General features: G+C 67.8%; 100 protein-coding genes, 1 tRNA gene and 2 pseudogenes (1 of these 103 only partly in view). 45 read left to right on the plus strand and 58 right to left on the minus strand.

The window, feature by feature from the left end:
- Positions 1-941 carry the 3' end of a hypothetical protein gene (locus OXS27_RS05970; RefSeq protein WP_267354977.1) on the plus strand. It extends 991 nt beyond the left edge of the window, so 941 of the gene's 1,932 nt are visible here — the last part of the coding sequence; its start codon lies beyond the left edge, outside the window; its stop codon occupies positions 939-941.
- 11 nt (positions 942-952) lie between these two features.
- Here the strand turns inward: OXS27_RS05970 and OXS27_RS05975 are convergent, their stop codons facing one another.
- Genes OXS27_RS05975 through OXS27_RS05985 form a run of 3 tightly spaced genes read right to left on the minus strand, consistent with a single transcriptional unit; the run spans position 953 to position 3,440 of the window.
- A complete protein-coding gene (locus OXS27_RS05975) occupies positions 953-1,687 on the minus strand; it encodes an ATP-binding cassette domain-containing protein (protein WP_267355316.1) in 735 nt (244 codons plus the stop codon).
- On the minus strand, positions 1,668-2,405 hold the full coding sequence (locus OXS27_RS05980) for an ABC transporter permease subunit (RefSeq protein WP_243919546.1): 738 nt from the start codon (positions 2,403-2,405) through the stop codon (positions 1,668-1,670). The genes OXS27_RS05975 and OXS27_RS05980 overlap by 20 nt, the downstream gene beginning before the upstream one ends.
- Before the next feature lie 51 nt (positions 2,406-2,456).
- Complete coding sequence (locus OXS27_RS05985) at positions 2,457-3,440, minus strand: ABC transporter substrate-binding protein (RefSeq protein WP_243919548.1); 984 nt, start codon at positions 3,438-3,440, stop codon at positions 2,457-2,459.
- Between the two features lie 183 nt (positions 3,441-3,623).
- Here OXS27_RS05985 and OXS27_RS05990 point away from each other — a divergent pair, with 183 nt between their 5' ends.
- On the plus strand, positions 3,624-4,001 hold the full coding sequence (locus OXS27_RS05990; protein WP_243919550.1) for a 4a-hydroxytetrahydrobiopterin dehydratase: 378 nt from the start codon (positions 3,624-3,626) through the stop codon (positions 3,999-4,001).
- A 6-nt stretch (positions 4,002-4,007) separates the two neighbouring features.
- On the opposite strand, the gene OXS27_RS05995 is transcribed toward OXS27_RS05990, so the two are convergent.
- The 4 genes from OXS27_RS05995 to OXS27_RS06010 all read right to left on the minus strand — a co-directional run bounded on the left by OXS27_RS05995 (position 4,008) and on the right by OXS27_RS06010 (position 9,715).
- The gene (locus tag OXS27_RS05995) at positions 4,008-4,229 is read right to left on the minus strand and encodes a hypothetical protein (protein WP_243919552.1); all 222 of its coding nucleotides are present in this window, start codon (positions 4,227-4,229) and stop codon (positions 4,008-4,010) included.
- 87 nt (positions 4,230-4,316) lie between these two features.
- Positions 4,317-7,391 carry an efflux RND transporter permease subunit gene (locus OXS27_RS06000; protein ID WP_267354981.1) on the minus strand — a complete coding sequence of 1,025 codons (3,075 nt, stop codon included), beginning with the start codon at positions 7,389-7,391 and terminating at the stop codon, positions 4,317-4,319.
- Positions 7,392-7,514: 123 nt separating this feature from the next.
- Positions 7,515-8,615, minus strand: coding sequence for an efflux RND transporter periplasmic adaptor subunit (locus OXS27_RS06005; RefSeq protein WP_243919553.1), 1,101 nt, complete (start codon positions 8,613-8,615; stop codon positions 7,515-7,517).
- Positions 8,615-9,715, minus strand: coding sequence for an efflux RND transporter periplasmic adaptor subunit (locus OXS27_RS06010; RefSeq protein WP_267354983.1), 1,101 nt, complete (start codon positions 9,713-9,715; stop codon positions 8,615-8,617). The genes OXS27_RS06005 and OXS27_RS06010 overlap by 1 nt, the downstream gene beginning before the upstream one ends.
- Before the next feature lie 98 nt (positions 9,716-9,813).
- Here OXS27_RS06010 and OXS27_RS06015 point away from each other — a divergent pair, with 98 nt between their 5' ends.
- Positions 9,814-10,377 (plus strand): TetR/AcrR family transcriptional regulator, encoded by a 564-nt coding sequence (locus tag OXS27_RS06015; protein WP_243919563.1) that lies wholly within the window; start codon positions 9,814-9,816, stop codon positions 10,375-10,377.
- 8 nt (positions 10,378-10,385) lie between these two features.
- Here the strand turns inward: OXS27_RS06015 and OXS27_RS06020 are convergent, their stop codons facing one another.
- Genes OXS27_RS06020 through OXS27_RS06030 form a run of 3 tightly spaced genes read right to left on the minus strand, consistent with a single transcriptional unit; the run spans position 10,386 to position 13,779 of the window.
- Positions 10,386-11,450 (minus strand): response regulator, encoded by a 1,065-nt coding sequence (locus OXS27_RS06020; RefSeq protein WP_243919565.1) that lies wholly within the window; start codon positions 11,448-11,450, stop codon positions 10,386-10,388.
- Positions 11,447-11,860, minus strand: a complete 414-nt coding sequence (locus tag OXS27_RS06025; RefSeq protein ID WP_267355318.1) for a response regulator — start codon at positions 11,858-11,860, stop codon at positions 11,447-11,449. Before OXS27_RS06025 ends, OXS27_RS06020 begins: the two co-directional genes overlap by 4 nt.
- Positions 11,861-11,895: 35 nt before the next feature.
- Entirely contained in the window at positions 11,896-13,779 is a 1,884-nt protein-coding gene (locus OXS27_RS06030) for an MHYT domain-containing protein (protein ID WP_267354985.1), read from the minus strand.
- 441 nt (positions 13,780-14,220) lie between these two features.
- Here OXS27_RS06030 and OXS27_RS06035 point away from each other — a divergent pair, with 441 nt between their 5' ends.
- Positions 14,221-14,922, plus strand: coding sequence for a hypothetical protein (locus tag OXS27_RS06035; RefSeq protein WP_267354986.1), 702 nt, complete (start codon positions 14,221-14,223; stop codon positions 14,920-14,922).
- Positions 14,923-14,928: 6 nt separating this feature from the next.
- Here OXS27_RS06035 and OXS27_RS06040 read toward each other — a convergent pair whose 3' ends face one another.
- On the minus strand, positions 14,929-15,213 hold the full coding sequence (locus OXS27_RS06040; RefSeq protein WP_243919571.1) for a hypothetical protein: 285 nt from the start codon (positions 15,211-15,213) through the stop codon (positions 14,929-14,931).
- 460 nt (positions 15,214-15,673) lie between these two features.
- On the opposite strand from OXS27_RS06040, the gene frc reads away from it, so the two are divergent.
- Positions 15,674-16,951, plus strand: coding sequence for a formyl-CoA transferase (frc, locus tag OXS27_RS06045; RefSeq protein ID WP_243919572.1), 1,278 nt, complete (start codon positions 15,674-15,676; stop codon positions 16,949-16,951).
- 144 nt (positions 16,952-17,095) lie between these two features.
- A complete protein-coding gene (locus OXS27_RS06050) occupies positions 17,096-18,028 on the plus strand; it encodes a methionyl-tRNA formyltransferase (RefSeq protein WP_243919573.1) in 933 nt (310 codons plus the stop codon).
- A gap of 16 nt (positions 18,029-18,044) precedes the next feature.
- Here the strand turns inward: OXS27_RS06050 and OXS27_RS06055 are convergent, their stop codons facing one another.
- On the minus strand, positions 18,045-18,713 hold the full coding sequence (locus OXS27_RS06055; protein ID WP_267354989.1) for a class II aldolase/adducin family protein: 669 nt from the start codon (positions 18,711-18,713) through the stop codon (positions 18,045-18,047).
- A gap of 88 nt (positions 18,714-18,801) precedes the next feature.
- Positions 18,802-20,079 (minus strand): oxalate/formate MFS antiporter, encoded by a 1,278-nt coding sequence (oxlT, locus tag OXS27_RS06060; protein WP_243919575.1) that lies wholly within the window; start codon positions 20,077-20,079, stop codon positions 18,802-18,804.
- Positions 20,080-20,553: 474 nt separating this feature from the next.
- Between oxlT and OXS27_RS06065 the strand changes: the two genes are divergently transcribed.
- From OXS27_RS06065 to OXS27_RS06080, 4 genes are all read left to right on the plus strand, one after another.
- Positions 20,554-21,246: a GntR family transcriptional regulator gene (locus OXS27_RS06065; RefSeq protein WP_243919577.1), complete on the plus strand. Its 693-nt coding sequence runs from the start codon at positions 20,554-20,556 to the stop codon at positions 21,244-21,246.
- Positions 21,247-21,584: 338 nt separating this feature from the next.
- On the plus strand, positions 21,585-21,737 hold the full coding sequence (locus OXS27_RS06070; RefSeq protein ID WP_267354991.1) for a hypothetical protein: 153 nt from the start codon (positions 21,585-21,587) through the stop codon (positions 21,735-21,737).
- A 126-nt stretch (positions 21,738-21,863) separates the two neighbouring features.
- On the plus strand, positions 21,864-22,940 hold the full coding sequence (locus OXS27_RS06075; RefSeq protein ID WP_267355320.1) for an HD-GYP domain-containing protein: 1,077 nt from the start codon (positions 21,864-21,866) through the stop codon (positions 22,938-22,940).
- A 120-nt stretch (positions 22,941-23,060) separates the two neighbouring features.
- Complete coding sequence (locus OXS27_RS06080; protein ID WP_267354993.1) at positions 23,061-23,555, plus strand: CAP domain-containing protein; 495 nt, start codon at positions 23,061-23,063, stop codon at positions 23,553-23,555.
- Positions 23,556-23,664: 109 nt separating this feature from the next.
- Here OXS27_RS06080 and recJ read toward each other — a convergent pair whose 3' ends face one another.
- The 9 genes from recJ to OXS27_RS06125 all read right to left on the minus strand — a co-directional run bounded on the left by recJ (position 23,665) and on the right by OXS27_RS06125 (position 33,339).
- Entirely contained in the window at positions 23,665-25,479 is a 1,815-nt protein-coding gene (gene recJ / locus OXS27_RS06085) for a single-stranded-DNA-specific exonuclease RecJ (RefSeq protein WP_267354995.1), read from the minus strand.
- 121 nt (positions 25,480-25,600) lie between these two features.
- Positions 25,601-26,998, minus strand: coding sequence for an NAD(P)(+) transhydrogenase (Re/Si-specific) subunit beta (locus tag OXS27_RS06090; protein ID WP_243919586.1), 1,398 nt, complete (start codon positions 26,996-26,998; stop codon positions 25,601-25,603).
- A gap of 4 nt (positions 26,999-27,002) precedes the next feature.
- Positions 27,003-27,458 carry a proton-translocating transhydrogenase family protein gene (locus OXS27_RS06095; RefSeq protein ID WP_243919588.1) on the minus strand — a complete coding sequence of 152 codons (456 nt, stop codon included), beginning with the start codon at positions 27,456-27,458 and terminating at the stop codon, positions 27,003-27,005.
- A 24-nt stretch (positions 27,459-27,482) separates the two neighbouring features.
- Complete coding sequence (locus OXS27_RS06100; RefSeq protein ID WP_267354998.1) at positions 27,483-28,706, minus strand: Re/Si-specific NAD(P)(+) transhydrogenase subunit alpha; 1,224 nt, start codon at positions 28,704-28,706, stop codon at positions 27,483-27,485.
- Between the two features lie 208 nt (positions 28,707-28,914).
- Entirely contained in the window at positions 28,915-29,208 is a 294-nt protein-coding gene (locus tag OXS27_RS06105) for an aa3-type cytochrome c oxidase subunit IV (protein ID WP_243919592.1), read from the minus strand.
- 122 nt (positions 29,209-29,330) lie between these two features.
- Positions 29,331-30,692, minus strand: a complete 1,362-nt coding sequence (locus OXS27_RS06110) for an AarF/ABC1/UbiB kinase family protein (RefSeq protein WP_267355000.1) — start codon at positions 30,690-30,692, stop codon at positions 29,331-29,333.
- A gap of 85 nt (positions 30,693-30,777) precedes the next feature.
- Positions 30,778-31,182, minus strand: coding sequence for a type II toxin-antitoxin system death-on-curing family toxin (locus OXS27_RS06115; RefSeq protein WP_267355002.1), 405 nt, complete (start codon positions 31,180-31,182; stop codon positions 30,778-30,780).
- Complete coding sequence (locus tag OXS27_RS06120; RefSeq protein WP_243919684.1) at positions 31,179-31,403, minus strand: AbrB/MazE/SpoVT family DNA-binding domain-containing protein; 225 nt, start codon at positions 31,401-31,403, stop codon at positions 31,179-31,181. The genes OXS27_RS06115 and OXS27_RS06120 overlap by 4 nt, the downstream gene beginning before the upstream one ends.
- A gap of 64 nt (positions 31,404-31,467) precedes the next feature.
- A complete protein-coding gene (locus tag OXS27_RS06125; RefSeq protein WP_267355322.1) occupies positions 31,468-33,339 on the minus strand; it encodes a M3 family oligoendopeptidase in 1,872 nt (623 codons plus the stop codon).
- A gap of 248 nt (positions 33,340-33,587) precedes the next feature.
- Here OXS27_RS06125 and OXS27_RS06130 point away from each other — a divergent pair, with 248 nt between their 5' ends.
- The 3 genes from OXS27_RS06130 to OXS27_RS06140 all read left to right on the plus strand — a co-directional run bounded on the left by OXS27_RS06130 (position 33,588) and on the right by OXS27_RS06140 (position 38,953).
- Complete coding sequence (locus OXS27_RS06130; protein ID WP_243919597.1) at positions 33,588-35,072, plus strand: sigma-54 dependent transcriptional regulator; 1,485 nt, start codon at positions 33,588-33,590, stop codon at positions 35,070-35,072.
- A gap of 243 nt (positions 35,073-35,315) precedes the next feature.
- Positions 35,316-37,298, plus strand: coding sequence for a L,D-transpeptidase family protein (locus OXS27_RS06135; RefSeq protein WP_267355004.1), 1,983 nt, complete (start codon positions 35,316-35,318; stop codon positions 37,296-37,298).
- Between the two features lie 152 nt (positions 37,299-37,450).
- Positions 37,451-38,953 carry a DUF882 domain-containing protein gene (locus OXS27_RS06140; RefSeq protein ID WP_267355005.1) on the plus strand — a complete coding sequence of 501 codons (1,503 nt, stop codon included), beginning with the start codon at positions 37,451-37,453 and terminating at the stop codon, positions 38,951-38,953.
- Between the two features lie 96 nt (positions 38,954-39,049).
- On the opposite strand, the gene OXS27_RS06145 is transcribed toward OXS27_RS06140, so the two are convergent.
- The 15 genes from OXS27_RS06145 to OXS27_RS06215 form a co-directional block, all read right to left on the minus strand.
- Positions 39,050-39,304 (minus strand): hypothetical protein, encoded by a 255-nt coding sequence (locus OXS27_RS06145; protein WP_243919600.1) that lies wholly within the window; start codon positions 39,302-39,304, stop codon positions 39,050-39,052.
- Positions 39,305-39,496: 192 nt separating this feature from the next.
- Entirely contained in the window at positions 39,497-42,187 is a 2,691-nt protein-coding gene (gene ppdK, locus OXS27_RS06150; protein WP_267355324.1) for a pyruvate, phosphate dikinase, read from the minus strand.
- Between the two features lie 165 nt (positions 42,188-42,352).
- The gene (locus OXS27_RS06155) at positions 42,353-42,496 is read right to left on the minus strand and encodes a DUF3096 domain-containing protein (RefSeq protein WP_267355008.1); all 144 of its coding nucleotides are present in this window, start codon (positions 42,494-42,496) and stop codon (positions 42,353-42,355) included.
- A 107-nt stretch (positions 42,497-42,603) separates the two neighbouring features.
- On the minus strand, positions 42,604-43,716 hold the full coding sequence (gene pufC / locus OXS27_RS06160; protein WP_243919602.1) for a photosynthetic reaction center cytochrome PufC: 1,113 nt from the start codon (positions 43,714-43,716) through the stop codon (positions 42,604-42,606).
- A gap of 10 nt (positions 43,717-43,726) precedes the next feature.
- Positions 43,727-44,707, minus strand: a complete 981-nt coding sequence (gene pufM / locus OXS27_RS06165) for a photosynthetic reaction center subunit M (RefSeq protein ID WP_243919604.1) — start codon at positions 44,705-44,707, stop codon at positions 43,727-43,729.
- Positions 44,708-44,786: 79 nt separating this feature from the next.
- Positions 44,787-45,611 (minus strand): photosynthetic reaction center subunit L, encoded by an 825-nt coding sequence (gene pufL / locus OXS27_RS06170; RefSeq protein WP_243919607.1) that lies wholly within the window; start codon positions 45,609-45,611, stop codon positions 44,787-44,789.
- A 76-nt stretch (positions 45,612-45,687) separates the two neighbouring features.
- Positions 45,688-45,876, minus strand: a complete 189-nt coding sequence (gene pufA / locus OXS27_RS06175) for a light-harvesting antenna LH1, alpha subunit (RefSeq protein ID WP_243919609.1) — start codon at positions 45,874-45,876, stop codon at positions 45,688-45,690.
- A 10-nt stretch (positions 45,877-45,886) separates the two neighbouring features.
- A complete protein-coding gene (pufB, locus tag OXS27_RS06180) occupies positions 45,887-46,123 on the minus strand; it encodes a light-harvesting antenna LH1, beta subunit (RefSeq protein WP_243919611.1) in 237 nt (78 codons plus the stop codon).
- Between the two features lie 205 nt (positions 46,124-46,328).
- The gene (locus tag OXS27_RS06185) at positions 46,329-46,550 is read right to left on the minus strand and encodes a hypothetical protein (protein WP_243919688.1); all 222 of its coding nucleotides are present in this window, start codon (positions 46,548-46,550) and stop codon (positions 46,329-46,331) included.
- Between the two features lie 35 nt (positions 46,551-46,585).
- Positions 46,586-48,052, minus strand: a complete 1,467-nt coding sequence (gene bchZ / locus OXS27_RS06190; RefSeq protein ID WP_243919613.1) for a chlorophyllide a reductase subunit Z — start codon at positions 48,050-48,052, stop codon at positions 46,586-46,588.
- Positions 48,052-49,581: a chlorophyllide a reductase subunit Y gene (gene bchY / locus OXS27_RS06195; RefSeq protein WP_267355013.1), complete on the minus strand. Its 1,530-nt coding sequence runs from the start codon at positions 49,579-49,581 to the stop codon at positions 48,052-48,054. Before bchY ends, bchZ begins: the two co-directional genes overlap by 1 nt.
- 5 nt (positions 49,582-49,586) lie before the next feature.
- Positions 49,587-50,591, minus strand: a complete 1,005-nt coding sequence (locus OXS27_RS06200; RefSeq protein WP_267355015.1) for a chlorophyllide a reductase iron protein subunit X — start codon at positions 50,589-50,591, stop codon at positions 49,587-49,589.
- Positions 50,588-51,526: a chlorophyll synthesis pathway protein BchC gene (gene bchC, locus OXS27_RS06205; RefSeq protein WP_267355017.1), complete on the minus strand. Its 939-nt coding sequence runs from the start codon at positions 51,524-51,526 to the stop codon at positions 50,588-50,590. Before bchC ends, OXS27_RS06200 begins: the two co-directional genes overlap by 4 nt.
- Before the next feature lie 93 nt (positions 51,527-51,619).
- Positions 51,620-52,765 carry a methyltransferase gene (locus tag OXS27_RS06210; RefSeq protein ID WP_267355327.1) on the minus strand — a complete coding sequence of 382 codons (1,146 nt, stop codon included), beginning with the start codon at positions 52,763-52,765 and terminating at the stop codon, positions 51,620-51,622.
- Between the two features lie 11 nt (positions 52,766-52,776).
- Positions 52,777-53,646: a polyprenyl synthetase family protein gene (locus OXS27_RS06215; protein WP_267355019.1), complete on the minus strand. Its 870-nt coding sequence runs from the start codon at positions 53,644-53,646 to the stop codon at positions 52,777-52,779.
- 87 nt (positions 53,647-53,733) lie between these two features.
- On the opposite strand from OXS27_RS06215, the gene crtD reads away from it, so the two are divergent.
- The 10 genes from crtD (at position 53,734) to OXS27_RS06265 (ending at position 68,015) form a co-directional block, all read left to right on the plus strand.
- Positions 53,734-55,287, plus strand: a complete 1,554-nt coding sequence (gene crtD, locus OXS27_RS06220) for a 1-hydroxycarotenoid 3,4-desaturase CrtD (RefSeq protein WP_267355021.1) — start codon at positions 53,734-53,736, stop codon at positions 55,285-55,287.
- A complete protein-coding gene (locus OXS27_RS06225; RefSeq protein ID WP_267355023.1) occupies positions 55,284-56,180 on the plus strand; it encodes a carotenoid 1,2-hydratase in 897 nt (298 codons plus the stop codon). Before crtD ends, OXS27_RS06225 begins: the two co-directional genes overlap by 4 nt.
- A gap of 160 nt (positions 56,181-56,340) precedes the next feature.
- Entirely contained in the window at positions 56,341-57,579 is a 1,239-nt protein-coding gene (locus tag OXS27_RS06230; protein WP_267355025.1) for a glycosyltransferase, read from the plus strand.
- Positions 57,576-58,856, plus strand: a complete 1,281-nt coding sequence (locus tag OXS27_RS06235; RefSeq protein WP_267355027.1) for a glycosyltransferase family 4 protein — start codon at positions 57,576-57,578, stop codon at positions 58,854-58,856. The genes OXS27_RS06230 and OXS27_RS06235 overlap by 4 nt, the downstream gene beginning before the upstream one ends.
- Positions 58,844-60,994 carry a glycosyltransferase gene (locus tag OXS27_RS06240; RefSeq protein WP_267355029.1) on the plus strand — a complete coding sequence of 717 codons (2,151 nt, stop codon included), beginning with the start codon at positions 58,844-58,846 and terminating at the stop codon, positions 60,992-60,994. The genes OXS27_RS06235 and OXS27_RS06240 overlap by 13 nt, the downstream gene beginning before the upstream one ends.
- Positions 60,991-62,832, plus strand: a complete 1,842-nt coding sequence (locus OXS27_RS06245) for an ABC transporter ATP-binding protein (RefSeq protein WP_267355031.1) — start codon at positions 60,991-60,993, stop codon at positions 62,830-62,832. The genes OXS27_RS06240 and OXS27_RS06245 overlap by 4 nt, the downstream gene beginning before the upstream one ends.
- Positions 62,829-63,698, plus strand: a complete 870-nt coding sequence (locus OXS27_RS06250) for a hypothetical protein (RefSeq protein WP_267355033.1) — start codon at positions 62,829-62,831, stop codon at positions 63,696-63,698. Before OXS27_RS06245 ends, OXS27_RS06250 begins: the two co-directional genes overlap by 4 nt.
- A 131-nt stretch (positions 63,699-63,829) precedes the next feature.
- Positions 63,830-65,857, plus strand: coding sequence for an ABC transporter substrate-binding protein (locus OXS27_RS06255; protein ID WP_267355034.1), 2,028 nt, complete (start codon positions 63,830-63,832; stop codon positions 65,855-65,857).
- Entirely contained in the window at positions 65,854-66,870 is a 1,017-nt protein-coding gene (locus tag OXS27_RS06260) for an ABC transporter permease (RefSeq protein ID WP_267355036.1), read from the plus strand. Before OXS27_RS06255 ends, OXS27_RS06260 begins: the two co-directional genes overlap by 4 nt.
- Positions 66,867-68,015, plus strand: a complete 1,149-nt coding sequence (locus OXS27_RS06265) for an ABC transporter permease (protein WP_267355037.1) — start codon at positions 66,867-66,869, stop codon at positions 68,013-68,015. The genes OXS27_RS06260 and OXS27_RS06265 overlap by 4 nt, the downstream gene beginning before the upstream one ends.
- Before the next feature lie 19 nt (positions 68,016-68,034).
- Here OXS27_RS06265 and OXS27_RS06270 read toward each other — a convergent pair whose 3' ends face one another.
- Positions 68,035-70,209, minus strand: coding sequence for an HWE histidine kinase domain-containing protein (locus tag OXS27_RS06270; protein ID WP_267355329.1), 2,175 nt, complete (start codon positions 70,207-70,209; stop codon positions 68,035-68,037).
- A 97-nt stretch (positions 70,210-70,306) separates the two neighbouring features.
- Positions 70,307-70,648 (minus strand): SelT/SelW/SelH family protein, encoded by a 342-nt coding sequence (locus tag OXS27_RS06275; protein WP_267355330.1) that lies wholly within the window; start codon positions 70,646-70,648, stop codon positions 70,307-70,309.
- A gap of 364 nt (positions 70,649-71,012) precedes the next feature.
- Between OXS27_RS06275 and OXS27_RS06280 the strand changes: the two genes are divergently transcribed.
- Both OXS27_RS06280 and OXS27_RS06285 read left to right on the plus strand, forming a co-directional pair.
- Positions 71,013-71,087, plus strand: a tRNA-Val gene (locus tag OXS27_RS06280).
- Positions 71,088-71,228: 141 nt separating this feature from the next.
- Positions 71,229-72,761, plus strand: a complete 1,533-nt coding sequence (locus OXS27_RS06285) for an acyl-CoA carboxylase subunit beta (protein ID WP_243919642.1) — start codon at positions 71,229-71,231, stop codon at positions 72,759-72,761.
- 36 nt (positions 72,762-72,797) lie between these two features.
- Here OXS27_RS06285 and OXS27_RS06290 read toward each other — a convergent pair whose 3' ends face one another.
- Together OXS27_RS06290 and OXS27_RS06295 are read right to left on the minus strand one after the other, a co-directional pair.
- Positions 72,798-73,259 carry an ABC transporter ATPase gene (locus tag OXS27_RS06290; RefSeq protein ID WP_267355039.1) on the minus strand — a complete coding sequence of 154 codons (462 nt, stop codon included), beginning with the start codon at positions 73,257-73,259 and terminating at the stop codon, positions 72,798-72,800.
- Between the two features lie 95 nt (positions 73,260-73,354).
- A complete protein-coding gene (locus OXS27_RS06295) occupies positions 73,355-74,272 on the minus strand; it encodes a metallophosphoesterase (protein WP_267355041.1) in 918 nt (305 codons plus the stop codon).
- Between the two features lie 186 nt (positions 74,273-74,458).
- On the opposite strand from OXS27_RS06295, the gene hemC reads away from it, so the two are divergent.
- Entirely contained in the window at positions 74,459-75,382 is a 924-nt protein-coding gene (gene hemC / locus OXS27_RS06300) for a hydroxymethylbilane synthase (protein WP_267355043.1), read from the plus strand.
- Positions 75,383-75,452: 70 nt separating this feature from the next.
- Here hemC and OXS27_RS06305 read toward each other — a convergent pair whose 3' ends face one another.
- Together OXS27_RS06305 and OXS27_RS06310 are read right to left on the minus strand one after the other, a co-directional pair.
- A complete protein-coding gene (locus OXS27_RS06305) occupies positions 75,453-76,523 on the minus strand; it encodes a phytoene/squalene synthase family protein (RefSeq protein WP_267355045.1) in 1,071 nt (356 codons plus the stop codon).
- Positions 76,504-78,027: a phytoene desaturase gene (locus tag OXS27_RS06310; RefSeq protein ID WP_267355047.1), complete on the minus strand. Its 1,524-nt coding sequence runs from the start codon at positions 78,025-78,027 to the stop codon at positions 76,504-76,506. Before OXS27_RS06310 ends, OXS27_RS06305 begins: the two co-directional genes overlap by 20 nt.
- A 247-nt stretch (positions 78,028-78,274) precedes the next feature.
- On the opposite strand from OXS27_RS06310, the gene OXS27_RS06315 reads away from it, so the two are divergent.
- From OXS27_RS06315 to OXS27_RS06325, 3 genes are all read left to right on the plus strand, one after another.
- Entirely contained in the window at positions 78,275-79,246 is a 972-nt protein-coding gene (locus OXS27_RS06315; protein ID WP_267355331.1) for a GDP-L-fucose synthase, read from the plus strand.
- Positions 79,247-79,375: 129 nt separating this feature from the next.
- Positions 79,376-80,401, plus strand: a complete 1,026-nt coding sequence (locus OXS27_RS06320; protein WP_267355049.1) for an SGNH/GDSL hydrolase family protein — start codon at positions 79,376-79,378, stop codon at positions 80,399-80,401.
- Positions 80,402-80,404: 3 nt separating this feature from the next.
- On the plus strand, positions 80,405-81,076 hold the full coding sequence (locus OXS27_RS06325) for a GDSL-type esterase/lipase family protein (RefSeq protein ID WP_267355051.1): 672 nt from the start codon (positions 80,405-80,407) through the stop codon (positions 81,074-81,076).
- Here the strand turns inward: OXS27_RS06325 and ilvD are convergent, their stop codons facing one another.
- Positions 81,077-82,906: a dihydroxy-acid dehydratase gene (gene ilvD, locus OXS27_RS06330; protein WP_267355053.1), complete on the minus strand. Its 1,830-nt coding sequence runs from the start codon at positions 82,904-82,906 to the stop codon at positions 81,077-81,079.
- 128 nt (positions 82,907-83,034) lie between these two features.
- On the opposite strand from ilvD, the pseudogene ade reads away from it, so the two are divergent.
- Together ade and OXS27_RS06340 are read left to right on the plus strand one after the other, a co-directional pair.
- A pseudogene (gene ade, locus OXS27_RS06335) lies at positions 83,035-84,755 on the plus strand (adenine deaminase).
- Positions 84,756-84,842: 87 nt separating this feature from the next.
- Positions 84,843-85,268 (plus strand): organic hydroperoxide resistance protein, encoded by a 426-nt coding sequence (locus OXS27_RS06340; protein ID WP_267355055.1) that lies wholly within the window; start codon positions 84,843-84,845, stop codon positions 85,266-85,268.
- A gap of 177 nt (positions 85,269-85,445) precedes the next feature.
- Here OXS27_RS06340 and OXS27_RS06345 read toward each other — a convergent pair whose 3' ends face one another.
- Both OXS27_RS06345 and OXS27_RS06350 read right to left on the minus strand, forming a co-directional pair.
- Positions 85,446-88,616 carry an efflux RND transporter permease subunit gene (locus tag OXS27_RS06345; RefSeq protein ID WP_267355057.1) on the minus strand — a complete coding sequence of 1,057 codons (3,171 nt, stop codon included), beginning with the start codon at positions 88,614-88,616 and terminating at the stop codon, positions 85,446-85,448.
- Positions 88,617-88,665: 49 nt separating this feature from the next.
- The gene (locus tag OXS27_RS06350) at positions 88,666-89,940 is read right to left on the minus strand and encodes an efflux RND transporter periplasmic adaptor subunit (protein ID WP_267355059.1); all 1,275 of its coding nucleotides are present in this window, start codon (positions 89,938-89,940) and stop codon (positions 88,666-88,668) included.
- 289 nt (positions 89,941-90,229) lie between these two features.
- On the opposite strand from OXS27_RS06350, the gene OXS27_RS06355 reads away from it, so the two are divergent.
- Entirely contained in the window at positions 90,230-90,550 is a 321-nt protein-coding gene (locus tag OXS27_RS06355; protein WP_267355061.1) for an HOOK family protein, read from the plus strand.
- A gap of 426 nt (positions 90,551-90,976) precedes the next feature.
- On the plus strand, positions 90,977-91,156 hold the full coding sequence (locus OXS27_RS06360; protein ID WP_267355063.1) for a hypothetical protein: 180 nt from the start codon (positions 90,977-90,979) through the stop codon (positions 91,154-91,156).
- 358 nt (positions 91,157-91,514) lie between these two features.
- Here the strand turns inward: OXS27_RS06360 and OXS27_RS06365 are convergent, their stop codons facing one another.
- The 3 genes from OXS27_RS06365 to OXS27_RS32560 are packed head-to-tail and all read right to left on the minus strand — an operon-like array spanning position 91,515 to position 93,515.
- Positions 91,515-91,733 (minus strand): hypothetical protein, encoded by a 219-nt coding sequence (locus tag OXS27_RS06365; protein ID WP_267355065.1) that lies wholly within the window; start codon positions 91,731-91,733, stop codon positions 91,515-91,517.
- Positions 91,726-92,340, minus strand: a complete 615-nt coding sequence (locus tag OXS27_RS06370; RefSeq protein ID WP_243919995.1) for an isochorismatase family protein — start codon at positions 92,338-92,340, stop codon at positions 91,726-91,728. Before OXS27_RS06370 ends, OXS27_RS06365 begins: the two co-directional genes overlap by 8 nt.
- Positions 92,337-93,515: a GNAT family N-acetyltransferase gene (locus OXS27_RS32560; protein WP_346732981.1), complete on the minus strand. Its 1,179-nt coding sequence runs from the start codon at positions 93,513-93,515 to the stop codon at positions 92,337-92,339. The genes OXS27_RS06370 and OXS27_RS32560 overlap by 4 nt, the downstream gene beginning before the upstream one ends.
- Positions 93,516-93,684: 169 nt before the next feature.
- Between OXS27_RS32560 and OXS27_RS06380 the strand changes: the two genes are divergently transcribed.
- The 7 genes from OXS27_RS06380 (at position 93,685) to ureG (ending at position 99,091) form a co-directional block, all read left to right on the plus strand.
- Positions 93,685-94,698, plus strand: a complete 1,014-nt coding sequence (locus OXS27_RS06380) for a LysR family transcriptional regulator (RefSeq protein ID WP_243919997.1) — start codon at positions 93,685-93,687, stop codon at positions 94,696-94,698.
- 77 nt (positions 94,699-94,775) lie between these two features.
- The gene (locus tag OXS27_RS06385) at positions 94,776-95,396 is read left to right on the plus strand and encodes an urease subunit gamma (protein WP_267355068.1); all 621 of its coding nucleotides are present in this window, start codon (positions 94,776-94,778) and stop codon (positions 95,394-95,396) included.
- A gap of 2 nt (positions 95,397-95,398) precedes the next feature.
- The gene (ureC, locus tag OXS27_RS06390) at positions 95,399-97,126 is read left to right on the plus strand and encodes an urease subunit alpha (RefSeq protein ID WP_243920001.1); all 1,728 of its coding nucleotides are present in this window, start codon (positions 95,399-95,401) and stop codon (positions 97,124-97,126) included.
- Between the two features lie 33 nt (positions 97,127-97,159).
- Positions 97,160-97,309, plus strand: coding sequence for a DUF29 family protein (locus tag OXS27_RS06395; RefSeq protein ID WP_267355071.1), 150 nt, complete (start codon positions 97,160-97,162; stop codon positions 97,307-97,309).
- Positions 97,306-97,782: an urease accessory protein UreE gene (locus tag OXS27_RS06400; protein ID WP_267355073.1), complete on the plus strand. Its 477-nt coding sequence runs from the start codon at positions 97,306-97,308 to the stop codon at positions 97,780-97,782. Before OXS27_RS06395 ends, OXS27_RS06400 begins: the two co-directional genes overlap by 4 nt.
- The gene (locus OXS27_RS06405) at positions 97,748-98,458 is read left to right on the plus strand and encodes an urease accessory UreF family protein (protein ID WP_243920007.1); all 711 of its coding nucleotides are present in this window, start codon (positions 97,748-97,750) and stop codon (positions 98,456-98,458) included. Before OXS27_RS06400 ends, OXS27_RS06405 begins: the two co-directional genes overlap by 35 nt.
- A 9-nt stretch (positions 98,459-98,467) precedes the next feature.
- Positions 98,468-99,091 carry an urease accessory protein UreG gene (gene ureG / locus OXS27_RS06410; protein WP_243920009.1) on the plus strand — a complete coding sequence of 208 codons (624 nt, stop codon included), beginning with the start codon at positions 98,468-98,470 and terminating at the stop codon, positions 99,089-99,091.
- Between the two features lie 713 nt (positions 99,092-99,804).
- Here the strand turns inward: ureG and OXS27_RS06415 are convergent.
- From OXS27_RS06415 to OXS27_RS06430, 4 genes are read right to left on the minus strand one after another with little or no spacing between them, the layout of a single operon-like run.
- On the minus strand, positions 99,805-100,578 hold the full coding sequence (locus OXS27_RS06415) for an ABC transporter permease subunit (protein ID WP_267355076.1): 774 nt from the start codon (positions 100,576-100,578) through the stop codon (positions 99,805-99,807).
- The gene (locus OXS27_RS06420) at positions 100,575-101,483 is read right to left on the minus strand and encodes an ABC transporter permease subunit (protein WP_267355078.1); all 909 of its coding nucleotides are present in this window, start codon (positions 101,481-101,483) and stop codon (positions 100,575-100,577) included. The genes OXS27_RS06415 and OXS27_RS06420 overlap by 4 nt, the downstream gene beginning before the upstream one ends.
- The gene (locus tag OXS27_RS06425; protein ID WP_267355080.1) at positions 101,480-102,535 is read right to left on the minus strand and encodes an ABC transporter ATP-binding protein; all 1,056 of its coding nucleotides are present in this window, start codon (positions 102,533-102,535) and stop codon (positions 101,480-101,482) included. Before OXS27_RS06425 ends, OXS27_RS06420 begins: the two co-directional genes overlap by 4 nt.
- Before the next feature lie 4 nt (positions 102,536-102,539).
- The gene (locus tag OXS27_RS06430; protein ID WP_243920013.1) at positions 102,540-103,226 is read right to left on the minus strand and encodes a Crp/Fnr family transcriptional regulator; all 687 of its coding nucleotides are present in this window, start codon (positions 103,224-103,226) and stop codon (positions 102,540-102,542) included.
- A 247-nt stretch (positions 103,227-103,473) separates the two neighbouring features.
- On the opposite strand from OXS27_RS06430, the gene OXS27_RS06435 reads away from it, so the two are divergent.
- Positions 103,474-104,388 carry a UDP-3-O-acyl-N-acetylglucosamine deacetylase gene (locus OXS27_RS06435; RefSeq protein ID WP_267355082.1) on the plus strand — a complete coding sequence of 305 codons (915 nt, stop codon included), beginning with the start codon at positions 103,474-103,476 and terminating at the stop codon, positions 104,386-104,388.
- 25 nt (positions 104,389-104,413) lie between these two features.
- On the opposite strand, the gene OXS27_RS06440 is transcribed toward OXS27_RS06435, so the two are convergent.
- Positions 104,414-105,481 carry an HD-GYP domain-containing protein gene (locus OXS27_RS06440; protein ID WP_267355084.1) on the minus strand — a complete coding sequence of 356 codons (1,068 nt, stop codon included), beginning with the start codon at positions 105,479-105,481 and terminating at the stop codon, positions 104,414-104,416.
- A gap of 303 nt (positions 105,482-105,784) precedes the next feature.
- Between OXS27_RS06440 and abc-f the strand changes: the two genes are divergently transcribed.
- A complete protein-coding gene (gene abc-f, locus OXS27_RS06445; protein ID WP_267355086.1) occupies positions 105,785-107,650 on the plus strand; it encodes a ribosomal protection-like ABC-F family protein in 1,866 nt (621 codons plus the stop codon).
- A 7-nt stretch (positions 107,651-107,657) separates the two neighbouring features.
- Here the strand turns inward: abc-f and OXS27_RS06450 are convergent, their stop codons facing one another.
- Positions 107,658-108,959: an aspartate aminotransferase family protein gene (locus OXS27_RS06450; protein WP_267355088.1), complete on the minus strand. Its 1,302-nt coding sequence runs from the start codon at positions 108,957-108,959 to the stop codon at positions 107,658-107,660.
- A 106-nt stretch (positions 108,960-109,065) separates the two neighbouring features.
- On the opposite strand from OXS27_RS06450, the gene OXS27_RS06455 reads away from it, so the two are divergent.
- Positions 109,066-109,902, plus strand: a complete 837-nt coding sequence (locus tag OXS27_RS06455) for a LysR family transcriptional regulator (RefSeq protein WP_267355090.1) — start codon at positions 109,066-109,068, stop codon at positions 109,900-109,902.
- A gap of 11 nt (positions 109,903-109,913) precedes the next feature.
- Here the strand turns inward: OXS27_RS06455 and OXS27_RS06460 are convergent, their stop codons facing one another.
- The 3 genes and pseudogenes from OXS27_RS06460 to OXS27_RS06470 all read right to left on the minus strand — a co-directional run.
- Positions 109,914-110,642, minus strand: a complete 729-nt coding sequence (locus OXS27_RS06460) for a hypothetical protein (protein WP_267355092.1) — start codon at positions 110,640-110,642, stop codon at positions 109,914-109,916.
- 600 nt (positions 110,643-111,242) lie between these two features.
- The gene (locus OXS27_RS06465) at positions 111,243-111,479 is read right to left on the minus strand and encodes a hypothetical protein (protein WP_267355340.1); all 237 of its coding nucleotides are present in this window, start codon (positions 111,477-111,479) and stop codon (positions 111,243-111,245) included.
- A pseudogene (locus tag OXS27_RS06470) lies at positions 111,452-111,757 on the minus strand (MFS transporter); the annotation flags it as partial. The gene OXS27_RS06465 and the pseudogene OXS27_RS06470, both read right to left, overlap by 28 nt.
- Before the next feature lie 191 nt (positions 111,758-111,948).
- On the opposite strand from OXS27_RS06470, the gene OXS27_RS06475 reads away from it, so the two are divergent.
- Both OXS27_RS06475 and OXS27_RS06480 read left to right on the plus strand, forming a co-directional pair.
- Positions 111,949-113,022 carry a WcbI family polysaccharide biosynthesis putative acetyltransferase gene (locus tag OXS27_RS06475; protein WP_267355094.1) on the plus strand — a complete coding sequence of 358 codons (1,074 nt, stop codon included), beginning with the start codon at positions 111,949-111,951 and terminating at the stop codon, positions 113,020-113,022.
- 104 nt (positions 113,023-113,126) lie between these two features.
- A complete protein-coding gene (locus OXS27_RS06480) occupies positions 113,127-114,155 on the plus strand; it encodes an alpha/beta hydrolase (protein ID WP_267355096.1) in 1,029 nt (342 codons plus the stop codon).
- The last annotated feature ends 44 nt before the right edge of the window (positions 114,156-114,199 follow it).

The following is a 114,199-nucleotide window of genomic DNA, read 5'->3' on the forward strand; positions in this document are numbered from 1 at the left end:
CCGGGGAACCGGCAGCCCGGGCTGGTTTCTCCGACACCGAGATGCGCCGCCTGACGCCGCAGATCGGCAATTTGACCTTGAAGGACCTGGCGATCGAACTCCCGCCGGAGGCTACACTCGACCATGCGCCCCAACGGGATGGACGGGTTCCGCCGCGCGGGCCCGGCCCCGAGGCGGCCCGGCTCAACGCGGGGAAGCCTGCGGATCCGAAGGCGTCGGAGCCGCGGGTCGGCGATCCCCTTGCGGTCACGGTCGTACCGCCGACGGGTCGCCGGGTCGCTCTGCGAGAGGCAATGCTCGCCGTCGGTCCGCCCAGCGATGGCGTGCCGAGCAGCAGCCGTCTGACCCTGTCCGGCCTGAGCCTGCCCGCGGATCTGCTGGCCGGTCAGCCGATCGTCGGAATGCTTCCGGCCTACGGCTACCGTGACGTCGACCTCGACGTCGTCGCCGACGCGTCGGTCGATGCGAAGGCGCGTGATCTGCTGGTGCGCGACATCACGGTTTCGGGGCGCGAGATCGGCACCATCCGCCTGTCGGGAACGCTCGGCGGCATCGGGCCGGAGCTTCTCTCGGGGACGCTTCCGGCGGCGACCCTGCTCATGTTCTCGGGGAGCGCGAAGAACCTCGATCTCACGGTCGAGAATGCCGGCCTGTTCGAGCGCTTCCTGACCGCGCAGGCGAAGGACCTGAGCCTCAAGCCGGATGAGCTGCGCAAGGAATACGTCACCGCCAGCCTGCTTGGGGTTCCGATCATCCTCGGCAACGGCCCCGCCGCCAAGGCGATCGGGGCCGCGATGGGTCAGTTCGTGATGAAGCCCGGCAAGCTGGTTCTGCACGCCAAGGCCAAGGAGCCTGCGGGCATCGGCTTCATCGACCTCGGCGCCGCGCGCTCGCCCGCCCTCGTGCTCGATCGCTTGGATGTCGACGCCAGGGCGAACTGACGGTCAGGCTCTCAGAGCGCGATGATTCCCGGGTACCGCGCCGCGAGCGTCGCCCGGGTTGTCTCGGCCCAGGACCGATCCCGTGCCTGGCGCGGCCGGTCGAGCGGCACGTCTGCAATCAGGCTCGCTGGCCGGCGCGAGACGAGGAGCAGACGGTCGGCGATCCCGATCGCCTCGGCGACGTTGTGGGTTACCATCAAGACGCTCATGCCCGTCTCATCGACGGTGTCGACCACCAGCCCGCGCAGCTCGGCGGCGGCGGCGTCGTCGAGCGAGACGAACGGCTCGTCCAGCACCAGCACGAGCGGCCCGGCGGCGAGTGCCCGGGCGAGCGCCACGCGCCGCTGCATCCCGAGCGAGAGCGCCTTCGGGTAGCTGCTTCGCCAAGGAGTGAGCCCGAGCCGCGCGAACAGAGCGTCGAGGTCGCGGCCCCTTCGGGCCCGGGGAAGGCCAAGACGCACGTTGTGCTCGACGCTGCGCCAGGGCAGCAAACGCGGCTCCTGGAACACGATGCCGGCCTGCTCGGCCCCGGAGACCCGGCCCTCGAAGGCCGTATCGAGGCCGAGGAGGATGCGCAAAGTCGTGGTCTTGCCGGCGCCGGACGGGCCGATCAGGCAGACGATCTCGCCTGCCGCGATGCCGAAGGCGAGGTTGCGCACGGCCTCGACCGGTTCGGCGCCGCGCGACCGATACCATTTCGAATCGATCGCAACCTGCAGGACAGGCTCAGCGCCAGCGACGGACATAGGCTTCGAGCCGCTGGAGGAGGAGGACATCGATGCCGATCATCACCGCCATGAAGACGAGGCTGTAGCCGATGATCGCGGCCACGTCGGTGCTCTGGACGAAGTAGTAGTTGATCGCGAAGCCGACACCGTCCGGCCGGCCGAGCAATTCGACCACCAGCACGATCTTCCAGGCGAGCGACAGCCCCGACCGCGCCGCGGTGACCATGTAGGGCTGGAGCTGCGGGATCAGGACGTCGCGGGCCCAGGTTCGGCGGTCGAGCCGATAGGCCCGGGCCATCTCGTCGAGGCCGGGATCGAGATTGCGGGCCCCTTCGCGCACGATCACCGCGACATTGGGCAGCTTGTTGAGCACCACCGCCAGAATGGCGGCCGTCTCGGTCAGGCCGACCCAGACATAGGCCAGCACCGTGATGACGAGGGCCGGCGTGTTGAGGAGCACGAGGAGCGGCGTGTCGAGGGTCAGGTCTGCGGCCTTCGAGCGGCCGAGCGCGACCCCCAACGCGACGCCGAGCACCATCGCGATGGCGAAGGAGATCGCGACGCGCAGCAGCGTGACGCCGACATTATGGGCGAGATCACCCCGCGCGGCTTCCTGCCCGATGAAGCTCAGAACCGCCATCGGCGCCGGCAACAGGCGCGAATGCGCTTCCAGCGCAATCGCCTGCCACGCACCGATGAGCACTACCAGGGACGCGATCCGGGTCAGCGCGCCCATGCGAATCCGGCGACCCGGCGGTGCTTCGCCTTTCCCCGGGGGGCGGACGTCTCAGCCATTGCGGCCGTTGTCGTAGTAGAGGTCCGGCGGCAGGCCGTTGCCCTTGCCGACGAGGCGTTCCCCGCCGAGCCGCGACATCACGGCGTAAAGCTTCTCGGCATCGGCACGCTCCTCCGCCACGGTGCGGCGCGGGATACCGGCCAGGAAGTCGCGCTTCAACGCCTCGAACGTTGCGTCGTTCTCCGCAGCCATCAGCGGCCGCACGATCTCCCATGCTGAGGGATCCTGTGCCAGCATGTCCTTGGCGGCGCGGGACGCGCGGTAGAAGCCCGCAACCGCGTCCGGCTTCTCCTTCACGGTCGCGTCCGGGAAGAGGTAGCCGATCAGCGCCACGTCGCCCGGGACACCGAGTGCGTGCATGATGTCCTCGGCGCCGATCAGGCGGCGGAACGCCTTGGCTTCGAGGCGCGCGCAGTAGGTCCAGTAGGTCAGGGCCGCGTCGAGCGCGCCCTGCTCCAGCTTCAGCGTGATCAGCGGCGGCGCGCCGTAGGCGATCTCGGCCGCGCGCTCCAGATCGATGCCGGCGACATCCTTGGCCTGGGCTCTCAGCAGCAGCCAGTTCTTGTCCAGGGGGCCGCCCGCCACGCCGAGACGCTTGCCGTCGAGATCCTTCAGGCTCTTGATCGGGCTGTCGGTTGGCACCATCACGGCGCCCTCCGATGTCGAATAGGGGATGAAGCGCACCGCCTGCCCGTCATTGCCGAGGCGTGCCGCCCAGAGCAGGTCGCCGACGATCGTGTCGACCTGCCCGCCGATGAAGCTGATCCGCGCGGCGTCGTTCCCGGCGAGCTTGACGGCGTCGAGCTGAAAACCGTTGGCCGCGTCGAGGCCGCGGGCCTTGATCACCGCCGCCTCCCAGGTCGAGGTACCGAAGGGCAGGCTTCCGAGGCGGACCACCGGCGTGTCGGCCCGCGCCGCCCGAAGGCCGAGGCCGCCCAGCAGGCCCCCGGCGAGCATCGCGCGCCGTGACAGCATCACGCCTTCTCCCTTGGTCTTTTGCAGTCTTCAGGTGCGGCAGACTGGGGTGCGGACTTGTCCCGGCGCCATTGGAAAATGGTCATAGGGCCCGCACGCCGCCGCGTCCACCGCGCGCGATACGCTTGCGCCCGGACCGATGCGGCGGCACCCTGCGGTGATCGAATGAGGAAGGGGCGGCACATGAGCGAGCAGCGAGAGGGCGTGCTGGACGAGGCGACCGTGGAGGCGCGGCTCAAGGCCGAGCTGCCCGCGTGGCGCCTTGAGGACGGGTGGATTCGCCGCACCTACAAGACCTCCGGGTGGAAGAGCACGCTGATGGTGATCAATACGGTCGGCCATCTGGCGGAGGCCGCATGGCATCATCCCGACCTCACGGCGTCCTACGCTTGGGTCGAGGTGCGGCTGATGAACCACGCCGCCAAGGGCATCACCGACAAGGACTTCGCACTGGCCAGGAAGATCGAGGAGGTCGTGTCCTGGCAGCCCGGCCTGGAGGGCCAGGGGCTCGACGGCACGCCGACCGATCCGCGCTTCGCCTACATCAAGTACGAGAAGTAGCGGGCCTTACTGCGGCTCCTTCACCCGGCGGCACTCGGTCTTGAGGTAGGCGCTCTTGCCAATCTCGTCGCGCCGCTCGGTGCGGGCGATGATCTCCTGCCAGCCAGTTGCGCAGCCGAGTTCGTTGGCGACCCGGATCTTGCGGACCTCAAGGGCTTGGTCGTCCGAGCAGGCTTCCTGGGCCAGGCCGTTGGCGCAGACCAGAACCACGGCGATGAACGCGTTCATACGGATCGGACTCCTCGTTCGATCCGACCCTATGCGCAGCGCGCCGATTGGTTGCCGGTTCGCGCGTCCGAGCCTGTGAAAACGCGATCACGTTTTCAGGGCGACGGACGCGCGGGCTGGATTCCCGGCCGTTGGCCGGAGGCGGTAGCAGCTGACGTACAGGGCCGGCAGGAACAGGAGCGTCAGGACGGTGGCGGCCAGGATGCCGCCGATCATCGCGTAGGCCATGGGCCCCCAGAACACCTCGCGGGCGATCGGGATCAGGCCCAGGCTCGCCGCCGCGGCCGTGAGCAGGATCGGACGCATCCGGTGGTGGGTCGCCTCGAAGACGGCATCCCACGGCTCCACGCCTTCGTCGCGGAATTCCTCGATCTGGCTCACCAGAATGACGGCGTTGCGGATGATGATGCCGATCAGCGCCAGGATGCCCAGAATGGCGACGAAGCCCATTGGCTTGTCGAACAGCAGCAGCGCCGGCACCACGCCGATGAGGCCCAGCGGCGCCACCGTGAAGACGAGCAGCATCCGGCCGACGCTCTGGAGCTGGATCATCAGCAGCAGCGCCATGGCGAGCAGCATCACCGGCACGACCGCCGCGATCGGGCCCTGCCCCTTGGCGGATTCCTCGACGGCGCCGCCGGTCTGGAGGAAGTAGCCCTCGGGCAGCGCCTTCGCGAAGGCGTCGATACCCGGCTGGAGGCCGGCCACGATGGTGGCGGGCTGGGTTGCGCCGCGGATCGTGGCGCGGACCGTCACGGTGGGCAGCCGGTCGCGCCGCCAGACGATCGGCTGTTCCAGGTCATAGCCGATCCGCGCGAAGGCGAGGAGCGGGACCACGGTCCCGTTCGAGAGTCCGACCTGCAGCGATTGCAACGTATCGAGCGAGGAACGCTCGGCGGCCCCGGCGCGCCCGACCACATTCACGAGATAGATCGAATCGCGCACCTGCGTGATCGTCTGCCCGCCCTCGATGCCGTTCAGGATGCCGGCCACGTCCTGGCTCGACACGCCGAGCTGGCGCGCCTTGTCCTGCAGGATCTCGATCCGCAGGACCTTGCCGGGCTCGTTCCAATCGAAGGTCGGCACGTCGAGGCGCTGATCGCTTCCGACCACGTTGGCGAGGTCGAGGGCGAGGTGGCGCACGGTCTCCATATTGGGACCGCTGAGTCGGTACTGGACCGGTCGGCCGACGGGCGGCCCGAGGCTGAGCGGCTGCACCAGCACGTCGGTCCCGACGAAGTCGCGCAGGGCGATGTCCTGAAGGCGGCCCATCACGCGGTCGCGCACCTCCAGGGACTTCGTGACGATGACGATCTGCCCGAAGAATGCGTTCGACAATTGCTGATCGAGCGGCAGGTAGAAGCGCACCGCGCCCTGCCCGACATAGGACGACCAGGTCGTCACATCCGAATCATCCTTGAGCTTGGCCTCGAAGCGGTCCATCTGCGCCCGCGTCTCGGCGATCGTCGCGTTCTGCGGAAGGGTCAGATCCACCAGCACCTCGGAGCGATCCGAGGATGGGAAGAACTGCTGCTGCACGTGCCCCATCCCGACGATCGCCAATCCCATGACGGCGAGGCAGAGCACGACCGTGGTCCAGTGCCAGCGCATCGCGACCCGGAGCGCCGCCGTGAACAGCCGCGTGTACAGCCCGTCCTTCTCGCTGTGGTGCTTCATGGTCTTGGGAAGGAGCGTCACGCCGATGAGCGGCGCGAACAGCACCGCGACCACCCATGAGACCAGCAGCGAGGCGGCGAGGACCACGAACAGCGAGTAGGTGTACTCGCCCGCCCCCGAGCCGTTGAAGCCGATCGGCAGGAAGCCCGCCACTGTGACGAGGGTCCCGGTCAGCATCGGGAAGGCCGTCGAGGTGTAGGCGAAGGTTGCGGCCTTCAGGAGCGTGTCGCCGCGTTCCAGACGCGCCACCATCATCTCGACAGTGATCATGGCGTCGTCGACCAGGAGACCCAGCGCGATGATCAGCGCGCCGAGCGAGATCCGCTGCAGCGTGACGTCCATGATCTGCATGACCACGAACACGATCGCCAGGACGAGGGGGATCGACACCGAGACCACCAATCCGGCCCGCACGCCGAGACTGACGAAGCTCACCGCAAGCACGATGACGATGGCTTCGACCAGCGCCTCGGTGAAGCCGCCGACCGCGTGCTCAACCTGCTTGGGTTGGTCCGACACGAGATGGACGCCGACGCCGACCGGCAGCTTCGCCTCGATCAGGCGCATCCGCTCCTTCAGCGCCTCGCCGAAATGGAGCAGGTTGGCGCCGGGCCGCATCGCGATGGCCAGCCCGATCGCCGGCTTGCCGTCCACCCGGAACAGGGCGGTGGGCGGGTCCTCGTAGCCGCGGCTGATCTCGGCGATGTCGGCGAGGCGGAAGAAGCGGTCGTTCACCCGCAGATTGAAGTCCTGAAGGGCGGCCTCCGACGCGAAGGAGCCGCTGACCCGCAGCGAGACGCGCTCCGGCCCGGCCTGGACCACGCCCGAGGCCGAGACAGCGTTCTGCGCCTGGAGGGCCTTGATCAGGGCCGAGAAATCGATGCCGTAGCCGGCGAGCTTGCGGGTCGAGAAGTCGAGGAAGATCGTCTCGCCCTGGGTGCCGATCAGCTGGGTCTTGCCGATATCGGGCACGCGCAGCACTTCGGTGCGCACCCCCTCGACGTAGTCGCGCAGCTGCCGGTAGGTCAGCCCGTCGGCCGTGAAGGCGTAGATATTGCCGTAGACGTCGCCGAACTCATCGTTGAAGAACGGCCCCTGCACACCCTCCGGGAACTGTCCCTTGATGTCGCCGAGGCGCTTGCGCACCTGATAGAAGGCCGGCTGGATCTCGTTCTTCTTCAGGGTGTCGCGGAACTGCACGAACACCGTGGAGAAACCCGGCGTCGTGTAGCTGCGGACATAGTCCAGCCCGTTGAGCTGCTGCAGTTCCTTCTCGACCCGGTCGGTGACCTGATCGAGGGTTTCCTTGATGGTCGCGCCCGGCCATGTGGTCTGCACCACCATGGTCTTGATCGTGAAGGGCGGATCCTCCTCCCGGCCGAGGCGGGTATAGGCCATCACGCCCGCGATCAGCGCGACGAACATCAGGAACCAGACGAACGAGCGGTGCCCGAGCGCCCAATCGGACAGATTGAAGCTTTTCACGCGAAACCCCGTGCCGCCGGCTTCGAGCGGTATCCGATCGCGTTGCAATCGAACCCAGCTCCAAGCCTTTGTATCTGCGTGCCCTTTTCCGCCGAACCGGTATCGACTTCGACGGAGGGCGACCTAGACCGCGTCATCCGTCAGCCACACCGGCTGGCCATCCTTGAGCGAGTGGACACCGGCGACCACGACCCGGTCGCCCGCCTTCAGACCATCGATGATCGCGATCCGGCCCGGCTCCGCCCGGTCGCGCTCCGCCGCCACCGTCACGTCGCGCCGCGTCACCGACTTGCCGTCCTGCGCGACCACCCAGACCGAGCGGCGGTCGCCCTCCTCCAGCAGCGCCGAGGGCGGTAGCAGGAAGCGCGGGCGGACCTTGCTGGCGAGCGCGACGTCGATGGTTGCGCCGAGGCGGAAGGCGGGGCCGGGATTGTCCAACGCGATGCGGATCCGTTTCGAGCGCGTCCCGGCCTCGGCGAGCGGCGCGACCTCGCGCACCCGGCCGGTCGTGGTTAGGTCCGGGGCGCTCTGGAGTGCGACGGTGAAGCGGCAATCCGGCGGCAGCGCGCCGACATAGGCTTCCGGAATGTCGACCACGGCCTCGCGCACATCCGGCCGGGCTACGGTCACCACGCCCTGGCCTGCGCTCAGAACCTGCCCGATCTCGGCGAGGCGCTGCGTGACGACGCCGTCGAACTCGGCCTTGAGCTCGGTGTAGCCCATCTGGTCCCGGGCCTTCTGGAGGCTCGCCAGCGCCTGATCGACCCGCGCCCGCGCGGTGTCCCGCCGGGCGACCGCCTGATCGAGGGTGGCCTGCGAGACGCTGTTGCCGGTCATGAGGCGGCGCGTCCGGCCCTCGGCGGCGTCCGCGTTCTCGGCCTGGGCGCGGGCGTCGGCGAGGTCGGCCTCGGCACGGGTCAGGTCGAACCGCGACACGATGGTGTCGAGTGCGGCGAGGCGCTGACCCTTCTTGACGATGTCGCCGACCGTGACGTCGCGCCCGACCATCCGGCCGGGGATCTGGAAGCCGAGCTGCGCCTGATAGCGCGGCTCGATGGTCCCGGCGAACGGTCCGAGGGTGACCGTGTCGCTCGGACGCGCGACCTGGGTCAGCACGGGCCGCACGGGGGCCGCAGCCTCCGCGGATTCGGCCGTGTCGCCGTGATCGGTACAGCCGCCCAGCACGGCGAGGGCAGCGGTCATGGTAACGATGTAAGCGCGCATCACGGACCCGCGATCTCAGCGGCGGCCACGTGTTGGCCGGGCCGCAGGAACTGGATGCCGGCCACGACCACGCGCTCGCCCGGCTCGACGCCCCGCTTCAGCGCGATGATGTCGGGCCCGAAATGGTCGATCTCGACCGGCCGGATCGAGACGGTCCGCTTGGCCGGGTCGAAGATCCACACAGACGGACGGCCGTCGTAGCGGTAGAGTGCAGACCAGGGCAGCACCACCGACTCGCGCGGTGCGAACCGGCCACGCCCGACCACGACAGCGCCGAGCCCCATGGCGGTCGGCGTCGTCCGAAGGCCGATCTTGACCCGGACCGTGCCGCTCTTGGCGTCAACGGTCGGCGAAACCTCGCGGACCGTCCCGGTCGCCGTGACGGCCGGATCGGATTGCAACGCCACCGCGATCGTGCCGTCGGCGGGCGGATGGGCCAGCAGCGATTCGTAGACGTTGAACACCGCGTCCCGCGGGCCGTCCTGCGCGAGCACCAGAACGGTCTGGCCCGATTGGACCACCTGACCGACCTCGAAACTCCGGCTGGTCACGATACCGGCGACCCCGGCGCGCAGCTCGGTGTACGAGAACTGCTCCTGCGCGGTGCCGAGGGCGGCCCGTGCCGAATCGACGGCGGCTTGGGTCGTCCGCAATTCCTGCTCGGCGTTGTCGTAGGTCGAGCGCGTGGTGAAGCCGCCCGCGAGGAGCTGTTTCTGGCGCTCGAAGGACATCTTCGCCTGCGTCTGCAGCGCCTCCGCCGAAGCGAGCGCGGCCTTGGCGTTGTCGAGGTTCGCTTTCTGGGTGAGCGGCTCCAGCACGGCCAGAACCTGATCGGCCTCGACATGATCGCCGACTTCCACCCGCCGCTCGGCGACCTTTCCGTTCGTGCGGAACGCCACGTTGACCTGCGCCTGGGGCTGGATGTCGCCGGTCAGGACCGCCTCCGAGGCGATCGGCGTCTTTCGGGCTTCGACGGTCCGGACCCGCGCCAGCGCAGGCTCGTCGGCGGCACCGGACTCCGCACGAGCGCACCCGACGGCGCCGAGCGCGGTTATTGCGAAGAGCAGTCGGACAACGACCCGATCGGTAGATGAAGTCATGCGGTCGACCACCCCGGGCCGGACTCGTGAAAATGCCGTGGCGCGTATCTAGCCGACTCGTTACATACCGTCCAGTCGGTTTTTAAGGCAGGTGTTCGATGCAGGGCAAGCGCAAGCGATTGGCGGACCGGCCCGAGATCATCCTCGAAGCGGCCGCTGCCGTTCTTCTGAAGGGCAGCGCGCGGGCGCTGACGATCGACGCCGTCGCGGCCGAGGCGGGGCTGAGCAAGGGCGGCGTGCTGCACCACTACGCTTCGAAGGATGCCTTGATCGCCGCGCTGGTTGCCCGGGAGCTGGCCCGGCTGCGCGAGGAGATCGCCGCCTGCGAGGCGGCGATCCCGCCCGGCCCGTCACAGCTTCCGAAGGCGATGGTGGCGCATGTGCGGGGGCATTATTGCGTGGACGACGAGTCCTCCCGCGCGCTGCTGCTGGCTTCCCTCGACTCCCCGGAGGCGCTGAACGATTACCGGGCCTTCGTGGCGGATCAGCTCGGCCGCCTCAGCCGGATCGAGGGCGCCTGCCCCGGCGAGGGCTCCGTGCTGTTCTTCGCGATCCTCGGGTTGTTCATCGGGCGGGCGCTGGGCTTCCACCAGCTCGGCGAAACGGAGCTTCAGCCGATGGTCGCCGCCTTGGAGCGCATCGCCGGCCGCTCGGAGACCTGATCCGCGGCCTACGCCCGGAACGCCAGCACGGCGCGGGTGCCCTTCCCGCCCGGGACATAGGACAGCGCCGAGCGCAGGTTCGTCGCCATGGCGCGCACGATGCGCGACCCGAGTCCGGTGCCGCGGATCTCGCCCTCGCCGGTCCAGCCGACACCGTCATCCTCGACCGCAAGGCGGACCGTATCGGCCCCATCCCGGTCCACCGCGACCCGGATCTCGCCGGACGTGCCCGGAGGATACGCGTACTTGTAGGCGTTGGTGACGAGTTCGGTGACCACGACGCCGACCGAGACGGCCTTGTCGGGGGTGAGATGAACCGGCTCGGCTCGCAGCCGGATCGCGTGATCCCGCCCGCTCGCCCGCATGGCGGCCTGCAACTCCTCGATCAGGCTGCCGAGATAGGCATCCAGCGCGACGGACTCGACATCGTCCGATGTGTAGAGCCGGCGGTGGATGCCGGCGATGGCCGAGATCCGCGCCTGCATCTCGTCGAGCGCGGCCTTGGCGGCCGGGTCGGTCACGGCGTTGCGCTGCATGTGCGCCAGGGCGGCGACCAGGGCGAGGGAGTTGGCGACGCGGTGGTTGACCTCGCGCAGCATCAGCTCGGCCCGGTCGCGGGCCTCGCGCATCTCATCCTCGGCCCGCTCCTTGTCGCGGCGCAGCGCCTCCTGCCGAAGCGCGGTGTCGACGGCCTCGCCGAGCAACTCGCGGAACTGGCCCTGCACGTCCTTCCAGACGTAATCGACCGCACCCGCCTTCAGGGCGGCCACGGCGACGCGCGAATCCTCCGATCCTGTCACGTAGATGACCGGCGGCGCATGCGGCAGCGCGCGAATTGCCGGCAACAGGTCGAGCCCCGTCTGGCCGGGCATGTGATGGTCGAGCGCCACCGCGTCGATCGCGCCCTCCGCTAGCCGGGCCAGCCCGTCGGCGCCGCATGTGCAGAGTTCCACGGCGTAGCCGCGTGCCTCCAGCGCGCGTCGGACCAGACGGCCGAGGCCCGGGTCGTCGTCGATGTAGAGAATCCGCGCCACCGGAGTGGCGCCGTCCGCGCCGGCTTGGTCCGCGGTCATGGGTTCTGAGGAACCTCCATCACCGAGAAGAACAGCCCGAGCTGGCGGATCGCGTTGGCGAAGCCCTCGTAGTTCACTGGCTTCGTGATGTAGACGTTGGCGCCGAGATCGTAGCAGCGCTGGATCTCACGGCTGTCGTCGGTGGTGGTGAGTACCACCACCGGGGAGCGTCGGGTGTGCGGGTTCGCCTTCACCTTCTCGAGGATGTCGAGTCCGGTCATGTCCGGCAGGTTGAGGTCGAGCAGGATCAGGAGGTGGCGCCGGGCGCTGGCCTCGCCGGATCCGTCCGGTCCGAGCAGGTAGGACAGGGCCGAGGTCCCATCCTGGAACGGCACGATCTCGTTGTTGACGCCGGCACGACGGATGTTGCGCTCGATCAGCCGCGCGTGCCCCTCGTCATCCTCGATCATCACGATGCTGACGGGATGCACGGGTCGCTACACGCTCATGCGGCTTCAAGCGGCGCCGGTTTGGATACCTGATCGACAGCTGTAGACGCGCCGCGCGGCAACGTCACGCTGAACGTCGTGCCCACGCCGAGTTGCGAACGGATCTCGATCCGGCCGCCGAAGCTTCGGACCAGCGCCTTCACGTGGGCCAGGCCGATTCCCTCGCCGGGCCGATCCTGCGCGCCGGAGCGCCGGAATAGTTCAAAGACGCGGGCGTGATCCCGCTCCGCGATGCCGCGACCGTTGTCGGTGACCGAGAAGCAGATGCCCCGCGGGCCGGCCGACTGAGCCGTGACCATGACCTGCCCAGGCCGGGCTGGATCCAGATATTTGATGGCGTTGTCGAGCAGGTTGCCGAAGATCTGCTCGATCGCGAGCCGGTCGGCGACGATCGACGGCAGGTCGGGGGTGATCGTCACGACAGCGCGTGCCGCCTCGGCTTGGTGTCTGTGCGCGTCCGCCAGGTGTTGGATCAGGGCCGTCATGTCGAGCCGTTCCGGCTGGAACTGACGCCGACCCTCGCGGGACAGCTTCAGGATCGCGGCGATCAGACCCTCCATCCGGTTCACCGCGGATTTGATGAAGCTGAGCGCCTCACCGAAATCCGTGTCGATCCGCTCCGCCTGTGGGTGTCCGGTCAGGGCGGCTCGTACCTCGTGCCGCGTCGCTTCCAGCTCGCTCGTGAAGCCCATGACGTTGACGAGCGGCGCCCGCAGATCGTGACTGACGATGTAGGCGTAGCGCTGGATTTCCTGGTTCGATTCCCGGAGCTCGGCCTCGGCCTCCCGCTGCTCGGTAATGTCGGTGTGGACGCCGACCCATTCGCGGATCTCGCCGCTTGCTTCGAGTACGGGAATGGCCCTGATCGCGAAGTGGCGCCATTGCCCGTCCACCATGCGCACCCGGTGCTCGTGGATGAAGGTGCGCCGGGCCCTGACGGTCTCGTTCCAGGCGTCCAACGTCGCCCGGGCATCCTCCGGATGGACCACCTCGGCCCAGCCGTAGCCCTGATACTGATCGCGGGTCTGGCCGGTCATGGCGCTCCAGCCCGGCTGCTCGCCGATCATCCGGCCGGTGGCATCGTTGGTCCACAGCACGCCCCGGACGGCCTGGACCGCGGCCCGGAACCGCGCTTCGCTGGCCTGCAGATCCCGCTGGATCCGCTGCTGATCGAGGGACGCACCCAGCATCGCCAGGAACAGGATGAAGAAGGTCGCCCCGGCCACGGAGAGCGCGAGGTTCTGCTGCCCCGGCGCCAGCATGGCGATATGGGCGTGGGGGGCACCTTCCGCCTCCGCCGTGAAGGTCGCCGCCGCCATGCCGGTGTAGTGCATCCCGGCGACGGCGAGCCCCATGATGACGGCCGCAAGCAGCTTCTGCCCGACGCCGTGGTTCCGGAAAGCGAGCCACAGGGCGATGGTCGCGGCGCTCACCGCGATCGCCACCGAGACCGCGACGATGGCGGGGTCGTAGGCGAGATCACCGGGGATCCGCAGCGCGGCCATGCCGGCATAGTGCATCGCGGCCACGCCGAGGCCCATCAGCGGCCCGGCGACGAGGATCGACGCCAGGCCCTCGCCCCGGTAGGCGACCCATGTGAAGGCTAGACCGGTCACCACCACGGCGATGAGGAGCGAGAGCAAGGTCAGGCCGAGGTCGTAGGCGGCGGCCATGCCCATGTCGAAGGCCAGCATGCCGACGAAATGCATCGACCAGATTCCGCCGCCCATCGCGAGGGCCGATCCCGCCACCCAGGCCCAGCGGGGTCCGGTGGACGGTCCGCGGATACGCGCACCGAGATCGAGGGCCGAGTAGGACGCGAAGATCGCGAGGCCGATCGACAGGGCGACGAGCGCCGGGTTGTAGCCCGTATGGATCATGGGTGCGGTGACGCGCGTCGGGAGCGGGGTCCGATGTAACCCGCGGTTGCGAGGCACGCCACACGCTCAGAAACGCGGCGCGCTCCGCGGACGGTCGCGTGTAACGGCTTCTGCTTCTTGAGCTGCTGGGGCCGTCGGCCGAATGCGGCATCGCGCCATGAGATGATGCATCGGCCGAAAGCACGACCTTCGTTGTCCGATCAGCCGATCCATGTCCGTCAAGATCTGCACAGGTATCGATGATGCGGCGCACGGTCGAGCCGGATTGGCACCTTTCATACAATTCCCGCCCTGATCCCCGATGGACGCCTCTCGGAGCGGGTGTTCAATCGCAACAATGACGCGGCGAAGAAAAATTCATGCGGCCGACCCCCGGATGGTCTCTCCCGGCGCTCAACCGCGTTGTAGGTTGGGCCGATCGCCCGTCGCGAATGCAGGTCCATGTACGAACACGCCACGGCGCCGTTTCCGGACGATCTGCGCAGTTCCTTGGCGCGCACCCTTTACACGTGGGACCGTGGCGATCAGCCGGACCTTCCCGCGTGGGACGACACGGCCCTCGATGTCGATCATCCGGGCCTACGGCAGCGTTATCTCGGGCGCATCGATGCGCTGGCGGCAGGTCCCCTCGCCCGGGTGCTCGCGGACGCGGCGGAACATGCCGCCGCCGGGGAGGAGCTGCGCGTGCTTCGGCGTCAGCGCATGGCCCCCGAGCGGGAGCGGGAATTGCTGGAAGCGAACAATCGGCTGCTCACCCGCGCCGAGGCGGCCGAGGCCGCGCGCGAAACCGCCGAAGCCGCGCTGGCTCAGATGCAGCGCGAGCGTGATGTGGCCCGGGAGGCCGAGGGTTTCTGGCAGCATTTCGCGTTCGACGCCGACGACCTGGCGACCCGGCGTCTGATCGAGCAGACGGAAGCCCGCGCCGCGGCCGAACGGGACGTGATCCTCGAGCGCTGCCGACGAGAGCGGGCCGAGAGCGCGTTGCGCCTGTTCGCCGACCGGGCCGACGTCATGCCGAAGGAAGGTTGGGCCTCGGAGCTGGCCAAGGCCAATCGGGACATCCCACTCTGGTGGTTCCACGCGGCCCGCGTGGCCCTGACCCCGCCGGCCTCGTCGAGCGACCCTGCGGAGGGAACGTCCTGAGCCGGCTTAAGCGGCGGCCGGTCGAACCGCTGTCCCAGCCGGATCGCGGAACAGGGCGGTGCAGCCGGAGCCGCGATGCATGCTCAAGATCGAAGCCCGATCGATCTCGGGATGGGTCTTGAGCACCTTCTGCACGCAGCACAGGACGCGCTCGTACTGGGCCGCGTCGAAATTGGGCTCCAGCGGGCTCACCGCAATGTAGGTCTCCACGACGAGCACGCGCTCGGCCCGGTCGCGGGCGACGTCGACCGCAATCCAGGAGGATTTGATCAGGCTTGTACTGGCGAGCATGGGCGTCCCTCCTGCCGCATGGTGGCTCTCGTCTGACCGGACGGCCTCCGATTTTGGCGAAATCATGAACCTCATTCGGAAGGATGCCAAGGGGCGTCGGAGGGCGTCGGATGCGGTCCGCGATTTCATCAACGACAGCGCGTTGAGCCGTGCGCCGGGACAGCTTAGGATGCGTAGCCCGCCACTGTGCCGCCGGTCATAAGAGGCCTCGCATCGCGCCGATGGCATGTGGTATACAGACAATCGGAACCTGACCGGGGTCCGCATGACGGTGTCGCAAGACGACGACACCGCGCTATGGGAGGGAGTGCAGACATGATTCGTTCGAGGATGGGTCCGGACTGCCCCGATGGTTCGTGCCGCGTGTCACAGCCGGTCGCTTGCCGCCTTCCGTCTGCCCGGTCGGCCTGAAAGCCGACCTTCGCATTCCCGACGACTGTCCTCAACTCCGAGACCGATCATGACAAAGGCCCTCGAAGGCGTCCGCATCTTGGACTTCACCCACGTTCAATCCGGCCCGACCTGCACGCAGCTCCTCGCGTGGTTCGGCGCCGACGTGATCAAGGTCGAGCGGCCAGGGGTTGGCGATGCCACGCGCCAGCAGCTCCAGGATATCCCGGACGTGGACAGCCTCTATTTCACGATGCTGAACCACAACAAGCGCTCGATCACGCTCGATTCGAAGAATGCCAAGGGCAAGGAAGTGCTCTGGCGCCTGATCAAGGAGTGCGACGTCCTCGTCGAGAACTTCGCGCCCGGCGCACTCGCCCGGATGGGCCTGACCTGGGAGAAGATCCATGAGGCCAATCCGCGGATGATCCTGGCCTCGGTCAAGGGCTTCGGGCCCGGCCGCTACGAGGATTGCAAGGTCTACGAGAACGTCGCGCAATGCGCAGGCGGCTCGGCCTCGACCACCGGTTTCCGCGACGGCATCCCGATGGTCACCGGCGCACAGATCGGCGATTCCGGCACCGGCCTGCACCTCGCGCTCGGCATCGTCACCGCCCTGTTCCACCGCACCCACAGCGGCCTCGGCCAGAAGGTCGACTGCGCCATGCAGGACGGCGTGCTGAACCTCTGCCGGGTGAAGCTGCGCGATCAGCAGCGCCTCGAACACGGGCCGCTTCGGGAGTACAGCCAGTTCGGCGAGGGCATTCCCTTCGGCGAGGCAACGCCGCGCGCCGGCAACGATTCCGGCGGCGGCCAGCCGGGGCGCATCCTGCGCTGCAAGGGCTGGGAGCAGGATCCCAACGCCTACATCTACGTCATCACCCAGGCCGCGGTGTGGGAGCCGATCTGCGACATCATCGGCGAGCCCGACTGGAAGGCCGATCCGAACTACGCGACCCCGAAGGCGCGCCTGCCGCACCTCAACGAGATCTTCACGCGCATCGAGGCGTGGACGATGAAGGTCTCGAAGTTCGAGGCGATGGACACCCTCAACAAGTACGACATCCCATGCGGCCCGATCCTGTCGATGAAGGAGATCGCCGAGGACGAGGCCCTTCGGAAGACCGGCACCATCGTGGAGGTCGATCATCCGACGCGGGGCAAGTACCTGACGGTCGGAAACCCGATCAAGCTCTCGGCAAGCCCGAGCGAGGTCGCGCGGTCGCCGCTGCTCGGCGAGCACACGGAGGAGATCCTCCGCAGCGTGCTCGGCTATTCCGAGGCGGAGGTCGGCGAGATCGCCAATTCGGGGGCGATCGGGGTGATTCCGAAGATCGCGGCCGAGTGAGCTGACGGACGCGCCGCTTCCCGCGGGCGTTCGAGCACGATCGCGCACTGGAGGGGATCGAAGCGGTGCGGCCTCTGGCCCGCCGCTGAGGTCGATCCCCTCCCCTAGCCCGCGCTGCGGGTCCCATGACGCTCCGGAGATTGCATGCGCATCGCCTTCATCGGTCAGCAGGATTTCGGCAAGGCCGTCCTGGAGGCGTTCCTCAAGCGGGGCGACACGGTGGCGGGGGTATTCTGCGCGCCGGAGAAGCCCGGTGCCAAGCCGGATGTGCTGAAGACCGCAGCCGAGGAAAAGGGGCTTCCGGTCTTTCAGTTTTCGAGCCTCAAGAGCCCGGAGGCCGAGGAAGCCATGCGCGGCCTCGACGCCGATATCGGCATCATGGCGTATGTCCTGCAGTTCGCGCCGCAGAGCTTCGTCACGATCCCGAAGCACGGCACCATCCAGTACCATCCAAGCCTGCTGCCCCGGTATCGTGGCCCGTCTTCGATTAATTGGCCGATCGCCCGGGGCGAGCTCCAGACCGGCCTGACCATCTTCCGCCCCACCGACGGCCTCGATGAGGGCCCGGTGGTCCTCCAGAAGACCTGCCCGATCGGCGCGGACGCGACGCTGGGCGATGTGTATTTCGAAGCCCTCTTCCCGATGGGTGTCGACGCGATGCTCGAGGCGGCCGATCTCGTGGTCGCCGGCCAGCACGTCGAGATCGACCAGGACGAGGATGCGGCGACCTACGAGGGCTGGTTCCGCGCCGCGGAGGCCGAGATCCGCTGGTCGGCCCATGCCGAGCAGATCTACAACCTGATCCGTGCGGCTAACCCTGCGCCCGGCGCCTGGACAACCCGGGACGGCCAGAAGCTGCAGATCTTCGATTCCAGCCTGCGGCCGGTTCGCCGCCTGGGCGACGTCAAGGGCAAGCCCGGTGAGGTGATCGCCGTGGATGAGGACGGCTTCAGCGTCTGCGCGCAGGGCGGCCGGATCGAGATCCGCAAGGTCAAGCCGGAGGGCGGCAAGAAGGTCTCGGCCGCCGATTATGCCCGGGAAACCGGCCTCGCCGTGGGGCAGGTTCTCGGCCGCTGAGGGCCGTGCCGAAGCACTACCGGGACTTCGAAGCCCCGCCTGTCGCGTTCAGCCCATAACCGCGGAAGCGTTCCACCGTCGTGCCGATCTCGTGGTCGGACAGGATTGCGGGCGTGCCGATCTGGAGCGCGACCACATATTGGTGGCACAGCGTCTCCAGTTCGACGGCGAGCCAGAGGGCCTTCTCCAGGCTCGCCCCGGCGGCGATCATGCCGTGATTGGCCAGCAGGCAGACGTTGCGGTCGATCAGCGCCGCCAGCGCGAGTTCCGACAGCTCGGCGGTGCCATAGGGCGCATACGGCGCGCACCGGACGCTGGGCCCGCCGAAGGCCGCGATCATGTAGTGGACCGCGGGGATCTCCCTCCGGCACAGCGCGAAGGCGGTGCAGTAGACCGGGTGCGCGTGGACGACGGCGTCGCAATCCGGGCGGGACGCGAGGATGTCCCGGTGGAAGTGCCACTCCGACGAGGGCTTCTGGTCTGCCGGGTGCGTGCCGTCGAGCGCCAGGGGCACGACATCCTCGGGCCGCATCCGCGCCGTGGGCAGGCCTGAGGGCGTGATCAACAGTCCATCGCGAAAACGCACCGAGACATTGCCCGAGGTGCCGCGGTTGAGACCCTGTGCGTCGAGTTCGCGCGCCGCCGCCACGACGCTCTCCCGTGCGCTGCGCTCGTCTTTGTCCATGGCCCGGTCCCCGCGTATTTCGGTCCCGGGTAACAGAAAGCCCGGCGCCGTAAAGGCGCCGGGCTCTGCCGTGTGCGGGCGTTGTGGGCTAGCGGGCCAGCGCTGGCGCCAGGGTCGCCTCGGGCTTCTTGGTGTAGGCCGCGCGCATCGGCTTGAGCACGAACAGGGCCAGGAACGCCGCGAGGATGTTCAACCCGGCCGCGACCAGGAACACCGTGTGCCAGCTGCCGGTCATCGTGGTGAGCACGCTGGTATAGGGCACGATCAGCGCCGCAGTGCCCTTGGCCGTGTAGAGCAGGCCGGCATTGGTGGCCGCGTATTTCGAGCCGAATGTGTCGCCGCAGGTTGCCGGGAATAGAGAGTAGATCTCACCCCAGGCGAAGAACACGAGGCCGGTGAGCAGCACGAAGGCGATCGGGTTTTCGCCGAACTGGCTCAGAGCGTAGATGCCCAGACCCTCGATCGCGAAAGAGATGAACATCGTGTTCTCGCGGCCGATATGGTCGGAGACCCAGCCGAAGAACGGGCGGGTGACGCCGTTCAGCACCCGGTCGAGGGTGGCCGCGAAGGTCAGGGCCGGCAGGGTGATGCCCAGCAGCGAGACCGGCACGTCGGCGATCTTGAAGTCCTTGGCGATCGGGCCGAGCTGCGCGGTGGCCATCAGGCCGCCGGCCGCCATCATCACGAACATCGCGTACATCACCCAGAAGATCGGGGTGCGGACCATCTCGCCGGGCTTGAAGTCGCGCTTCGACTGGCTGACCCGGGCGACGTCAGGCACCTGACCCTTGATCGGGGAGCGCAGGAACAGGGCGATCAGCATGACGATCACGCCTTGGCCGATGCCGAAGTAGAAGAACGCCGCCTCGTAGCCCTGCGACTTGATCATCGCCTGGATCGGCACGACAGTCAGAGCCGAGCCCGCGCCGAAGCCCATCGCGGTGATGCCGGCAGCGAGGCCGCGGCGGTCTGGGAACCACTTGAGGGAATTGCCCACGCACGTGCCGTAGACCGCGCCGGCGCCGGTCCCGCCGATCGCGGCGGCGACGTAGAGCATGGTCAGCGACTCGGCGTAGGAGTTCATCACCCAGGCAATACCGCAGAGCAGGCCGCCGAACAGAGTGACGATCCGCGGGCCGTACTTATCGACAAACCAGCCCTCGATCGGCACAAGCCAGGTCTCGGTGACGACGAACAGCGTGAAGGCCACCTGGATCGCGGCCCGATCCCAGCCGTGACGCTCCTGCATCGGGTTCACGAAGAAGGTCCAGCCGTATTGCATGTTGGCAATCATGCACATGCAGACGACGCCGAAGGCGAGTTGCAGCCATCGGCCGCCCCCCACAGGTGTGCGGATCTCGGACATTCGCTTCCCTCCTCGCTGATTATATTTTTGGTGGCTGATTTGAGCTGTCTGTATGCCCTGCCCGATCATGATGTGGCAGAACAAAGCGATCGTCGTACTTCAAAAAATTCTTGAAGGTTGATCAAACGAGGTCTTCCACGACGAAGAATCTCGCTGCAACCGAGCTTCGACTGCGGTGGTCGACGGTATGCCAGCAGGACCGTGCTTATCTTGCAGTCGTGTGTCAATCGAACATGCATAAAAATACCGGTTGCCGCTCGAGGATTAACCCTGTCGGGTCGGACGTGGTCTGATCGTCCCGGTCGCGGTGCGGGGTTTCGCGTCGTCGCCACGCTGACCGCTTGTTCTTGTCACAGGTCTGTGGGGTCCGACCTCTGTCGACTATGATCTGGAAAAGGTTTGGGTTAGTGCGCTTGTAAGCGCACGACTGAGAATGCGTGCGGTCCATCATACAAGTGAGCCGCTGGACCAGGGATGTCGAACTCCGAACCGCTGAGCGTCAAGCCGATCGTTGCCAGTTCAAGTCTCCGGACTTTGGCGTACGAGGCGCTAAAGACGGCTATCACCAACATGGATATCTACGGGCGGCCGGACGAGGTGAGGCTCGATGAGCGCAAGCTCTCGCAGGATCTCGGCGTCAGTCGCACGCCCGTGCGCGAGGCGTTGACCGTGCTTGAGCAGGAAGGCTTCGTCCGCTCGGAAGCGCGGCGCGGTGTCTTCGTGATCAAGAAGAATAAGCACGAGATCGTCAGCATGATCCACGCCTGGACGGCGCTGGAGAGCATGGCGGCGCGGCTCGCCTGCACCCGTGCGACGGAGGCCCAGCTGCGGAGCCTGCGTGACGCGTTCCCCGAATTCTTCGAGGGCCAGCCGTCCGAGCATATCGACGAGTATTCGGACGCCAATATCCGCTTCCATCAGCGGATCATCGCGCTGGGTCATTGCGAAGCCATCGCGGATCTCACCAGCAATCTGCTGATGCATGTACGCGGGATTCGCAGCACGGCCCTGCGCCAGGGCGACCGGGCGGAGCGCTCGATCCGCGAGCACGTCGCCATCATTGCCGCGCTTGAGGCGCGGGATGCCGATCTGGCCGAGCGCCTCGTGCGCGAGCACGGTCTCGGCCTCGCGCAGCACGTCGACACCTACGGCGATTACCTCGACTGAGGCGATCGCCGCCGCGTCGTGATAACTAGACGCCGTCTGTCGCGCCGCTCTTAGCAATGACCGACACGAAAATCTGACGTCCCCCTCGCTCCGATACGGGCACCTATAGACACGTCCAACGAAGATTATCGCGGCGCAGCATGCGCGATTGCGCAGAGGCGGGGCGGCCCAGCGCTATGCGCATGATCCAGCCGGCGACGGCCAAAAATTGGCTATCGCGCGTCGTGATATGCATGCGCCGCATGCTCGGCATTCCGTATCTGGCATACCACATTGCAGGGCGGCATGGCATTTACTGCGTCGCACCATGAGCCGCAGGGCCGACCCGGAGTTCCACGATGATCGCCAGCTTCTTCATCATCCTCGTAGCGTTCGCGATCTGCCAGGCCGTCTTGACGGTTAAGTTCGCCGATTTCCTGAGCCCCAAGGACGGGTCCGAGACCGTTGCCGCCGGGCCGCGCGGCGCTGTCGGATCCGCCAAGCTTGCGTGATCAGAATTGCGCGCGTTGGACTGTTGTTTGCCGACAGCGCGCTGACTGCGTAGAGTTAACGCTTTCCTCGCAACTTTCCGTTAGGGTCAACGCACAGTTGACCCAATGGGCGAGGGAGCAACCGTGGTGGTTCTCGGCTCTGCAACGCGATACGCGGACCAGTCCTTCGTCCTGCTGATCTCCGATCGGCCTTCGGAGCGAGCCGCCCTGGAACGGGCCATCGCTCTGGTGATGGACTGCCTGGCCGTCGACGGTGACGCTGCTCTTCCGGCGGAACGGCCGCATCTCATCATTCTGGACGTGCCACCGGATCGAGCCGTCGCGCTCGAAACAGCCTATCGCACGGCGAAGCCGCCTGTGCCGCGCCTCGTTCTCGGGCGTGGCGAGCGATCGTTTCCGGCAGCCACGCACCTCCGTGTGCTTCCGGCCACGACATCGCGTCAGGTCGTCCTGGCCAACGCCTTCGCCATGATCGAGGAGGCGACGCGGTCGGCCAAAACGCGCGCCCGACGCCTCGGAGAGCACGTCACCGGCGCCACCGCGATCGTTGCAGACCTGTTCGACAGCGCCGCGCTCGGCGCCGGGCTCCAGCGAGCCGATATCGACCGCGGGACCGAACTGGTCCTGGCCGCGGTGTCGGAGGTCGGGATCGGCGGCTGGCTTGAGGCGGTCTGGCGTCACGATATCGGGGTCTATCAGCACACGCTGGGGGTCGCCGGCCATGCGGCGACCTTCGGGGGCCAGATCGGCTTGAGCCGCGGCGATCTCGACCGTCTGGTACGCGCCGCGCTCCTTCACGATATTGGCAAGTCACGGATTCCGGTCGACATCCTGAACAAGCCCGGGCCGCTCAATGCCGAGGAATACCGGTTGATGCAGCGTCATCCGGATATCGGTGCCACGCTGCTGAAAGCGCAGGGCGAGTTCGAGCCCGAAGTCCTCGACGTCGTACGCCATCACCACGAGCGCCTCGACGGAAAGGGCTATCCGGACCGCCTCGCCGGCGGCGCCATCAGCGATCTCGTGCGGATCGTGAGCATCTGCGACGTGTTCTCGGCGCTGACCGAGCGGCGGACTTATCGTCAGCCGGCCAGCGGGCCGGAGGCGCTGGCGATCATGGTCGAGGCTCAAGGTCACCTCGACCCGGATCTCCTGCGCGCGTTTGCGCCGGTCATGCTCGGGAGCAACGCTCTGGCAGCCTGAGCGCCGTGGTATCCCGGCCACGTCCCGCACAAACGGGCCGGGCCGATCCGCATCCGCCGTGCTTTCGCCGCAAGCCGGCCCGAGGGAGGCGCCCTCCCTCTCAGCGTTGCCGACCGGACCGTGCCGAACCTGACCCGCCCCCTCGCCGCCGCCCTGCTGCTCACCCTGACCGGATGCGGCGGCCTGTCATTCATGCCGGAGCCGACGGTCGAGAACGCCACCCATACGGCGGTGCTCGACGAGGTCGCGGCCGCGGCGGCGATCTCGGCCTACCGTGTCCAGAACGGGTTGAGCCCGGTCGTGGTCGATCCGGTGCTGGTGAAGGCCGCCGCGTTCCAGGCCGGCAACAATGCCCGCCACGGCCAGCTCAGCCACGAGATCGGCGGGAGCTTCACGTCGCGCATGGCCTCGGTCGGGCTGGCGAAATCCTGGGCGGCCGAGAATCTGAGCGCGGGTTCCGAAACGCTGGAGCAGGTGCTCGCCCGCTGGAAGGCAAGCCCGGAGCACAACAAGAATATGCTGCTCCCGCAGATCCGCCGGATCGGCATCGCCCGCGTGGATGCGCCGGACACGCGCTACAAGCGATTCTGGGCCTTGGTGATGGCCGGGGGTTAGAGCGCTCTCCGCCGAAGGGTATACCGGTTGGGCGCAAGAGCGAGCGTCAATACAAAGATTGAGAGCCGTGCGCGATTGCAACGCGATCTGGCCCGACTCTAACGCCGAATCAATCGGCTGGTGCGAGGTCGACGATCCGCAGCTGCGCCCGCTCGGCGCCGCGCCAGCGGTCGCACGACAGGGTGCCGGCCACGTGCATCTCGCGGCCGATACCGTTGAGCAGGGCCAGCCCGAGGGGGCGCTCGGCCGCCCGGAAGCAGATCGCCCCCACCGCCTGACCGTCGCGACTGCGCAGACGCGCGCGGACATGGTTCGATCCGACCACGCCCGCGTCGACAAGTCGGTGGCGGCCTAGGGCGAAGATCGGCTCCGGGGCGCCCTGGCCGAACGGCCCGGCTTTCTGGAGCAGCCGCACTGTTTCCGCCGTGGCGCCGCCGGCGCTGAGGCTCCCATCGATCAGCAGCGCATCGGCCGCGCGCGCCAGGGCGACGCTCGACCCCAGGAGCGTGGCGAGGTGCGCTTCGAAGCGCGGGATGTCGTCGGCCCGGACGGTCACGCCGGCCGCCATCGCGTGGCCGCCGCCTTTGGGCGCGATCCCGGCCTCCACGCAGGCGCGCACGGCGAGTCCGAGATCCGCCCCGGGGATCGAGCGACCTGAGCCGGTGGCGCTGCCGTCCGGACGAAGCGCGAAGGCGAAGGCGGGCCGGTTGAACCGTTCCTTCAGCCGCGACGCGATCAGGCCGACTACACCCGGGTGCCAAGCGGCGCTCGCCGCCACCAGCACGGCGCGTGCGGGATCGCGGGTCACGGCGTGGTCCATTTCGGCTTCGGCCTCCATGACGGCCTGCGCCTCGATGGCCTGACGCTCTCGGTTCAGATGATCGAGGTCGGCGGCGATGCGCGCGGCCTCCTCCGGATTGGCCGTGGTGAGCAGCCGGGCGCCGAGCCCCGAATCCCCGATCCGTCCGCCGGCATTGATGCGCGGCCCGAGCACGTAGCCGAGATGCCAGGCCTCCGGCGGCTCGCTCAAAGAGGCGGCGTCGAGCAGCGCGGCGAGGCCGGTCCGGCCGCGATGGCGCATCACGGTCAAACCCTGGTTCACGAACGCCCGGTTCAAGCCGGTAAGCGGCACCACGTCGGCCACGGTCGCCAAGGCCACGAGGTCGAGGGAATCGGTCAGGACCGGCTCGGGCCGGTTCGGCCCGAAGAACCCCTCGCGGCGCAGGGCGCGGTTGAGGGCAACCAGGGTCAGGAAAACCACGCCGGCTGCGCAAAGATGGCCGAGACCCGACAGATCGTCGAGGCGGTTCGGGTTCACGACGGCGCGGGCCGGTGGCAGCACCTCGGCGGCAGCGTGGTGATCGAGGACGATGACGTCGAGGCCCGACTTTTCCGCCTCTTCGAGGGGGGCGTGACCGCTCGTCCCGCAATCGACGCAGACCAGAAGGGTCGCCCCATCTGCCGCAAGCGCGGTGATTGCACCAATATTGGGACCATACCCTTCGGTGATTCGATCGGGGATGTGGATCGGCGACCGGATCCCGACGCCGCGCAGATAGCCGGCCAGCAAGGCGGCGCTCGCGGCGCCATCGACATCGTAATCGCCGAACACCGCCACCGTCTCGCCGCGGCGCACGGCACGAACCAGGCGACGGACGGCGGCATCCATATCGAGCAGCGTGTCGGGGTCCGGCATCAGGTCGCGCAGGCGCGGGGCAAGGTGGCGGGAGGCTTCGTCCGGTCCCACCCCACGGCCAGCAAGGACGCGGGCCAGCAGTTCCGGCAGCCCGTGGGCCTGCACCATCTTGGCGATCTGGTTCTGGACCGTCGTGCTGGTGCACCGCTCCTGCCAGCGGCGGCCGGTCACGGAGGCAGCCACACCCAGGAAGGCTGGCGGATCGGCGAGGAGCGCTACGGTTGACACGGGCGGCAACCTACACCGGCTGCGCCGCAAAATCCCTGCCCCTGCCGCAACAGCGCCCTTGCGAACAAAAACGGGGCGCGCATCGCTGCACGCCCCGAAAACCCGCGCCGAACCTGATGGGTCAGAAGGTCTTGATGATTTGGTCGACCACCTTCTTGGCGTCGCCGAACAGCATCATGGTGTTGTCGCGGAAGAACACCTCATTCTCGACGCCCGCGTAGCCCGAGCCCATGCCGCGCTTGATGAACAGCACGGTCTTGGCCCGCTCCACGTCGAGGATCGGCATGCCGTAGATCGGCGAGGCCTTGTCGGTCTTGGCCGCCGGGTTGGTGACGTCGTTGGCACCGATCACGAAGGCGACGTCCGCCTGCGGGAATTCGCCGTTGATGTCCTCCAGCTCGAACACCTCGTCGTAGGGCACGTTCGCCTCGGCCAGCAGCACGTTCATGTGGCCCGGCATGCGGCCCGCCACCGGGTGGATGGCGTACTTCACGTCGACGCCCTCCTTCTTCAGCATGTCGGCCATCTCGCGGAGGCTGTGCTGCGCCTGGGCGACCGCCATGCCGTAGCCCGGGACGATGATGACCCGCTCGGCATTCTTCATGATGTAGGCCGCATCGTCGGCCGAGCCCTGCTTCACCGGCCGCGTCTCGACCTGACCAGGACCAGCTGCGGCGGTGTCGCCGCCGAAGCCGCCGAGGATGACCGAGATGAACGACCGGTTCATCGCGTGGCACATGATGTACGACAGGATCGCGCCCGAGGAGCCGACCAGCGAGCCGGTGATGATCAGCGCGAGGTTGCCGAGGGTGAAGCCGATGCCGGCCGCCGCCCAACCCGAGTAGGAGTTGAGCATCGACACGACCACCGGCATGTCGGCACCGCCGATCGGGATGATGATCAGGCCGCCCAGCACCAGCGAGGCGAGGATGATCAGCCAGAACAGCACCTTCGACTCGGTGCCGATGAACAGCGCGAGCATCAGCACGAGGCCGGCGGCCAGCAGCGCGTTGATCAGGTGGCGCTGCGGCAGCATGATCGGCTTGCCGGACATCCGGCCGTCGAGCTTGGCGAAGGCGATCACCGAACCCGTGAACGTAATGGCGCCAATGGCCACGCCCAGGCCCATCTCGAACAGCGACTGTTTGTGATAGTGGCCGTTCTCGATGATGCCGAAGGCCTGCGGCGCGTAGAGGGCGCCGGCCGCCACGAACACCGCCGCGAGGCCGACCAGCGAGTGGAAGGCCGCCACGAGCTGCGGCATGGCGGTCATCGACACGCGCTTGGCGATCACTGCGCCGGCGCCACCACCGATTCCGAGGCCGAGCAGCACTAGGATCCAGGCGCCGAACCCGGCCGGCGGATGCCCGACCAGGGTGGTGAGGATGGCGAGCCCCATGCCGACCATGCCGTACAGGTTGCCCTGCCGGGAGGTGGTGGGGTGCGAGAGCCCCCGCAGCGCCATGATGAACAGGACGCCGGAGACGATATAGAGAAGGGAGGAGATGTTCTCTGACACGAGCTCAGCCCTTCTTCTTGTACATGCTGAGCATGCGCTGCGTGACGAGGAAGCCCCCGAAGATATTCACGCTGGCAAGCACGATGCCGATGAAGCCGAAGAACCGGGCGATCCCGGTTCCCTTCTCGATCAGCGGCACGCCGACCGCGAGGATCGCGCCGACGATGATCACCGAGGAGATCGCGTTGGTGACCGACATCAGGGGCGTGTGCAGGGCCGGGGTCACCGACCAGACCACGTAGTAGCCGACAAAGATCGCCAGCACGAAGATCGCGAGCCGGAAGACGGTGGGATCGACCGCGCCACCAGTGGCTGCACTGAGGCCGTGGCCCATGCCGTCAGCGATGAACTGCGCCTGGTTGGCGGCGTTCTGCGCCACCGCGGCGGCGGCGCGGGCGGCGTCAGCCAGCACGCGGGCCTGATCGGCCGCTTGGTCGGGAGGGACGATGACGGTTGCCATTCTGCTACTCCTCGCGACGAGATCTTAGTGCGCGCTCGAGGCGGCGGCGGAACCCTTGCCGGCCTCGGACTTGGCGAGGCCCACGGACGCGGCTTCCGAGGCGGGCCCATCGGTCTTGGACTGGAAGGAGGCGTGCACCACCGAGCCGTCGCGGGTGAGATTCGTGGCCTTCACCAGCTCGTCGTCCCACTTGATGTTCAGCGCCTTCGACTCCTTGTCGATCAGCGTCTCGACGAAGGCGTAGAGATTGCGCGCGTAGAGGCTCGAGGCCGTAGCGGCGAGCCGCCCCGGCACGTTGAGATGCCCGACGATTTTCACGCCGCGCTCGGTGGTGACGATCTCGCCCGGCTTGGCGCCGGCGACGTTGCCCCCGCGCTCGACCGCGAGATCGATCAGGACCGAACCCGGCTTCATCGACGCCACCATCTCCTCCGAGACGAGCTTCGGCGCCGGGCGACCCGGGATCAGCGCGGTGGTGATCACGATGTCCTGCTTGGCGATATGGCCCTTCACGAGCTCCGCCTGCTTCTTCTGATAGTCGGCCGACATCTCCTTGGCGTAGCCGCCCGCGGTCTCGGCCTGCTTGAACTCGTCGTCCTCGACGGCGACGAACTTGGCGCCAAGCGATTCGACCTGCTCCTTGGTGGCCGGACGCACGTCGGTCGCGGTCACGACCGCGCCCATGCGCCGGGCCGTGGCGATGGCCTGGAGGCCCGCGACGCCGACGCCCATCACGAAGACGCGGGCGGCCGGCACGGTGCCGGCTGCGGTCATCATCATCGGCATGGCGCGGCCATATTCGGCGGCACCGTCCACGACCGCGCGGTAGCCCGCGAGGTTCGCCTGGGACGACAGCACGTCCATCACCTGGGCCCGGGTGATGCGCGGCATCAGCTCCATGGAGAAGCCCGCGACGCCGGCCTCCGCCATCGCCTTGAGGGCATCTTCGTTGCCGTAGGGATCCATGATCGCCACCACGGTGGCGCCGCGCTTGAAGACCGGCAACTCCTCGGCGCTCGGCCGACGGACCTTGAGAACGAGGTCTGCGTCCCGCGCCGTGTCTTCGGCGGTTCCCGCGACCGTCGCGCCGGCGGCCTCATATTCGTCGTCCAGGAAGCCGGCCTTCGTGCCTGCACCGGACTGCACCACTACGTCGGCGCCCAACGCCTTGAATTTCTTGACAGTCTCGGGAACCGCAGCGACGCGCGGTTCCGCGGAGTCCGTCTCGGACAGCACAGCAATACGCATGCGCGAATTCCCCTGAACAAGCTCGGCGTTCCGAATGCGCGAACCCGCGCGGCTTTACGAGATGCTAAGCTTCTAGTCTGCGATGAAAACGGTGGGAATGTAACTTGTGCTCAATCTAATTGCACGTCGTGCACAAGCATTCCGCTTTGCACGGCGCGAGCGGGTCACGATACAGCATGACCGGTCCATCGGACCGAGCTGCCTATGCTCAGGCGAAGAAGAGGTACAGAAGAAGCAGGATGGCCACGACCAGGGGACCCCGCCATCCGACCGCCGGGGCCACCGCACCGATCGCACCGGCCGCGCCGGACGCGATGACGCTGAGGATGGCCAGGAGCCACGCTTCGCGAATGCCGCCGATCGCCAGGGCCAGGACCCAGCAGATAACGACTCCGCTGCCGATCTCGACGAAGCGGACGAAGCCGCGATAGGTCTGCTCGTGGGTCTTCGCGTCCATCGCCGGGCTGTAGGTGTGCCCTGCCACCGTGTCACTCTCAGCCATCGTGCGCTCGTATCCCTAAGACGCGACTTCTTGCGGTCACGGTGGGATGTAACTCAAGCGCCTATCTGCCGCAATCGGACGCACGCAATTGATCGCCGCCCCGGTAGGGATCGCGGGCGGTCTCAGGCCGGCTTCGGAAGCCCGACCGCGGCCAGGGCTTGCTCCTGACGCTGAGCGAGTTCGTCCAGCGAGAAGTGCTCGATCTCGGCCTCGAACAACCTGTGGTAATTCAGCTCCGAGCGCAAATGGAGAAAGACGGCGCCAAGACCAACGGCGGCGCGGTCCATGAAGACGAATTCCTGCGGGACGGTCACCGGTCCCCGCTCCTTGAGGGCCTGGTGAACCTCGAATGCCTGCCGTCGGCCATACTCACCCGGCTTCACGCCGTCGGCGACGGTGCGGGTGCGGTCTTCCAGGAGCGGCCCGTAGATGAAGCGAGCCCAGATATTTAGGATCTCGATCTTCTCCTTGTCGAGATCCTTGAAGCCCCAAACCTCGTAGGCGTGCACGATGCGCGCCGTGTCGTTCTCCAGCAGTCCCCGGTAGAGGTTCACCACGCCGCCGACGAATCGCGGGTGGAAGATGCGCACGCAGCCATAATCGAGCAGGTTGATGCCAGCGGCCTCCCCGCCCTCGGAGAACACCGTGTAATTGCCGAGATGCGGGTCGCCATGGATCACCGCAGCGCGGCTGAACGGGTGCCACCACGCCTTGAACATCGCTTGAGCGATACGGTTGCGGATCTCGACCGGCTCATCGGCGAAGCCCAGGATCCTGTCGCCGTCCAGCCATCCGAGCGTGAGCAGGCGTTTGGTCGAGAGTTCGGGGAACACCTCGGGGACGCGCACCGCCGCGATATCCTTGAGTACGGCGCTGTACAGGGCGGCGTGCTTGGCCTCGCGCTCGTAATCAAGCTCCTCCCGCACACGCGCGCCGATCTCCTTCGCGATCTCCCGCGTGTCGAGCCAGGAATTCATCCGGCGGTGGAGCGCGAACGCGACCTCGAGCTGCTTCAGATCGGCCTCGACCGCCGATTGCATGTCCGGGTATTGCAGCTTGCAGGCTAGCCGCTCGCCGCCCTTGCTGGTTGCGCGGTGAACCTGGCCCAGGGAGGCCGCGGCGGCCGGCTTCAGGTCGAAGCTGCCGAAGCGGTCCTGCCACCCGGCGCCCAGTTCGGACTGCATCCGGCGTCGGACGAACGCCGCGCCCATGGGCGGTGCATCGGCCTGGAGCTTCTGCAACTCGGCTGCGTATTCAGGCGGCAGCAGATCCGGCACGGTGGCCAGCAACTGCGCGACCTTCATGATCGGGCCCTTCAGACCGCCCAACGCCTGCGCCAGGGCAGCGGCGTTGGTGGTCCCCTCCTTGCCGAACAGCCGAGCCATCGCCATCCGGGCGGCGACGCCCCCGACATTGGCACCAACGCTGGCATAGCGGCCCGCACGGGCGGAGAAGCGGTTGGCTTCGCGGTCGATCTCGGCCATGTCTCGATCTGCTCGTCTGCTGCCACGAAGCAGATATGCCGCGCCGGGGCGGACACCAGGGGCGTGGGGCCCTGCGCCGCGGGGCTCAGGCCGGCCAGTTGTCCCGGATCCAGCGGATGAGACCGGCTTCGTCGATCTCGCCGGCGGCGAGGCCCCGGATCATCAGCACTGCTTCCGCTTCATCGGCAACGAAGTCGATGTCGTTCATCCCGAGAAACGTCACGAGCGCCAAAAGTGCGGCTCGCTTGTTGCCATCGATGAACGGATGGTTCTTGGCGATGCCGAACGCGTATGCAGCGGCTAATTCGGCGAGATCGATTTTTTCGGCGTCTTCGGTATACGCGACCCGATTCTTTGGTCTCCCGAGCGCGGACTCGAGAGCGCCTTCGTCGCGCAAGCCCGGCGGGCCGCCGAAGAGCCGGAGCTGCTGAGCGTGAATGGCCTGAACGAGATCGCTCGTGAGCCACTCGATCTCCTGACCGAAACTCATTTTGCGAGTTCCGCCAGGGCATTGCGATAAGTCTTCATCGCCTTCTCGGCGATTTTCATGCCCTTCTCGAATGCCGGATCGTAGGGCGACAGCCGAACGGAGCCGTCCGCATTCTCTGTGACGTACAGCCAATCGCCCTGGGTCAGATTAAGCTGGCCCAGGAGTTCCTTCGGCAAGATCAGGCCGGTCGAGTTGCCGACACGCTTGACTTCGAGCTTCATCATCAACCCCTGGATGTTATACATTGGGTATAACATCCAGGATGTCGTTCTGGAAGCGGTTCCGTCAGGTCTGCCCTTCCATCCCTTCCAGCTCCACGATCATCCCCTCGATCATGCCGAGGCCGATCTGCCAGAAGCCCGGATCCTTCGCGTCGAGGCCGAACGGCGCGAGTAACTCGCCATAAGGCTTCGAACCGCCGGCCGCGAGCAGCGCGAAGTACCGATCGACAAAGCCCGCCTCAGCCTTCGCATAGACCCCGTAGAGCGAGTTCACGAGGCAGTCGCCGAACGCGTAGGCGTAGACGTAGAACGGCGAGTGGATGAAGTGCGGGATGTAGGCCCAGTACGGCTCATAGCCCGCATCCAGCGTGATCGCGGGTCCGAGCGATTCCGCCTGCACCGACATCCACAGGGCGTTGATCTGGTCGGTCGTCAGTTCCCCCTTGGCGCGGGCGAGATGCACCTTCCGCTCGAACGAGTAGAACGCGATCTGGCGCACCACCGTGTTGATCATGTCCTCGACCTTGGCGGCGAGCATGGCCCGGCGCTGGGTCGTGTCGGTCGTAGCAGCGAGCAGCTTGCGGAAGGTCAGCATCTCGCCGAACACGCTCGCGGTCTCGGCCAGCGTCAGGGGCGTGGGCGCCATCAGCGCGCCGTTGGGGCCGGCGAGCACCTGATGGACGCCGTGGCCGAGTTCGTGGGCGAGCGTCATCACGTCCCGCGGCTTGCCCTGGTAGTTGACCAGCACATAGGGATGGGCCGAGGGCACGGTCGGGTGCGCGAAGGCGCCGGGGGCTTTGCCGGGCCGGGTCGGCGCATCGATCCAGCGCTCGTCGAAGAAGCGCTTGGCGATGCCCGCCATCTTGGGCGAGAAGGCGTCGTAGGCCGACAGCACCGTGTCGCGCGCTTCGCTCCAGGGAATCGTGCGCTGCTCGACCTTCGGCAGCGGTGCGTTGCGATCCCAATAGGGCAGCGTCTCCTGCCCGAACCATTTGGCCTTCAGCTTGTAATAGCGGTGCGACAGGCGCGGATAGGCCGTCCGCACGGCATCGACCAGTGCCTCGACCACCTCGGGCTCGACCCGGTTGGCGAGGTGACGGGCCTCGGCCACGTCCTTGAAGCCGCGCCAGCGGTCAGAAATCTCCTTGTCCTTGGCGAGCGTGTTGGTGATCAGCGTGAACACCCGGAGCTGCCCGCGCAGCACCGAACTGATCGCGCCGGCAGCCTCCTTGCGGACCGCGCCGTCGGAATCCTGGAGCTTGTTGAGTGTCGGCTCCAGCGGCATCTCTTCGCCCTGCACGGTGAAGCGCAGCGACGCGATGGTCTCGTTGAACAACCGGTCCCAGGCGGCATTCGCGGTGACCGACTTCTCCAAGAAGAGCTTCTCGGTCCGGTCGTCGAGCTGGTGCGGCTTCTCCCGGCGCAGATCTTCGATCCACGGCGCGTAATGGGCCAGCGGTCCCTGCGCCATCGCGGCGTCCAGCACCGAATCCTCGGCCCGGTTCAGTTCGAGCGCGAAGAACAGCAGGTCGGCCGAGGCGTTGGTCAGGCGTTCGCGCGTGTCGCCGTAGAACTTGGCCCGAGCCTCGTCGGTCGTGTCGCCGGAATAGACGAGACCGGCGAACGACATCAGCTTTCCGAGCAGGTCCTCGATCCCCTCATAGGCCCGCACTGGCTCGGCAAGGCGCACGGAGGCGTCGGGCCCGGCGGCGATCTCGGCGATTCGCCCGGCATAAGTCTCGGAGAAGCGGCGGCACTCCTCCTCGGCCCGGGTCATGTCGGCGGAGAAATTCGGGTCGTCGAGGCCGGCGTAGAGGTCCGTCAGGTCCCATTCGGGAAGAACACCGAGGTCGGCCGCCTTCGCGGCGGCGCGCGCGGCGCTCACGCCTTCGGGCAGACGGACGATCACCGGCGACGCGGTGGGGCTCGGCATCATGTCGTGCGTTCCTTTCACGGGGAGTTGGCTCCGTAGCCTGATATCGAGTGGGCCGCCACGCGTTCAACGCGGCGGGTTGGCGGGACGCGCGACCTCGATCCGGCCGGACAGTGCAAACGTCGTTAAGCGGCACTTTACGTCTGTGGTTCACCCTCCGCCTCGAAACGAAACAGCTGCCGAATCGGAACAGGTGTCCGGGATCGTTCCCGCGTCGCCGGCCCGGTCCGCGTGCCCGTCAGGGAGCCGCCATGTCCACCACCGTGCTCATCGTGGACGACGATCCGGTTCAGCGCCGCCTCGCCGAGGCGGCGGTGCGTCGCTTCGGCTTCGAGGCCCGCGTGGTCGAGAACGGCGCCGACGCGCTGATCATGCTGAAATCCGAGGGTGCCGATGTGGTGCTCCTCGACCTCGTCATGCCGGGGCTCGACGGTCTCGGCGTGCTGGCCGAGATGCGCAAGAGCGGACTTGCGACCCCGGTCATCGTGCAGACCTCCAACGGATCGATCGACGCGGTCGTCTCGGCCATGCGGGCCGGGGCGGTCGATTTCGTGGTCAAGCCCGCGGGCGCCGAGCGGTTGCAGGTCTCGATCAAGAACGCGCTGCGAGTCGATACGCTCGAGGAGGAGGTGCGCCGCATGCGCCGCCGCGCCTCCGGCGTCCTGACCTTCAAGGATCTCGCGTCCAAGAGCCCCGACATGGAGCGGGTCATCCGCCTCGCCGAGCGGGCTGCGAAGTCCAACATCCCCGTGCTGATCGAGGGCGAGTCCGGCGTTGGCAAGGAGGTGCTGGCCCGGGCGATCCAGGGATCGGGCGACCGGCGCGGCAAGCCGTTCGTCATCGTCAATTGCGGGGCGATCCCCGAGAACCTCGTGGAATCGACCTTGTTCGGCCACGAGAAGGGGGCGTTCACGGGCGCCACCGAGAAACATGCCGGCAAGTTCGTGGAGGCTTCGGGGGGCACCCTGTTCCTCGACGAGATCGGCGAACTGCCGCTCGACGCGCAGGTGAAGCTGCTGCGCGCCCTGCAGGAAGGCGAGGTCGATCCGGTCGGCGGCAAGCGTCCGGTCCGGGTCGATATCCGCCTCGTTTCGGCGACCAACCGCTCGCTCCTCGATCTGGTGAAGCAGGGCAAATTCCGCGAGGATCTCTATTACCGCCTCAACGTCTTCCCGATGACCCTGCCGCCCCTGCGGGCGCGCCGGGAGGATATCCCGGATCTCGTCCGCTCGTTCTGCGCGCGCTTCTCCGCCGAGGAGAGCAAGCGCGTGCGAGCGATCACCCCCGAGGCGATGGCGCTCCTGACCCGCTATCCCTGGCCGGGCAACGTCCGGCAGCTGGAGAACGCGCTGTTCCGGGCCGTGGTGCTGGCCGACGGCGACGAGCTGACGGTGACCGAATTCCCGCAGATCGCCGCGCAGGTGGAGGGATTCGACGTCCGCATCCCACCGGTCCCCATGCAGGCGCAGATGGCGGCCTATGCCCCGGAGCCGGTGCGCGAGATCGTTCGGGTCGAGGTGCGCGATCCGCATGCCATGTCGCTCGTCGCCGAGGAGACCGGCGAGATGAAGCCGATGGATGTGCTGGAGGCCGAGATCATCCGCTACGCGCTGCAATTCTACCGGCAGCGCATGTCGGAGGTGTCGCGTCGCCTCGGGATCGGCCGGTCGACCCTGTACCGGAAGTTGAAGGACCTTGGTCTCGAAGGCGACGAGAAGGGTGAGGACGCCGCTTGAGCCGATTGCGCGTGCGCTAGCACACAGGGCGAATACGCTACATCCGCACGCAACCGGATCTCGACACAGCTGCGCAATACGGATCGAACATTCTTAAAACAGAAATATCCGATCCCTCAATGATCGGTCGGCCCACTCCAACCAAGCCTTCAACTTGATGGACTGCGGTTGCTGAACGCCACGCTTGCGCGGATAATCACAATCTGCGCGTGCGGTCCTGTCGCCGCTCCCCGGGAGAACACGATGCGCGTCCCGCGCTCAAGCCTTATGGCGTTGGCCGCCTTCTTGACCGGAACGGTGGCGTCGGCCGCTATGGCTGCCGATACGGCGGCGCTCGATACCTCCATCGCCCCGCCGGTCTCGGTGTCGCCCTCGCCGACGCCGCCACCGGATTCAGCCCCGTCCGCGCTGCCGGACTACAAGCCCGAAGCCCCCGTCGCCGAACCGGCGCCTGCCGCAGCCGCGCCCGTGGTCCCGACCGATCCCCAGGGCGCCGCCGTATCGGCCCGCCTTGCCGATCCGGCGCCGCTGCTGTTGCGCCTGACGACCAAGGAGCGCGACGCCATCCGCGCGTTCTACGAAGCCCGCGCCAGCAAGCCCTTGTGGGTCGCAGACGGCGCGTGGACCGAGGCTGCCAAAGCCGTCACCGCCCGACTGGCGGCGGCTGTCGAGGACGGCCTGGACGCCAGCGCCTACACGATCCCGAACCTGCCCGGGAAACCGGACGAGAAAGCGGTCGCCGATGCCGATCTGCGCCTGTCCGCAGCGGCCGTGCTGTATGCGCGCGACGCCCGGGGAGGCCGTATCAATCTTGCATCGATCTCACGCCTGATCACGCCGCATCTCGACCTGCCGGCGGGGAACGACGTGCTGACCAAGCTCGGTGACGCCGGTGCGAAGGCCGGCGATGTGCTCCAGGGCTACAATCCGGCCACGCCGGGCTACCTCGCGCTCAAGGCCCGGCTCGCTTCGATGCGCGGCCCGGCACCGGTCGCCGTCAAGCCGCTGCGGCTGCCATCCGGCCCTGCCCTGCGCCTCGGCATGCACGATCCCCGCGTTCCGCTGCTGCGTGCGCATTTCGGTTTGGACAACCGCCCGTCCGGGACGTTCGACCAGGGCCCCGGCGAGCCTAACACCTACGATTCCGCCGTCGCCGACGCGGTGTCCAAGTTCCAGCGCGGCCGGGGCCTGCCTGCCACCGGCATCCTGAACGTCCAGACCGTACTGGCGCTCGCCGATGCCGGCCGGAGCACGCGTCCGACCGGCGGCGAGGCCGAACTGATCGTCAACATGGAGCGGTGGCGCTGGCTGCCGGGGGATCTCGGCCCGGACTACATCCTGGTCAACGTGCCGGAATATCGCCTGCGCGCCTATCGCGGCGGCGTACTGCGCGACGAGGCCCGGGTCATCGTCGGCAAGCCGGATTCGCGCACGCCGCTGTTTTCGGGGCTGATGGAATACGCGGTCGTCAACCCGTCCTGGTACGTGCCGCCCTCGATCCTCAAGACGATGGCGCCGAAGCTCGCTGGCTACGGCGGCAAGACCTGGGGCGGCTACGAGGTGGTCCGCCGCGGCGGACACATCTCGCTGCGCCAGCCCCCGGGGGAGCGCAATGCGCTGGGCTTCATCAAGTTCATGTTCCCGAACCAGCACGCGGTCTACCTGCACGACACGCCGAACCGCTCGCTGTTCTCCGCCGCCAAGCGTGACTTCAGCCATGGCTGCGTCCGCGTGGACGATCCATTCCGCCTCGCCGACGCGGTGTTGCCGGACTGGTCGGCGGAGCGGCTCAAGAAGCTCATCGGCAAGGGCGAGCGCACGCTCAGGCTGCCCGAGAAGCTGCCGGTCCACCTCGCCTATTTCACGGCGTACATGGACGACAGCGGCACCTACCGCACGCTGCCCGATCTCTACGGCTACGACGCGCCGATGCGCGCGGCCCTCGGGCTGCCCGGTGGCGGCGGTGCGGCGGTCGCCCGGCTGCCGGACGAGGCGCCCCGGCGCAAGGCCGAGGCCGTACCGACACCGCGGAAGGCTCACATCGCCCAGCGCCGCTCGACCCATCGCCAGGTGGCCAGCGAATGGCCCACCGGTCGCTACGAAGAGGCCGCTCCGCCACGGCGCCATCTGCGCCGGGCCGCCCGCGCCGATGACGCGCCGGAATACGGTGAGCCCGGCCTGTGGACCCCGGCGCCGCAGCAGGCCGGACCGCGGAGCTACTGGTAGCCCTCGAGCGATCAGCGGCCACGATCGCAACTTTCACGTGCGCGGCCACACATCCGGGCACGATTTCGCCACGGTCCAGCTTTAGCCGTTTCTGCCGATAGCCGGGCACGTCCCGAGCGAGCCGCAGCAGGCTGGAGAGGATCAGGACCGTCGTGCCGAGCCTTCCAACCCTCCGAAAGCTCGCCATCGCCCTTTCGGGCATCGCGCTGGGAATCCTCGCCGGAACCGCCGAGACCGAGAATGCGGTCGCCAACGGCGATACCCGCGCGCTGACGATCTACCACACCCACACGCAGGAGAGCGCGACCATCACGTTCAAGCGTGACGGGCGCTACGACCGTGCGGCCCTCGAGCAGATGAACTGGCTCCTGCGCGACTGGCGCATCAACGAGCCGACCAAGATGGATCCCCGCCTGTTCGACACGGTCTGGGAGGCCTATCGGCAGGTCGGCTCGGGGCAGGCGATCCACATCGTCTCGGCTTATCGCTCGCCCGGCACCAACGCGATGCTGCGCCGCCGTTCGAAGATGGTGGCCGAATACAGCCAGCACATGCTCGGCAAGGCGATGGACTTCTACCTGCCGGACGTGCCGATCGACCGGATTCGCGAGGTCGGGCTCCGGATGCAGCGCGGCGGCGTCGGCTGGTATCCGCATGCGGGCACGCCGTTCATCCACCTCGATGTCGGCTCGGTGCGGATGTGGCCGCGCATGACCCACGATCAGCTCGCCCGCGTCTTCCCGGACGGCAAGACGGTCCACCTCGCGAGCGATAACCGCCCCTTCCCGCGCTACGAGGAGGCGAAGGCCGAGATCCTGGCCCGCGGTGGCACGGTCGCCGGCATCACCACCCAGATGGCCGGCGGTGGCGAGGAGGAGGATGGGCCGGGCCTGTTCGGCTTCCTGGCCAGCCTGTTCGGAGGCGGCCGATCTGCCGAGCCGCCCGCTCCGCCGCTGCCTGCGCCCGTGGCGACGAAGACCCGTCGCGCGCCCGTTATCGCCGTGGCGAGCGCCGATCCGCAGGATACGGTCGGGACCCGCTCCGCCCTCGCCTACGCCGCGCCCGCGGCCGACGACGCCCTGCGCGGCTCCTTGGTCCAGCGCGAGCTCGCGAAGGCGCCGGATGCGAGAAATGTGGATGCGAAGGCCCTGCTCACCGCCGCTCCCCCGGCCTCGAAGGCCGAGGAGGCCATCGCTGCCGTCGTGACGCCACTTCCGCCGCGCCGACCGTCGGATCTCGCTGCCGTCGTGGCGGCCCTCACGATGCCGCTGCCACCGCCGCGCCCGGTGCAGTTCGCCGCGCTGAACGGCGGCATGGCCAACCTCCCGGCCGCAACCGAGATCCGTGCGCTGGCGAAACCCGCGCCTGTCGAGCCGGTCCGGGCCCGCACCTTGGTCGCCCCGGATGCCGACTCCAAGTTGCAGCTGCGTGCCCTGTTCGACACCGTCGCGGCCGGACCGGTGGCGGCCCCCGCAAGTCGCGGCGCGCCGGTTCGGATCGCCACGACCCGCGTTCGCGACGCCGCGCCGGATGCCATCCTGGCTGCCGCGCCGGAACGCACGACAACACGCTTCAGTGCGCGCAGCCCGGGCGACGAGCTCGCGGCAGCCCGGTTCACCGGATCGGCGACACGGGCAGCGTCCGGGGGACGCTGAGCTGCTCAGCTTTAGCCGGGGTCGAGGCGAGACGCTTCGCGCGTCCCTGAGACAGATGTGGGTGGGCCGTCGAGCGGCGTCAGCGCGATAGAGACGTCAGCGCAGCGGCTTCGACAGGTTGACGCTCAACGCCGACACCAGCGTCGCCGCGTAACCGTCATCCTGAGTCGCAGCGATGCGATCGGCCTCGTTGCCGCTGTTCGTCGCAACCGACATCATGAGCATCCCGGCGGTCATCATTCCACCGAGCGCCGCCACGAGTGCGAGATAGGCGCGCACGGCAGCACGCGGCACCGCGACGATAACCTGCGGTTCGGTGAGGCCGAGGGGCGTGGGATCGGTCTGGATCATGGCCGGTGATTCTGACGGGTGAAGCTGAACCCGCCGCGGATCGAAGAAACGCACGTCCGACCCATCGGCTCAATGGGTCAACACCGTATTGGCAGTCGAGTTCGCCGAAAGAGCCGGCTTTTCAGCGGCTCTTCTTACGCGTGGTTGAGAAGCGGTGGAGGACGCCACCTCGGCGCCCTCCCCGGTAGGGCCTCAGCCTTCCTTGGCCGAAACCTTGCCGAGCGACGCCTGGGCCGCCGCGAGGCGCGCGATCGGCACCCGGTAGGGCGAGCAGGACACGTAATCGAGTCCGACCTCGTGGCAGAAGCCGATCGAGGCCGGGTCGCCGCCGTGTTCGCCGCAAATGCCGAGCTTGATGTTGGGGCGCGTCTTGCGGCCCCGCTCGACGCCGATCCGCACCAACTCGCCCACGCCCTCCTGGTCGATGGTGATGAACGGGTCGGCCGGCAGGATGCCCTTCTGGGTGTAGGGGCCGAGGAAGGTCGCGGCGTCGTCGCGGGAGATGCCCAGCGCCGTCTGCGTCAGGTCGTTGGTGCCGAAGGAGAAGAACTCGGCCGTCTCGGCGATCTCGCCGGCCTTCAGCGCCGCCCGCGGCAGCTCGATCATGGTGCCGACCTGATAGTCGAGGGTCGCACCCTTCTCCTCGGCCACGGCCTTCGCCATGGCGTCGATGCGCGCCTTCACGATGTCGAACTCGGCGCGGGTGAAGACCAGCGGCACCATCACCTCGGACGTGACCGGGCTGCCGGTATCGGCGGCAGCCTGCACGGCCGCTTCGAAGATCGCCCGAGCCTGCATTTCGGCGATCTCGGGGAACGCGATGGCGAGGCGACAGCCTCGGAAGCCGAGCATCGGGTTGTGCTCGGACAGCTCGCGGGTCCGGTGCCGGATCTTCTCCTCCGAGACGCCGGTCGCCTTCACCACCTCGGCGACCTCGGCGTCGGTGTGCGGCAGGAACTCGTGGAGCGGCGGGTCGAGCAGGCGGATCGTGACCGGAAGGCCGGACATGATCGTGAACAGCTCGACGAAGTCCTGCCTCTGGTAGGGCAGGATCTTGGCGAGCGCCGCGCGACGGCCCTCGGCATCGTCCGCCAGGATCATCTCGCGCACCGCGATGATGCGGTCGCCCTCGAAGAACATGTGCTCGGTGCGGCAGAGGCCGATGCCTTCGGCGCCGAAGTTGCGCGCGGTCCGCGCATCGGTCGGCGTGTCGGCGTTGGCCCGAACCTTCATGCCGCGGAACACGTCCGCCCACTCCATGAGCGTGGCGAAATCGCCGGAGAGCTCGGGCTCCAGCATCTTCACCTCACCCTGGATGACCTGTCCGGACGAGCCGTCGATGGTGATCTTGTCGCCGGCCTTCAGCGTCACGCCGCCGACCGTCATGGTCTGCGCCTTGTAGTCGATCCGGATCGACCCGACGCCGGACACGCAGGGCTTGCCCATGCCGCGGGCCACGACGGCCGCGTGGCTGGTCATGCCGCCGCGGGTGGTCAGGATGCCCTCGGCGGCGTGCATGCCGTGAATGTCCTCGGGCGAGGTCTCGATCCGAACGAGGATGCACTTGCGCTCGGCCTTGCGGTGGGCCTCGGCGTCCTCCGAGTTGAACACGATCTCACCGGTCGCCGCGCCAGGCGAAGCCGGCAGGCCCGAGGCGATGACCTTGCGGTCGGCCTTCGGGTCGATGGTCGGGTGCAGGAGCTGGTCCAGAGCCCCGGGCTCGACCCGGCCGATCGCCTCCTCCCGGGAGATCACACCCTCGCCCGCAAGATCCACGGCGATGCGCAGGGCGGCCTTCGCCGTGCGCTTGCCGTTGCGGGTCTGGAGCATCCAGAGCTTCCCATTCTCGATGGTGAACTCCATGTCCTGCATGTCGCGGTAATGCGCTTCCAGGATCCCGTAGATCCGGGTCAGCTCCGCGAAGCTCTCGGGCATGGCCTTCTCCATGGAAGGCTTGTCGCTCTCGGCCTCGATCCGGGCCTTTTCGGTGATGTTCTGCGGCGTACGGATACCCGCCACCACGTCCTCGCCCTGGGCGTTGATCAGGAACTCGCCGTAGAGCGCCTTCTCGCCGGTCGACGGGTTGCGGGTGAAGGCGACGCCGGTGGCCGATGTGTCACCCATGTTGCCGAACACCATGGCCTGGACGTTGACGGCCGTGCCCCAGCTCTCCGGGATGCTGTTCAGCTCCCGGTACTTCTTCGCCCGCGGGATCATCCAGGAATCGAACACCGCGCCGATCGCGCCCCAGAGCTGATCGTCCGCGCCCTGCGGGAAGTCCGAGCCGTGCTCATCGCGCACGATCTTCTTGTAGGTCTGGATCAGGGTCTTCCAGTCCGCGGCACCGAGTTCGGTGTCGAGTTCGAAGCCCTTGCCTTCCTTGTACTGCTCCAGCGCCTCCTCGAAGGCGTGGTGCTCAACGCCGAGCACGACGTTCGAATACATGGTGATGAAGCGGCGGTAGGAATCGTAGGCGAAGCGCTCGTCCTCGGCCTCCTTGGCCAGCGCCAGGACGGTCTCGTCGTTGAGCCCGAGGTTCAGCACCGTATCCATCATGCCGGGCATCGAGGCGCGGGCGCCCGAGCGGACCGAAACGAGGAGCGGATATTTCGCATCGCCGAACTTACGACCGGTCAGCACGCCGACCTGAGCCAGCGCCGCGGTGACCTGATCCTTCAGCTCGGGCGGGTAGACCTTCCCGTTGTCGTAGTAGGAGGTGCAGACCTCGGTGGTGATGGTGAAGCCGGGAGGAACCGGCAGGCCGAGGTTGGACATCTCGGCGAGGTTGGCGCCCTTGCCGCCGAGCAGGTCGCGCATCTGCGACTTGCCCTCCGCCTTGCCGTCGCCGAAGGCGTAGACCCACTTCGCGCTGCCGGTCGCCATGTCGATCCCGTCCATATCTGATGCCCGGCTCCGGCCGAGCTGATGGGCGGGGTTGGACCATCCCGCACCGCAACGCAAGATGAACGCACGATGGCGTTGTGCGCACCCGTATGACGGCGATGCCGGTCTGTCAGGTGTAGCGCGCCAACTGAGGTGCGCGGCGGCTCAGTGCAGTATTCCCAAGCCGAGGACGCCGACGACGATCAGGTAGATCGCCACGATGTAATTGAGCAGCCGCGGCATAACCAGGATCAGGATCCCGGCGAGAATCGCGATGAGCGGCTGGAGGTTCGAGATGGTGATCGTCACGGGCGCCTCCCGAGGCCGAGCTTGGCCGCCGATATCGACGTCCCTAAACCGCGGAGGTTCCCTGTGGCTTGCGGGCGGCGGAGCCTCGGGCTCCGCCGCCCCTCACGTCAGGGCTTCGTGGGTTTCAGGGCCGGAGTCTGTGTCCCCGGGATCGGGTCCTTGGCCTCGCCGGTGGGCAGGCTGGCCTCGATGGTCGGGTGCGACAGCTCCGGGTAGGGCCCGATCACGTTGGCGCCGTTGAGCGGCTTGTTGGCGCCGTTGTGGCAGGTGGCACAGTTGATCTTCGGCGCATCGCCGAGAACGCCCAGGCGGTTCTGCGGGAAGGTCGAGGTCAGCGGCGTCATGTAGTCTTGGTTGAGGTCCCGGACCATGCGGATGCCGTACCAGGCATGGACGCGGTTCGGCGTGCTCGTGTCCCACTGCGCCACCGAGCGGGTGTTGTGGCAGAAGGTGCAGTTCACCCCGAGCGACTGCGACATGCTGATCATGATCGCGAAGGTCTTCTCCGCATCCTGGATCGGCTTGCCCTTGGTCTCGGGCAAAGCCGTCGTAGCGTTGACCCGGACCGCGTCCTCCGACGTGTCCTTGTGCTGGTAGAAGGCCTGATACACGTCGTAGGGCAGCGAGGTGTTGCCGACTTCCGCCGAGGCGAGGTTCTGGCTGTTGTTGCGCGGGATGAACCGTCCCGCACCCTGGACCGGACGGTCGAACCAGATATTCGCCGGCACCGGATTGCCCCGGTGGCAGGTGTAGCAGGTCACGCCCGCCTCGTGGACGTGGTTCTCCTTCCAGGACGAGTTGATGTACTGGGTCATCTGGAGCATGCGGCGAGCGACGCGCTTCTGGTACAGCTCGTCGGAGGCCATGTTCTCGGTGCTGTGGCAGTAGGTACAGCCCTGCTGCGGTGCAACCCATTCGGTCATCGACACCATGACACGGTTGAACTGCTCGGCCGAGAGATCGCCCAGCACCTGGACGTTCTCGTAAACCGCCGAGGCCTTGTCGCCACCGGCATCGGCCGGGTCGGCCGGTGCCGGAGCCCTGTTGGCCTCCGACAGCGCCTCGTTGCCGGCCCGGGTCCGGATCAGGTCCATGCCGGTGCCGCGGAAGCCCGTCTGCTTGACCGCCATGGGCGGGTGGGTCCAGCCCGCGCCGCCGAACATCGCGATGGTGAGGAAGAGGGCCAGAGCCCCACCGACAACCGCCAGAATCGTCTTCATGACGGCCTCCTCACGGCTTCATGCCAGGTGCAAGATGGGCGGGATCCACGATCGGGCCGTAGACCTGCGGATAGTTCGGAGCGACGTGGTGCTTGACCGCCCAGAGGTACCAATTGTCGACCACGGTGCCGGTGAGCAGGATGCCGATGCCGCCTGTGAGGGTGGTCAGCACCGCGAACCACCACGCCCAGCGGTGGATCGACTCCATCGTGGCGTTGAAGCCCATGGTCCAGCGCCAGAACAGGGCGGCGCGCTCGGTGGCGGTGCCGCGATCGACGATCTGGTCGATCTCACGCTCGGCGCCGTAGCGCGAGCAGGCCAGGATGGTTCCGCCATGCATGGCGAACAGCAGGGTCGATCCGTAGAGGAACGTGATCGAGAGCATGTGGAACGGGTTGTAGAAGAGGTTGCCGTAGCGAAGCGAGAACGCCGCGGTCCAATCGAGGTGCGGGAAGATCCCGAACGGCACGGCTTCCGACCACGACCCCATCAGCACCGGGCGGATGAAACCGAGGACGAGATAGAGCCAGATCGCCGACGCGAAGGCCCACGGCACGTGGGTGCCGAGACCGAGCGCCCGGGCCCGCCGGTAGAGGTGGACCCACCAGAGCAGGATCGAGGCGGTGAGGAAGAAGCCGGCGATCAGCCACCAGCCGCCCTCGTTGAGCGGCGGCAGCACCCGGAGCCCGTATTTGGGCAGCGGTGGTTCCAGCGCGAGCCAGGGCAATTGTCGGACGAACTGGATTGGGCTCCAGTTCACCGAGGCCCACATGTTGAGCCCGATGATCTCGAACGCGATCAGTCCGCAGGTGATCGACAAAGCCGCGATGTAGCCGATGTAGATCGGCCCGACCTGGCTGTTGCCGATGAGCCCGAACAGATAGCTGTTGAACGGCTTGCCGATACGGTCGTCGACCGCCACCGGAACGCCCTGATCCGGCACGAGCGGACGGACCTGCGCCACCGTGAAGATGTTCTGGTAATAGGCCATGGCCTGCCCTCCCCGAGGATCCGCGCGCCCGAGCGGCGGGCCCCGTGTTATTCGTGGTGTCCTGGTCGTATCGCCGCGCTCATCCCCAGACGGGCAGGTTGAGCCACCAGCCCCACCATTGCGGCCAGCCCTGGGTCCAGAACGGGCCGCTGATCACGATGCAGACCGCGCTCCAGAACCCCGCCGCCAGGGCCAGGAACAGGCCGAGCCGGTGCACGCCGAGCGTGCCGATCGAGTAGCCGATCGTATCGCGGAAGAACGTGTCCTCGTGCTCGGGCGTCTTGACGGTCTCGCCCTTCTTCGGGTTCGTCGCCGAGAGGATCAGACCGCCGTGCATGGCCAGCGCCAAGGTCGTGGTGAAGAAGAACGTCACCGCCAGCATGTGCGCCGGGTTATAGTGGAAGTGGAGATACTGATATCCGGTGTTCGACACCCAATCGAGGTGGCTCAGGATACCGTACGGGAAGCCGTAGCCCCAGGCGCCCATCAGGAACGGGCGGATCACCACAAGGGTGAAGTAGGCGAAGATCGCCATGCCGAAGGCGACCGGCACGTGGTAGCCGATGCCGAGCTTGCGGCAGATCTCGACCTCGCGCAGGGCCCAGGACACGAACGATCCCAGCGCGCAGAAGGTGATGATCTGCCAGAGGCCGCCTTCCTTGAGCGGCGCCAGCTTCAGCCCGTAGCTGATGTCCGGCGGGGCGATGTTGATCTGCCAGACGTTCCAGGTCGGCCCGATCGCCGCCCCGTAGATCACCAGGGCCGTGCCGAGCACGGTGAAGAACAGTCCGACGACGCCGAAGAAGCCGACGAAGAACGGTCCGACCCAGAAGTCGAAGAGGTCGCCGCCGAGCAGCGTACCGCCGCGGATCCTGTATTTGCGCTCGAAGCTCAGCATCGCCATGGCGGCGGCTCCTCGATCAGGCCGAGAGAAGAAAAGGGTGACCGCGGCCCTCGCGCGCCGCGGTCCAGACCGGATGTCAGGCCGGCAGCTGCGGCAGCGCCAGCGTGATGGCGTTCGCCTGCTTGTTGGCCTTCGGACCTTCCAGCCAGTTGAACCGGTCGGTCGAGAGCAAGATGAAGTGGATCAGCAGCGCCAGGATGAACAGGAAGGTGAACAGAGCCACCAGTGTTCGACGCGGATCGAAAAGCAACCAAACCTTATGCATGCGATCCTCCTCAGCCGATCATCGAGACGAGGGCACGGGCCGCATCGGTGACGCCTTCGAGCGAAGCGTAACCCTGGGGTCCGGGTAGCCACGGACGCCACAGCCAAACGAGGATGTGGGCGACCACGGCGATTGCCGTGAAGATGAGGAAGCTCGTCAGGAAGATCGCGTGGAACTCCTTGGCTTCCGGTTCCGTCAGCCCGGACAGGCTGCTCGGTCTTTCTGTTGCAACGGGTCCACCGGCCATCGTTCAGACCTCCGTGTGTTGGCCGCGCTTCTCAAAAAGCGCGACGGGTACAGCCGTGAAGCCTGGGTGGTCACGGCCTGACTTCCCCCGCGTCACCGGACGGAAGCATCTCGAACAGGGCGCTCAGCGCCTCTCACAAAATTCCCGCTGCGCTGTCGCGATCAGAGGGAGAACTCCGGGTGCCGGGGCGTTGTGTGAGGAGCTCTCAGCCCATGAAGGCAAAGGGGATGGCCTGCACCGCCATGGCGCGGGCCTCACCGAAGACGGAGCGGCGCGCAGGCGCGAGGCCCGGTCGCGACACGGCCTGGGCCGGCCGGACGCGCCCAAGGGCTGCGGCGGCGAGGAAGAACGGGTAGGTCGCCGCCAGGATCAGCCGGAACTGGATCTCTTCCTGGTGCTGGCGGGCATTCGGGACCATCGTGCGCATCATCAGGTCTCCTTCGGGGGACGGGGGAAGCTGGGTCACGCCGGGATCCCCCCGGCGAAATCGGCACGGGCGCGCGCCACATGGGCGGGCGCCACGGCATCGGATTCGGCATCGCGGGCGGCGCGCTCGGCGGCGTCGCGCAGGCGTTTGGCGGCGGAGATGCGCGCCAGGACCGGTTGCGCCTCGACCAGGGCGTCGAGCGCCTGCCGGGCGGCTTCGTCCCAGGGCAACTCGCGGTGGAGCCGCGCCGGGGTGGCCTCGACCTTATCCATGTCGCGGGCGAGCGGCAGGATGTGGAAGAGCGTGTCGAACAGGGCGTTGCAGACTTCCTGGACGAGGTAAGTCGCGCCCGCGTAGCCCATGAACGGCGTACCGGTGTGCCGCCGGATGATCGCGCCGGGGAACGAGGCCGGGATGTAGGTCGCCCGTGCACCGCACTCGGCGAGGTACATCCGCTCGTTGAACGAGCCGAACAGCACCAGGGGCGGCTTGGCGGCGATCGCCGCCCGGACCGCGGCGTTGTCGGGCTTGTGCCCGGCCGAGCGGCCGAAGGCGAAATGGCAGGGCAGGCCCATCTCGTCTTCGAGGAAGTGGCGCACGCCCCGCGCGTAGGTCTCGGTGGCGACGATGCCGAAGCTCGCCGTGCCGAAGAAATCCTGCGTCACCGAGCGCCAGAGGTCCCAGATCGGCTTGATCGTGGTGTGGCGCTCGCGCTCGATGAACGGCTCGGGATCGAGCCCGAGGATCGCACCCAGAGAGCGCAGGAACTTGGTGGTCGAGAGCACGCCGATCGGCGCCTGCAAGTAGGGCCGCTCCAGATCCTCGCAGAGCAGGCGGCCGAACTCGCGGTAGAGGCAGATGTTGGCGTCGGCGTTGACGAGCTTGGGCACATCCGCGAGGTGCGAGCCAAGTGGGAAGGTGAGGTTCACCTCGGCGCCGATTCCTTCGACCAGCCGCCGGATCTCGGCGAGGTCGGAGGGCATGTTGAAGGTGCCGTAGGCCGGGCCGATCAGGTTGACCCGCGGCTTCTCGCCGGGCTTCTTCTCCGGCCGGGCCGGGATGCCCTTCTTGGCGAATTTCTTGGCGCCGTATTCCTGCCAGAGCCAGCGCATCGCCCGGTCGGCGGCCTGCCACTGGTCCTCGTCGATGGTGCGGGGCAGGAAGCGCTGGAGGCCGGTGCCCTCGGGCGTCACGCCGCCGCCGATCATCTCGGCGATAGAGCCGGTCACCACGACGCTGGGCTGGCCCGGATCGAGGGTGGCGTGGGCGCGCTTCATGGCGCCTTCCGTGCCGTGCCGGCCGAGTTCTTCCTCGGCGAGGCCGGTGACGACGATCGGCAGTTCATGGGGCGGCAGGGCGTCGGTGTAGTGCAGCACCGAGGTGACCGGCAGGTTCTCGCAGCCCACCGGGCCGTCGATGACGACCTGCAGGCCCTTGATCGCCGTGAAGACGTAGACCGCGCCCCAGTAACCGCCGGCCCTGTCGTGATCGAGGATCAGCATCAGGCCATCTCCCCGATCGGCTTCTTGGGGCCTTCGATCTTCGGTCCCTGGCGCTTCTGTGGAAGATCCTGCCAGACGCCGGCGGCATGGCCGGTGCCGACGCCCTCGAAGAACTCGCGCATCGCGTCGAACCGCGGCTTGTTGCCGAGCGCCGCGTTGATGACGGTGGCGAGCGAGCCCGCGCCGGCAGCACCCATCAGCGGGCGCGCCGAGATCAGGTTGGTGAAGTAGAGCGCCGGAGTCGCCCGCTCTTTGGCGTGCTGCACCACCGGCGTGGTGCCGATGGCGAGATCCGGCTTGAGCGAGTCGAGGGCGTAGAGGTCGTCCTCGAGCGAGGCCCGGTAGCGCACCTCGGTGCCGCGGGATTCGAGCCAGTCGCGATCGGCCTCGGACCAAGGCGTGCGCGGGCAGGCGGTACCCACATACGGGACCTCGGCGCCGCTCTCGACGAGGAGGCGAGCCACCAGCAATTCCGAGCCCTCGTAGCCCGAGAGCGTGATCCGGCCCTTGATCGGCATGGCGGCGAGCGCGCCGCGGATCCCGGGGAGGATCCGGTTCTTGGCCGCCTCGACGGTGGCGCGGGCGACACCGCAGGCCTCGCCGATCCGGTCCAGCCAATCGGCGGTGCCGTCGACACCCACCGGGGCCGAGCCGACGATCGGGCGGCCGGCCGCCTCGAATTCACGGATCGAGGCCGTATAGAAGGGGTGGATCGCCGCCACCGCGGCACAATCCAGGGCGGCGTAGAGCTCGCGCCACTCGCGGGTCGGCACCACCGGCCCGGCGGAAAGGCCCAAAGGCTCCAGAAGCGCGCCGATCACCACCGGATCAGCCGGGAAGACCTCGCCCAGCAGCGCCACGCTCGGGCGCTCGGACCGGCCGCCGCGGGGGGCGGCCACCGGACCCTGCTCGGCCTCATTGCGGGCGACCTTCAGCATGGCGCCAGCCAGCACGTCCTTGGCCTCGGCATGGGTCGGGACGCCGAAGCCCGGCACGTCGATCCCGATCACCCGGACGCCGTTGATCTGCTTCGGCAGCAGCCGCAGCGGGACGCCGGAGGCAGTTGGAACGCACAGGTTGATGACGACGACGGCGTCGTAATCCTCAGGCTTGGCGGTGGCGAAGACCGCCTCGCGGATGTCCTCGAACAGCTTGCCGGTGACCAGCGTCTCGGAATTGAACGGTACGTAGCCGACGCTGCGCCGGGCGCCGTAGAAATGCGACGTGAAGGTCAGACCGTAGACGCAGCAGGCCGAGCCCGACAGGATCGTGGCGGTCCGGCGCATGCGCAGGCCGACCCGGAGCGAGCCGAAAGCTGGGCACATGCTCTGCGGCTGATCGTGCGGGCCCTGCGGATAATCCTCGCGGAGCTGCGCCAGGGTCTCGGACATGCCGGCGGCTTCCGCGGCCGCCACCATCGCGTCCTTGCCGGCGTGGCAGCCGAGGCCGTCGCCCTTGGTGGCGGCGAGGTCGAGGTTGGCCGGAGCCTTGCGGGCCCGCAGATCGGCGATGTCGAGGGAGACGGCCATGCGCGTCAGACCTCGTCGTACACGACTTCGAGGGACGGCTTGGACACGTGGGCGACGCCGCACATGTCCTCGTGGGTCGCCGGGACCAGCACCACGTCGCGGCCGGTGACGTCGCTGGAGAACAGGCCGAGCAGACCGTCCTGCGTGAGCGGCGTCGGCTGGTGCGGCGCGGCGGTGGCGACGTTGGCGGCGAGATCGGAGAACAGGCTGCCCCAGCGGCTCTCCGGCCGGCCAATGATCTCGTAATTGGCGCTCTTGCGGCGGATGTCGTCGTCGGCCGGGATCGAGGCCAGGACCGGGATGCCGGCGGCGTCCGCGAAGGCCTGGGCCTCGCCGGTGCCGTCATCCTTGTTGATCACCAGGCCGCCGACACCGACGTTGCCGCCGAGCTTGCGGAAATATTCGACCGCCGAGCAGACGTTGTTGGCGACGTAGAGCGATTGCAGGTCGTTCGAGCCGACGACGATGACCTTCTGGCACATGTCCCGGGCGATCGGCAGGCCGAAGCCGCCGCAGACCACGTCACCCAGGAAGTCGAGCAGGACGAAGTCGAAGCCCCATTCGTGGAAGCCGAGCTTCTCCAGCAGCTCGAAGCCGTGAATGATGCCGCGTCCGCCGCAGCCGCGCCCGACCTCCGGACCGCCGAGTTCCATGGCGTAGACGCCGTCGCGCTTGAAGCACACATCGCCGATCGCGACCGCCTCGCCGGCGAGCTTCTTCTTGGTCGAGGTCTCGATGATGGTCGGGCAGGCCTTGCCGCCGAACAGCAGCGAGGTCGTGTCGCTCTTCGGGTCGCAGCCGATCAGCAGGACCTTCTTGCCCTGCTGGGCCATCATGTAGCTGAGATTGGCCAGCGTGAACGACTTGCCGATGCCGCCCTTGCCGTAGATCGCGATGATCTGCGTCTCTTTCTTCACCGGCGCGGTCGCGACCGCATCCGGTTCGATCGCCGCTTCGGCGCGGAGCTGGGTCGCTTGATCGAGGGCAGCCTTATTGAGCTGAACGTTCACGCGGCGTCCCTCCAATCGAGGATCATTTTCAGGCAGGCCGGGTCGGTGAAGGCGGTGCGGTAGGCAGCCTCGGCCTCGGTGGCAGCCACGCGGTGCGTGATCAGCCCGTCGAGGGAGAGGCGTCCGCCGTCGATCAGGGCCGTGACGGCCGCCAGATCCGCCGGCTTGAACTCGGCCGAGATCCGGATCCGGGCCTCGCGCATGAAGGCGGGCGGGAAGGCGAAGCTCAGTGGCGCCTCGTAGAACCCGGCGAGCACGATCTCGCCGCCGGGGGCCAGACGGGCGATCAGCGCATCCAGGCCGGAGGCGTCGCCGCTGACATCAGTGATCACCGCGTAGTCGCGCCGGTGATCGCTCTCGGGCGAAAGAACCGTGTAGCCGTGGTCGCCCGCAAGGCGCAGCGGGTTCGTCTCCCACACCGTCGGCGCCGCGCCGGCGGCCAGGGTAAGGCGTGCGAGCAGCCGGCCGAGGACGCCGTGCCCGACGATCAGCGGGGTCGAACCGGGCTGGATCCCGCCGAGCGCCCGATAGGCGGTCGCTGCTAGAGCCAGGAGGCAGGCGGTATCGCCCAGCGCCGCATCCACCGGTACGAGCCGAGCGGCTGGCGCGATCAGATGGGAGGCGGCTCCGCCGAACAGGCCGCGCACGGCACCGAAGCAGCGGGCGCCGGGGACGAACACGGTCTGGCCGACCCGGACCGAGCCGGCGGCATCGGCCTCCACGACCGTGCCGACGGACTCATAGCCCGGCACCAGGGGGTAGCCCATCCCGGGGAACGGCGGCATGCGCCCTGACCAGAGCAGGCGCTCGGTGCCGGTGCTGATTCCGCTCCAGGTGATCGCGACCACCGCGTCGGACCCGCAGGCAGGCTCCAGCGCGAGCCGCTGGACTGAGAGGTGCTCCGGTCGTTCGAGGATGACGGCCAGCGCATCCATGTCGGAACATTCCACCCTGTTATTTGCGACTCTCGTGGGAACGAAACCGCTGGGTGTCATCCTAGATAGACAGATCGCAGCGTCAAGCGCGACTTACACTCTGGCGCTCGATTTTTGGGCGATGAGCACCCTGGCGAGCAGCGGACGGTGCGTTTTGCGCTCGCGCACGGAGGTGAAGCCCGCAGCGTGGAGCATGGCATAAAGCTCTTCGGCGCGGCGTGGCCGGCCGGAGCCCATGGCCAGCAGGTAGAGACCGAAATACGCATCCCCGACCGGCTCGGCCCCCGGGGTGCCGGACATCGGCTCGGCCAGAATCAGCCGACCGCCCGGGACCAGGGCCGCATGGGCGGCAACCAGCAGAGCTTGGGCGGGGCGGTCGTCGTGATCGTGGACGATTCGCACCAGCGATATGGCATCGGCGCCCGGCGGCAGCCCGGCATGGAAGTCGCCGCCGCGGCAGGCGATTCGGCCTCCGAGCCCCACGCGCGACAGCCGCGCGGTCGCGCGCTCCGCGACGGCAGGCAGATCGAAGAGCGTCAGGCCGAGATGCGCATGGCGGGCCGCGACCGCTTCGAGGAACGCGCCCTCGCCCCCGCCGACATCCATCAGCTGCCGGGCGCCGGACAGGTCGCAGGCGTCGAGCACGTCTTCGGCGATCATGGCCTGCGAGGCGCCCATCAGCGCGCTGTAGCGGGCATAGGCGTCCGGCTCGGCCGTTTTGCCGGATGCGTAGGGCCAATAGCCCGAAAGCGCGGTTGGCTGGCCCTGACCCCGCAGGAGGCGCACCGGGTCGGCGAGATCGGCGTAGAGGAGCGCGTGGTGCTCGACCATCCCGGCGATCCCGGGGTTTCCGTTGAGGGCGGCACCGAGGTCGGCCAACCCATACCGGTCACCCTTGAGTGCCCGCACCAGTTTCAGCGATTCGGCGGCGCGAAGCAGGCGGCGGGCGTTGTCGGGCGGCAGATCGAGGCGACTCGCCAGCGCATCGAGCGACGCCGGACCCTCGGCCAGGATCGCGAAGAGATCGAGCCGGATGCAGGCGGTCAGAACCTGCGCGTAGACGAAGCCGGCGCACAGGTCGAACAACGCTCGGGTGTTGCGCTGCGCGATGCCGCGGGTCAGCGGAAAGCCCGCGGCCCAGCGCTGAAACCGCGGGTTCGCGACCAGGCGATTGCGCCAGCCAAGCCAGCGCTCGCTCCAGGCCTCCGGGACCGGCGGTGTCGCCCCGGTCCGCGGCAGGGATCCGGCGCTCAGGCTGTCACCGCACGAAGGCTCGCGGGCAGGAAAAGCCGCGCCTGCGCCACGATCTCGGCGGTGAGGGTTGCGGCTCCTGGGCAGTCCGGGATCGCCGCAACGGCTTCGCGGGTCAGTCGGGCGAGGCGATCGAGCGCGCCGCCGGTTCCGAGCAAGGCTGCCGCGTTGGGGCGCCCGAGCGTGGCGTCGCGCCCGGCGGGCTTGCCGATCTCCTCCTGGCGGCAAGCGACGTCCCGCAGATCGTCGGCCACCTGATAGGCCTCGCCCAGACACTCGCCGAGTCTGCGCCACGGCTCCGGCTCGGCGCCCGCGGCTGCAGCGCCCGCGACGGTGGCGGCCGCGAACAGCGCGCCGGTCTTGGCCTGCTGATAGTCGCTAAGGCTGACATACGCCTCGGATTCCCACGCCTGCCCGGCGGCAATGCCGGAGGGCGAGCCTGCGGCCCGCCCGAGGAGGCTCACCAGCCGGACGAGCCGCCCCGGATGCGGACCCGCGGCCCGGGCCAGGGTCTCGAAGGCGAGCACGATCAGCGCGTCGCCGGCCAGGACCGCGATCGGTTCGCCGAACGCGACGTGGACCGTGGCTTTCTGCCGGCGCATCGGGGCGTCGTCGAAGCACGGCAGATCGTCGTGGACCAGGGACGCGCAGTGCAGGAGTTCGATGGCCGCCGCCGCAGCGGAAGACCCGGCGGGATCGTCGTCGCCGCAAGCCTGCGCCACGGAGAGGCAGAGCCGGGGTCGGATCCGGTGTCCGCCGGGGAACACGGCGTAGCGGAGCGCCTCGGCCAGCATGGGGGGCGCCCCCGGTGCCTCCGCGTGCGCCACGGCGCGATCCAGCGCCATCTCGATTCGGCGTCCCGACTCCATCGCGTTGCCTCCTTGTTGTGTTGGCTTGTCGGCGACAGGTGTCATTTCTTATTGACACTGCTGACGCGGCAGATCAATCCCGTTCCGATGCGGAACAGCGGGGCGAGCGTGGCGCAGGAGCGCGTCGTCGTGATCGGGGCCGGGATCGGTGGCTTGGCCGCCGCGCTCCGACTTGCGCAGGCCGGTTTCGCGGTGACCGTCCTGGAACGGACCGCACAGCCCGGCGGTAAGATGCGCAGCGTTCCGGTCGGGGGCCGCGCCGTCGAGGCCGGGCCGACCGTCTTCACTATGCGGTGGGTGTTCGAGGAGCTGTTCGCCGAGTGTGGGGCGAACTTTGGCGAACGGGTGGCGCTGAGCCCGGCAGACCTCCTCGCCCGGCACGCCTGGAGTCGCGACGAACGTCTCGATCTCTTCGCCGATATCGAAGCCTCGGCGGCGGCCATCGCAGCCTTTGCCGGACCCCGCGAGGCGGACGGCTACCGCCGATTCTGTGCCCGGTCCGCGGAGGTCTACCGCACGCTCGAAGGCCCGTTCATCCGCGACGGGCGGACCAGCCCTGCGGGCCTCGCCCAGCGCGTCGGCCTATTGGGGATCGGCGATCTCTGGCGAATCCAGCCCTTCGCCACCCTGTGGTCGGCGCTCGGCAGCTTCTTCCGCGATCCGCGGCTGCTGCAACTCTTCGGCCGTTATGCCACCTATTGCGGCGCGTCGCCGTTCAGCGCACCGGCGACCCTGATGCTCGTCGCCCATGTCGAGCAGGCGGGCGTCTGGACCGTGGCGGGGGGCCTGAGCGCCCTGGCGCAATCGGTGGCGGATCTCGCCGCGGAGCGGGGCGCCGCGTTCCGCTACGGCGCCCATGTCGAGCGGATCGTCACCGAAGGCGGGACGGTCAGCGGCGTCGTTCTGGCCGGCGGCGAACGCATCGCGGCGGACTTGGTCGTCTGCAACGCCGACTGCGCCGCCCTTGGCGCCGGCCTGCTCGGTGCCGATGCGGCGCCGGCCGGTGCGCGGCTGGCGCCGGCCGAGCGCTCGCTGTCGGCCGTGACCTTCTGCGCGGTGGCGGAGCCCCGGGGCTTCCCCCTCGCGCATCACTCGGTGTTCTTCTCGCGGGACTACCGGGCCGAGTTCGACACGATCCTGCGCCAACGCCGCCTATCCGACGACCCCACGGTCTACGTCTGCGCGCAGGACCGATCGGAGTCCGGCCTCGTGCCAGCGGGACCCGAGCGCCTGCTCCTCCTCGTCAATGCCCCGGCGGATGGCCGGGAACGCCCGCCCACGCCGCCGGAGATCGAAACATGCGCGAGGAACATGCTGCGCCGGCTGGAGGCCTGCGGGCTTCAGCTGGATCTGGCGTCGCCCGTGACGACGACGCCCCGGGAGTTCGAAGCCCTGTTTCCGGGGACGGGGGGCGCGCTCTACGGACGGTCGGCGCAGGGCTGGGCGGCGACGTTCAAGCGGGCCGGCGCCCGTACAGCGATCCCGGGGCTCTATCTGGCGGGGGGCTCGGTCCATCCGGGGCCGGGCGTGCCGATGGCGGCGCAGTCCGGCCGGCTGGCGGCGGCGGCGATCTTGGACGACCGCGATTCGACGGCCCGGTCGCGCGGGGCGGCTACGCGTGGTGGTACGTCGATGCGGTGAGCGACGACGGCCGACAGGGCCTCACGATCATCGCGTTCATCGGCAGCGTGTTCTCACCCTACTATGCCTGGAGCGCCGAACGGGACCCGTTCGCGCATTGCGCCATGAACGTCGTGCTCTATGGCGAGCGCAGCCGTTTCGCCATGACGGAGCGGCGCGCCGACAGCCTCTCGCGGGACGCCGACCACATCGCCATCGGGCCGAGCGCCATGCACTGGGATGGCACGGCGCTGACCGTTCGGATCGACGAGCGCGGGTCGCCCCTGCCCCATCGGCTGCGCGGCACGGTCCGGCTGGAGCCGCCGGGCTTCACCGCCGGCCCGTTCCACCTCGATCGCGCCGGGCGCCATCGTTGGTGGCCGATGGCCCCGTCCTCGCGGGTCGAAATCGCGTTCGACCAGCCCGGACTGCGCTGGACCGGCACCGCCTATTTCGACACCAACGACGGCGACGAGGCTCTGGAGGATGCGTTCACCCGCTGGACGTGGTGCCGGGCCGACCTGCCGGACGGCGCCGCGATCCTGTACGACGTGCAGCACCGGGATGGCGGCGGCCAGAACCTGTCCCTGCGCTTCAACCGGGACGGCAGCCGCCGCGAGATCCGCCCGCCGACGGAAGCACGCCTGCCGCCGACGCGCCTCTGGCGGATGAACCGCGAGACCCGCAGCGACGACGGCCGCGCCCGCGTCCTCACCACCTACGAGAACACGCCGTTCTACGCCCGCTCCCTGCTGGCCTCGACGCTCGGCGGCGAGCCGGTGCGTGCGATGCACGAGAGCCTGTCGCTCGACCGGTTCCGCAACCCGCTCGTGCGGTTGATGCTGCCGTTCCGGATGCCGAGACCGCCGATCCGGCCGGTCGACCCAGGATCGCGTCCCATCGGGCGCACGTAACGCCGGACGACGCGAAGGTTCAGCGGCGAACGGATCGGGTCACTCACCTGCAACGACACTGGTGCCACGCCGTGCGACGGCGCTGTTTACCGTCCGGCCCCGCTTGTGCGAGAGGGCGTCGGCTGCGATCCTCGCGCCTTCAACTGAGGCGGTCACCGGAATGCGAGAGGACGAGGCGTCATCGGGCCCACGCGTTCTCATCTACAGCCACGACACGTTCGGGCTCGGCCATCTGCGCCGTTCACGGGCGATCGCCAACGCGATCGTGTCGGGTGACGTCCGGGCCCGGGCGGTGATCGTGTCGGGGTCGCCGGTGATCGACCGCTTCGCTTTCGCGCCCGGCGTGCGGACGGTCCGGCTGCCCCCGGTCGTCAAGTTCCTCGACGGGGGCTATGGCAGCCGCGACGCCGCCGTGCCCCTCGATCGGACGGTGGCGTTGCGGACCGACATCATCACCCGCACCTGCGCGGCTTTCGCGCCCGACATGATCGTCGTCGACAAGGAGCCGGCCGGTTTCCACGGGGAGTTGCTGCCGACCCTCGAATGGGCCTTCAAGCGGGGGATCCGTCTGGTTCTCGGCCTGCGCGACGTGCTGGACGAAGCCGACCGCCTCGTTCCCGAATGGGAGCGCAAGGGTGCGGTCGACACGATGGCGCGCTTCTATGACGAGATCTGGGTGTACGGTCTGAGCCGCATCCACGCGCCCCTGGCGGCGCTGCCGATGGAGGCGGAGACCGCCACGCGGATTGCCGAGCGGTTGACCTATACGGGCTATCTGCGCCGCGACTTGCCGGAGCGGCGGCCCGGACGCGCGGAGCCCGCCATGGCGAAGGGGCCGTTCATCCTCGTCACAGCGGGCGGCGGCGGGGACGGAGCCGCGCTGATCGACTGGGTCATCGCCGCCTACGAGGCCGATTCCGGCATCCCCCTGCTTGCGCTCATCGCCTTCGGCCCGTTCCTGGATGACGCGGCCCGCAGCGGTTTCGACGCACGCATCCGCGCGCTCGACGGGCGGGTCTCCGCGATCACCTTCGACAGCGAGATCGAGTTCCTGATGAGCAAGGCGGCCGGCGTGGTCGCCATGGGCGGCTACAACACGTTCTGCGAGATCCTGTCGTTTGATCGCCGGGCGATCCTCGTGCCGCGCACCGAGCCGCGCCGGGAGCAGGCGATCCGCGCGCTGGCGGCCGAAGGCCTGGGGCTCGTCCGTGTCCTGATGGAGGAAGACGGGCGGGAGCCGGAGCGCATGGCGGCCGCATTGCGCGCACTGCCGGACCAGACCGAACCCTCGCGAGTCCTGGTCCCGGGCCTGCTCGGCGGGCTCGAAGCCGTGGCGCGCCGGGTCCGGGCGCTTGCCGGTTCAGGCGCTGGGCACCACCGCGTGCGGGCCTACTCGTGACCGAGCGGCGGATCGCCGTGGTCCTGAAGGGCTATCCGCGGCTGTCCGAAACCTTCATCGCCCAGGAGATCCTGGCCCTGGAGCGGCGTGGGTTGCCTCTGGAAATCTGGTCGCTGCGTCGACCGACCGACCGGTTCCACCACCCGATGCACGCGCAGATCCGCGCGCCGGTCTCCTACCTGCCCGAATACCTGCACACGGCGCCGCTGCGCGTGCTCCGCGGTGCCATGGCCGCGCTGCGGCGGCCGCGCCTGCCCACGCTCCTGGCGCTCTTCGCCCGCGATTTCCGGCGCGACCCGACGGCCTCGCGCCTGCGCCGCTTCGGCCAGGCGCTGGTGCTGGCCCGGGAGCTGCCCGCCGCCGTCGGGCATATCCATGTGCATTTCCTGCACACGCCTGCCAGCGTCGCCCGCTACGCCGCCCTGCTGACGGGGCGCGGCTGGAGCTTCTCCGCCCACGCCAAGGACATCTGGACCACGCCGGACTGGGAGCTGACCGAGAAGCTGCACGACGCCCGCTGGGGCGTGACCTGCACCCGCGACGGCCAGAGGCGCCTCGACGGGCTGGCACCGGGGCGGACCTTGCTCGCCTATCATGGGCTCGATCTCGAGCGCTTTCCCCCGGCACCGGACCGGAATGACCGGCGCGACGGCACCGACCCGGCCAAGCCGCTGCGGCTCCTCTGCGTCGGGCGACTTGTGGCCAAGAAAGGGCACGACGACCTGATCGCCGCCCTCGCCGGCCTGCCTGCAACCCTGCATTGGCAGCTCGACCTGATCGGCGGCGGTGAGCTGCGCGGCGCGCTCGAAGCGGACGTGCGCGAACGGGGCCCCGCCGGACGGGTGAACTTCCGCGGCGCCCTGGCCCAACCCGAGGTGATCGCGGCGATGCGCGCGGCCGATCTGTTCGTGCTGCCGACCAAGCCAGGCCCCGGCGGCGACCGTGACGGTTTGCCGAACGTCTTGATGGAGGCCGCCAGCCAGGCCCTTCCGATCCTCGCGACGGCCTTCGGCGGCACGCCGGAATTCATCGCCGACGAGGTCCACGGCATTCTGGTCCAGCCCGGCAAGCCTGCGGCCCTGATCGCGGCCCTGATCCGTCTGGCGGGGGATCCGGACCTCAGACTCCGCCTCGGCGCGGCGGCGCGCGCCCGGCTGGTCGAGGATTTCTCGGAGGAGAGTGCCGTATCGCTGATCGCCGGCCGGCTGCGGGGTTCGGCCGGAGCGGGCGCATCCGCGATCGACAGCGCCCCGGAGGGCTCGCCGTGCGCGTCCTGATCGCGGTCACGCATCTCCTCGGCGCTGGGCATCTCACCCGCGCCGCCGCCCTGGCCCGATCGTTCGTGGCGGCCGGTCACGAGGCGATGCTGATCTCCGGCGGGGTTCCGGCCCCCCTGGTGCGCCTCGATGGGGTGCGGCTCGTCCAGCTGCCGCCGCTCTCCATCGTCGGCACCGCGTTCGCGACGCTGTTGAAGCCTGACGGGGAGCCCGCGGATGCGGCGTGGTTGGCGCACCGCCGCACGCGGATGATCGAAGCGCTGGAGACCTTCGCGCCCGATGCCGTGCTGACCGAGCTGTTCCCCTTCGGCCGGCGGGCCCTGGCGGCGGAGTACATGGCGCTGGTCGAGGCGGCACACGCCCGGGTGCCCCGTCCCCTAGTGCTCGCCTCTGTGCGCGACATCCTCGTCGCCACCACGCGGCCGGAGCGGATCGCGCAGGCCCATGCCCGTGTCAGCACCCTCTACGATGCCGTGTTGGTCCACGGCGATCCGGCGCTGGTGCCGCTCGAAGCCTCCTGGCCGCTCGACGCCGCGACGGCCGGCACGCTGCGCTACACGGGCTATGTGGACGAGGGGACGCGCCCCGTACCGGCTGCGGAACGTGCCGGAATCCTGGTCGCCGCGGGATCCGGACCGGCCGGGCTACTTTTGCTGCGCATCGCCGCCGACGCGGCCCGGCAGCGGCCGGATCTCGGCTGGCGGATCCTGGCCGGCCACGGCGTACCGGACTCCGCCCTGCGGGAAATCGGACTTGGACTTCCGGATGGTGTCCTCGGCCGTGCCCGGGCGGATTACCGGACCCTGCTGGCCGGTGCCGCCGTGTCGGTCAGCCAATGCGGCTACAACACCGCGACCGATCTTCTCGCGACGGGGACGCCCGCTGTCCTCGTCCCGTTCGAGGCGGGTGGCGAGACCGAGCAACGCCTGCGCGCGGAGCATCTCGCCGCGCACGGCCTCGCCCGGGTCCTGCCGGAGGCGGAATTGAGCACCCCGGCGCTGCTTCAGGCGGTGGACGCGCAGCGTGCGGCGCCCCGGCCCGGTTCGCATGGGTTCGATCTCAGCGGGGCCGCGCGCTCTGTCGAAATCGTCGTGGCGCTTCATGCGGACCGCCGCGGTGGACGCCGCGTCCCTGCCGCTGACACGATCTCCGCGGCTGCGGATGGCGATTCCGCGCAGACGAGCCTGATCCAGCAGAAGCGTGACGGCCGAGCATCATCGGATAGCGCGGGTGCGACGCGCCCCCTCTCCCGTGCGGGAGAGGGTTGGGGTGAGGGACGAGAAGGTCCAGGATCGAGCATGGACGTGACGCGCAGTGAGGCCGCGCCTCACCTGGCTGCGCATTCGTCCTGGCGCATGCTGCATCAGGCCCTCGACGCAGCCAGCGCCTGCGGCCGCACCATTCCGTTTCTCTGGCGCGACGACGATGCGGTCACGGCGACGCCCGCACTCGACCGGCTGCTTGTACTGGCCGAGGCGCACAACGCCCCGCTCCTGCTCGCTGCCATCCCAGCCGGTATCGAGCCGACCCTGGGGCGTCGCCTCGAAACGGCGCCGGAGGTCACCGTCGCAGTCCACGGCCTCGCGCACCGCAACCACGCACCGCTCGGCACGAAGGCCGCGGAATTCGGCCCTGGTCGACCGCTCTCTGCCCTTGTGGCGGATGCGGCCGCCGGGCTCCGGATCGCGCGGGCGCGCGTAGCGGAGTTCCAGCTGCTCCCGGTCTTCGTTCCGCCCTGGAACCGCCTCGCGCCGGCGCTGGCCTCCGCCCTTCCGGAGCTCGGCTATCGCGGCCTGTCGGCCATCCCGGGGGCGCCGATCCCCGGTCTCCGCCGCATCGACGCCACGCTCGATCCGATCGACTGGCGCGGCTCGCGCTCCCTGCGCGACATCGAGACGATGCTCACCGCCCTCGCCGACGACATCACGCAGAGACCCGAACGCCCGATCGTCCTGCTGACCCACCATCTAGGGCAGGATGCAGCTGTCTGGAGCTTTATTGAGCAGCTGCTGGCCGTGCTCCTGAAGCATCCGGCGATCGAGAGGCTGCATCCGCGGCGTGCTTTCGACAGTGCCGCAATGGACAGGCGGGGTACGCCGCCCCATCATCCGGGTCTCCAGAGCGCGGGGACCGTTTGAGCGCACTTCTGTCCATCCGCGATCTTGCCGTCGCGTTCCGAGCCGAGCCGAAACCGTTCGAGGCGCTGCACGGCCTGTCCCTCGACGTGAAGCGCGGGCGGACCCTGGCGCTCGTCGGCGAATCCGGCTCGGGCAAGTCGGTGACCGCGCAGGCGATCCTGCGCATCCTCCCGCCCTCCGCCGCCATCACCCGCGGCCAGATCCTGTTCCGCGACGGCGGCTCGGATGTCGACATCGCGCGGCTTCCCTCCGAAGGCCCGGCGATGCGGGCGATCCGCGGCCAACGCATCGCGATGATCTTTCAGGAGCCGATGACCTGCCTCTCGCCGCTCCACACGATCGGGGACCAGATCGGCGAGGCCCTGCGCATCCACACCGGTGCCGACCGGCGGGAGGCCGATGCGCGCACGCAGGAGGCCCTCGCCCGCGTGGGCTTTCTGGATCCGCAGCGCGCCCTTCGCACCTATCCGTTCGAGCTGTCGGGCGGCCTGCGTCAGCGCGCGATGATCGCCATGGCGCTGATCCTGAAGCCGGCGCTGCTGGTCGCCGATGAGCCGACCACGGCGCTCGACGTCACAACCCAGGCCCAGATCCTCGCCCTGCTGACCCGGCTCCAGGAGGAGACCGGGATGGCGATCCTGTTGATCACCCACGATCTTGGGGTCGTCGCCAACGTCGCCCACGACGTGGCGGTGCTCTATCGCGGGCGGCTTGTGGAATCCGGCCCGCGCGAGGCGGTGATGCGTGCCCCCGGCCACGCCTATCTGCGGGCGCTGCTTCACGCCGTGCCCCGGTTCGACATGGCGCCGGGCGAGCGCCTGACCCCGATCCGCCCGGCGAAGGCCGAGATCCCGCCGGTGCAGGCACGCGCGCCGCTGGCCGGGCCGATCCTTCAGGTCGAGCGGGTGAGCAAGACCTTCACACTGCGCTCCGGCCGGATCTGGCAGAAGCCGCGGTACGTCCACGCCGTCTCCGATGTGTCGCTCAGCCTCTCGGCGGGCCAGACGCTCGGCCTCGTCGGCGAATCGGGATCGGGTAAGACGACGGTCTCGAAGATGATCATGCGGGCGCTCGCGCCCGATTCCGGCCGGATCCTGTTCGACGACGGCGCCGGCCCGCGGGACGTCCACGCCTTGAGCGGCAACGCCCTGTTCGCCTACCGGCGCACGGTCCAGTTCGTGTTTCAGGACCCCTACGCCTCCCTCGATCCGCGCATGACCGTGCGCCAGATCCTGTGCGAGCCGATGGAGATCCACGGCGTCCCGGGCGCGGAGCGCAAGGCGCGGTGCCGCGCCCTGATGGCCATGGTCGGCCTGGAGCCGAACGGCCTCAACCGCTACCCGCACGCCTTCTCGGGCGGGCAGCGCCAGCGCATCGGCATCGCCCGGGCGCTGGCCGTGCAGCCGCGGCTCCTCGTGCTCGACGAGCCCGTGTCGGCGCTCGACGTGTCGGTGCAGGCGCAGATCCTGAACCTGCTCAAGGATCTCCAGGCGGCTTTGGGGCTGTCCTACCTGATCGTTTCTCACAACCTGGCGGTAATCGACTACATGGCTGACACGATCAGCGTGATGTGCCGGGGGCGGATCGTCGAGGAGGCCCCCCGGGCCGCCCTGTTCCGCCAGCCGGTCCATCCCTACACGCAGGCGCTGCTGGCCGCCGTGCCCGATCCGAGCCTGGATCACCCGCTCGATTTCGCGGCCGTGGCGTCCGACCGGAACGATCCGACGCGCTGGGAGGCGCCCTATCGGCTGAAGCCCGAGGAGGCGGGCACGATGCGCGCCATCGAGGCCGGCCACCGTGTCCGCTTCGGCGGTGCGGCCGAAGCGGTGGCCGCATGAGCCAGATGCGTCCCCCGGTCGTGTTGGAACGCCTGCGCCGGAAGGTGCTCGGCCCTCTGTTCGACCGGCTCGGCTACGACCTCGTGCCCGCCGCCCCCGATTGGAGCCACCGGCCGACCTCCGCGCGCGAGGTGGCGACGCTGCTCGAATCGGCGGCCGTGATCCTGGAGCGCGACCTCGCGGCGGCCGGGCTGACGCCCGACGGCGCCGTCCTCGATCAGGTCCGCACCTTCTGGTCGCTGATCCCGACCGCGCCCGTCCGTCAGCGGCGGGGCGGCAGCGGCTTCAACGGGGCGCTGCAGCTTTACGTGGCGATGCGGGCCCTGAGACCCGCCTTCGTCATCGAATCGGGGGTGTTCCGCGGGCTGACCACCTGGGTGATCCGGCAGGCCTGCCCGGAGGCCCGGATCTTCTGCCACGATCCCGATCTGTCCGGGCTTCAATACCGCGACCCACAGGCCCGCTACAGCACCGCCGACTGGTCGACCGCCGATTGGTCGATGCTCGACCCGACCTCCACGGTGGCGTTCTTCGACGACCACGTCGCGCAGGGGCGTCGGGTCGTGGAGGCGCAGGCCCGCGGCCTGACCCGCCTGCTGTTCGACGACGACGCGGCCGGCCACCGGATCCACGCCCATGGCGGCCCCGCGCACCCGACCATCGCGATGATCACCGGCCCCGAGCGCAGCCCGGAGCCGATCCGCTGGACCCGCAACGGACGCCAGTTCGAGCAACCGGCGGATGATGTGCTGGTGAGGCAGGCGGCGAGCCTGATCGTCCGGTCCCACGCTTTCGATGACCTGCATCGGGCCACCGGCTACTCGCCGGCGCGGCTGACCGCGGTGACGTTGCGGGGTGGGCCATGAGCTGGTCGGACATCCACGCTGACGACACGGCTTCAGGCACGGACGCGAGTTCCCTCTCCCGTCCGGGAGAGGGACAGGGTGAGGGATCAGGTCTTTCAGGACCAGGCGCGCCCTGTCGGCGCATCGATCGCATGCCCCATCCGGAGAGTTCTCGTCGCTCACCCCAACCCTCTCCGGCACGGGAGAGGGGGCCGGTCGCGCTCGATGATCCGCGTCGGTGCGTACCGGAGACGCTCACAGGATCAAGCTTCGATGGGCGACGGTACGATATCGTCTCCCGCCGCGCCCTCCTCGCCGGCCTCGGCGCCACACTCGTCTGGTCGCGCGCGCCGCTCACAGCCTTCGCCGACACCCCGCCGGCCGAAGCCCCTGCCCCACCGACCGCCCCCCTGGTGGTCGATCTCGCCGCCCATGACCGGCGGCTCGGCACGGCCGGTGGTACGATCCGGACCCTGATCGCCAAGGCGCGGGACGTCCGCTACCTCTCGGTCTACGGCTACACGCGCCTGGTCGGCTACGATGCCGACCTGAACCTCCGGCCGGACGTGCTGGAGCGCGTCGATGTCGAGGGCGGGCGCTTCACCTTCACCCTCCGCAAGGGCCATCGCTGGTCGGACGGGCATCCGTTCACCACCGAGGATTTCCGCTACTACTGGGAGGACATCGCCAACGAGAAGGCGCTGAGTCCGGACGGGCCGCCGGCCTTCTTCCGGATCGAGGGCAAGCTGCCGCAGGTCGAGGTGGTGGATCCGGTCACGATCCGCTTCAGCTGGGACCGGCCGAACCCGCTGTTCCTGCCCGCCCTGGCGGCGCCGCGGGATCCGCTGATCTACCGCCCGTCGCACTATCTCAAGCCGGTCCATGCCCGCTACATCGGGCAGGAGGCCGCCGACGCAAAGGCCAAGGCGCTCAAACTCCGCAGCTGGGCCGCCCTGCACAACCGCATGGACGACAATTACGAGCTCAGCAATCCGGACTGCCCGACCCTGCAGGGCTGGGTGCCGCGGACCCGCTCACCCGCCACGCGGTTCCGCTTCGAGCGCAATCGAAGCTACCACCGGGTCGACCCGGCCGGCACCCAGCTGCCCTATGTTGATGCGATCGTCATGGACGTGGCCTCGCAGGGTCTGCTGGTCGCCAAGACCAATGCCGGCGAGGCGGACCTGATGTTCCGCGGCCTGTCGATGCCCGACATCCCGAGCCTCAAGGAGGGCGAGGCGACGCACCGCTACCGCACCAACCTGTGGCCGGTGGCGCGCGGCTCGGAATTCGCCCTGTACCCAAACATGACCACCCACGATCCGGTCTGGCGCCAGCTCAACCGCGACGTGCGCTACCGCCATGCCCTGTCGCTGGCGATCGACCGACGGACGCTCAACAACACGCTGCTGTTCGGGCTCGGCACCGAGGGCAACGACACGATCGTGTCGGACAGCCCGCTGTTCGAGCCGGAGATGCGGAGCCTCAACGCCGGCTACGACCCGGCCGCGGCCGCCAAGCTTTTGGACACCCTTGGGCTGACCGGCCGGGACGGTTCCGGTACCCGTCTCCTGCCCGACGGGCGCCCGCTGGAGATCGTCGTGGAGAGCGACGGCGAGGCCGAGATGGTGCTCGACGCGCTGCTGCTCATCACCGAGTTCTGGCGCGAGGTCGGGATCCGTCTGGTTACCAAGCCCCAGGAGCGCACCAACCTGCACCGGCGCTCCATCGCCGGCATGACCGTGATGGTGGCCGCCCAAGGGCTCGACCTCGCGGTCCCGACCGCGATCATGCCGCCGACCGAGTTAAGTCCCGCGCAGCCGGAGCATTATTCCTGGCCGCTCTGGAGCATGAACGTCGAGAGCCGCGGCAAGAGCGGGGAACCCTGCGACATCCCGGAGGTGCAGCGCCTGATCGAGCTCGACCGCCAGTGGCGCGCCACCGATGATGGGGCCAAGCAGGCCGCGATCTGGCGCGAGATGCTGATGAACCACGCGCACAACACCTGGGTGATCGGCACCGTGGCGGGGGCGCTGCAGCCCGTGGTGGGAGCCGATCGCCTGGTCAATTTGCCGAAGCGCGCCCTCTATTCCTGGGATCCCACGGCCCTGATCGGCGTGCAGCGCCTCGACGAGCTGTTCTGGGATCAGACCGCCGACAAGCGCGTGGAGGCTCGGTGATCACCGTCATCCTCCGCCGCATCCTCACCATGGCGGCGACGCTGCTGGTGATTTCGGCGCTCGTCTTCATCATCATCAAGCTGCCGCCGGGCGATTATCTTTCCAACAGGATCATGGAATTGCGCGCCACCGGCGACGCGACTTCGGTGGCGAAGGCCGAATTGCTGATCCAGCAATACGGGCTCGATCGGCCGGTCTGGCAGCAATACCTGATGTGGATCGGAGTCATGCCCGGTTCGGTTGGCTTCTCGGGGCTGCTCCAGGGCGATTGGGGCTGGTCGTTCGAGTACGACAAGCCGGTGGCGGACATCGTCGGCGACGCCCTGTGGCTGACGCTGCTGATCAACCTGACCGCGGTCGTGTTCGTCCACCTCGTGGCGATTCCGGCCGCGATCTACTCGGCGACGCACCGCAACACGTTCGGCGACGCGGTGGTGACCCTGCTGGGCTATGTCGGCCTCGCTGTGCCCGGCTTCCTGCTGGCGCTGATCCTGCTGTTCTATGCCAATCGCTGGTTCGGCCTGTCGATCGGCGGCCTCTACGATTCGGCGCTCACCAGCCAGCCCTGGACCTGGGAGAAGATCCGCTCGCTGCTGGGCCATCTGGTCGTGCCGACCCTGGTGATCGGGCTCGGCGGGACGGCGGCGATGATCCGGCGCATGCGCGCCAACCTGCTGGACGAGCTTGCCAAGCCCTACACGGTCACCGCCCGCGCCAAGGGCCTGCCGCCCCTGAAGGCCCTGCTGAAATATCCGTTCCGGATGTCGCTGAACCCGTTCGTGGCAGATATCGGCAATCTGCTGCCGCATCTCGTCTCCGGCTCGGTGCTGGTCTCGCTGGTGCTGAGCCTTCCGACGGTCGGTCCGCTGCTCCTCGAAGCCCTGCGCAGCCAGGATCAGTTCATGGCCGGCTTCATCCTGATGTTCGTCGCTTCCCTCACGCTCGTCGGGATGCTGATCTCCGACCTGACTCTGGTCTGGCTCGATCCGCGCATCCGCATGGGGCTGCGATGACGGACGCGATCCCCGCCGACCGCCACTTCGTCGACCCGGCGCCCTTCGAGCCGGATGCCGGTCCTGAAGGCCTCGCTAAGAGCGCCTCAGCATGGCGGCTGATCGTCCGAAAATTCCTGCGTCATCGCCTCGCGGTGGCTTCGGCCGCGATCCTGCTGGCGCTCTACGCGATCGTGCCGTTCGTCGAAGTGCTGGCACCCTACGGTCAGGCTCGGCGCAACGGCGACTTCCTGTACGCACCGCCACAGGGCGTCCACCTGTTCCATGAGGGCCGGTTCGTCGGGCCGTTCGTTTATCCCTACCGGGCGCATCTCGACCTCGCCACGTTCCGCCGGGACTACAAGGTCGATACGGCGGCCCCGCAGCCGCTGCGCTTCCTGTGCCGGGGCGACGGGTACGACTGGCTCGGGCTTATCCATACCGACCTGCACGTCGTCTGCCCGCCGGAGAACGGCACCCTGTTCCTGCTCGGCACCGACAAGCTGGGACGCGACCTGTTCTCCCGCCTGATCTACGGGGCGCGGATCTCGCTCACGATCGGCCTCGTCGGCGTGGCGATCTCCTTCGCGCTGGGGCTCTTCTTCGGCGGCATCGCGGGCTATTTCGGCGGCATCGTCGATGCCGGGGTGCAGCGGCTGATCGAGGTTGTGCGCTCCCTGCCCGAATTGCCGCTCTGGCTCGCGCTCTCGGCGGCCCTGCCGCCGAACTGGAGCCCGCTCCTGATCTTCTTCGGCATCACGGTGATTCTGGGACTTCTTGACTGGCCCGGCCTCGCCCGGGCGGTGCGTGGCAAGCTCCTGGCCCTGCGGGAGGAGGATTTCGTCCAGGCCGCGGAGCTGATGGGCGCCTCGCCGACTCGGGTGATCGGCCGGCACCTCATCCCGAACTTCATGAGCCACCTGATCGCCTCGGCGACCCTGTCGATCCCCACCATGATCCTCGGCGAGACCGCCCTCTCCTTCCTGGGGCTCGGCTTGCGACCGCCGGTGACGAGTTGGGGCGTGCTTCTCAACGAGGCGCAGAATCTGGCGGCCGTGCAGCTCTATCCATGGCTGCTCGCGCCGGTACTGCCGGTGCTGGTGACGGTGCTGGCCTTCAACTTCCTGGGCGATGGGCTGCGAGACGCGGCCGATCCGTATCATTGAAGGTGCGGGGTCGCCGCCCTCACCCCGCCAACGGCAGCGGCGCAATCCGCGCCGGCGCAGCGGCGCCTTTGCGCTCTAGCAGGCCCGGCGGCGGCACGGGCGCCTCGATGGTGCAGACCACGCCGGACGGCTCGTAGTTCAGCGTCACCGCGCCGGCCAGTTCGCGAGCCAAGCTGCGCTCGATCAGCCGTGAGCCGAAGCCTGTGCGGGTCGGCTTCTTGACCGGCGGTCCGCCGAGTTCGGACCAGCGGAGGTACAGAAGCGTCTCGTCCTCGCGCCGAACCGTCCACGCAATGTCCACCATGCCGCCATCGGCCGAGAGCGCGCCGTACTTCACCGCGTTGGTGCCCAGTTCGTGCAGCGCCATGGCGATCGACAGGGCGAGCCGCGGTGCCAGCCGCAGGGGCGGTCCGGTGACCCGGAACCGCGAGGCGCGGCCATCGCCGGATTCGAGCGGCCGGATCGCGTCCGCCACCACCGCCGACAGTTCGGCGCCTTCCCAACTCTCGCGGGTGAGCACGTCGTGGACCCGGGCCAGTGCCAGCAAACGCGCCTCGAAGGCGGCACGCGCGGCATCGGCCTCCGCGCCTTCGAGCCCGCGCAGGGACTGCACGGCGATCGACTGAACCGTGGCCAGGGTGTTCTTCACCCGGTGATTGAGTTCGTGGATCAGGAGCAGCAGGTGCTCCTCGGCGTTCTTGGCGTCGGTGATGTCGATGTTGCAGCCGGTATAGCCGAGGAAGTTTTGATCGTCGTCGAGGCGTGGCACGCCCTCGCAGCGCAGCCAGCGCGCGATCCGATCCCGGTCGAGCACGCGCACCTCAAGGCGGAACGGCACCCGCGCGTCGAACGCCTCCGAGAAGGCTGCGCGAAACGCTTCGAGATCATCCGGATGGATGATCCGCGCCCAACCCTCTTCGGCGAGTCTCGCCGCCCTGATCCCGAACATGTGCTCGAAATGCAGATTGGCGAAGCTCACCGCGCCGGTCTCGTCCGTCATCCAGATCAGGGCCGGCGCCGAATCGGCCATGTGTCGAAACCGGGCCTCGCTCTCGCTGAGCGCCGTCAGGCCCCGCCGCGTCTCGGCCAGTGCAAGGTCGCGCTCCTCCTCGCGGGTGCGCAGCCGGAGCGAGGCCTCGGACAGGACGAGGGCAAGGCGCTGGATCTCGTGGACCGGCGAGGAGATGCGCGGAATCGCCTCCCCGCGTGCCAGCGCGGGCCCTGTGGCCGCCAGCAGCCTCAGCGGGCGGGAAACCCGCGACCACAGATTCACGGCCAGCAGCGAGGACGTCGCCAACACCAGCAGGCCGAAGCCCGCGAAGGCCCAGACCCAGCGGCGGACGCGTGCATCGACCAGAGCTTGAGGGATACTGGTGGCGACCATCCAGCCGGTGAGACGGGAGCGGGCCTCGATCACCACGACCGGCTTGTGCTGTCGGTCCTGGCCCTCCCAGACCCCCGGTGTCGCGGATTGGACCTGCCGGAGGCTCGCGAGCCGCGGACGGCCCACCACCGCATCGGGATCGGGCAGCCGCGCCAGCACGATGCCGTTGCGGTCGCTGATGCCCGTCGTCCAGCCCGGCACGACCTCACGCGACAGGATGCCCTGAAGGCGGGACAGCGGGACGGTGAAGCTCAGGATGTATCCGACTTCACCGTCGATCATCACGGGCACGCCGACCGCGTAGGACGCTTCGTTCGCGGAGGGACCCGGCACGAAGCCGCTCACCATGGCGCGTTGCGTACCCTTCGACAGCTCCTGATCGAAGGGCAGCGCCACGACCGGCAGCGGCGCACCACGCGGCACGCCGGTATTGACCATCTCCTGGCCGTTCGGCCGCCTGAGCAGGACATCGAGATCGATGGACTCGCGAACGAGCCGGGCCTGCGCATCGAAGGCTTCGAAATCGCCCTGGCGAATCCGCGGCGACGTGGCGAGCGTCTGCAGCACCGAGACGAGACCCGCCGTATCGCGATCCAGCGACAGGCCGATGCCGCGCACGTTCTCACGCGCATCCTGCTCGAAGCGCGCCCGTTCGGCCGACGCGTAGCGCATCAACAGAATGCCGGTGAACAGGAGGCCCGGCCCGATCAGTGCCACGACGAGGGCGATCAGATAGACCTGCGTCGAGAAGCCGTTGCCGGCGAAACGGTGAAGCCGCCGCGACAGCCAAGACCGGCGTGCGGGGATCACCGCCGGGACGTCGCCGCCCCCGGCTTGCCGCTGCGGACTCAAGCGGGGCCCGCCCCCGGCCTGCGGTGCCCCGCGGGCTCCTCGCCGTTCCCTCGCCTCATGGCCGGTCGATATGGCCGAGATCGCGCGCCGGGTCGAGGTGGTTCCGCACCCGCTGTTTAAGCGCCTTCACGTCGGGGAAGCCGCCATCGCGCACCCGCTCCCACACCAAAGCCGTGCCGATCTCGATCCGGAACGCGCCGCCTGAGGCCGGGATCAACGCGACCTCCCCGAGATCGTCGCGGAAGGTGGAAAGAAGCTCCTGCGCCATCCAGGCGGACCGCAGCAGCCAGTTGCATTGCGTGCAGTAGGTGATCGCCACGCGCGGGCGTTGCGCCCGGCCCGCGCTGTCCGACGTCACGTCGCTACCGGGATTCACGCCCGCTGGCTCCTCGTGCATCCCCGCACAGCGCACCGGGGCGGCGAACTTGTCAACCATGGGACGCGGAAGAACCTGCGCCGTCGGCGTTGCCGGGGCGGTGTCGGTGATGTCGTGAGCGGCCTACGCGTCATGGGTATCGTGACAGGTTCTGCACGTTTCACGGGTTTGAATAGATAGTGTCTAGGACGAGGATCACCTTTTCTGGACGCAGTGGCGAGCGCTGGCTCAAAACTCGCCCTCTCCGATCGATTGCGGCCACCGGTCATGCGCAAGAACATCGCGAACCGCGCTTGACGTTCCGGCCCACCGCGCCCTAGAAGGCCCGCCACCGGTTCGCGGCGCTGGAGAAGCGCGGCCGACACGTATGCCTTGACGCCGGTACGGACGGTTAGCACAGCGGTAGTGCGTTCCCTTCACACGGGAAAGGTCGCAGGTTCGATCCCTGCACCGTCCACCATCTCCCCCCAAAGCTCTGACAAACATGTCGGTTTGCCACCCGTAAGGCCCGTGCTAAGGCCGGATCATCGGCGAATGCACAAGCTTGGACCCGGCCCGAACCGGGTCGCAGGTTACCGGCAGGGGAAGGGCGGAAACAGCGATGAAGGATATCCTCGACAAGCTCGAAGAGCGCCGGGCGCAGGCTCGTCTCGGCGGTGGTGAGAGGCGCGTCGAGGCGCAGCACAAACGTGGCAAGCTCACCGCCCGGGAGCGCATCGACCTCCTCCTCGACCATGGGTCGTTCGAGGAATTCGACATGTTCGTGCAGCACCGCTCCACGGATTTCGGCATGGAAAGCCAGAAGATCCCGGGCGACGGCGTGGTGACCGGCTGGGGCACGATCAACGGCCGGACCGTCTTCCTGTTCTCCAAGGACTTCACGGTGTTCGGCGGCTCCCTGTCGGAGGCGCACGCGCAGAAGATCGTGAAGGTCCAGGACATGGCGCTGAAGATGCGCGCCCCGATCATCGGCATCTTCGATGCCGGCGGCGCGCGCATCCAGGAGGGTGTCGCGGCGCTCGGCGGCTACGGCGAGGTGTTCCGCCGCAACGTCATGGCCTCCGGCGTCATTCCGCAGATCTCGGTGATCATGGGCCCGTGCGCGGGTGGCGACGTCTATTCGCCAGCCATGACCGACTTCATCTTCATGGTCCGCGACACGAGCTACATGTTCGTCACCGGCCCCGACGTGGTGAAGACCGTGACCAACGAGGTCGTGACCGCCGAGGAACTCGGTGGCGCCAAGGTCCACACCACCAAGTCGTCGATCGCGGACGGCTCGTTCGAGAACGACGTGGAGGCGATCCTCCAGATCCGCCGCCTGCTCGACTTCCTGCCGGCCAACAACATCGACGGCGTGCCGGAACTCACGAGCTTCGACGATGTCGAACGGCTCGATTCGTCCCTCGACACGCTGATCCCCGACAACCCGAACAAGCCCTACGACATGGGCGAGCTGATCCGTCGCGTTGTGGACGAGGGCGACTTCTTCGAGATCCAGGCGACCTACGCGCGCAACATCATCACCGGCTTCGGTCGGATCGAGGGTCGGACGGTCGGCTTCGTGGCCAACCAGCCCCTGGTCCTGGCGGGCGTGCTCGATTCGGATGCTTCGCGGAAGGCCGCGCGCTTCGTACGCTACTGCGATGCCTTCGGCATCCCGATCGTCACCTTCGTGGACGTGCCGGGCTTCCTGCCGGGCACCGCGCAGGAATATGGCGGCCTGATCAAGCACGGCGCCAAGCTACTCTTCGCCTACTCGCAGGCGACCGTGCCGCTGGTGACGATCATCACCCGCAAGGCGTTCGGCGGGGCCTACGACGTCATGGCCTCGAAACATGTCGGCGCGGACCTCAACTACGCGTGGCCGACCGCCCAGATCGCCGTGATGGGCGCCAAGGGAGCGGTAGAGATCATCTTCCGCAGCGAGTTGGGAAATCCCGAGAAGATCGCGGCCCGGACCGGCGAGTACGAGGATCGGTTCCTGTCGCCCTTCGTGGCGGCCGAGCGCGGCTACATCGACGAAGTGATCATGCCGCATTCGACCCGGCGCCGGATCGCCCGGGCGCTCGGCATGCTGCGCACCAAGAAGATGGAGCAGCCCTGGAAGAAGCACGACAACATCCCGCTCTGAGGCGGGACGGCGAGCCGGCGGCGCGTGCCGCCGGCGTCAGCTCCGGTCGCTGTGCTCGATCACGGCGCAGAGTGTCAACGGTCCCTTGTCGGGCGACACCATCGCCGAACACGTGATCCGGGCGCCGCCGAGATCGACGTTGCTGTGGCGGAGCCGGATCGCGGCTGCCTGGGCCTTGTGCGCGGCTTCGGTGATCACCTGGGCGTCGATCCCGGTCACAGCATGCCCGGCATGACCGAACGTGTCGTAATAGGTATCCGGCGGGTTCGCGCCGCGATACTGCGCGCCGACGGAAGAGAAGTCCGGTCCGCCGCAGGCGAGCGTCAGCGTCATGTCGGGACTGGCCGTGAAGCTGGCGTAATCGCTGCGGCGCTCGGTCGCCTGCGCCGCTGTCTCGGATGTGACGCGATCGATGAGCGTCTCGCAAGATTGGGCCCGGGCGGATCCGGACGCCGCGACGAGGCAGGAAAGGGCGAGGAACGGAATCAGGGCGCGCATGTCGAGCAGGTAGCGCGGTGAGCGGCGGACGACGAGCGGCGCGTCATTCGGGCGCGGAGCCGGTGCATCGCGACCCTTCGACTTCCCAAAGTCGCTCAGGCGTCAGGCGCTGGCGCGGTCTGCCCGAGTTCGAGGAGCACGATCTCGGGCGGCACGCCAAGCCGCACTGGGATCCGGCTCATGCCGAAACCCCCGGACACGATCATGTGGCGCCCATCCTGCACGATGTGCCCGTACGCGTAATCATGGCCTTGGACCTTGCGGATCGCGGGCGAGCGTCCGAACATCCGCACCTGTCCACCATGGGTATGGCCGGCCAGGGTTAACGAAAATCGGTCCGAGAGGGTGGCGAAGATGTCGGGTTCATGCGCCATCAGGATTACCGGCGCCGAATCGGTAATCGCCGCGAGCGTGCGCGACACGTCCGCATGACTGAGCGACTTCCAGCTGCCCATGAAGGGCTGCTGGTCGGCGAGGCCGGCCAGCCAGAACGGGCGTCCGTCCTTGATCAGGCGGACGGCTTGGTTCTCCATCACCGGAATGCCCCGCGCCTCCAGCAGGCGCTTGGCTGCGGGCGTCCCGCTGCGGGCTGTCTGAACAGCCTCATCGTCCCACCAATCGTGATTGCCAAGGATTGCGTGCGTGCCCAGCGGGGCCTTCAGCTCCTCCATCATCCGGGCAAACTGGCTCAGCGGCAGCTTCCGCCACGCGATGAAACCTGCTGGGTAATCGCCGAGCAGAAGCACGAGGTCGGGCTTGAACGCATTGGTGGCGTCCACGATCTCGGCCACTCGGTCGAACGGCATGTAGGGCTCGCAGATATGGAAATCTGCGAGCACCGCCACGCGCAGGCGCAGAGCCGGATCCCAGCGCGGCAGAGCCGGCGCGTAGGAGGTGACGACGAGGCGGCGCAGCGGCTCGACATCGAACGCATAGACGCCGGTCGCCGCCGTCGCGCCGAGTCCCGCTCCAAGTCCGGTCAGGAACTGCCGTCGGCTCGGCAGGATCAGCATCGCACCATGTCCGTTCGCTCTGTCGTGTGCCGAAGCCCCGTTAGGCATACAGTCCGGCGAAAGCGGGGCGTGGCCGCAGGCGGGTGTGCCACACGGCCGGTTCAAGAAACCTGAATACCCCTGACCGCAGCGTGACAGGCGGTCTATAAGACCCTGACTCACCCAGCCAAGAAGATCTGAAGACAGATGTTGAACCGTCCCTTGCGCATCGGCACCCGCGGCTCACCGATGGCGCTCGCGCAGACCGGGATGGTGCGCGACCAGATCGTCGCGGCCAATCCGGGTTTGGAGACCGAGCTCGTTGTCGTCACGACCGTGGCCGATAAGATCTTGGATCGGCCGCTCTCCGAGATCGGCGGTAAGGGGCTGTTCACTAAGGAGCTGGAACAGGCCCTGTTCGCCGACGAGGTCGATATCGCGGTCCACTCCATGAAGGACGTGGAGACTTGGCTCCCCGACGGTCTAATCATCGCCTGCATCCTGAAGCGCGACGATCCCCGGGACGCCTTCCTGTCCCCGCATGCCGACAGTCTGGCCGGGCTGCCAGTGGGGGCTCGGGTCGGAACTTCGTCGCTGCGCCGGGGTGCCCAGGTGCTGATGCGCCGCCCGGATCTGCGGGTCGTGCCTCTGCGCGGCAACGCCAACACGCGGATGCGCAAGCTCGAAGCGGGCGAGTGCGATGCGACCCTGCTGGCCCTGGCTGGTCTCGAGCGTCTCGGGCTCGAACACATGGCCCGCAGCATTCTCAGCGTAGAGGAAATGCTGCCCGCCGTGGCGCAGGGCGCCCTCGGCATCGAGTGTCGCGAAGCGGACGGCGCGGTCCGCGATCTGCTGGCGCCGATCGCTTGTGCCCGGACCACGACCGCCATCACCGCCGAGCGCGCCCTCCTGGCCGAGCTCGATGGCTCCTGCCGCACGCCGATCGCTGCTCTTGCGCGAATCGAGGGTGAGACCCTGTCGCTCGACGGTCTGCTGTTCCTGCCCGACGGCAGCCGGCACTGGTCTGTGTCCCGCCAGGGCCCCGCAGCGGAGGCTGAGCGCATCGGCCGTGAGGCCGGCGCAGCCCTCAAGGCCGATGCGGGAGAGACCTACGTGCGCGATCTCAAATAGGACGGTGCAATGGCTCGCCTCCCTTGCGGGGAGGCGTGCGTCGAACCAGAGCGGTGCGTGTCGCAGCGCCTCAGGACGGCGCGGATGGGCCAAAGGCTTCCCGCTCGCGCATCCGTTCGATCAGGTCGAGCACGTGGACGACCCGACCCGTCACGTTCCACCATGGCCGCAACGGGGGCCGATCGTCTCTGGAGCCGAGCGGTTGCTGCGCGACCGCCTGTAGCAGGAACAGTACCTGCGGCAACGCGGGAGCGGCGGCATCCGCTTCGTCCGCCGAAGCCCGAAGCGCCCGGGCGATCAAGGCGAGCTTACGGGCACCGCTGACGCGGGCACGGCGGGTAACCGTGTCGTGGTTGGCGGCCGCGATCTCGCGCCCGATCTCGCGGTAGATCAGGCTGGCGGCGCGGATCGCCGGCCGGCACCGCGGCGGAAGCTGAGCGATCCCGGCTTCGGCGCGGCGGTACAGCCGGTCGGCCTCGGTCAGCAGATCTGCGACGAGGTCGGCGAGCGCCGGGCTCGGCCGGGGATCGGCCAGGAATGCATCGGGGTCGAGCCCGGCCGCCCGCATCCAGTCGAGCGGTAGGTAGATCCGGCCCATGCGGGCATCCTCGCCGACATCGCGGGCGATGTTGGTGAGCTGCATCGCGGCCCCGAGGTCGCAGGCGCGGGCCAGGGCCTCGGGCGTGCGCACGCCCATGATCAGCGCCATCATCGCGCCGACCGAACCGGCGACCCGCGCCGCGTAGGCGTGGAGCGCGTCGAGATCGTCGTAAAGCCGCCCCTCGGCATCCCAGGCCAAACCCTCGATGAGGGCGCGGGGCAGCGCCTCCGGGATCGCGAAGGCGGTGACGATCTCGGCAAAAGCCCGGTCGGCGGAGGTGTCGGCGGGTTCGCCGGCATAGGCCCGGCTGATCCGGTGATCGAGGCGGGCGACCGCGGCGTGACGGGCCGCCGCGCTCGGCGCCTCGTCGACGAGATCATCCGAATAGCGACAGAATGCGTAGAGACCGTAAGCCGCCTCACGGACATCCCCGGGCAGGAGCTGCCCGGCCGCGAAGAAGCTTTTGGAGCCGTGCCGGATCGCGACCCGGCAGGCGGTCCGGTCTGCGGCGGCGGCGAATTCAGGCGGTAACGCGGGCATCGGGAACCACGCTGTCGAGGACGCGGGCGGAGGAGAGCACGCCGGGCAAACCGGCACCGGGATGCGTGCCCGCGCCGACCAAGTAGAGGTTGCGCACATGGCCGTCGCGGTTGTGCGGGCGGAACCATGCAGATTGGGTCAGAACCGGCTCCAGCCCGAAGCCGGAACCGCGATAGCTCAGAAAGTCGTCCTGAAAGTCCTGGGGCGTCGTCACCCGGGAGGTCACGATCGCGTCCGTGAGACCCGGGAGCAGGCTTGTCTCCAGGATCCTGGCGATCCGGCGCCGGTACGACTCAGCTAGCGTCTGCCAATCCTGTCCACCGGCAAGGTTCGGCACCGGCGCCAGCACATAGAAGGCATCGCATCCCGGCGGCGCGAGGCTCGGATCGGTGGCGGTCGGCCGGTGCAGGTAGAGGCTCGCATCGTCGGCGAGAACCTTGCGGTCGAAGATGTCGGATAAGAGCCCGCGATAGCGTGGTCCCAGCAGGATCGTGTGGTGATCCACGTCCGGGTAGCGGCGCTTCGTGCCGAAATACCAGACGAACAGGCCCATGGACGAGCGGGCGCGGCGGAACCGCCTCGAGCTCCAGCGTTGCGCCTCCGGCAGCAGGCGCGCGTGCGTCACCGCCGAATCGGCGTTCGAGACGACGAGATCGGCCGCGATCGTCTCGCCGCCTGAGAGTTCGACCCCGGTCGCCGCGCCGTTCTCGACCCGTATGCGCGCGACCTCCGCGCCGAGCCGAACCCGTCCGTTCTGGCTGCGGATCAGGCGCACCAGCCCGTCGACCAGCTGCCCGGTTCCGCCCATGGCGAAATGGACGCCCCAGCGACGTTCGAGATCCGCGATCAGGCAGTAGATCGCGCTGGCCTGGAACGGATTCCCGCCGATGAGCAGAGGGTGGAAGCTGAACACCGTGCGCAGGCGCTCGTCGCGGATGAAGCGCGCGACGACATCGTACACTGAGCGGTGGCCGGAGAGGCGGATCAGGTCCGGGGCGATCTTCAGCATCGCGCCGATCCGCCCGAACGGGACGTGGCCGAGCCGCTCAAATCCGATCTCGCAGACGGCCCGGCTGTGGGCCATGAAGCGTTCGTAACCGGCAACGTCGTCCGGCGCGAAACGGGCGACCTCGGCGCGCATGCGGTCGGGATCGCCGCTATAAGCGAAGGACGATCCGTCCGCGAATTGGATCCGGTAGAACGGGTCCATCGGGACCAGCGTCACATCGTTGGACAGGCGCCGTCCGGCCAGCGTCCAAAGCTCCTCGAACAGCTGGGGCGCGGTGACGATGGTGGGGCCGGCATCGAAGGTGAACCCGTCCTGCCGGTGGACCCGCGCGCGGCCTCCGGCCTGTTCCAAGCGCTCCAGCAACGTCACGCGGTAACCCCGGGCGCCGAGCCGGACGCCGGCTGCAAGACCGCCGAAGCCCGAGCCGATGACGACGGCATGCGGCCGCCGATCGCGGGCCTGTTCTACGCTATGGTCGACCTCGAGTGTCAGCATGGCTTGACACTATGGCGGCGTTTCGACGGGACGCAAGGGCCTAGGGCCAACAAGCTTCACCATGCTTCCGCGTTGGGATGGGGTGGGATTAGATGCGCCGGTTTCGTCGTTGGACAGGGTCGGGCTATGTGTGGATTGCGGCTGGCTGCTGCGCCGCAGAAATATTGCGCCCGCGCCACGATTCTTCGCAGGTTCGGCGCTATAGGGCCCCAACGACTGTGGGATCGGATAGGAAACGGGACGCGTGATGGACGATCGCGGTCAGACCATCTTCGTGGCGGGCCACCGGGGCATGGTCGGCTCGGCGATCGTGCGGTGTCTGCAGGCGCAGGGCCAGACGCGCATCCTCACGGCTGACCGGCAGAGCCTCGACCTGACCGATCAGGCCGCTGTGCGCCGCTTCTTCGCCGAGCAGCGCATCGGTCAGGTCTACCTCGCCGCCGCCAAGGTCGGCGGCATCCACGCCAACAACACCTACCCGGCCGAGTTCATTCACGACAACTTGGTCATCCAGACCAACATCATCCACGCCGCCCATACGAGCGGCGTCGACCGGTTGCTGTTCCTGGGCTCGTCCTGCATCTATCCCAAGCTCGCCGAGCAGCCGATGCGCGAAGACGCGCTGCTGACCGGCGTGCTGGAGCCGACCAACGAGCCCTACGCGATCGCCAAAATCGCCGGCATCAAGATGTGCGAGAGCTACAACCGCCAGTACGGGCGGCGCTACCGCAGCGTGATGCCGACCAACCTGTACGGGCCCAACGACAACTTCCACCCCGACAACGCGCATGTGCTCCCCGCGCTGATGCGCCGCCTGCACGAGGCGAAGGCGGCGGGCCGGGACAGCGTTGCGGTCTGGGGTACGGGCCGGGCGATGCGCGAATTCCTCCACGTGGACGACATGGCGCGCGCCAGCGTGTTCGTGATGGGCATGGACGATAAGGTTTACGCGGCCAATACGCGGCCGACTCTGTCGCACATCAACGTTGGCAGCGGAGTGGACTGCACGATCGCCGAACTGGCGCAAATGCTGGCTCGGGTGATCGGCTATGAGGGCCGGCTCGCGTTCGACGTGACCAAGCCGGACGGCACGCCGCGCAAGCTGATGGACGTATCCCGGCTGGCCGCGATGGGCTGGCGTCCGGAGATCGGCTTAGAGGACGGCCTGCGCCAGACCTACGGCTGGTTCCTCGAACATCAGGCCGAAATCCGCGGCTAGGGCCCTCATCGCTGCGGGGAAAGCCGGTTCCGCGCACGAGGATACGCCGCAACAGGGGCTTCAGAGGGCCCTCCCCGGCGTATACCGCCGCTATTACGCCAATCGATCAACCGGCAGGAGAGAGGGACCATGACCCAAGGGCCGTCCGACGCCGACGAACACGCCCGACGGCAGAAGTTCGTAAAGACGTTCCAGAATTTCGATGCCAGAACGCGTTTCCCGGCCCCCTACGTTCAGTTCGCCGGGAAGCCGTTGACTGTCCTGCCTGAAAAAGGATGGCGCTACGACAGCCTCGGCTATTTCAACACGGCCCACGCGGAGACACGACCCGCCTCGGAGACGCTGCGCGTGTTCGTCGTTGGCGACAGCACGCTCCTCGACGGGCAGGTCTTCGCCGACACGGTGCCCGGGCGGCTGGAAACAGGGCTGAAGGGGGTCCACGGGGAAGGCGCGCGCGTCTACAATTTCGGTGCGATCTCAGCCTGCCTGAACCAGATGATCGCCCTGATCACGACACGTCTGATGGATCTCCAGCCGGACGTGATCCTCATCGTCGGCGGCGGAACCGATATCTTTCAGCCGTGGAGCTTCGATCCGCGGGCCGGTTTTCCTTTCAATCACTTCGTCAGTGAATGCCTGCACGATTTCGTCCTCGATTCTGGGCGTACGGAGGCCGAAACGGAGCCGCTCTCCTATGAGAATGTGCAGGCGATGATCTTCAATCGTCTCGAGAACCTGCGTGCGCTGACCAATTGGCAGTCGGACATCTGGGAATGGGAGGTGGTCCGCCAGTTCGAGCTGTCGCTGAAGCGCCTCGCCCGGCTCGCCCCCGGCATCGGCGCACCGACCCGTTTCTATCTTCAGCCCACCGTCGTCCGCAAAACCGAGCGTGTGGCCGAGGAAGCGAACGCCGCTTCCGGAACCTTTCTGGCTTATCTCGGCCGCCAGTACGATCGGTTCGAGGGCGTGCTCGGCCGTCTCGAACTCGCGACCGACGCGCCATTCACGGTGCGCGACCTGAGCCGGTTGTTCGAAACCGACGGGCGATTCCTGTTCACCGACATCGTGCACGTGACGTCGGAGGGCCGGCAGATGATGGCGGACAGGCTCCAGGCGGACGTCGCCGAGATCGTCGGCATCGCGGCATCCGCCTGATCCATGGTGGTGCCGATCGTCTTCATTGGGGACTCGATCACCGAGCAATGGGGAAATCTCCGCGCCAAGACCTTCGCGGCCCACGATCTCATTCCCCGCGGCGGATCGGGTCAGACCGCGCGCTGGATCACCATGCGGTTCCGCCGCGATCTGGAGGAGACCGGGGCGAAGGGCGTCCATCTCCTGTGCGGGGTGAACGATATCGGCCGCAACGAGGGGGTGTTCGTGCCCGCCGACGAGATCGCCCGGATTATCGCCGGCATGCTCGACGAGGCGCGAGCGATGGGCGTCGCGGCCTGGGTGGGTTCGATCACGCCGGCGGCCCGGATCCCGTGGAACCCGGAGGTGCCGGATGCTTCGGCGATGATCGGGGCGGTCAACGCGTGGCTGCGCGACCACGCGCATGAACACGGAGCGACCTACATCGACTACCATTCCGTGCTGGTCGATTCGAAGGGCGGCTTGAGCCGGGCCTACGGCACCGACGGCCTCCACCTCAATGCCGCCGGCTACCGGGCGATCGAACCGCTGATGCTGTCTGCGCTGGGCCGCGCCCGGCCAGACGCCGCGGTCGCAGCTGCTGGCAGCGTCGCGCGGGGGCGGATCGTTGGGCTCATCGTGGCAGCGGCGGCGGTTCTGGCCGCCGTCGCCACCCTGGCCCTGATCGCCCGCTGATCAGACGCGGCGCACGGCCCCATGCGCCGCGCTGGTCGTGAGCATCGCGTAGGCGCGCAGGGCCGCGCTGACCTTGCGCTTGCGGGGTTTCGCGGGCTGCCAGCCCGCCACCTCCTGCTCGGCGCGGCGTCGGTCGAGCTCACCCGCATCGACCTCGAGCCGGATGCTCCGGGCCGGGATGTCGATCGCGATGGGGTCGCCGTCACGCACCAAGCCGATCAGGCCGCCCTCGGCCGCTTCCGGGGAGACATGGCCGATCGAGAGACCGGACGACCCACCGGAGAACCGCCCGTCCGTCACCAGCGCGCAGGCTTTCCCGAGACCCTTCGATTTCAGGTAGCTCGTCGGGTAGAGCATCTCCTGCATGCCGGGGCCGCCGCGCGGGCCCTCGTAGCGGATCAGCACCACCTCACCGGCGGTGACCTTGCCGTTGAGGATACCGTCGACCGCGGCGTCCTGGCTTTCGAACACCCGTGCCGTGCCGGTGAAGGTCAGGATCGAGGCATCGACGCCCGCGGTCTTCACGATGCACCCCTGCTCGGCAAGGTTGCCGTAGAGTACCGCTAGGCCACCATCCTGCGAATAGGCATGTGCGGCGTCGCGGATTACGCCACCCTCACGATCGATGTCGAGTTCGTCGAAGCGCGAGTCCTGGCTGAACGCCACCTGGGTCGGCACGCCGCCGGGGGCCGCGCGATAGAAGGTCTGGACCGAGGCGGACGGCGCACCGCGCACGTCCCAGCGGGCGAGTGCGCCGGCAAGCGTGCCGGCCGAGACGTTGCCGACCGTGGTGTCGATCAGGCCGGCCCGGTCGAGTTCGCCCAGGATGCCCATGATGCCGCCGGCCCGGTGGACGTCCTCCATGTGGACGTTGGGCACCGCCGGGGCGACCTTGCACAGCACCGGCACCCGCCGCGACAGCCGGTCGATTTCGGCCATGGTGAACGGCACCTCGCCCTCGTGGGCGGCGGCCAGCAGGTGCAGCACCGTGTTGGTCGAGCCGCCCATGGCGATGTCGAGCGTCATGGCATTCTCGAAGGCCGTGAAGCTCGCGACTGCCCGCGGCAGCACGCTCGCATCGTCCTGCTCGTAGTGGCGGCGGGCCAGATCGACGATGAGGTGGCCGGCCTCGACGAACAGGCGCTTGCGGTCGGCATGGGTGGCCAGAACCGAGCCGTTGCCCGGCAGGGCCAGTCCCAGCGCTTCGGTCAGGCAGTTCATCGAGTTCGCCGTGAACATGCCCGAGCAGGAGCCGCAGGTCGGGCAGGCCGAGCGCTCGATGACGGCGACGTCTTCGTCGGAGATCCGGTCGTCGGCGGCCGCGATCATCGCGTCGACGAGGTCGACCTTCCTGGCGATGCCCGGCAACTGCACCTTGCCGGCCTCCATCGGGCCACCCGAAACGAAGACGGTCGGGATGTTGAGGCGCAGGGTCGCCATCAGCATGCCGGGGGTGATCTTGTCGCAATTCGAGATGCACACCATCGCGTCGGCGCAATGCGCGTTGACCATGTACTCGACAGAATCGGCGATCAGCTCCCGCGACGGCAGCGAGTACAGCATCCCGTCATGGCCCATCGCGATGCCGTCATCGACCGCGATCGTGTTGAACTCCTTGGCGACGCCGCCGGCAGCCTCGATCTCCCGGGCCACGAGCTGGCCGAGATCCTTGAGGTGGACGTGGCCCGGCACGAATTGCGTGAACGAGTTCACGACCGCGATGATCGGCTTGCCGAAATCGGCATCCTTCATGCCGGTCGCGCGCCAGAGGCCGCGGGCGCCGGCCATGTTGCGGCCGTGGGTGGTGGTGCGGGAGCGATAGGCGAGCATCGGCAGATTCGACCGTTTCGAAGATGCTGGGCTTCTGCTCCCCTGTTCGACCGCCCGCAAGCGTCGCCGAGTAACCTGCATCCGTGGCATGCTCCCGGCAGATAGCGAAGCGAAAGCGACATCGCACAATGCGACAGACGGAATTCCTGCGGCGGGCCATCGATCAAGGACAGGGCCGCACCGAGGCCGACCTCGTCCTGAAGGGCGGGCGGTTCCTCGATCTCGTGACCGGCGATCTCGTCGCGTCCGATATCGCCATCTGCGGCGACCGGATCGTCGGCACCTTCGCGACGTATCGCGGGCGGCGCGAGATCGACATCGCCGGCAAGATCGTGGTGCCGGGCTTCATCGACACGCATTTCCACGTCGAATCCTCGCTGATGCCGCCGCAGGAATTCGAGCGGTGCGTCCTGCCGCACGGCGTCACCACGGGGATCTGCGATCCGCACGAGATGGCCAACGTCCTCGGGATCGGTGCCTTCGCGTGGTTCCTGGCTTCCGCGGAAACACTGGCTATGGACCTGCGGGTGCAGCTCTCCTCCTGCGTCCCGGCAACCGACCATCTTGAAACTTCGGGTGCCCGGATCGGAGCCGCCGATCTCCTTCCCTTCGCCAACCACCCGAAGGTGATTGGGCTCGCCGAGTTCATGAACTTCCCAGGGGTGCTCGCGGGCGATTTGGGGGTGCTGGAGAAGCTCGCCGCCTTCCAGGGCCGGCACATCGACGGCCACGCCCCGCTCCTGCGCGGCGAACGCCTCAACGGTTACATCGCAGCCGGCATCCGCACGGAGCACGAGGCGACGACGCCCGAGGAGGCGCTCGAAAAGCTCTCGAAGGGGATGACCGTGCTGATCCGCGAGGGCTCGGTCTGTAAGGACCTGCACGCCCTCGCGCCGATCCTCACCGAGCGCACGGCGCCGTTCCTGGCCTTCTGCACTGACGACCGGAACCCCCTCGACATCGCCGAGGAGGGCCATCTCGACTTCATCATCCGCACGGCCATCGCGCTGGGCGCGCCGCCGCTTGCCGCCTACCGGGCCGCGTCGTGGTCGGCTGCGCGCGCCTTCGGCCTGCACGATCGCGGTCTGGTAGCGCCCGGCCAGCGCGCTGACTTGGTCGTGCTCGATGATCTCGAAACCTGCGCGGTCTCCCGGGTCTTCGCCGCGGGCCGGACGGTGGAAGAAGCACTGTTCGCAGGCCGGCCATCCGTCGCCCCGATCGGCCGCAATAGTGTCAAGGCGCGGACTGTCACGGCGGCGGATTTTGCCGCGCCCGGATCCGGACCATCGACGCCGGTGATCGGCGTCATCCCGGGCCAGATCATCACCCTGCGTCACGACCTGTCGCTACCCTATGCGGGTGGCGAGCGGCAGGTCGATCTCGCCCAGGACGTCATCAAGGTCGCGGTCGTAGAGCGCCACGGACGCACAGCGCCGGGGGCGCGCGGGATCGGCGTCGCCTTCGTGAAGGGGTTCGGGCTGCAACGGGGTGCAATCGCGTCCTCGGTCGGCCACGACAGCCACAACATCACGGTGGTCGGCGTCGATGAGGCCGACATGGCCGTGGCGGTGAACCGCCTGGGGGAGATCGAGGGCGGCTTCGTGGTGGTGGAGGGCGGCCGTGTGCTGGCCGAGATCGCCCTGCCGCTCGCTGGCCTCATGAGCCTGATGCCGTTCGACGTCATCCGGAAGGATCTGCTCGCCTTGCGCGCCGCTGCGCAGAGCCTCGGCGTGGTGCTGCCCGAACCGTTCCTCCAAGTGGCATTCTTCCGCTGCCAGTCATTCCGCACCTCAAGATCACCGATCGCGGCTTGGTCGATGTCGACCGGTTCTGTCTGATCGATCCTTGAATTTAAATTGCGCACAATCTAAATTGGGGCTATCCAGAGGTTCGCTGGCCCCTAGATGCCGACCCTCATCCGCAAACGGAGATTCGCATGTCCGTAGACGTGAAATACCGCACCACCGCGACCGCCACCGGAGGCCGCGACGGCGCCGCCCGCACCGCTGACGGCAGCTTCGAAGTCAAGCTCGCGACCCCGAAGGAGCTCGGCGGCGCCGGCGGTCCGGGCGCGAACCCGGAGCAGCTCTTCGCATCCGGCTACTCGGCCTGCTTCCTCGGCGCCATGAAGGCCGTGGCACCCTCGCTGCAGCTGAAAGTCCCGGCCGACACCACCGTGACCGCAGAGGTCGGCATCGGCCCGCGTTCCGAGGGCGGTTTCGGCATCACCGCCGATCTGACGATCAGTCTACCGGGTCTCGACCACGCCGATGCGCAGAAGCTCGTGGACGCCGCCCACCAGGTCTGCCCGTACTCGAACGCCACCCGCGGCAACGTCAATGTCGGGCTGAAGCTCGCCTGAGGCGATTATCGAGCGGGTTTCGCTTCGGCGAAGCCCGCATCGAAGGCGACGCAGGGCTTTTCTCCAAGTGAGACCCGCCAATTCGAAGGTCGCCTTCTGATCTTCCCTCCCGAAACGCCGTTCGATGCGAGGCTCTGATCCTTCGCGCCGCTCGCTAGCGGCGGCTCGATCCCAGCCTCACTCGGCCGCGCGCAGCGTCGGAGGTCCACGGACCTCCTCCACCGGCTCGGCATCGGTTTCATCTTGCGCCTCATCCGAGGTCGCCGGCTTGTCCCCATAGGAGAGGCGGTGCGCCAGCCGGTCGAGGTAGATGTAGATCACCGGCGTGGTGAACAGCGTCAAGATCTGGCTGACGGCGAGGCCACCGACCATGGCGTAGCCCAGCGGCTGCCGGATCTCGGAGCCGGTCCCATGGGCGAACATCAGCGGGATGCCGCCCAGCAACGCCGCCATCGTGGTCATCAGGATCGGGCGGAAGCGCAGCAGGGCGGCCTTCCGGATTGCCTCCTCGGGGCTGAGACCCTCTTCACGCTCGGCCACGATCGCGAAGTCGACCAGCATGATGCCGTTCTTCTTCACGATGCCGATCAGCAGGATGATCCCGATCAGCGCGATCAGGCTGAAATCATACCCCGCCCACATCAGTACCGCGAGCGCGCCGACGCCGGCCGAGGGTAGCGTCGACAGGATGGTGATCGGGTGGATGAAGCTCTCGTACAGAATGCCGAGGATCAGATAGACCACGAACAGGGCCGCCAGGATCAGCAGCGGCACGGTCGAAAGCGATTGCTGGAACGCCTGGGCTGTGCCCTGGAATCCGCTCACCACGGTGGGCGGCACCTGCAACTCGCGCATCGCCTGCGCGATCGCCTCGGTGGCCTGCCCCAGCGCTACGTCGGGGGCGAGGTTGAAGCTGATCGTCACCGCCGGAAACTGGCCCTGGTGGTTCACGGCCAGCGGCGCCACCGGCACCGTCGTCCAGTGCGCAAAGGCCGCGAGCGGCACCTGCCCGCCGCCGTTGGGCGCCTTGATGTAGATCTTGTCGAGGCTCTCGACGCTGCCCTGCAGCGCCGGGAGCACCTCCAGCACCACGTGGTAGCTGTTGAGCTGCGTGAAGTACTGGGCGATCTGACGCTGGCCGAATGCGTCGTAGAGCGTGTCGTCGATCAGCTGGGGCGTGATGCCGTAGCGCGAGGCGGCGTCGCGGTCGATCGAGAGAGTCAGGGTGGTGCCGCGGGTCTGCTGGTCGGTGGCGACGTCGCGCAACTCGCGCAGGGTCTTCATCTTGTCGAGGATCTTCGGCGCCCAGGTGTTCAGCTCACCGAGGTCCGGATCCTGAAGCGTGTACTCGAACTGCGTGCGCGACGTGCGCCCGCCGGTGCGCACGTCCTGCGTCGCCTGGATGTAGGTGCGGATGCCCTCGACCTGCTCGAGCTTCGGGCGTAAGCGCCCGATCACTTGGAAGGCGTTGACGTCGCGCTCGTCGCGCGGCTTGAGCGTGATGTACATCCGCCCGGAATTGAGCGCCTGACCGTTGCCGCCGAGCGACATGCCCACGGTGGCAATCGCCGGATCGGCTTGGACGATGGCGCCGACCTTCTCCTGCAGCGTCTTCATCGCCGAGAACGAGATATCCTGCCCTGCCTCGGTGACGCCGATCATGAAGCCGGTGTCCTGTTGCGGGAAGAAGCCCTTCGGGATCGCCACGAACAGGTAGCCGGTCAGCGCCAGCGTTGCGAAGAAGACCAGCAGCGTGACCTTGCGGAAGCGCAGGGCCACGTCGAGGGCATCCTCGTAGACGGACAGGAGCCAGTCGAAACCGGCCTCGCTCATCCGATAGAGGCGGCCGTGCCGCTCGGCGTCGTGCGCTTTCAACAGGCGCGAGGCCATCATCGGGGTTAGCGTCAGCGACACGAAGGCCGAAACCGCGATTGTCATCGACAGCACCACGGCGAATTCGCGAAACAGCCGGCCGATGATGCCGCCCATCAGCAGCAGCGGAATCAGCACCGCGATCAGCGACACCGAGATCGACACGATGGTGAAGCCAATCTCGCCCGCGCCTTTGAACGCGGCCTCCATGGGCCGCATCCCCTCCTCGATGTAGCGACTGATATTCTCCAGCACGACGATGGCGTCGTCGACCACGAAGCCCACCGAGATGGTCAGCGCCATCAGCGAGAGGTTGTCGAGCGTATAGCCGGCCATCCACATCAGCGCGCAGGCGCCGAGCAGCGCGAGCGGCACCGTCACGCTCGGGATCACAGTCGCCCAGAAGCTGCGCAGGAAGACGAAGATCACCCCCACCACGAGCACGATGGTGAGCAGCAGGGTGAACTGCACGTCCTCCACGGAGGCTCGGATGGTCTGGGTGCGGTCGCTCAGGATGCCGATCTTGATGCCGGCTGGCAGCGTCGCGGTCAGCTGGGGCAGCTGCGCCTTGATGCTGTCCACCGTGTCGATGACGTTGGCGCCCGGCTGCTTGAACACCACGAGGAAGACGCCGCGCTTGCCGTTGGTCCAGCCAGCCTGCTTCGTGTCCTCCGGCCCGGCGACCGCGTGGCCGATGTCGCGCACGCGCAAGGGGGCGCCGTTCTGGTAGGCGACGATCACGTCGTTCCAGTTCTTGGCCGCCGTGAGCTGGTCGTTGGCGTAGATCGTGTAGCTGTGGCTGCCGCCGTCGATGCTGCCCTTCGGATTGTTCACTGTGGTCAAGGTGAGCTGCGTGCGCACATCCTCCAGCGAGAGGTTCTTCGCCACGAGCTTGGCCGGATCGACCTGGATGCGGATCGCCGGCTTCTGCTGGCCGCCGATGAAGACCTGCGCCACGCCGGAAATCTGGCTGATCCGCTGGGCGAGCTGCACGTCGACCGCGTCATCCACGTCGATGAGCGGCATCGTGTTGGAGGTGGCCGAGAGCAGGAGGATCGGCGAGTCGGCCGGGTTGACCTTCCGGTAGGTCGGCGGTGTCGGCAGGTTTTTCGGGAGCTGGCCGCTTGCGGCGTTGATGGCCGCCTGGATGTCGCTCGCCGCCCCGTCGATGTTCCGGTTGAGATCGAACTGGACCGTGATCGACGAGATCCCGAGGGAACTCTGCGACGTCATCTGCGAGACGCCGGGGATCTGCGAGAACTGCCGTTCCAGGGGCTGAGCCACCGAGGACGCCATCGTCTCCGGGCTCGCGCCGGGCAGCTGAGCCGTGACCTGAATCGTCGGGAAGTCCACCTGCGGCAGCGGCGCGACGCCCAGCAGCGGATAGGCCACCACCCCGAGGAACAGGATGCCGACCATGATCAGCGTGGTCGCCACCGGGAAGCGGATGAACGGCGCGGAGATGCCGCCTTTCATCGCCCGGCCCCGCGCGTGTTCCGATCCATCGTTTGGGCCACCCGGCGCATCAGCGTTGCGCCTCCATCTTGGGCGTGGACGTCGCCGCCTGCGTCGCCGCCGAGGCGTGCGCCTCCGCGACGAGGCTGCCGTCCTGCACCTTGTACTGGCCGGCCGTGATCACGCGCTCGCCCGGCTTCAGGTCGCCGCCGATGATCTGCGTGCGGCCGGAATCGGACCGCCCGGCCTTGAGCGGCACCTGATGCGCGTGATCGGACTCGTCCACCACGAAGGCGAACAAACCGTCGGGCCCGTGCTGGATCGCATTGTCGGGCACGGTCGTGGCCAGCGTGACGATCCCGACCTGCATCTTGGTCGAGACAGACAGGCCCGGCCAGAGCGCGTGGTTCTGGTTCTCGTACACGGCCTTGAGGCGGATGGTGCCGGTCGCGGTGTCGACTTGGTTGTTGAACAAGGCGAGCTTGCCGTCCGCGAGCTTGGTCAGCCCGTCCGTACTCCAGGCCTCGACGGGAACGTCCCCCGTCCGCATCGCCGCGGTGATCGCGGGAAGCTGATCCTCCGGTGCGGTGAACACCACGAAGATCGGCTCGACCTGGGTGATCGTCACGATCGGGGTCTGGCCCGCGGCGGTGACGATGTTGCCGATATCGACCTGCCGGAAGCCCGTCACACCCGCGATCGGGGCGCGGATCGTGGCGTAGCCGAGCTGCGTCGTGGCGTTGTCGATCGATGCCTGATCGGAGGCGACCTGTGCGGTCAGCTGCGCGACGAGCGCGCTCTGCGTCTCGGTCTGCTGCCGCGACGCGTATGCTCCGAGGCCCGTGTAGCGGACGAGATCCGCCTTGGCGTTGTTCAGGGTCGCGGTATCCTGATCCTTCTTGGCCTTGGCCTGATCCAGGGTCGCCTGATACGGGCGCGGGTCGACCTGAACGAGTACGTCACCCTTGTGCACGGTCTGGCCCTCGCGGAAGGCGACCTGCTGGATTTCACCGTCGACGCGAGTCCGGACTTGGACGGTGTTGTAGGCCTGAACCGTTCCGAGACCGTTGGTCATCAGCGCGAACGGACCTTGCGTGACGACCCCGAGCGTGACCGGCACCGGTCGAGGTGCGGCGGCCTTCGGCTTCGCTTCGGGCTGATTGACGCGCGTGTAGCCATAGGCCCCACCGCCCGCGACGGCGAGCAGAACCAAGATCAGGGCGAAGCCGCGGGACCGCTTCGGCCTCCCGCCGGACGCACCGCGCCGCGATCCATTTGCGCCGGGCGCCGCCTCGATCGCCTCGGATCGATATCCGGCGCGATGGTCCGCATCGTCGCTCAGCATGCGCTCACGCCCGCTCTCCGAGCCGCCCGTCGAGCGGATTGACGTATTTTGCATTCATTAGCACACAATCCGTGCAGCCGACACCGATGCGGTCGACTGACCTGGCTGATCCTGCACGGAGCGGACCGCCGCGAGCTGCCCGTTCGCAAAGCTGAAAAGCAATCCGAGAGCATCGCACCGCGCCGGTTTCATGCCGTTCCTTTTTCCGGATCGCACATCATCAACCCGGAGGCATAGATCCCACGTCGCGCGCTCCGCCGAATACCGAAATCGCACCGAGCAGGTGCAAATGAGGGTGCTGCAGGATAGCGTCGACGTCCGCGCATCCCTCTCTCCCTCAGGCCATCGCCGTCGCGATGCCGCACTTAAATCCGAAAGCTGTATGGCACAGACCCTGGAACTGGACGGGTTGAACGAACTGCATGCCGCGCTCATCGAGGAGCGACAGATCATCGTAGCGTCGGTGCGAAAGTTGCGCGAAACGCGGCGGCAGAAGGGCTCCTTCGTCCTCGGCGACGGGTCCGAGGCCGGGCCGCGCTTCGTGGCGGTGCAGCAGCAGATCGATGTGATCGAAGCCGTCATCGCCACGTTGACCGGATCCCAGGCTTGAGTCGCCGCGCTCGTGGAGCGTCCGGCGATCCGGACGCGGGCTGCTGACGGCGCAGTCCGTAGAGTCCTCCAGTGTCCGAGATGTTTCTGTCACTGCGCGGCCGAGAAACGAAGCTTCGGGTTTGCCCCGAGGCTCGTGTTGGGGCTGTGCAGAGAAGATTGGTCGCTCTGCGTGTCGACAACCATATTCATCACGCATCCGTGTCATTACGATTTGGCAATCGACCGTAGTCACTCCGGTTTACCTGTGGCCTTGCTGTGATCTGTACATCGGGGCAGCCAAGCCGGCTCGGCGCTGAGTCCGCGGCATCAGTCGCTCGCCGCGTGACGATGACGGCTGTTTGTCGAATGCCTCTGGCAGGTTGGGGCTGGAGCGGCCGGCCACCGGCCTGTAGCAGACGGCGGATCGAGGCACGGAAGACGTACGATGGACACCGTCGATAAGACCCTATCGCCCCGCGATATCGACGCCCACGATGCGCTGCGGCGCGATCCTGCGACGACCGCTCTCTGGCATGCCCTCGACATGAATCGGCGGTCGCGCGACGAGCGCACGGAACGGCTGCGCACGATGCGGCTGGCCGGCGGTGAGGACGAGCGGGTCTAGTTCGAGCACCGTTCGCCGAGGTGGAGGTCGGTTCGGCGTAAGAGTGTGCGTCTGCGCGAAGTCTTCACGCTGTGTCCGATTGCGATGCGCACGGTACACGTCAGTCGTATGCCAACAGGGCCAGTAAGCGCGACTGAGCCGTTTCTCCCATACGGGCTACGACATCCACATTTCGGGTTGAAGCCCGCGACGCCACCTATCCCCGCACGGGGGACAGGGGTGCTCAGTGCCATCGCCAACGCTTGAGTCACTCGGCGTTATATCAAGCCACAAGCCTGTATGGGAAACCCAGCCCGCGCCCCACTCAGCGAAGGCAGCTTCAGGGTCATGCAGCGATCAAAGGGTGATCGCCTACGGCTTACCCCTCGTGCGGAACACCTTCGTCGACGCGGGACGCCAGCGCGAACCCCACAGCCATGGCCATGGCCTCGGCATGGGCGATCAGCGCGGGATCCCCGGCTTCTCTGGCCGCCTGGAGGAGCTCGATTGCGTGATGTCCAAGGCGGAGGTCGATCTCGGTATCGCCCGCGCGCAAAGCTGCACCGCCGGCACCGTCGTTCTGAATTTGATCAATCATTGGCATGGGTCGAGTTGGGGGCGAACGCAGTCGGGCTGAAGGGTGACGAAGCGGCGATCCAGCTTTGCGTGCTCATGACATCCCCGAAGGCACGCAGGACCGCGCTGACCGAGCGGTGGATATCGGCGGGGGTGATCCCATCGAGGCCGTGGCTCGCTGAGGCGTCGCTCAGGAAGGTGATGTCCTGGCCGCGGTGGAAACCGTCGATCGCGGTGGCGAGGCACGCGGCCTCGCCGGCGAAGCCCGCGATGACCAGCGGCGGAGAGCCCCGCTCCATGACGTCGGCGAAGGCCGGGCTGGCGTAGCAGGAGGGCCGGTCCCGATCGAAGATCATGTCGCAGCCCTGCGGCTCGAAGCCCTCGATCCAGCGGGCGAAGCGTGTGCCCGCCTGGAACAGCGGTGCCCCGATCCAGCGGACGTAGGCGACCTGGATGCCGCTTTCGCGGGCATGGTCGAGGGCGAGCCGGCAGTTCGAGAGCGCCGGGCCGATGCTCGGTAGCGCCAGCGGCCGGCCTGCGACCTCGTATTCCTGCTGCATGTCGACCAGCACCAGCACTGGAACGCTGCGCGGCCGCCGGTAGAGCGCCGGATTGATCTGGCGCGTCATTGGGCAACCGCCCTGTCGACAGAGGGCCGGGTCACGGCGCGTGTTCGCGAGCGGTCGAGCGCACCCGCCCGGTGCCAGCGCCCCTCCGGCCGGATGATGACGTAGGGATCGACGCCGATGCCGATGGCCTGAGGGTGGCGTTCGGCTTCGAGCAGCATCTCCACGTAGTCGAAGTCAGAAAAGACCAATTCTTGAGCGCCCTCGAACACCCGGAAGCCGAAGCGGCTCCAGAAGCCGACGAGGCGCTTCTGCGCGTGACCGTAGAGGCGGCGGTAGCCCTTGACCCGGGCAAGTTCGATGCCGGCGCGGACTAGGGCGAAGGCCATGCGGGTGTTGCGATATTCGGCGCGCACCGCCAACCGTTCGATCTTGGCGAAATCCGCGAAGAAGCGGATGCGCAGGCATCCGGCGGGCTCGTCGCCGACGTAGCCGATCAGGTGGGTGGCCGAGAGGTCGTTGCCGTCGAATTCCTCCTCGTACGGGCAGGCCTGCTCGGCCATGTAGACGGCGGAGCGCAGGGCGATGACGCGGGCGAGATCCTCCATGCTCCGCGCCACGGCGACGCTGGTTCCATGGCCGCCGGGGCGGTGGCTGTCGTAGCTCGGCGCGGCTTCGGGCTTCGATCCGCGGGCGAAGTGGTAGAGCCCGCCCTGCGTAGCGCTCGGCGGAGCAAAGCCCAGCGTCGTCAGGAGCCCGGCACCTTCCGGGGTCGCGGCGCGGGCGTAGAAATCGACGCCCTGATAGTTCGGGCTGGACAGGCGATCGAAGACCAAGCCGACCCCGCCGGCCAGGCGGCGGCGCGCATAGACGGCCCAGACATAGATGCCCGCCGGACGTTCGTGCTGACCCGCAAGCATCGCCACCGGCGGATCAGCCGCGTCGAACGTGCCCACCTTGAGGGCGGCGAGCCCTGCCGCGTTCAACATCAGGCAAGCGACAAAGCCCTCGCCCTGCGGTGCCGCGGCGTCGAACTTGTGCCGCTGCGCGATCGCCAAGACGCTATCCGGATTGTGCGACATCACCCGCTGCACGGTCCGGAGCGGCGCAAGATCCGGCAGATCGGTCCGAGCGGCCGCGATGAGCCGTTCGAGGTCGCCCGGCGCCGGCATGAAGATCACCAGATGGCGTGCCAGCCGATCGATCCGGATGGCGCCCAGTTCGTGGCGCTGCCGCACGGAGATCTGGGACGGATCAAGTCGTGCCGGGTCTCCGGCAACGAATAGGGATCGATCGATGTGCACCGTCATCGGATGACCTAACATTCGCTTGCGGATTGACGGTTCAGCACTTCGCATCTAGCGCTCGCGCTGTATGTGCAAAAATTGGAACAGGGGTGTTCCGTAGATGGAACAGGTCGCGGCGGCCCTGGGCGCCATGCCCGACTGGCAGAGCATCCGGGTGTTCCTGATCCTCGAACGCGCCGGGAGCTTCCGGTCGGCGGCCGCCCAACTCGGCGTGTCGGTCAACTCGGTCCGCCGGAGGGTCGGCGATCTCGAAGCCCTGATCGGCGCGCCCCTGCTCACCCGCCACGTGGACGGCATCCGCCTGACCGCCGAGGGTCGCGCGATCCTGGAGGCCGCGAGCCGCATGGAGGACGCGGCGTTCGGGCTGGTTCGGGCGGGCGAGTCGGCGCCGTTCTCAGAAGCCGGGGAGGTGCGGATCGCGGTCACCGAGGGGCTGGGCGCCTTCTGGCTCGCGCCGCGGCTGGTCGAGTTCCAGCGGGCGAACCCGCGCCTCACCGTCGATCTGCGCTGCGCGATGGAATCCGCCGATGTCCTGCGGCTGGAAGCCGACATCGCGATCCAGCTGACGCGTCCGACCAGCCCGGATCTACGGATCGTCAAGCTCGGGCGGATCCATCTGATGCCCTACGCGGCCAGGGAGTACGAGGAGACCTACGGTCTTCCCGCGGCCCCAGAGGATCTCGCGCGCCACAGGATCGTGGTTCAGGCGAGCAGCCAGACGATCCGCCTGGAGGATTACAACCGGGACATTCCCGGTTTCCCCGCCTCGATCCCCATCGCTCTGAAGATCAATGTCAGCAGCGCGTATTATTGGGCCATCGCCAAGGGAGCGGGGATCGGCCTGCTACCGACTTACGCGAGCGCGATCGGGGCTCGGGTCGTCCCGGTGGACAACCTCGGCCGGTACAGCCTCGATATCTGGCTGACTTACCATCCCGATGTCGAACGGATCGAGCGGGTACGCCGGACCATCGACTGGGTCCGCGCCGCCTTCGATCCCAAGCGCTATCCCTGGTTTCAGGACGCGTTCATCCACCCTCGGGACCTGCCGAGCGCGATCAAGGGCGCGCCCCTGCCCGATCTGTTCGCCGGCTTTACCGGCATGACGCCCTGAGCCAAGCCTGCTTCGACACCCTTGACCGCGCCGCGCGCATGATCCTTGCTCCGGCCGTCGCGACGACGAGGTTGCCCGTGCTGCTGACACCCCGCGAGAAGGACAAGCTGCTGATCGCCATGGCGGCCCAGGTGGCGCGCAACCGCCTGGCACGTGGCGTAAAGCTCAACCATCCGGAAGCCGTGGCGCTGATCAGCGACTATGTCGTGGAGGGCGCCAGGGACGGTCGAACCGTCGCCGAACTGATGCAGGCGGGCGCCAGCGTGCTGACCGTCGATCAGGTGATGGAGGGCGTGTCGGAGATGATCTCCGACATCCAGGTCGAAGCGACGTTCCCGGACGGAACCAAGCTGGTCACCGTCCATCATCCGATTCGCGGCGAGGCCTCGTCCGACGTGCCCGGTGCGGTGACGACGCTGCCCGGCGAGATCGTCTTCAACGCCGGCGCGGAACGCACCGTGATCGAGGTCGCCAACACGGGTGATCGGCCGATCCAAGTCGGGTCGCATTACCACTTCTTCGAAGTCAACCCGGGACTTGTCTTCGCGCGCGAGCAGGCCCGTGGCAAACGCCTCGACATCGCCCCCGGAACCGCCGTCCGTTTCGAGCCCGGCTCGACCCGGGAGGTTGCGCTGGTGCCGCTCTCGGGCGGACGCACTGTCTACGGTTTCCGTGGTGACGTGATGGGCAAGCTGTGAGCATGGCCAACACCCCGAAGCCCGCCAGTCTCCCCCGTGCCGCCTATGCCGACATGTTTGGGCCCACGGTCGGCGACCGCATCCGGCTCGCCGACACAAGCCTGGAGATCACGGTCGAGCGCGATTTCACCACCTATGGCGAGGAGGTGAAGTTCGGCGGCGGCAAGGTCATTCGCGACGGCATGGGCCAGAGCCAGGTGACGAATGCCGGCGGCGCCGTCGACACGGTGATCACCAATGCCGTCGTGCTCGATCATTGGGGCATCGTGAAATGCGATGTCGGGATCGTGCGCGGCCGGATCTTCCGGCTCGGCAAGGCCGGGAATCCGGACGTGCAGCCGGGCGTCGACATCGTGGTCGGCCCCGGCACCGAGGTCATCGCCGGTGAGGGCAAGATCCTCACTGCCGGCGGCTTCGACAGCCACATCCACTTCATCTGCCCGCAGCAGATCGAGGAGGCTTTGTGCTCTGGCGTTACGACGATGCTCGGCGGTGGCACCGGGCCGGCGCACGGCACCTTCGCCACCACCTGCACGCCCGGCCCCTGGCACATCGCCCGGATGATCGAGGCCGCCGACGCCTTCCCGATGAACCTCGCCTTCGCCGGCAAGGGCAACGCCGCCCGGCCGGAGAGCCTCGTCGAGATGGTCCGGGCCGGCGCCTGTGCGCTGAAGCTCCACGAGGATTGGGGGACGACGCCGGCCGCGATCGACACCTGCCTGTCGGTGGCCGATGCACACGACATTCAGGTCATGATTCACACCGACACGCTCAACGAGTCGGGCTTCGTCGAGGACACGATCGCGGCCTTCAAGGGCCGGACCATCCATGCCTTCCACACCGAGGGCGCGGGCGGCGGCCACGCACCCGACATCATCAAGGTGGCCGGGCTGCCCAACGTGCTGCCTTCCTCGACCAACCCGACACGGCCCTACACGCGCAACACCATCGACGAGCATCTCGATATGCTGATGGTGTGCCACCACCTCGACCCATCGATCCCCGAAGACCTTGCGTTCGCGGAGAGCCGGATCCGGCGCGAGACCATCGCTGCCGAGGACATCCTGCACGATCTCGGCGCCCTCTCGATGATGTCTTCGGACAGCCAGGCCATGGGCCGGGTCGGCGAGGTCATCATTCGCACATGGCAGACCGCCGACAAGATGAAACGGCAGCGAGGCGCCCTCGCCGGCGACAGCTCGGGGACCGACAACCTGCGCGCCCGCCGCTACATCGCGAAGTACACGATCAATCCCGCCATCGCGCACGGGATCTCCAAGCACATCGGCTCGGTCGAACCGGGTAAGCTCGCCGATCTGGTCCTGTGGACCCCGGCGTTCTTCGGGGTGAAGCCCGATCTCATCCTCAAGGGCGGCAGCATCGCGGCGGCGCCGATGGGCGATCCCAACGCCTCGATTCCGACCCCCCAGCCGGTGCATTACCGCCCGATGTTCGGGGCCTATGGCCGGGCGCCCTTCGCCACCGCCCTCACCTTCGTGTCCGGCGCCGCCATCGCGGACGGTCTGCGGGAGCGCCTTGGCGTCCAGAAGGAGCTGGTCGCGGTCGAGAACGTCCGGGGCGGCATCTCCAAGGCCAGCATGGTGCTGAACGATGCCACACCGGTGATCGAGGTCGATCCCGAGACCTACGATGTTCGTGCCGACGGAGAATTGCTGGTCTGCGAGCCCGCCGAGGTATTGCCGATGGCGCAGCGCTACTTCCTGTTTTGAAGTCCCAACGGGCAAAGTAACTGGAGGCCTGGAATGATTAAGGCCGACCTGAGCGGCTGGGTTGAGGAACAGGCTCAGTGGCTGCGTGAAAATTCATTCGACGAACGCGATGTGCCGAACCTGACCGATGAGGTGCTAACCTTGGATTTCATTCCGCGTGCGCTGAGTTCCCTGGCGCGATGATCCGCGCCACCCGCATTCTCCGCCGCGATACCCTCTCGGGCGGCGAGATCATCGACCGGGTCGTCCTCGACCATGGCGACCGCCATCGGAGGCGTATTGCCATGCGGGGCATCGGCGGCCTCGGCTTCCTGCTCGATTTGCCCGCACCCGCCGTGCTGGAAGACGGCGACGCCCTCGTTCTCGACGATGGCCGCTTGGTCTGGGTCGAAGCGGCCGCGGAGCGCCTTCTCGAGATTCGGGCGCCGAACGATCTGGCCCTCAAGCGCCTCATCTGGCACATCGGCAACCGGCACATTCCGGCTGAGATCGGCACGGACGCAATCTGGATCGCTGACGATCACGTTCTCGCCGCGATGGTTAGGGGGCTCGGCGGAACAGCGGTCCACGTGGAGCGGCCGTTTCAACCCGAAGGCGGCGCCTACGCGAGCAGTCACGAGCATGGCCACCACGACCATCCCCATGCCGCCGGCTGAGATCCCGGACGCGCTCCGATTGATGGCTTGGCTGTCGCCGGGCTATCCGGTCGGCGCCTATGCATACTCGCACGGCCTGGAGTGGGCCGCCGAAGCCGGCGACATCCGCGACGAGGCGAGCCTCTTGGACTGGCTGTTGGATGTCTCCGCGTACGGGTCGCTGCGCAACGACCTCATCCTGGCCCACCATGCCCATCGGGCCGCGCAGGCTGAGGATGGTGCCGCACTGGCCGCGCTCAACGATCTCGCCTTGGCTTTGGCCCCGTCACGTGAATTGCATCTGGAGACGAGTCAGCAGGGCCGCAGCTTCCTGGACGCGACCGTCGCGGCGTGGCCCTGCCCATCCCTGTGGGCCGTGGCCTCTCATCTGTCGGGCCCGGTCGCCTATCCCGTAACGGTCGGCGCTTCCGCTGGAGCGCACGGCTTGGCACCCGAGCCGACGCTCGCCGCCTATGGGCTCGCCTTCATGCAGAACCTCGTCTCGGCGGCTCTACGGGCGGCACCGGTCGGTCAGACGGCTGGCACACGAATCATCGCAGCCCTTGCTCCACGTCTTGCCGCATTGGCGACCGAGGCCAAGGACGCGGATCTCGATGCCCTCGGCGCGGCGACGATCCGCCTCGATCTCGGCTCCTTCCGCCACGAGACCCAGTATTCTCGTATCTTCCGATCCTGAGCGCGCAGCATGACCCCATCGAACGGACCACTTCGCGTCGGAATCGGCGGTCCTGTCGGATCCGGTAAAACCGCCTTGATGGAGCAGCTCTGCAAGCGCTTCCGAGACCGCTACGAGATCTGCGCGATCACCAATGACATCTATACCAAGGAGGATGCGCGGATCCTCACCGTAGCGGGCGCGCTACCGGAGGAACGCATCCTCGGCGTCGAGACCGGCGGTTGTCCGCACACGGCGATCCGCGAGGACGCCTCCATCAATCTCGCCGCAGTGGCCGAGATGAGCCGACGCTTTCCGAAGCTCGATCTGGTCCTGATCGAATCCGGCGGCGACAACCTTGCCGCAACCTTCTCGCCGGAACTCGCCGATATCACCCTCTATGTGATCGACGTCGCCGGCGGCGAGAAGATCCCGCGCAAGGGCGGTCCCGGCATCACGCGGTCGGACCTGCTGATCGTCAACAAGACCGACCTGGCGCCATTGGTCGGAGCGGACCTGTCGGTCATGGAGGCCGACACGCAGCGGATGCGCGGAACGCGGCCCTACGTGTTCGCGTCCCTCCGCGAAGGAGCCGGCGCCGACTTTGTGGCGCGGTTCATCGAGGAGGCGGGCGGGTTGGGAGCGAGCCGCTAACGGCCCGCCTCAGCGGAGCGCGACCGAACCGCATGGGTCATTGGCACGCCCATCAACCCATCCAGCCGGCTCATGCGGGCGTCGAAGTCGCGGAGCGCAGTGTCGCGCGTTTTAAGGGCGGCGTTGGGCGGAGACTTGGCCGGTCCCCGTGCCGGCCGGGCTTCGGCGACCGGGGCGACGAGACAAGCAATCAGGGTAAGCAGGGTCAGCGTGCGGGCCATGGGTGGAGTGCCTCACCATCTACCGTGTCGGAAACGGGTCTCATATCCATAAGCTCGGCCGAACCGTAGCCGTGTGCGTCAGCGCACAATTTGGTAATTGATGCTGCCAGCGCGCTGTGACTGACAGCTAACGAACACTGCTCAATCCCGGAGTATGGGGCACTTTTCGGATTGTGACGCAGATACAAAGTCTGCGTCGACGCGCCGATCTGCCATCTATTGAGACCTTCATCGCCCCTTTTTGTCTGAGCCGGCTCGAGCATTCGTCTTTCGGCTCCCGCCGCCTCGCGTTCGGCTGATCTTGTGCGTTCCCGCCACCTCGGCGGCTATGGCGCTGATCGATTAGGCAGGCATCGGGAATCGCAAGCCCGGACATCAGCGATGAGCATCGCGCTCATCATCGTCGCGGTCGGCGTTGCGGTGGCGATCAGCCTCTACACACGCCCCGGTCGTGAGTGGGCCTGGAGCCATGGATCGTGTGGAAGCGCGGCGTCAGCGGTTTTCCTGTCGCGCCGTCAGCCAAGACGTGATCAGAACCGCCGCGCTCACAAGGCCAACGAGCATCGTCGAGGCCGCGTTGATCTCCGGGTTCACGCCGAGCCGGACGCGGCTGTAGAGGCGCATCGGCAGCGTCGTCGAACCTGGACCCGAGACGAAGCTCGCGATGACTAGGTCGTCGAGCGACAGGGTGAAGGCGAGGAGCGCTCCGGCCGCCAGGGCCGGTGCGAGCAGCGGCAGGGTGATGGTCATCAGCACACGTATCGGCCCAGCGCCGAGGTCGGCGGCGGCCTCCTCCAGTGATCGGTCGAGGCCGCGCAACCGCGCCGCCACCACCACGGCCACGAACCCGGTGCAGAAGGTGGCGTGCGCGATCACGATGGTAAGCAGGCTGCGGTCGAGCCCGATGCCGATGTACATAAGCAGGAGCGACAGGCCGATCATCACCTCCGGCATCACGATCGGACCGAGGACGAGGCCGGTGAAGAGAGCCCTGCCCCGGAAACGGCGCTGCCTTTCCAGCACCAGCGCGGCCAGCGTTCCGAGCAGCGTCGCGATCAAGCTCGCCAGAAGCGCGACCTTCAGCGAGACCCAGGCCGAGGCGAGCAGCGGCGCGTCGGACAGCAGTTCAGCGTACCAGCGGGTCGAGAATCCGCCCCATACGGTGACCAGCGGCGAGGCGTTGAATGAATAGCCGATCAACACCAGGATCGGCGCGTAGAGGAAGATGAGCCCGGCCACCAAGGCGGTGCGCGTCACCCAGGTCACGGACCCTCCTCGCCTGCCTGCAGGCTGTCGCGGAACAGCACGACCGGGACGATCACGATGGCGAGGATCAGGACGGCGACCGCGGAGGCCAGCGGCCAATCCCGATTCGAAAAGAACTCGGTCCACAGCACACGGCCGAGCATCAGGGTCTCCGAACTGCCGAGCAGATCCGGGATGATGAACTCGCCCACCATGGGGATGAAGCACAGGCCGGCACCGGCCACGATACCCGGCAGGCTGAGTGGCAGCGTCACGCTCCAGAACACCCGCGCCGGCGAGGCGCCGAGATCCGCGGCGGCATCCCACAGGGTGGGATCGAGGCGGTTCATCACCGCGTAGAGCGGCAGCACCATAAAGGGCAGATAGGCGTAGACGAGGCCGATGATCACCGCCGCGTCGGTGTTCAGGATTGTCAGGGGCGTCCCGATCAGTCCGAGCCGGAGCAGGACGAGGTTGAGAAGCCCCTCGGGCTTCAGGATCGCGATCCAGGCGTAGACGCGGATCAGGAAGCTCGTCCAGAACGGGACGACCACGAGTGCAACCAGCAAGGGCTGCCACCGCGACGGCGCCCGCGCCAACGCGTAGGCCAGCGGCGTGCCGGTCGCCACGAGGATGGCGCTTGCGAGCGCCGCATAGCCCAGGGAGCCGAGGGCGGCGTCGCGGTAGAACGGGTCGGCGTAGAGGGTGGCATAATTGTCGAGGTTCAGGGCTTCGAGGAAGCTCGACCAGCCGTCGAGGCCCCCGTGCCAGTCAAGGACCGGCAGGTAGGGCGGTATGGCGGTCGCCGGCTCCGAGAGGCTGATCTTGAGCGTGATCGCGAAGGGCAGAAGGAAGAAGACGGTCAGCCACAGGAAGGGCGGCAGGCGGAGCAGCCGATCGAACACAGGGCGCCGCAATCCGCTCATGCCGGCAGAATCACCGCCGCCTCGGCTGCGAAGCCGACGCGGGTTTCCGCCCCTGACGGTATAGCTGCGTCGGTCGGGCGCGTACTTGCCCGCAGGGTCGATCCGTCCGGCAGGCGCAAGGTGGAGCGCAGGCGATCGCCCAGGAAGGTCGTCTCCGTGACCGTGACCGGCAAGCCCTCAACACTGAGCACGAGATCCTCCGGGCGCACCGCCACAACCACCGCGGCACCCTCGGCCAGCGATGGTGCGACGATCCCCCGGACTGGACCTTGCGCGGTCTCGACGGTCCGGCCCTCCCCGGGTTCGTGCGGGCCGAGGCGCCCCGGTATCAGATTCACATCGCCCAGGAGGCCTGCGACGTAGCGGTTGGCCGGCCTCCTATAGAGCTCGGTCGGCGGCCCGATCTGGACCAGTCGTCCAGCCTCCATGACGCCGATCCGATCAGCCAGCATCATCGCCTCTTCGGGATCGTGGGTCACGACCACGAAGGCGGTCCCGAGGCGGCGCTGCACGGCGCGCAACTCGCCTTGCGTTTCCTCGCGCAGGCCCCGATCGAGGGCGCCGAGGGGCTCGTCGAGGAGCAGCAGCTTCGGTTCTCTCGCGAGCGCCCGAGCCAGGGCAACACGCTGCCGTTGGCCGCCCGAGAGCGTCTCGGGACGGCGTCCGCCGAGGCCTTCGAGGCGCACGAGGCGCAGGAGATCCGCCACCTGCGCGGCGATGGCGGCCTTACCGATTCCCTTGAGGCCGTAGGCAATATTGTCCGCCACGCTCATATGCGGGAACAGCGCGTAGGACTGGAACATCATGTTCACCGGGCGCCGATGCGGTGGCAGCCCGGAGAGATCTTGGTCGCCCAGCTGGATCCGGCCGGCACTCGGCCGCTCGAAACCCGCGATGAGGCGCAGGAGGGTGCTCTTGCCGCAGCCGGATGGCCCGAGCAGGCAAAAGAATTCCCCGGGTTTCAGCGCGAGCGTTACGTCATCGACTGCCCGGTAGGTGCCGAAATTCTTGGTCAGGCCGTCCAGGATCAATCGCGGCGGTGGGCTCGACAAGAGATCAGGAATCCTCGCGCAGCGCCTCGGCCACGCGCGCTTCCAGTAGATCGGGCCTTCGCAGGACGAGCGCGCCGCGGGTCCTATCGACCAAGCCCTCGGCGGCCATCGCGGTGAATTCCCGGGTGACCTGCTCACGCCGGCAGCCGATCCGCGCCGCGAGCACATGATGGTAGGGCGGTGGCGAGACGACCCGCTCGCCCGAGGTGCCCGACCGGGGCACCGAAAGGCGCAGCAGTTCGGCGTAGAGGCGATGCTTCAGGTCGAGCAGCGCGTGTTCCATGAGCCGGGTGTTGAGTTCGCGCACGCGCTTGGCCAGGAGACGGAAGAGACGGTCGGCGATGGCCTCCGAAGCGAACACCATCTGCCGGAACACCGAAGCCGGCACCACGCAGACCTCGCCGCGGGTCAGCGCCGTCACGTTGGCGGAACGGCCGATCCCGTCGATGGCGGCCAACTCGCCGAAGAACGCGCCGCCCCGCATCTCGCCGAGGATCACCTCTTTTCCGGATTGGGTCCGATTGAGGATCCGGACCTCGCCGGAGGCGATGAAATAGACGTCGGTCGAGATGTCGTCGAAGTCGACCAGCACTTCGTTCTCGTCGAAGCGGCGCCAGTGGCAGCGGGACTCATACGCGCTGAGCTCGATTCCCGGATCCTTGAAGAAGGGTATCGTCCCCAGCCGCGCCATCAATCCGGTTCCCTCAACGCCAGTCCGGCCTTCATTCCTGCCCGAACGGGTGCCGGCCGCAGATCTGGGGACGAAGGCAGCCCGGGCACCGCCGCAACGGCGTTCAGCCCTCGGGCGGAGGTGATCGTGACCGTCACGGGCTGGCCGGTCAAGCCAACCTCGGGTGAACAGGAGTTTATTAGCGTGGATCAGGATAACTGAGCTACATGCCGAAGCCGCCGCAGCGGGCGGTACCGATGCTCGTGCCTTGTCGATCACACGTCTCAATCCTGGCGCGACTTCGTCCGCTCCGCACAACCAGGCGACCCGGTTTCAAGCCACACTGGCGCTACCATTCGAGCGATCCGGGCGGAGCCTCCATTCCGGTCGACACGCCACGGTCCGGGTTTGTCCGGCTCCGGCAGGTCACGGCATCGTCTTCCGTCGCCGGCTGAACGATGGCCGCGCCATCGACGTGCCGGCCCTCTGGCAGTACCGCGAATCGCAGCCCCTGTCCTCGGCCCTCCGGCGCAAGGGGATTCTTGTCCGGACGATCGAGCACCTCCTGGCGTCGCTGAGTGCCCTCCAGATCGACAATGCGCTGGTTGAAATCGACGCCGACGAGTTGCCGATCTTCGACGGCAGCGCCACGCCCTGGTGCGAAGCGATCCGTGCGGCGGGGCGAAGAGAGCAGCCACAGGGCTGCCGTCCAATTCGGGTGCTGCGCGCCGTGTCGGTCAGGAATGGGAGGCGGCATATCCGGATCGAACCCGGTACCGGCCTCCACGTCACGGGACATATCGAGCTGGCGCATATCGGGCCCCTCGACTGGTCCGGCGCGATCACGCCTGAGACGTTCGAGCGGGAGATCGCACCGTCGCGGAGTTTCGGTCGATATGTGCGCGCCATGGCTGGGCGGGCCTTCGGCTACGTCACGGGCCGGGATTTCCTGCAGGGCGTTTCACCCAGCTCCGCCGCGCTCCTGATACGCGATCGGGTGCTCGGCGGCTTACGCGTCCCGGACGAACCCGTGCGCCATCGCGTGCTCGACCTCGTCGGCGACCTCGCTCTGACCGGCCATTGGGTCGAGGGAAAGGTCACCGCCTTCCACACCGGGCATGAGCTGAATCACGCCCTCGTGGCGGCGCTGATGCGGGACCAGGCAGCCTGGGAGCTGGCCTGAGGCCGCGCTGTCGTGCCTTCGGCGGTCAGGCCGAGGCGCGCTGCGGCACGTCGCATGCGCTGGCGACGGCCGCGAAGGCGCGCACGAGGTCGCCGTCGAGCTTCGCCCCCATGGACTTGAGGATCGCATAGGCCTCCCGGGCCGGTTTCGGAGCCTTGTAGGGCCGCGCCTCGATCAGCGCCGCGAAGATGTCGGCGATCGTGATCAGACGCACGAGGTCCGGGATCTCCTCGCCGCGCAGGCCATCCGGGTAACCCGAACCATCGAGGTACTCGTGATGCGAGCGGACGACCGCCAGGGTCAGGGGATCATAATGCCCGTTCACCAGCATCGCATGGCCGATGGCGGGGTGGCGATCCATTTCCCGCCGCTCCTCCGGCGTCAGCGGCGCCGGCTTGTTCAGGATGGCGCGCGGGATCTTTGCCTTACCGATGTCGTGGAGCAGCGCGCCTTTGACCAGATGGCGCGAATCGGATTCGTTGAGGCCCAGCGTCCGCGCGAATTCCGCAGCGAGTCCGGCCACACTCAGGCAATGCCGATGCGTGTTGTCGTCGAAGCTCGCGACCACCGCCAGCCAGTCCCGGATCTTGGTCTCGCGGATCGCCTGATTGACCAGAGCGGCGCCGGATTCGACTGTCGCCGCGCTCGGCGGTCCGTCGGCGCGGAAGATGCTTGCGAAGACCTCCCGGGCTGCCGCGGCCTGATCATTCAGATCGCTACGCTTCGGCGTTTGCGCCGCGCCGCCAAGCGTCAGGCCGGTGACGGTGTTCAGCAGCAGGGCATGCGCCGCGGAGGCCGGCAGAACCCGGGTGGCACCCAGAGCGGTAGCCTGGATCTCGCCGCGACCGAGATTGCCGTGTATAAGCGCCAGGAACGGCGCATCGGGGCTGCGCGCGACCACGAGGGCTTGGCGCAGGCGACGAACGGACTCGGAGGTCAGCGCGCTGACGTCGCTGATGATCAGACCCGATCCCGCAGGCGGTGCGTCATCGCCGTACAGGTCATGCAGCGAAACGCCCGCATCGGCGCCGAGATTGCGCGCCAGTCGTTCGCCGCGGCCCAAATCGTCGGTCAGGATCAGAGTCCGACGCAAGACTTGATTCCTTTCAATCCCGGGCCAAGCCCGAATCGGTCTGATCAGGGCAGGACCAACCAAAGCATGCGATGGCGCTGCGGTCTGCTGCTATGTCCGACACCATACCTGCGACAGGCTCTGAATTGTAAAACCGGCTCAATGAAAGACCTTGCTTCGGGAATGATGCGATTCCGTTAAAGGGCTGCCCCGCGAAGCAGCTTTCAGCGATCGGGTCATTTTCCAGACCGTCTGCGGCGCGGCGCCCGGATCGGCTGGGGGCGGGAGCTTGCCTCTCCGCCTGCGGACAGCCAGAACGCCGCCATGCTGCGCGTCAACGACCTCACATACCGCTTCGGCGACCGCCTGATCCTCGATTCTGCGAGCTTCACGATCCCGGAGGGCGCGCGCGTCGGCCTCGTGGGGCGCAATGGCGCTGGCAAGACCACGCTGTTCAAGGCAATCTTGGGCGAGCTGCCGGTGGACGCGAAGTCGGTCTCGTTGCCCAGGGGCATGCGGATCGGTGCGGTCGCCCAGGAGGCCCCAGCCGGCCCGGAGACGTTGCACGCAGTGGTGCTCGCCGCCGACACTGAGCGCGCCCGGCTGATGGCGGAGGCCGAAACGGCCGATGGTCTCCGCCGCGCCGAGATCGAGACGCGGCTCGTCGATATCGGCGCCCACTCGGCGCCGGCCCGCGCCGCCGCGATCCTGCATGGCCTCGGGTTCGATGCCGCCGCGCAGACCCGGCCCTGCTCGGATTTCTCGGGCGGCTGGCGGATGCGGGTGGCGCTGGCCGCCGTGCTGTTCTCCGAGCCGGACCTGCTCCTCCTCGACGAGCCGACCAACTACCTCGATATCGAGGGCACGCTGTGGCTCTACGACTACCTCGAGCGCTACCCGCGCACCGCAATCATCATCAGCCACGACAGGGATCTGCTCGACACCAGCGTCGACCACATCCTGCATCTCGACCGGGGTAAACTGACGATCTACCGAGGCGGCTATACGAGCTTCGCCAAGCAGCTCTCCGAGAAGCGCGTGCTCCAGGCCAAGGCGAAGGCCAAGCAGGATGTCGAGCGGGCGCATCTGCAGAGCTTCATCGACCGGTTCAAGGCCAAAGCCACGAAGGCGCGCCAAGCGCAGTCGCGGATGAAGCGCCTCGCCAAGATGGAGCCGATCGCGGCTCTGCTCGACGACGACGTGCCGGTGATCCACCTGCCGAGCCCCGAGAAGCCGCTGTCGCCGCCGATCGTTGCGATGGAGCGGGTGAAGGCTGGCTACGGCGACCGGATCGTGCTGACGGGCCTCGATCTCAGCCTCGCCCCGGACGACCGGGTTGCGCTGCTCGGTGCCAACGGCAATGGCAAATCGACATTCTGCAAGCTGATCGGTGGACGTCTCGGGCCGGTCGCCGGCGAGGTGAAGCGCTCCTCCAAGATGGAGGTCGCCTACTTCGCCCAGCACCAGCTCGACGAGCTGCGCCCCTCCGAGAGCGCCTATGCGCATGTCCGCACCCTGATGCCCGACGTACCCGAGGCGAAGGTTCGCTCCGCGACCGCCCGGCTCGGCTTCGGCGCCAACAAAGCCGACACGCCGGTCGAGAAGCTTTCGGGTGGCGAGAAGGCGCGGCTGCTGATGGGGTTGGCGGCCTTCCACGGACCGCATCTGCTGATCCTCGACGAGCCCACCAACCACCTCGATATCGAGAGCCGGCAGGCGCTGGTTGAGGCCATCAACGACTACGAGGGGGCCGTCATCCTGGTCTCGCACGACCGCTTCCTCGTGGAGGCCTGCGCAGATCGGCTGTGGCTGGTGGCGGACGGCACCGTGAAGACCTTCGACGGCGACATGGACGATTACCGCCGCCTCGTTCTGGCCGGTCCGGACCGGGACGACGAGCGGGAGGCGGAACCCGCCGGCGGCCAGAAGGCCGAAGCGCGCCGGGCGGGGGTCGAGCGCCGCGCCGCACTGGCGCCCCTGCGCAAGCGGCTCGAAGCCATCGAGGCGCGCATGGCGAAGTTGACCGGCGCCATTCAGAAGATCGATGCTGCCCTGGAGGATGGTTCCGCCTTCCGGGAGAATGCCGCGAAGGCCGGCGAGATCGCCAAGATGCGCGCGGACGCGGCCAGCGCACTGGCCGCCGCCGAGGAGGAATGGCTGGTGGTCAGCAGCGAGATCGAGGCGGCGTGAGCGCTGGCTACGTGCAGGATTCCAGCGCGCGCTCGAGAATGTCGACGCCCAGGTCGATCTCCGCGTCTGTGGCGGTAAGCGGCGGTGCGATGCGGAACACGCCGCCCATGCCCGGCAATTGAACGATATTCATGCTGAGACCGAATTCCAGGCAGCGCCGGGTGATGGCGTCACCGAGTTCCGGTGCCGGAACCTTCGTCGCCCGGTCGGCCACGATCTCGACGCCCTGAAGCAATCCGCGACCGCGCACGTGGCCGATGCAGGCGAAGCGTTGCTGGAGGGCGCGCAACCGCGTGGCGAGCCGGGCGCCAGCCTCTTCGGCCCGCCCAACCAGTCCGTCGCGTGCGACGATCTCCAGCACCTTCAGGCCGACCGCCGCCGGGAGCGGGTCGGAAACGTGCGTGGTGTAGAACAGGAACCCGCGCGCGTGGCAGAGATCCTCGATCGCCGGCGTGGTCAGGACGGCCGCGAGCGGTAGACCGGCGCCGAGGGTCTTCGAAAGCGTCAGGATATCGGGCACCACACGGTCGCGTTCGCAGGCGAACATCAGGCCCGTGCGACCGATCCCCGTCTGGGCCTCGTCAAGGATCAGCAGCATGCCGCGCTCGGTGCATTTGCCCTTCAGCGCGGCGAGGTAGCCCGGCGGCAGGTCGATGATGCCGCCTGAACTCAGGATCGGCTCTGCGAGAAAGGCTGCGAGATTACCGGTCGATTGCCGATCGATCAGCGCGAACGCGTAATCCAGCTCAGCCCGCCAGTCGGGCGCGCCGTCCTTCTCGAAGGCGGGGCGATAGGCGTTCGGCGCCGGGATCGCGAACGAGCCGGTCGGGGCCGGCCCGTAGCCTTTCCGACCGGCGCTGTAGGTCGCCGAGGCCGCCCCCGCGGTCATCCCGTGCCAGGACTGGGCAAAGCTCACCACCTCCCAGCCGCCCGTGGCAAGCTTGGCCATGCGGAGGGCGGCCTCGTTGGCCTCGGCCCCGGTGGTCAGCAACAGGGCCCGTTCGAGTTCACCGGGCGCGATCCGGGCCAATTCGGTGGCGAGGTCGACCACCGGCCGGGTCAGCATCCCGCTGAACAGATGGTCGAGCCGGCCGACGTGGTCCGCCACCACGGCGGCGATCTCGGGATGGCCATGACCCAGGATCGCGCTCATCTGGCCGGAGGTAAAATCGAGGATCTTCCGCCCGTCGGCGTCGTAGACGAAGCTGCCCTCCGCGCGCTCGATGATCAGCGGCGCGAAGGCTCCGCCGTAGCGGATCAGGTGCCGGCGCGCCCGTGCCCAGAAATCCGGATCGTCGTTCCGCGTCATGGCCGCTCCTTCTCGCTGCCGGCCATGTTAGGGGAGTCGTGGATTGCCGGGCAGCTTATAGTTTTGACGGGAGCATTCAGCGGCGCTGATGGTACGCAGCCTCGACATGGACCTCCTTCGCAGCTTCGCCAGCGTGGCCAAGACGGGCGCGCTCAGCCGAGCGGCGAGCCAAATCGGCCGGAGCCAGGTCGCGCTCAGCATCCAGATGAAGCGGCTGGAGGATCTCGTCGGTCACTCGCTTCTGACGCGGACCGGCCGCGGCGTCGTGCCGACCGTGCAGGGCGAGCGCTTTCTGATCCACGCCCGTCGCATCCTGTCCTCGCATGACGGAGCCCTGGCCGAATTCTCCGGCGGGAGCTTGAGCGGGACTCTGCGCTTCGGCTGCCCAGACGATTACGCGCAGGCCTTCCTGTCGACCCTGCTGCGCGGCTTCGCACAACACCACCCGGCGGCGGCGATCGAGGTGATCTGCGGATCGACGCCCCGGCTCCAGGCGCAGTTCGATCGCGGCGGCCTCGACCTCGCCCTCGTGTCGGTCCCGCTCGCAGCCGACCGAGCAATCCTGAGACGAGAGGACCTCGTCTGGGCGGTGCCGCGCGACCAATCCGGTCTCTGGACCGATCCCATCACGTTGGCACTGGGCGATCCCGATACCCTCGACCACCGGGCCGCCGTCGCCGCTCTCGACCGCGCCGGACGCTGCTACAGCATCGCCTACGCGAGCGGCAGCCTGTCCGGACTTCTAGCCGTGGTACGCTCCGGCCAAGCTGTCGCGGTCCCGACTCGTTTCGCCGTCCCAGCCGATTTGCGAATCCTGACAGCCGCCAGCGGTTTACCGCCGCTCACGCGGATCGGCATAACGATCCGGATCGAGGAGCGTCATGACTCGCCGCTGGCCCGCGCGTTCGCCCGACACGTCCGAGAAATCCTTCCGGCACTTTGAGGCCGCGTCGATCAATCCTCTTCAGCCTCCGACGAGCGGTGAGCCGGGACACTCGATGCGTTCCCCTCGTCCCGGACGCGATCGTTCGGCCAGAACAGCACGATCTCCTCATTCTCCACGGGAATCCAATTGATGTGCGCCTCCGGGTGAGTCTCGGTGAAGGCTTTGTAATTTTCCGTATCGCAAAGCAGATAGATATTCTTTTCTGCGATCGCCGGACCTATTTCATTTGATGCTCTTGTCTTGTCGGGCTTGACGTTCGTGTCCGCCATTGTGAGGCCGCGAAACTTCCGGTCTGGCACATCCGGAAAAGCCGCATTCCACGCCGCCATTACCCGCGGATTATCGTATTGCACGATCATGTCGGCCCCGACCTTTCTGGTTGGAATGTGTTCGAGGCGAACATCCTCGATCCAGTTCCGGTTCGACGCACTGACCGCCTTGACGGGTTCTGGCGCAACGACAGGAGCCGTCACGACGGCCGCCGCCGCCTCCGTGATCTGGGATGCGTGCATGTATCGGCTCTCGAACTCAGCTGTGCTGATCGCTTGCGTCTTCACGTTTGCCAGCGACAGCATCGCGTCGGCGGTACCCGGCGCCAGCGTGTAGGTCGGCCGCGGATCGAGCGCCGCGGGCTGAACCTGCGCAACGGCTTTCGATTTTGCCAGCGCGGCCGCATCGTCCTGCTGAGCTTTCTGCATGGCTGCTGCGACCGCGGCCATCGACGGAACGTAATCCATGTTTTATTCTCCCACCCGCAGAGCTGATTGGAAACCTGCAACCTCCCCGCATGAAACTAATTTGTTGCTTGTCGCTGAGTCACAGAGCTGGAAAGTTATGTGTGTACGAGGTATTTCCACCCTCGGTCTTGCAAAACGACAGATTTCTTTTTCGCATCCGCGCGCCGAACACGGGCTCGCCTCCTTTTACAGGCGTCGATACTTGTTTGGCTTCACGGCAAGCGGCCAGCCGATGGCTTAACCGGAGCGATGCCGCTATCGTTGCAGGACTATTGGGCAGACGAGCATTGATGCCTCGACCATCTGCAACCCAGCGGCCATCATGTCCGCGGGCACCACATCCTAGAGCTTCATGCTCCAAGTTCGAATTGTTACGCCTCATCACATGCATGTCAACGATGTGATGCGTCCTAAAGACACTGCCTGAACAAGATTTTCAGCAGCAGTGGTCAGAATTTTCTCTTTCTCACGACTTAACGGCGAGCCTAACGGCTCCAATGAGTACGTTCCTCACCGGGTCCTTTTTCGATGCGCTATTAAGTGCGGTCGTTCGATATTCCATTTCCGCCTGTGTTCCCTTGACGGATGCAGCACGTCCGATCATGCCCGAGTGACCTGGACCGACTGCTTCCGCCCGCAGCCGAGACCGAGCACGAGGAGGTACTCCATCTCCGAAAGGTCGACCAAATGGAGCAGCCCCAGCGGATAGCTGCCGGTCCCGTCCTCGATGAAACCGAGCAACTCGGTCCCGATGAAATCACCGATATTCCCTATGGCATCGATGTGCGCGATGCCGGCCGCACCGCGAGAGCCATGAGGGCCGAAACCAATCCCCATGTGATCATGATCCAGGCGCCGAACCGTTCCATGGCGAGGTTGCTCGGAACCTCGCACAACACGTACGACACGTAGAACAGGCTAGCGCCCAGCCCGAACTGTTCGGCCGAGAGCCCGAGATCGTGGTTCATCTGCAAGGCCGCGAAGCCGGCATTCACCCGGTCCACGAGCTCCACGAAATAGGCGAGCATCAGGAACGGCAGGATGCAACAGGTCACGCAGCGCAGCGTTGCGCGCTCGATTTCCGGGATCGCATCCGAAGGTTGCGTCGGGGCCATGCCTGTTCTCCTTGCGTCATGGTCCGGCTTGAGCGAGCCACGCCATGCAGGCCAGCAGTGGACCTCAACAGCGCCGCGGGTCTGCCATTTCGCGGCGTCCGCCGAAGGATTAGAACGCCGAGGCTTCGCCAAGGCATCTCAACCGAGGGCTGCGGTTTGCCCGCGGCGTACGGACATGCGAGAGAAGCGGCATGTTGACCGTCGATAGCCTCTGGCGCGCGCGGCACCGCCTCGCGCAATTCGGGAAGAAACGGACCGGATCGCCGCGAGTCCTCGTCATCGGCGTGTGCCAAGCCGGCGCAATCGCGAAGACGATGCGCTATCTGCTTCCCGATGCGCAGGTCGATTTCGTGTCGGCCTTCACGGCGGCACGGCGTTTTCCGCGGCTCGCCGACCTGATGGCGCATGCGGACGGGTACGACCACGTCTTCTCCAGCATCTATCTGCCGCGCTTCATGGGCGGTGGCACGATCGACACGCTGCGGACCCATCCGAAGGTGCGGCTGATCCCGACGATCGTGTTCGGCGCCTACCACCCGGACCTAGTCCATGTCGGCGTGCAGGATTCCGTCACGCTGAACGGCCTAATCTCCGGCCCGATGGGGCATTCGCATTCGGCGATCACGCTCTACGCCTACCTCGCCGGCTTCTCGCAGGCGCAGGCCCTGCGTCTGTTCGCCGAGCCGGTGTTCGAGCGCCTCGGCTACTTCGATCTGTGGGATGAATCGGTGGCTTACCTGCGGAGTCTGGGCCGGCAAGCGGATTATGACCTCGACACCCATCTGACCCGCTGGGCGCGGCGCGGGTGCTTCATGCACTCGATCAACCACACGAAACTGTTCGTCGTGTCCGATCTAGCCCGGGGCTTGCTGACCAAGGCCGGCATCTTGTTCGAGGAATGCGATCTCGATGCCTTCCTGCCCGACGATCTGGGCGGTCAGGGGAGCTGGCCGGTCTACCCAGAGATCGCGCAGCATTACGGTATTCCCGGCAGCGCCATGTTCTTCAAAGCAGAGACCCGGCGTTCCGGGCCGGCCCGCACGATGAGCCGCGCCGCGTTCGTGGCAGCCGCCTACGCCAATTATGATCGGCGCGAGCGCGATCTCTTGGTGTCCCAGCGTGTGCAAGGCTGGCGCAACGATGCGCCGACCGTCGACTTCCTGCGCGAGGCGGCAGGCCGCGGCGATGCCCCGACCCGGCCGGCGGCGCGGGTACCCTCGGTCAGCGCCGGTGGATCCGGTAGCTTCGCCGGACACGCCTCGTAGGGCATCACGGCACGGGCGATCGCGAAGCGTCGGCCCGGCACTTCCTGCGTCCAGCGGCGTTGTCGCCCGACGCCCGACCCGGCGTGCCCGATATGAGGTGCCCGATGAGCCTTCAGCCCCGGCGACGCACCGGCCGCTCCGCGGCTGTGGCTGCCCTGACGCTTGCCGGGTCGGCTACTGGCCTGTTCGCGTGGAGCCGGCTCGGCGTCGATCATCGGATGCCCCTTCCGCCGGCGCTGCCGGGCCATCGCGAAACGATCGCGACCCGGCGCGCCGGGGATCTCTCGTTCTACGCGTCGACGGACGCCGAGGGCGTGCCGCTCCTGCTGATCCACTCGATCAACGCCGCCGCGAACGCGTACGAAGTCCGGCCGCTCTACCTGCATTTCCGGACGACGCGGCCGGTCTACGCCCTCGACCTCCCCGGCTTCGGTTTCTCCGAACGGTCGCGCCGCCGCTACACACCGCGGCTCATGGTGGAGGCGATCCACGCCATCGTGGCGGAGGTCCGACATCGCCACGGGGGCATCCCGGTTGACGCCATGGCCTTGTCCCTGTCCGCCTCCTTCCTGGCGCGGGCGAGCCTGGAACGGTCCGACTCCTATCGCAGCCTCGCTCTCATCAGCCCCACGGGCTTCGACGGGCGGCTCTCCGGCGATGGACCGCCGGATGGTCACCGCGGGCGCGACTGGGTGCTCAATCTCCTCGATCGGCCGCCTTTCGGCCGGCCGTTGTTCGATGCGCTGGTGACGCGGCCGAGCATGCGCTTCTTCCTGCAAAAGACTTTCGGCTCGAAGGAGATCGACGAGTCCCTTCTCGATTACGACTACGCCTCGGCGCACCAGCCCGGGGCGGAGCACGCACCGTTCTGCTTCGTGTCGGGCCACCTCTTCCCCACCGACACGACGCGCCTCTACGAGCGGCTGCGCCTGCCGGTCTGGATGGTCCACGGCGAGCGCGGCGACTTCGTCGATTATCGGTACGAGACGCGCGTCGCTGGTCGTCCGAACTGGCGGATCGACACTTTGCCGACCGGGGCGTTTCCGCATTTCGAGCGGCCTGGCGCCGTCACGGCCGCCTACGAGGCGTTCCTCGCGAGCATCACGGGCGGTCCGGCAGATCGCCCAGCGTGATCCGGCCAGACGGCACACGACGGTGCGCGTCACGTTTACCGGAC

This window comes from Methylobacterium sp. GC_Met_3 (assembly GCF_026540775.1).
GTDB lineage: Bacteria > Pseudomonadota > Alphaproteobacteria > Rhizobiales > Beijerinckiaceae > Methylobacterium.

What these genes read in the sequence shown, in the direction of transcription:
- OXS27_RS05975 (WP_267355316.1), bottom strand. Translation starts at nt 1,687, where the DNA reads ATGTCCGTCGCTGGCGCTGAGCCTGTCCTGCAGGTTGCGATCGATTCG.
- OXS27_RS05980 (WP_243919546.1), bottom strand. Translation starts at nt 2,405, where the DNA reads ATGGGCGCGCTGACCCGGATCGCGTCCCTGGTAGTGCTCATCGGTGCG.
- OXS27_RS05985 (WP_243919548.1), bottom strand. Translation starts at nt 3,440, where the DNA reads ATGCTGTCACGGCGCGCGATGCTCGCCGGGGGCCTGCTGGGCGGCCTC.
- OXS27_RS05990 (WP_243919550.1), top strand. Translation starts at nt 3,624, where the DNA reads ATGAGCGAGCAGCGAGAGGGCGTGCTGGACGAGGCGACCGTGGAGGCG.
- OXS27_RS05995 (WP_243919552.1), bottom strand. Translation starts at nt 4,229, where the DNA reads ATGAACGCGTTCATCGCCGTGGTTCTGGTCTGCGCCAACGGCCTGGCC.
- OXS27_RS06005 (WP_243919553.1), bottom strand. Translation starts at nt 8,615, where the DNA reads ATGCGCGCTTACATCGTTACCATGACCGCTGCCCTCGCCGTGCTGGGC.
- OXS27_RS06010 (WP_267354983.1), bottom strand. Translation starts at nt 9,715, where the DNA reads ATGACTTCATCTACCGATCGGGTCGTTGTCCGACTGCTCTTCGCAATA.
- OXS27_RS06015 (WP_243919563.1), top strand. Translation starts at nt 9,814, where the DNA reads ATGCAGGGCAAGCGCAAGCGATTGGCGGACCGGCCCGAGATCATCCTC.
- OXS27_RS06020 (WP_243919565.1), bottom strand. Translation starts at nt 11,450, where the DNA reads ATGACCGCGGACCAAGCCGGCGCGGACGGCGCCACTCCGGTGGCGCGG.
- OXS27_RS06025 (WP_267355318.1), bottom strand. Translation starts at nt 11,860, where the DNA reads ATGATCGAGGATGACGAGGGGCACGCGCGGCTGATCGAGCGCAACATC.
- OXS27_RS06030 (WP_267354985.1), bottom strand. Translation starts at nt 13,779, where the DNA reads ATGATCCATACGGGCTACAACCCGGCGCTCGTCGCCCTGTCGATCGGC.
- OXS27_RS06035 (WP_267354986.1), top strand. Translation starts at nt 14,221, where the DNA reads ATGTACGAACACGCCACGGCGCCGTTTCCGGACGATCTGCGCAGTTCC.
- OXS27_RS06040 (WP_243919571.1), bottom strand. Translation starts at nt 15,213, where the DNA reads ATGCTCGCCAGTACAAGCCTGATCAAATCCTCCTGGATTGCGGTCGAC.
- frc (WP_243919572.1), top strand. Translation starts at nt 15,674, where the DNA reads ATGACAAAGGCCCTCGAAGGCGTCCGCATCTTGGACTTCACCCACGTT.
- OXS27_RS06050 (WP_243919573.1), top strand. Translation starts at nt 17,096, where the DNA reads ATGCGCATCGCCTTCATCGGTCAGCAGGATTTCGGCAAGGCCGTCCTG.
- OXS27_RS06055 (WP_267354989.1), bottom strand. Translation starts at nt 18,713, where the DNA reads ATGGACAAAGACGAGCGCAGCGCACGGGAGAGCGTCGTGGCGGCGGCG.
- oxlT (WP_243919575.1), bottom strand. Translation starts at nt 20,079, where the DNA reads ATGTCCGAGATCCGCACACCTGTGGGGGGCGGCCGATGGCTGCAACTC.
- OXS27_RS06065 (WP_243919577.1), top strand. Translation starts at nt 20,554, where the DNA reads ATGTCGAACTCCGAACCGCTGAGCGTCAAGCCGATCGTTGCCAGTTCA.
- OXS27_RS06070 (WP_267354991.1), top strand. Translation starts at nt 21,585, where the DNA reads ATGATCGCCAGCTTCTTCATCATCCTCGTAGCGTTCGCGATCTGCCAG.
- OXS27_RS06095 (WP_243919588.1), bottom strand. Translation starts at nt 27,458, where the DNA reads ATGGCAACCGTCATCGTCCCTCCCGACCAAGCGGCCGATCAGGCCCGC.
- OXS27_RS06100 (WP_267354998.1), bottom strand. Translation starts at nt 28,706, where the DNA reads ATGCGTATTGCTGTGCTGTCCGAGACGGACTCCGCGGAACCGCGCGTC.
- OXS27_RS06105 (WP_243919592.1), bottom strand. Translation starts at nt 29,208, where the DNA reads ATGGCTGAGAGTGACACGGTGGCAGGGCACACCTACAGCCCGGCGATG.
- OXS27_RS06110 (WP_267355000.1), bottom strand. Translation starts at nt 30,692, where the DNA reads ATGGCCGAGATCGACCGCGAAGCCAACCGCTTCTCCGCCCGTGCGGGC.
- OXS27_RS06115 (WP_267355002.1), bottom strand. Translation starts at nt 31,182, where the DNA reads ATGAGTTTCGGTCAGGAGATCGAGTGGCTCACGAGCGATCTCGTTCAG.
- OXS27_RS06120 (WP_243919684.1), bottom strand. Translation starts at nt 31,403, where the DNA reads ATGAAGCTCGAAGTCAAGCGTGTCGGCAACTCGACCGGCCTGATCTTG.
- OXS27_RS06125 (WP_267355322.1), bottom strand. Translation starts at nt 33,339, where the DNA reads ATGATGCCGAGCCCCACCGCGTCGCCGGTGATCGTCCGTCTGCCCGAA.
- OXS27_RS06130 (WP_243919597.1), top strand. Translation starts at nt 33,588, where the DNA reads ATGTCCACCACCGTGCTCATCGTGGACGACGATCCGGTTCAGCGCCGC.
- OXS27_RS06135 (WP_267355004.1), top strand. Translation starts at nt 35,316, where the DNA reads ATGCGCGTCCCGCGCTCAAGCCTTATGGCGTTGGCCGCCTTCTTGACC.
- OXS27_RS06145 (WP_243919600.1), bottom strand. Translation starts at nt 39,304, where the DNA reads ATGATCCAGACCGATCCCACGCCCCTCGGCCTCACCGAACCGCAGGTT.
- ppdK (WP_267355324.1), bottom strand. Translation starts at nt 42,187, where the DNA reads ATGGCGACCGGCAGCGCGAAGTGGGTCTACGCCTTCGGCGACGGCAAG.
- pufC (WP_243919602.1), bottom strand. Translation starts at nt 43,716, where the DNA reads ATGAAGACGATTCTGGCGGTTGTCGGTGGGGCTCTGGCCCTCTTCCTC.
- pufM (WP_243919604.1), bottom strand. Translation starts at nt 44,707, where the DNA reads ATGGCCTATTACCAGAACATCTTCACGGTGGCGCAGGTCCGTCCGCTC.
- pufL (WP_243919607.1), bottom strand. Translation starts at nt 45,611, where the DNA reads ATGGCGATGCTGAGCTTCGAGCGCAAATACAGGATCCGCGGCGGTACG.
- pufA (WP_243919609.1), bottom strand. Translation starts at nt 45,876, where the DNA reads ATGCATAAGGTTTGGTTGCTTTTCGATCCGCGTCGAACACTGGTGGCT.
- pufB (WP_243919611.1), bottom strand. Translation starts at nt 46,123, where the DNA reads ATGGCCGGTGGACCCGTTGCAACAGAAAGACCGAGCAGCCTGTCCGGG.
- OXS27_RS06185 (WP_243919688.1), bottom strand. Translation starts at nt 46,550, where the DNA reads ATGCGCACGATGGTCCCGAATGCCCGCCAGCACCAGGAAGAGATCCAG.
- bchZ (WP_243919613.1), bottom strand. Translation starts at nt 48,052, where the DNA reads ATGCTGATCCTCGATCACGACAGGGCCGGCGGTTACTGGGGCGCGGTC.
- bchY (WP_267355013.1), bottom strand. Translation starts at nt 49,581, where the DNA reads ATGGCCGTCTCCCTCGACATCGCCGATCTGCGGGCCCGCAAGGCTCCG.
- bchC (WP_267355017.1), bottom strand. Translation starts at nt 51,526, where the DNA reads ATGGATGCGCTGGCCGTCATCCTCGAACGACCGGAGCACCTCTCAGTC.
- OXS27_RS06215 (WP_267355019.1), bottom strand. Translation starts at nt 53,646, where the DNA reads ATGGAGTCGGGACGCCGAATCGAGATGGCGCTGGATCGCGCCGTGGCG.
- crtD (WP_267355021.1), top strand. Translation starts at nt 53,734, where the DNA reads ATGCGGAACAGCGGGGCGAGCGTGGCGCAGGAGCGCGTCGTCGTGATC.
- OXS27_RS06230 (WP_267355025.1), top strand. Translation starts at nt 56,341, where the DNA reads ATGCGAGAGGACGAGGCGTCATCGGGCCCACGCGTTCTCATCTACAGC.
- OXS27_RS06250 (WP_267355033.1), top strand. Translation starts at nt 62,829, where the DNA reads ATGAGCCAGATGCGTCCCCCGGTCGTGTTGGAACGCCTGCGCCGGAAG.
- OXS27_RS06255 (WP_267355034.1), top strand. Translation starts at nt 63,830, where the DNA reads ATGCCCCATCCGGAGAGTTCTCGTCGCTCACCCCAACCCTCTCCGGCA.
- OXS27_RS06265 (WP_267355037.1), top strand. Translation starts at nt 66,867, where the DNA reads ATGACGGACGCGATCCCCGCCGACCGCCACTTCGTCGACCCGGCGCCC.
- OXS27_RS06275 (WP_267355330.1), bottom strand. Translation starts at nt 70,648, where the DNA reads ATGCACGAGGAGCCAGCGGGCGTGAATCCCGGTAGCGACGTGACGTCG.
- OXS27_RS06285 (WP_243919642.1), top strand. Translation starts at nt 71,229, where the DNA reads ATGAAGGATATCCTCGACAAGCTCGAAGAGCGCCGGGCGCAGGCTCGT.
- OXS27_RS06290 (WP_267355039.1), bottom strand. Translation starts at nt 73,259, where the DNA reads ATGCGCGCCCTGATTCCGTTCCTCGCCCTTTCCTGCCTCGTCGCGGCG.
- OXS27_RS06295 (WP_267355041.1), bottom strand. Translation starts at nt 74,272, where the DNA reads ATGCTGATCCTGCCGAGCCGACGGCAGTTCCTGACCGGACTTGGAGCG.
- hemC (WP_267355043.1), top strand. Translation starts at nt 74,459, where the DNA reads ATGTTGAACCGTCCCTTGCGCATCGGCACCCGCGGCTCACCGATGGCG.
- OXS27_RS06305 (WP_267355045.1), bottom strand. Translation starts at nt 76,523, where the DNA reads ATGCCCGCGTTACCGCCTGAATTCGCCGCCGCCGCAGACCGGACCGCC.
- OXS27_RS06310 (WP_267355047.1), bottom strand. Translation starts at nt 78,027, where the DNA reads ATGCTGACACTCGAGGTCGACCATAGCGTAGAACAGGCCCGCGATCGG.
- OXS27_RS06315 (WP_267355331.1), top strand. Translation starts at nt 78,275, where the DNA reads ATGGACGATCGCGGTCAGACCATCTTCGTGGCGGGCCACCGGGGCATG.
- OXS27_RS06320 (WP_267355049.1), top strand. Translation starts at nt 79,376, where the DNA reads ATGACCCAAGGGCCGTCCGACGCCGACGAACACGCCCGACGGCAGAAG.
- OXS27_RS06325 (WP_267355051.1), top strand. Translation starts at nt 80,405, where the DNA reads ATGGTGGTGCCGATCGTCTTCATTGGGGACTCGATCACCGAGCAATGG.
- ilvD (WP_267355053.1), bottom strand. Translation starts at nt 82,906, where the DNA reads ATGCTCGCCTATCGCTCCCGCACCACCACCCACGGCCGCAACATGGCC.
- OXS27_RS06340 (WP_267355055.1), top strand. Translation starts at nt 84,843, where the DNA reads ATGTCCGTAGACGTGAAATACCGCACCACCGCGACCGCCACCGGAGGC.
- OXS27_RS06345 (WP_267355057.1), bottom strand. Translation starts at nt 88,616, where the DNA reads ATGAAAGGCGGCATCTCCGCGCCGTTCATCCGCTTCCCGGTGGCGACC.
- OXS27_RS06350 (WP_267355059.1), bottom strand. Translation starts at nt 89,940, where the DNA reads ATGCTGAGCGACGATGCGGACCATCGCGCCGGATATCGATCCGAGGCG.
- OXS27_RS06355 (WP_267355061.1), top strand. Translation starts at nt 90,230, where the DNA reads ATGAGGGTGCTGCAGGATAGCGTCGACGTCCGCGCATCCCTCTCTCCC.
- OXS27_RS06360 (WP_267355063.1), top strand. Translation starts at nt 90,977, where the DNA reads ATGGACACCGTCGATAAGACCCTATCGCCCCGCGATATCGACGCCCAC.
- OXS27_RS06365 (WP_267355065.1), bottom strand. Translation starts at nt 91,733, where the DNA reads ATGATTGATCAAATTCAGAACGACGGTGCCGGCGGTGCAGCTTTGCGC.
- OXS27_RS06370 (WP_243919995.1), bottom strand. Translation starts at nt 92,340, where the DNA reads ATGACGCGCCAGATCAATCCGGCGCTCTACCGGCGGCCGCGCAGCGTT.
- OXS27_RS06380 (WP_243919997.1), top strand. Translation starts at nt 93,685, where the DNA reads ATGGAACAGGTCGCGGCGGCCCTGGGCGCCATGCCCGACTGGCAGAGC.
- ureC (WP_243920001.1), top strand. Translation starts at nt 95,399, where the DNA reads ATGGCCAACACCCCGAAGCCCGCCAGTCTCCCCCGTGCCGCCTATGCC.
- OXS27_RS06395 (WP_267355071.1), top strand. Translation starts at nt 97,160, where the DNA reads ATGATTAAGGCCGACCTGAGCGGCTGGGTTGAGGAACAGGCTCAGTGG.
- OXS27_RS06400 (WP_267355073.1), top strand. Translation starts at nt 97,306, where the DNA reads ATGATCCGCGCCACCCGCATTCTCCGCCGCGATACCCTCTCGGGCGGC.
- OXS27_RS06405 (WP_243920007.1), top strand. Translation starts at nt 97,748, where the DNA reads ATGGCCACCACGACCATCCCCATGCCGCCGGCTGAGATCCCGGACGCG.
- ureG (WP_243920009.1), top strand. Translation starts at nt 98,468, where the DNA reads ATGACCCCATCGAACGGACCACTTCGCGTCGGAATCGGCGGTCCTGTC.
- OXS27_RS06420 (WP_267355078.1), bottom strand. Translation starts at nt 101,483, where the DNA reads ATGAGCGGATTGCGGCGCCCTGTGTTCGATCGGCTGCTCCGCCTGCCG.
- OXS27_RS06430 (WP_243920013.1), bottom strand. Translation starts at nt 103,226, where the DNA reads ATGGCGCGGCTGGGGACGATACCCTTCTTCAAGGATCCGGGAATCGAG.
- abc-f (WP_267355086.1), top strand. Translation starts at nt 105,785, where the DNA reads ATGCTGCGCGTCAACGACCTCACATACCGCTTCGGCGACCGCCTGATC.
- OXS27_RS06450 (WP_267355088.1), bottom strand. Translation starts at nt 108,959, where the DNA reads ATGACGCGGAACGACGATCCGGATTTCTGGGCACGGGCGCGCCGGCAC.
- OXS27_RS06455 (WP_267355090.1), top strand. Translation starts at nt 109,066, where the DNA reads ATGGACCTCCTTCGCAGCTTCGCCAGCGTGGCCAAGACGGGCGCGCTC.
- OXS27_RS06460 (WP_267355092.1), bottom strand. Translation starts at nt 110,642, where the DNA reads ATGGATTACGTTCCGTCGATGGCCGCGGTCGCAGCAGCCATGCAGAAA.
- OXS27_RS06465 (WP_267355340.1), bottom strand. Translation starts at nt 111,479, where the DNA reads ATGGGGATTGGTTTCGGCCCTCATGGCTCTCGCGGTGCGGCCGGCATC.
- OXS27_RS06475 (WP_267355094.1), top strand. Translation starts at nt 111,949, where the DNA reads ATGTTGACCGTCGATAGCCTCTGGCGCGCGCGGCACCGCCTCGCGCAA.
- OXS27_RS06480 (WP_267355096.1), top strand. Translation starts at nt 113,127, where the DNA reads ATGAGCCTTCAGCCCCGGCGACGCACCGGCCGCTCCGCGGCTGTGGCT.